Origin of the sequence: Paraburkholderia sp. BR10923, from assembly GCF_040948765.1 — a bacterium.
Taxonomy (GTDB): Bacteria; Pseudomonadota; Gammaproteobacteria; order Burkholderiales; family Burkholderiaceae; genus Paraburkholderia; species Paraburkholderia youngii.
The window spans coordinates 344,429-459,771 of the sequence record NZ_JBFPKO010000002.1 but is presented as its reverse complement, the minus strand read 5'-3'; the positions used below and the strand labels follow the sequence as shown (position 1 = coordinate 459,771).

90 protein-coding genes and 2 pseudogenes (1 of these 92 cut by a window edge) are annotated in these 115,343 nt (G+C 64.8%); 33 read left to right on the top strand and 59 right to left on the bottom strand.

The features are described from left to right. From glgB to treY, 5 genes are all read left to right on the top strand, one after another. Positions 1 to 447 carry the final stretch of a 1,4-alpha-glucan branching protein GlgB gene (gene glgB / locus AB3X94_RS05500; protein ID WP_368610967.1) on the top strand. Its footprint begins 1,764 nt before the window's first position, so the window shows 447 of its 2,211 coding nt (coding positions 1,765–2,211); the start codon falls outside the window, past its left edge; the stop codon is at positions 445 to 447. Between the two features lie 116 nt (positions 448 to 563). Then, the gene (gene glgX / locus AB3X94_RS05495; protein WP_368610966.1) at positions 564 to 2,777 is read left to right on the top strand and encodes a glycogen debranching protein GlgX; all 2,214 of its coding nucleotides are present in this window, start codon (positions 564 to 566) and stop codon (positions 2,775 to 2,777) included. 135 nt (positions 2,778 to 2,912) lie between these two features. Further along, on the top strand, positions 2,913 to 4,817 hold the full coding sequence (gene treZ, locus AB3X94_RS05490) for a malto-oligosyltrehalose trehalohydrolase (protein ID WP_368610965.1): 1,905 nt from the start codon (positions 2,913 to 2,915) through the stop codon (positions 4,815 to 4,817). Next, positions 4,814 to 7,012 carry a 4-alpha-glucanotransferase gene (malQ, locus tag AB3X94_RS05485; protein WP_368610964.1) on the top strand — a complete coding sequence of 733 codons (2,199 nt, stop codon included), beginning with the start codon at positions 4,814 to 4,816 and terminating at the stop codon, positions 7,010 to 7,012. The genes treZ and malQ overlap by 4 nt, the downstream gene beginning before the upstream one ends. Further along, the gene (gene treY, locus AB3X94_RS05480; protein WP_368610963.1) at positions 7,009 to 9,876 is read left to right on the top strand and encodes a malto-oligosyltrehalose synthase; all 2,868 of its coding nucleotides are present in this window, start codon (positions 7,009 to 7,011) and stop codon (positions 9,874 to 9,876) included. The genes malQ and treY overlap by 4 nt, the downstream gene beginning before the upstream one ends. 40 nt (positions 9,877 to 9,916) lie before the next feature. Here treY and AB3X94_RS05475 read toward each other — a convergent pair whose 3' ends face one another. Beyond that, entirely contained in the window at positions 9,917 to 11,260 is a 1,344-nt protein-coding gene (locus tag AB3X94_RS05475) for a hemolysin family protein (RefSeq protein ID WP_368610962.1), read from the bottom strand. 90 nt (positions 11,261 to 11,350) lie between these two features. After that, positions 11,351 to 12,172 (bottom strand): sensor histidine kinase, encoded by an 822-nt coding sequence (locus tag AB3X94_RS05470; protein WP_368610961.1) that lies wholly within the window; start codon positions 12,170 to 12,172, stop codon positions 11,351 to 11,353. 196 nt (positions 12,173 to 12,368) lie between these two features. On the opposite strand from AB3X94_RS05470, the gene AB3X94_RS05465 reads away from it, so the two are divergent. Further along, positions 12,369 to 12,710 (top strand): FKBP-type peptidyl-prolyl cis-trans isomerase, encoded by a 342-nt coding sequence (locus AB3X94_RS05465; RefSeq protein WP_176107182.1) that lies wholly within the window; start codon positions 12,369 to 12,371, stop codon positions 12,708 to 12,710. 19 nt (positions 12,711 to 12,729) lie between these two features. Next, positions 12,730 to 13,518, top strand: a complete 789-nt coding sequence (locus tag AB3X94_RS05460; protein WP_176107181.1) for an AraC family transcriptional regulator — start codon at positions 12,730 to 12,732, stop codon at positions 13,516 to 13,518. A gap of 17 nt (positions 13,519 to 13,535) precedes the next feature. On the opposite strand, the gene AB3X94_RS05455 is transcribed toward AB3X94_RS05460, so the two are convergent. From AB3X94_RS05455 to AB3X94_RS05340, 24 genes are all read right to left on the bottom strand, one after another. Next, positions 13,536 to 14,732: an O-succinylhomoserine sulfhydrylase gene (locus tag AB3X94_RS05455; RefSeq protein WP_368610960.1), complete on the bottom strand. Its 1,197-nt coding sequence runs from the start codon at positions 14,730 to 14,732 to the stop codon at positions 13,536 to 13,538. A 120-nt stretch (positions 14,733 to 14,852) separates the two neighbouring features. Continuing rightward, positions 14,853 to 16,403 carry an amidophosphoribosyltransferase gene (purF, locus tag AB3X94_RS05450; protein WP_176107179.1) on the bottom strand — a complete coding sequence of 517 codons (1,551 nt, stop codon included), beginning with the start codon at positions 16,401 to 16,403 and terminating at the stop codon, positions 14,853 to 14,855. 89 nt (positions 16,404 to 16,492) lie between these two features. Continuing rightward, positions 16,493 to 17,044 (bottom strand): CvpA family protein, encoded by a 552-nt coding sequence (locus tag AB3X94_RS05445; RefSeq protein ID WP_176107178.1) that lies wholly within the window; start codon positions 17,042 to 17,044, stop codon positions 16,493 to 16,495. A 7-nt stretch (positions 17,045 to 17,051) separates the two neighbouring features. Beyond that, a complete protein-coding gene (locus tag AB3X94_RS05440; protein WP_368610959.1) occupies positions 17,052 to 18,014 on the bottom strand; it encodes an SPOR domain-containing protein in 963 nt (320 codons plus the stop codon). A 29-nt stretch (positions 18,015 to 18,043) separates the two neighbouring features. Further along, positions 18,044 to 19,354 (bottom strand): bifunctional tetrahydrofolate synthase/dihydrofolate synthase, encoded by a 1,311-nt coding sequence (gene folC / locus AB3X94_RS05435; RefSeq protein WP_368610958.1) that lies wholly within the window; start codon positions 19,352 to 19,354, stop codon positions 18,044 to 18,046. Positions 19,355 to 19,585: 231 nt separating this feature from the next. Beyond that, positions 19,586 to 20,458 (bottom strand): acetyl-CoA carboxylase, carboxyltransferase subunit beta, encoded by an 873-nt coding sequence (accD, locus tag AB3X94_RS05430; protein WP_013092946.1) that lies wholly within the window; start codon positions 20,456 to 20,458, stop codon positions 19,586 to 19,588. Positions 20,459 to 20,536: 78 nt separating this feature from the next. Then, a complete protein-coding gene (trpA, locus tag AB3X94_RS05425) occupies positions 20,537 to 21,349 on the bottom strand; it encodes a tryptophan synthase subunit alpha (protein ID WP_368610957.1) in 813 nt (270 codons plus the stop codon). 80 nt (positions 21,350 to 21,429) lie between these two features. Beyond that, positions 21,430 to 22,344, bottom strand: a complete 915-nt coding sequence (locus AB3X94_RS05420; protein ID WP_368610956.1) for a site-specific DNA-methyltransferase — start codon at positions 22,342 to 22,344, stop codon at positions 21,430 to 21,432. Between the two features lie 9 nt (positions 22,345 to 22,353). Further along, positions 22,354 to 23,547, bottom strand: a complete 1,194-nt coding sequence (gene trpB / locus AB3X94_RS05415; RefSeq protein ID WP_013092943.1) for a tryptophan synthase subunit beta — start codon at positions 23,545 to 23,547, stop codon at positions 22,354 to 22,356. A gap of 60 nt (positions 23,548 to 23,607) precedes the next feature. Next, on the bottom strand, positions 23,608 to 24,318 hold the full coding sequence (locus AB3X94_RS05410) for a phosphoribosylanthranilate isomerase (RefSeq protein WP_176107172.1): 711 nt from the start codon (positions 24,316 to 24,318) through the stop codon (positions 23,608 to 23,610). Next, positions 24,315 to 25,127 (bottom strand): tRNA pseudouridine(38-40) synthase TruA, encoded by an 813-nt coding sequence (truA, locus tag AB3X94_RS05405; RefSeq protein ID WP_368610955.1) that lies wholly within the window; start codon positions 25,125 to 25,127, stop codon positions 24,315 to 24,317. Before truA ends, AB3X94_RS05410 begins: the two co-directional genes overlap by 4 nt. Then, complete coding sequence (locus AB3X94_RS05400; protein WP_368610954.1) at positions 25,124 to 27,715, bottom strand: FimV/HubP family polar landmark protein; 2,592 nt, start codon at positions 27,713 to 27,715, stop codon at positions 25,124 to 25,126. The genes truA and AB3X94_RS05400 overlap by 4 nt, the downstream gene beginning before the upstream one ends. A 139-nt stretch (positions 27,716 to 27,854) precedes the next feature. Next, the gene (asd, locus tag AB3X94_RS05395) at positions 27,855 to 28,976 is read right to left on the bottom strand and encodes an aspartate-semialdehyde dehydrogenase (protein ID WP_176107169.1); all 1,122 of its coding nucleotides are present in this window, start codon (positions 28,974 to 28,976) and stop codon (positions 27,855 to 27,857) included. Between the two features lie 327 nt (positions 28,977 to 29,303). Next, positions 29,304 to 30,371: a 3-isopropylmalate dehydrogenase gene (leuB, locus tag AB3X94_RS05390; RefSeq protein ID WP_018433950.1), complete on the bottom strand. Its 1,068-nt coding sequence runs from the start codon at positions 30,369 to 30,371 to the stop codon at positions 29,304 to 29,306. A gap of 87 nt (positions 30,372 to 30,458) precedes the next feature. After that, the gene (gene leuD, locus AB3X94_RS05385; RefSeq protein ID WP_018424120.1) at positions 30,459 to 31,112 is read right to left on the bottom strand and encodes a 3-isopropylmalate dehydratase small subunit; all 654 of its coding nucleotides are present in this window, start codon (positions 31,110 to 31,112) and stop codon (positions 30,459 to 30,461) included. An 83-nt stretch (positions 31,113 to 31,195) separates the two neighbouring features. After that, entirely contained in the window at positions 31,196 to 31,354 is a 159-nt protein-coding gene (locus tag AB3X94_RS05380) for an entericidin A/B family lipoprotein (RefSeq protein WP_013092936.1), read from the bottom strand. A gap of 5 nt (positions 31,355 to 31,359) precedes the next feature. Next, positions 31,360 to 32,769: a 3-isopropylmalate dehydratase large subunit gene (gene leuC, locus AB3X94_RS05375; protein WP_176123362.1), complete on the bottom strand. Its 1,410-nt coding sequence runs from the start codon at positions 32,767 to 32,769 to the stop codon at positions 31,360 to 31,362. Between the two features lie 319 nt (positions 32,770 to 33,088). Then, positions 33,089 to 34,390 (bottom strand): citrate synthase, encoded by a 1,302-nt coding sequence (gltA, locus tag AB3X94_RS05370; RefSeq protein WP_176107167.1) that lies wholly within the window; start codon positions 34,388 to 34,390, stop codon positions 33,089 to 33,091. 72 nt (positions 34,391 to 34,462) lie between these two features. After that, positions 34,463 to 34,735, bottom strand: a complete 273-nt coding sequence (locus AB3X94_RS05365; protein WP_008924386.1) for a succinate dehydrogenase assembly factor 2 — start codon at positions 34,733 to 34,735, stop codon at positions 34,463 to 34,465. Between the two features lie 84 nt (positions 34,736 to 34,819). Next, a complete protein-coding gene (locus AB3X94_RS05360) occupies positions 34,820 to 35,524 on the bottom strand; it encodes a succinate dehydrogenase iron-sulfur subunit (protein ID WP_008924387.1) in 705 nt (234 codons plus the stop codon). 26 nt (positions 35,525 to 35,550) lie between these two features. After that, positions 35,551 to 37,326, bottom strand: a complete 1,776-nt coding sequence (gene sdhA / locus AB3X94_RS05355) for a succinate dehydrogenase flavoprotein subunit (RefSeq protein WP_368610953.1) — start codon at positions 37,324 to 37,326, stop codon at positions 35,551 to 35,553. 4 nt (positions 37,327 to 37,330) lie between these two features. Beyond that, complete coding sequence (gene sdhD / locus AB3X94_RS05350) at positions 37,331 to 37,699, bottom strand: succinate dehydrogenase, hydrophobic membrane anchor protein (RefSeq protein WP_013092932.1); 369 nt, start codon at positions 37,697 to 37,699, stop codon at positions 37,331 to 37,333. 3 nt (positions 37,700 to 37,702) lie between these two features. Continuing rightward, on the bottom strand, positions 37,703 to 38,119 hold the full coding sequence (gene sdhC, locus AB3X94_RS05345) for a succinate dehydrogenase, cytochrome b556 subunit (RefSeq protein ID WP_062128183.1): 417 nt from the start codon (positions 38,117 to 38,119) through the stop codon (positions 37,703 to 37,705). Positions 38,120 to 38,276: 157 nt separating this feature from the next. Beyond that, positions 38,277 to 39,077 carry a GntR family transcriptional regulator gene (locus tag AB3X94_RS05340; RefSeq protein WP_176107165.1) on the bottom strand — a complete coding sequence of 267 codons (801 nt, stop codon included), beginning with the start codon at positions 39,075 to 39,077 and terminating at the stop codon, positions 38,277 to 38,279. Positions 39,078 to 39,616: 539 nt separating this feature from the next. On the opposite strand from AB3X94_RS05340, the gene AB3X94_RS05335 reads away from it, so the two are divergent. The 6 genes from AB3X94_RS05335 to acnA all read left to right on the top strand — a co-directional run bounded on the left by AB3X94_RS05335 (position 39,617) and on the right by acnA (position 47,895). Next, entirely contained in the window at positions 39,617 to 40,600 is a 984-nt protein-coding gene (locus AB3X94_RS05335; protein WP_018438465.1) for a malate dehydrogenase, read from the top strand. Positions 40,601 to 40,796: 196 nt separating this feature from the next. Beyond that, entirely contained in the window at positions 40,797 to 41,813 is a 1,017-nt protein-coding gene (locus tag AB3X94_RS05330; RefSeq protein ID WP_368610952.1) for a CoA ester lyase, read from the top strand. Positions 41,814 to 41,870: 57 nt separating this feature from the next. Next, on the top strand, positions 41,871 to 43,058 hold the full coding sequence (gene prpC, locus AB3X94_RS05325) for a 2-methylcitrate synthase (protein ID WP_368610951.1): 1,188 nt from the start codon (positions 41,871 to 41,873) through the stop codon (positions 43,056 to 43,058). Between the two features lie 100 nt (positions 43,059 to 43,158). Next, entirely contained in the window at positions 43,159 to 43,662 is a 504-nt protein-coding gene (locus AB3X94_RS05320; RefSeq protein WP_176107162.1) for a hypothetical protein, read from the top strand. A 24-nt stretch (positions 43,663 to 43,686) separates the two neighbouring features. Beyond that, positions 43,687 to 45,138: a bifunctional 2-methylcitrate dehydratase/aconitate hydratase gene (locus tag AB3X94_RS05315; RefSeq protein WP_176107161.1), complete on the top strand. Its 1,452-nt coding sequence runs from the start codon at positions 43,687 to 43,689 to the stop codon at positions 45,136 to 45,138. Positions 45,139 to 45,180: 42 nt separating this feature from the next. Next, positions 45,181 to 47,895 (top strand): aconitate hydratase AcnA, encoded by a 2,715-nt coding sequence (acnA, locus tag AB3X94_RS05310; protein ID WP_368610950.1) that lies wholly within the window; start codon positions 45,181 to 45,183, stop codon positions 47,893 to 47,895. A gap of 828 nt (positions 47,896 to 48,723) precedes the next feature. On the opposite strand, the gene AB3X94_RS05305 is transcribed toward acnA, so the two are convergent. Then, entirely contained in the window at positions 48,724 to 52,506 is a 3,783-nt protein-coding gene (locus tag AB3X94_RS05305; protein ID WP_368610949.1) for a DUF748 domain-containing protein, read from the bottom strand. 213 nt (positions 52,507 to 52,719) lie between these two features. Beyond that, on the bottom strand, positions 52,720 to 54,138 hold the full coding sequence (locus AB3X94_RS05300; RefSeq protein WP_368610948.1) for a DUF1254 domain-containing protein: 1,419 nt from the start codon (positions 54,136 to 54,138) through the stop codon (positions 52,720 to 52,722). A gap of 296 nt (positions 54,139 to 54,434) precedes the next feature. Here AB3X94_RS05300 and AB3X94_RS05295 point away from each other — a divergent pair, with 296 nt between their 5' ends. From AB3X94_RS05295 to AB3X94_RS05285, 3 genes are all read left to right on the top strand, one after another. Continuing rightward, positions 54,435 to 55,082 carry an FMN-binding negative transcriptional regulator gene (locus AB3X94_RS05295; protein ID WP_368610947.1) on the top strand — a complete coding sequence of 216 codons (648 nt, stop codon included), beginning with the start codon at positions 54,435 to 54,437 and terminating at the stop codon, positions 55,080 to 55,082. 95 nt (positions 55,083 to 55,177) lie between these two features. Further along, complete coding sequence (locus AB3X94_RS05290; protein WP_368610946.1) at positions 55,178 to 57,832, top strand: heavy metal translocating P-type ATPase; 2,655 nt, start codon at positions 55,178 to 55,180, stop codon at positions 57,830 to 57,832. 183 nt (positions 57,833 to 58,015) lie between these two features. Beyond that, entirely contained in the window at positions 58,016 to 59,986 is a 1,971-nt protein-coding gene (locus tag AB3X94_RS05285; RefSeq protein WP_368610945.1) for a Cache 3/Cache 2 fusion domain-containing protein, read from the top strand. Between the two features lie 44 nt (positions 59,987 to 60,030). Here the strand turns inward: AB3X94_RS05285 and AB3X94_RS05280 are convergent, their stop codons facing one another. Continuing rightward, complete coding sequence (locus tag AB3X94_RS05280; protein ID WP_176107154.1) at positions 60,031 to 60,684, bottom strand: glutathione S-transferase family protein; 654 nt, start codon at positions 60,682 to 60,684, stop codon at positions 60,031 to 60,033. Between the two features lie 240 nt (positions 60,685 to 60,924). On the opposite strand from AB3X94_RS05280, the gene AB3X94_RS05275 reads away from it, so the two are divergent. Next, complete coding sequence (locus AB3X94_RS05275) at positions 60,925 to 62,364, top strand: polyhydroxyalkanoate depolymerase (RefSeq protein WP_368610944.1); 1,440 nt, start codon at positions 60,925 to 60,927, stop codon at positions 62,362 to 62,364. Between the two features lie 4 nt (positions 62,365 to 62,368). Here AB3X94_RS05275 and AB3X94_RS05270 read toward each other — a convergent pair whose 3' ends face one another. The 5 genes from AB3X94_RS05270 to AB3X94_RS05250 all read right to left on the bottom strand — a co-directional run bounded on the left by AB3X94_RS05270 (position 62,369) and on the right by AB3X94_RS05250 (position 66,581). Further along, positions 62,369 to 62,980, bottom strand: a complete 612-nt coding sequence (locus AB3X94_RS05270; RefSeq protein WP_368610943.1) for a flavin reductase family protein — start codon at positions 62,978 to 62,980, stop codon at positions 62,369 to 62,371. 73 nt (positions 62,981 to 63,053) lie between these two features. After that, positions 63,054 to 64,019, bottom strand: coding sequence for a 3-hydroxyacyl-CoA dehydrogenase family protein (locus AB3X94_RS05265; protein WP_368610942.1), 966 nt, complete (start codon positions 64,017 to 64,019; stop codon positions 63,054 to 63,056). A gap of 125 nt (positions 64,020 to 64,144) precedes the next feature. Next, positions 64,145 to 64,459 carry a hypothetical protein gene (locus AB3X94_RS05260; RefSeq protein ID WP_176107150.1) on the bottom strand — a complete coding sequence of 105 codons (315 nt, stop codon included), beginning with the start codon at positions 64,457 to 64,459 and terminating at the stop codon, positions 64,145 to 64,147. A 429-nt stretch (positions 64,460 to 64,888) separates the two neighbouring features. Continuing rightward, a complete protein-coding gene (locus AB3X94_RS05255) occupies positions 64,889 to 65,047 on the bottom strand; it encodes a hypothetical protein (RefSeq protein ID WP_176107149.1) in 159 nt (52 codons plus the stop codon). Positions 65,048 to 65,210: 163 nt separating this feature from the next. Continuing rightward, positions 65,211 to 66,581 carry a hypothetical protein gene (locus tag AB3X94_RS05250; RefSeq protein ID WP_368610941.1) on the bottom strand — a complete coding sequence of 457 codons (1,371 nt, stop codon included), beginning with the start codon at positions 66,579 to 66,581 and terminating at the stop codon, positions 65,211 to 65,213. Between the two features lie 461 nt (positions 66,582 to 67,042). Between AB3X94_RS05250 and AB3X94_RS05245 the strand changes: the two genes are divergently transcribed. Continuing rightward, positions 67,043 to 68,176 (top strand): AGE family epimerase/isomerase, encoded by a 1,134-nt coding sequence (locus AB3X94_RS05245; protein WP_368610940.1) that lies wholly within the window; start codon positions 67,043 to 67,045, stop codon positions 68,174 to 68,176. A 298-nt stretch (positions 68,177 to 68,474) separates the two neighbouring features. Further along, complete coding sequence (locus AB3X94_RS05240; RefSeq protein ID WP_013092907.1) at positions 68,475 to 68,678, top strand: cold-shock protein; 204 nt, start codon at positions 68,475 to 68,477, stop codon at positions 68,676 to 68,678. Between the two features lie 130 nt (positions 68,679 to 68,808). Here the strand turns inward: AB3X94_RS05240 and AB3X94_RS05235 are convergent, their stop codons facing one another. Next, positions 68,809 to 70,431 (bottom strand): methyl-accepting chemotaxis protein, encoded by a 1,623-nt coding sequence (locus AB3X94_RS05235; protein ID WP_368610939.1) that lies wholly within the window; start codon positions 70,429 to 70,431, stop codon positions 68,809 to 68,811. 283 nt (positions 70,432 to 70,714) lie between these two features. Here AB3X94_RS05235 and AB3X94_RS05230 point away from each other — a divergent pair, with 283 nt between their 5' ends. Further along, complete coding sequence (locus AB3X94_RS05230) at positions 70,715 to 71,149, top strand: PaaI family thioesterase (protein WP_013092905.1); 435 nt, start codon at positions 70,715 to 70,717, stop codon at positions 71,147 to 71,149. Between the two features lie 86 nt (positions 71,150 to 71,235). On the opposite strand, the gene AB3X94_RS05225 is transcribed toward AB3X94_RS05230, so the two are convergent. The 4 genes from AB3X94_RS05225 to AB3X94_RS05210 are packed head-to-tail and all read right to left on the bottom strand — an operon-like array spanning position 71,236 to position 74,792. Beyond that, entirely contained in the window at positions 71,236 to 72,084 is an 849-nt protein-coding gene (locus AB3X94_RS05225) for an ureidoglycolate lyase (RefSeq protein WP_176107145.1), read from the bottom strand. A gap of 52 nt (positions 72,085 to 72,136) precedes the next feature. After that, on the bottom strand, positions 72,137 to 72,880 hold the full coding sequence (locus AB3X94_RS05220) for an SDR family oxidoreductase (RefSeq protein ID WP_176107144.1): 744 nt from the start codon (positions 72,878 to 72,880) through the stop codon (positions 72,137 to 72,139). Positions 72,881 to 72,913: 33 nt separating this feature from the next. Further along, entirely contained in the window at positions 72,914 to 73,744 is an 831-nt protein-coding gene (locus AB3X94_RS05215; RefSeq protein ID WP_368610938.1) for an amidohydrolase, read from the bottom strand. Between the two features lie 7 nt (positions 73,745 to 73,751). Then, entirely contained in the window at positions 73,752 to 74,792 is a 1,041-nt protein-coding gene (locus AB3X94_RS05210) for an aldo/keto reductase (protein ID WP_368610937.1), read from the bottom strand. Positions 74,793 to 75,042: 250 nt separating this feature from the next. On the opposite strand from AB3X94_RS05210, the gene AB3X94_RS05205 reads away from it, so the two are divergent. Together AB3X94_RS05205 and AB3X94_RS05200 are read left to right on the top strand one after the other, a co-directional pair. Next, entirely contained in the window at positions 75,043 to 75,828 is a 786-nt protein-coding gene (locus AB3X94_RS05205; protein WP_013092900.1) for an IclR family transcriptional regulator, read from the top strand. A 128-nt stretch (positions 75,829 to 75,956) separates the two neighbouring features. Continuing rightward, complete coding sequence (locus AB3X94_RS05200) at positions 75,957 to 76,502, top strand: hypothetical protein (protein WP_368610936.1); 546 nt, start codon at positions 75,957 to 75,959, stop codon at positions 76,500 to 76,502. Between the two features lie 42 nt (positions 76,503 to 76,544). On the opposite strand, the gene AB3X94_RS05195 is transcribed toward AB3X94_RS05200, so the two are convergent. The 7 genes from AB3X94_RS05195 to AB3X94_RS05165 form a co-directional block, all read right to left on the bottom strand. Beyond that, the gene (locus tag AB3X94_RS05195) at positions 76,545 to 78,995 is read right to left on the bottom strand and encodes a GNAT family N-acetyltransferase (protein WP_368610935.1); all 2,451 of its coding nucleotides are present in this window, start codon (positions 78,993 to 78,995) and stop codon (positions 76,545 to 76,547) included. A 172-nt stretch (positions 78,996 to 79,167) separates the two neighbouring features. Next, on the bottom strand, positions 79,168 to 80,769 hold the full coding sequence (locus AB3X94_RS05190) for a peptide chain release factor 3 (protein WP_176107139.1): 1,602 nt from the start codon (positions 80,767 to 80,769) through the stop codon (positions 79,168 to 79,170). 708 nt (positions 80,770 to 81,477) lie between these two features. Then, the gene (locus AB3X94_RS05185; protein WP_176107138.1) at positions 81,478 to 81,777 is read right to left on the bottom strand and encodes an H-NS family nucleoid-associated regulatory protein; all 300 of its coding nucleotides are present in this window, start codon (positions 81,775 to 81,777) and stop codon (positions 81,478 to 81,480) included. A gap of 125 nt (positions 81,778 to 81,902) precedes the next feature. Then, a complete protein-coding gene (locus AB3X94_RS05180; RefSeq protein WP_368610934.1) occupies positions 81,903 to 83,102 on the bottom strand; it encodes a serine hydrolase domain-containing protein in 1,200 nt (399 codons plus the stop codon). 140 nt (positions 83,103 to 83,242) lie between these two features. After that, the gene (locus AB3X94_RS05175) at positions 83,243 to 83,446 is read right to left on the bottom strand and encodes a hypothetical protein (protein ID WP_018438439.1); all 204 of its coding nucleotides are present in this window, start codon (positions 83,444 to 83,446) and stop codon (positions 83,243 to 83,245) included. Between the two features lie 515 nt (positions 83,447 to 83,961). Next, positions 83,962 to 84,225, bottom strand: a complete 264-nt coding sequence (locus tag AB3X94_RS05170) for a hypothetical protein (protein WP_176107136.1) — start codon at positions 84,223 to 84,225, stop codon at positions 83,962 to 83,964. A 99-nt stretch (positions 84,226 to 84,324) separates the two neighbouring features. Then, entirely contained in the window at positions 84,325 to 85,791 is a 1,467-nt protein-coding gene (locus AB3X94_RS05165; protein ID WP_368610933.1) for a sigma-54 interaction domain-containing protein, read from the bottom strand. A 329-nt stretch (positions 85,792 to 86,120) separates the two neighbouring features. Between AB3X94_RS05165 and AB3X94_RS05160 the strand changes: the two genes are divergently transcribed. From AB3X94_RS05160 to AB3X94_RS05145, 4 genes are all read left to right on the top strand, one after another. After that, positions 86,121 to 87,521 carry a GntP family permease gene (locus AB3X94_RS05160; protein ID WP_176107134.1) on the top strand — a complete coding sequence of 467 codons (1,401 nt, stop codon included), beginning with the start codon at positions 86,121 to 86,123 and terminating at the stop codon, positions 87,519 to 87,521. A 500-nt stretch (positions 87,522 to 88,021) separates the two neighbouring features. After that, positions 88,022 to 88,273: a hypothetical protein gene (locus AB3X94_RS05155; RefSeq protein ID WP_008921056.1), complete on the top strand. Its 252-nt coding sequence runs from the start codon at positions 88,022 to 88,024 to the stop codon at positions 88,271 to 88,273. A gap of 407 nt (positions 88,274 to 88,680) precedes the next feature. Next, positions 88,681 to 89,673 carry a DedA family protein/thiosulfate sulfurtransferase GlpE gene (locus AB3X94_RS05150; protein WP_176107133.1) on the top strand — a complete coding sequence of 331 codons (993 nt, stop codon included), beginning with the start codon at positions 88,681 to 88,683 and terminating at the stop codon, positions 89,671 to 89,673. A gap of 118 nt (positions 89,674 to 89,791) precedes the next feature. After that, entirely contained in the window at positions 89,792 to 91,522 is a 1,731-nt protein-coding gene (locus tag AB3X94_RS05145) for an FAD-dependent oxidoreductase (protein WP_368610932.1), read from the top strand. A gap of 44 nt (positions 91,523 to 91,566) precedes the next feature. Here AB3X94_RS05145 and AB3X94_RS05140 read toward each other — a convergent pair whose 3' ends face one another. The 4 genes from AB3X94_RS05140 to AB3X94_RS05125 form a co-directional block, all read right to left on the bottom strand. After that, a complete protein-coding gene (locus AB3X94_RS05140) occupies positions 91,567 to 92,166 on the bottom strand; it encodes a LysE family translocator (RefSeq protein ID WP_368610931.1) in 600 nt (199 codons plus the stop codon). Between the two features lie 104 nt (positions 92,167 to 92,270). Next, positions 92,271 to 92,528: a hypothetical protein gene (locus tag AB3X94_RS05135; protein ID WP_176107130.1), complete on the bottom strand. Its 258-nt coding sequence runs from the start codon at positions 92,526 to 92,528 to the stop codon at positions 92,271 to 92,273. A gap of 94 nt (positions 92,529 to 92,622) precedes the next feature. Next, the gene (locus tag AB3X94_RS05130) at positions 92,623 to 94,806 is read right to left on the bottom strand and encodes a hypothetical protein (protein WP_368610930.1); all 2,184 of its coding nucleotides are present in this window, start codon (positions 94,804 to 94,806) and stop codon (positions 92,623 to 92,625) included. 328 nt (positions 94,807 to 95,134) lie between these two features. Further along, a complete protein-coding gene (locus AB3X94_RS05125; protein WP_176120813.1) occupies positions 95,135 to 96,037 on the bottom strand; it encodes a DMT family transporter in 903 nt (300 codons plus the stop codon). Positions 96,038 to 96,271: 234 nt separating this feature from the next. Here AB3X94_RS05125 and AB3X94_RS05120 point away from each other — a divergent pair, with 234 nt between their 5' ends. Further along, a complete protein-coding gene (locus AB3X94_RS05120) occupies positions 96,272 to 97,147 on the top strand; it encodes a helix-turn-helix domain-containing protein (RefSeq protein ID WP_176110512.1) in 876 nt (291 codons plus the stop codon). Positions 97,148 to 97,185: 38 nt separating this feature from the next. Here the strand turns inward: AB3X94_RS05120 and AB3X94_RS05115 are convergent, their stop codons facing one another. The 4 genes from AB3X94_RS05115 to AB3X94_RS05100 all read right to left on the bottom strand — a co-directional run bounded on the left by AB3X94_RS05115 (position 97,186) and on the right by AB3X94_RS05100 (position 103,704). Next, on the bottom strand, positions 97,186 to 100,218 hold the full coding sequence (locus tag AB3X94_RS05115) for an FAD-binding and (Fe-S)-binding domain-containing protein (protein WP_368610929.1): 3,033 nt from the start codon (positions 100,216 to 100,218) through the stop codon (positions 97,186 to 97,188). A 47-nt stretch (positions 100,219 to 100,265) separates the two neighbouring features. Continuing rightward, on the bottom strand, positions 100,266 to 101,015 hold the full coding sequence (locus AB3X94_RS05110) for a 2-keto-4-pentenoate hydratase (protein WP_368610928.1): 750 nt from the start codon (positions 101,013 to 101,015) through the stop codon (positions 100,266 to 100,268). Positions 101,016 to 101,018: 3 nt separating this feature from the next. Next, positions 101,019 to 102,305, bottom strand: coding sequence for an MFS transporter (locus AB3X94_RS05105; protein ID WP_176107125.1), 1,287 nt, complete (start codon positions 102,303 to 102,305; stop codon positions 101,019 to 101,021). A 178-nt stretch (positions 102,306 to 102,483) separates the two neighbouring features. Beyond that, positions 102,484 to 103,704 carry an alanine--glyoxylate aminotransferase family protein gene (locus AB3X94_RS05100; RefSeq protein ID WP_368610927.1) on the bottom strand — a complete coding sequence of 407 codons (1,221 nt, stop codon included), beginning with the start codon at positions 103,702 to 103,704 and terminating at the stop codon, positions 102,484 to 102,486. Between the two features lie 171 nt (positions 103,705 to 103,875). Here AB3X94_RS05100 and AB3X94_RS05095 point away from each other — a divergent pair, with 171 nt between their 5' ends. Continuing rightward, positions 103,876 to 104,607, top strand: coding sequence for a GntR family transcriptional regulator (locus tag AB3X94_RS05095; protein WP_176107123.1), 732 nt, complete (start codon positions 103,876 to 103,878; stop codon positions 104,605 to 104,607). 393 nt (positions 104,608 to 105,000) lie between these two features. Here the strand turns inward: AB3X94_RS05095 and AB3X94_RS05090 are convergent, their stop codons facing one another. The 4 genes from AB3X94_RS05090 to AB3X94_RS05075 all read right to left on the bottom strand — a co-directional run bounded on the left by AB3X94_RS05090 (position 105,001) and on the right by AB3X94_RS05075 (position 109,658). After that, positions 105,001 to 106,332 (bottom strand): MFS transporter, encoded by a 1,332-nt coding sequence (locus AB3X94_RS05090; protein WP_176107122.1) that lies wholly within the window; start codon positions 106,330 to 106,332, stop codon positions 105,001 to 105,003. Positions 106,333 to 106,408: 76 nt separating this feature from the next. After that, a complete protein-coding gene (locus AB3X94_RS05085) occupies positions 106,409 to 107,374 on the bottom strand; it encodes a hydroxymethylglutaryl-CoA lyase (protein WP_368610926.1) in 966 nt (321 codons plus the stop codon). Continuing rightward, on the bottom strand, positions 107,371 to 108,564 hold the full coding sequence (locus AB3X94_RS05080; RefSeq protein ID WP_176107120.1) for a CaiB/BaiF CoA-transferase family protein: 1,194 nt from the start codon (positions 108,562 to 108,564) through the stop codon (positions 107,371 to 107,373). Before AB3X94_RS05080 ends, AB3X94_RS05085 begins: the two co-directional genes overlap by 4 nt. 104 nt (positions 108,565 to 108,668) lie before the next feature. Continuing rightward, positions 108,669 to 109,658, bottom strand: a complete 990-nt coding sequence (locus AB3X94_RS05075; RefSeq protein WP_368610925.1) for a LysR family transcriptional regulator — start codon at positions 109,656 to 109,658, stop codon at positions 108,669 to 108,671. A 37-nt stretch (positions 109,659 to 109,695) separates the two neighbouring features. Between AB3X94_RS05075 and AB3X94_RS05070 the strand changes: the two are divergent. From AB3X94_RS05070 to AB3X94_RS05050, 5 genes and pseudogenes are all read left to right on the top strand, one after another. After that, positions 109,696 to 109,842 (top strand): annotated as a pseudogene (locus AB3X94_RS05070) (helix-turn-helix domain-containing protein); the annotation flags it as partial. Positions 109,843 to 109,895: 53 nt separating this feature from the next. After that, positions 109,896 to 110,654, top strand: coding sequence for an SDR family oxidoreductase (locus AB3X94_RS05065; RefSeq protein WP_176107118.1), 759 nt, complete (start codon positions 109,896 to 109,898; stop codon positions 110,652 to 110,654). A gap of 870 nt (positions 110,655 to 111,524) precedes the next feature. Then, complete coding sequence (locus AB3X94_RS05060) at positions 111,525 to 111,905, top strand: BON domain-containing protein (protein ID WP_176107117.1); 381 nt, start codon at positions 111,525 to 111,527, stop codon at positions 111,903 to 111,905. A gap of 711 nt (positions 111,906 to 112,616) precedes the next feature. Beyond that, a complete protein-coding gene (locus tag AB3X94_RS05055) occupies positions 112,617 to 112,757 on the top strand; it encodes a hypothetical protein (RefSeq protein WP_176107116.1) in 141 nt (46 codons plus the stop codon). Between the two features lie 46 nt (positions 112,758 to 112,803). After that, entirely contained in the window at positions 112,804 to 114,453 is a 1,650-nt protein-coding gene (locus tag AB3X94_RS05050) for an NRAMP family divalent metal transporter (RefSeq protein WP_176107115.1), read from the top strand. 144 nt (positions 114,454 to 114,597) lie between these two features. Here the strand turns inward: AB3X94_RS05050 and AB3X94_RS05045 are convergent. Continuing rightward, positions 114,598 to 114,837: pseudogene (locus AB3X94_RS05045) on the bottom strand (flavin reductase); the annotation flags it as partial. Positions 114,838 to 115,343 lie beyond the last annotated feature (506 nt).

Sequence of the window (115,343 nt, the reverse complement as noted above, 5' to 3'; positions counted from 1 at the left end):
GAGTTCGACCATGACGGCTCGCCGCATTGGCATCTTCTCGACGATCCGGCCCACCACGGCGTGCAGTTGCTGGTGCGCGACCTGAACCATCTGTATCGCAACGAGCCCGGTCTTCATCTGCTCGACAGCGAACCGGGCGGCTTCGAATGGTTGATCGGCGACGACAGCGCCAACAGCGTGTTCGCCTATCGGCGCACCGACGGCGCGGGCCAGGAGTTCGTCGTGGTGTGCAACATGACGCCGGTGCCGCGACTCGGCTATCGGCTCGGCATGCCGCGCGGCGGGCGCTGGGTGGAAGTGCTCAATACCGATGCGGCCGTGTACGGCGGCTCGAACATCGGCAACGGCGGGCTGATCCATTCCGACCAGCTATCGAGCCACGGCAGGCCGCATTCCGCCGCGCTGACTTTGCCGCCACTCGCAACGATCGTATTGCGCGCGGACTAAGGAAACGTGCCGCAGCACAGGCGCGCGGCGCGAAGGCAAGCGCCGCGCCCCCCGTTGCATGAAGACTCGGACGGACCCGGGCTCTAGCTCGACAATCAGAACAGGAAAGGGAAAACATGTCGCATGCGTTGCCCGACCGGTTGCTGCCCGGCTCACCGTATCCGCTCGGCGCGAGCTGGGACGGGCTGGGTGTCAACTTCGCGGTGTTCTCGGCCAATGCGCAAAAAATCGAGCTGTGCCTGTTCGATTCCACCGGACGCAAGGAGATCCGCCGCTTCGCCATGCCCGAATGCACTGACGAGATCTGGCACGGCTATCTGCCGAACGCGCATCCTGGCACCGCGTACGGCTTTCGCGCGCACGGGCCGTATCAGCCGCATTTCGGGCATCGCTTCAATCCGCACAAGCTGCTGCTCGACCCGTATGCGCGCAAGCTCGTCGGGCAGTTTCGCTGGTCCGACGCGCTGTTCGGCTATCGCGTGCATTCGAATCGCGCGGACCTTTCGATCGACCGGCGCGATTCCGCGCCCGCGATGCCCAAGTGCGTCGTCGTCGACGAGGCGTTCGACTCGTCGCACGACAGGCGTCCCGACGTGCCGTGGGGCGAAACCGTGATCTACGAAACGCACTTGCGCGGCGCGTCGATGCTGCGCTCCGATCTGCGCCAGCATGAGCGCGGCACGTTCGCGGCGCTCGCCGCGCCGGAGTTCATCGAGCATCTGCTGAAGCTCGGCGTGACCGCGGTCGAGCTGCTGCCCGTGCACGCGTTCCTGAACGACCGCTTCCTCGTGGAGCGCGGCCTGCGCAACTACTGGGGCTACAACACCGCCGCGTTCTTCGCGCCGGAACCGACCTACCTGAGCACGCACCGGCTCGACGAAATGCGCATCGCCGTGCGGCAACTGCACGCGGCCGGCATCGAGGTGATTCTCGACGTGGTCTACAACCACACCTGCGAAAGCAACGAGATGGGCCCGACCATCTCATGGCGCGGCCTCGACAACGCCAGCTACTACCGGCTGATTCCCGGCGACGAGCGTCACCATATCAACGACACCGGCTGCGGCAACACGGTCAATCTGCCGCATCCGCGCGTGATGCAGATGGTGATGGATTCGCTGCGCTACTGGTCGACCGCGTTCAACATCGACGGCTTCCGTTTCGATCTCGGCGTGACGCTTGGGCGCGAAAGCCACGGCTTCGATCCGGGTTCGGGCCTGTTCGACGCGTTGCGCCAGGACCCGGTGCTGTCGCAACGCAAGCTGATTTCCGAGCCCTGGGATATCGGTCCTGGCGGCTATCAGCTAGGCAATCATCCACCCGGCTTCAGCGAATGGAACGACCGTTTCCGTGACACCGTGCGACGGTTCTGGCGCGGCGACGCCGGCCTGCGGCCCGACCTCGCCGCGCGCCTGACCGGTTCGGCCGATCTGTTCAACCGGCGGCATCGCAAGCCTTGGGCGTCGCTCAACTTCGTCACGTCGCACGACGGCTTCACGTTGGCCGATGTCACCGCGTACGAGCAGAAGCACAACGAAGCCAACCAGGAAGACAACAACGACGGCCACAACGAGAATTGCAGCCGCAACTGGGGAGTCGAAGGCGCGACCGACGACCCCGCGATTCTCGCCACGCGCCGCCGCGTGTCACGCTCGCTGATCGCGACACTGATGATCGCGCTCGGCACGCCGATGGTGCTCGCCGGCGACGAAGCGCTGCGCACCCAGGGCGGCAACAACAATGCTTACTGTCAGGATAACGACCTATCCTGGATCGACTGGGACCTTGCGGATTCGCCGGAAGGCCGGCGCATGACCGAGTTCGTCGCGCGCGTGATCGGCCTGCGCAAGCGCCACCCGCTGTTGCGTGAAACGCGCTTTCTGTTCGGCGACCGTGAGGTGCTGCCCGGCCTGTTCGACGTCGGCTGGTTCGACGAACACGGCGATCCGCTGACGATCGAAGCGTGGCAGGACCCGGAGGGCCGCGCGTTCACATTGCGTCGCGCGGGACCGGGCCTGAATGGCGAAACCGAAGTATTGTTATTGATGCTCAACGCTCACGACGAACCGCTGCAGTTCTCGCCTCCCGCGCCGCACCTGGAATGGCATGTGCTGCTGGACACCGCCGATCCGGACCGCGCGCCGCAGCGGCTAGCGACGGCAGAACTCGAGGTCGGCGCACACGGCCTCGTGATACTCGCCGCGCAGCCGACCGGCGAAGCGGATTGGCAAGCCGGCTGGGTGGCTGGCGCGCAGCACGGGCCGCGGTTGTTGACCGCGCTGCCGCCCGACCCCGGCGCGCAGACACCAAACGACGATGGCTCGCAATGAACGACGCACTGCGGCGACATAGTTTGAGCGTGGACAAATCGCAACGCAGCCGGGGTGGCAAGAATGTTGCGACGCAATGCTTGCGTCGCGTCACCTTGCTATCCAGGCGCGTTTGCAGAGTCGAATGGTGAAGACATGTCCGATAGTCCGATTGATCCTCACACGCATCATCACGCGCACTGCCTGCCGTTCAGCGCGCAGTTGATCGGCGCGAGCGGCACGCGACCGCGCACGCGGTTCCGTTTTTGGGCACCGTCGTGCAACAGCGTGCAGGTGGTCATCGAAAGCGGGCACGCGCAAGGCACGCACGACATGGAGCCGACCGGCAACGGCTGGTTCGAGGCCACCGTGGAGAGCGGCGCGGGCACGCTGTATCGGTTCCAGCTCGACGGCAAGCAGACAGTGCCCGATCCGGCCTCGCGATTCCAGCCGCGGGACGTGCATGGCCCGAGCGAGGTCATCGATCCGCGCGCGTACTACTGGGAACACACCGAGTGGCACGGCCGGCCCTGGGAAGAAACGGTACTGTACGAATTGCACGTCGGTGCAATGGGCGGCTATGCGGGCGTGCAAAAACGCCTGCCCGAGTTCGCCGCGCTCGGCGTCACCGCAATCGAACTGATGCCGTTGAACGACTTTCCCGGCGGTCACAACTGGGGTTACGACGGCGTGCTGCCGTACGCGCCCGACTCCGCCTACGGCCGTCCCGAAGAACTGAAGGCACTGATCGACGCCGCGCATGGTGTCGGCCTGATGGTGTTTCTCGATGTCGTCTACAACCACTTCGGACCGGACGGCAACTATCTGCATACTTACGCGGAGCCGTTTTTCCGCGCGGGCGTGAACACGCCATGGGGCCCCGCGATCGACTTCGAGCGCAGCGAAGTCAGTGACTTCTTCACCGACAACGCGGTCTACTGGATCAACGAGTACCGCTTCGACGGACTGCGCTTCGACGCGGTGCATGCGATCGACAACCCCGCATGGCTGCGCGAGCTGTCGGACCATATCCGCGCGCGCGTGCAGCATGGCCGCCACGTGCATCTGGTGCTCGAAAACGAGCACAACAACGCGAGCCTGCTCGACGCGCATTTCGACGCGCAATGGAACGACGACGCGCACAACACGCTGCACGTGCTGCTGACCGGCGAAACCGAAGGCTATTACCACGCGTATGCGAGCGAACCGATTCGCCGGCTCGCGCGCGTGCTGTCCGAAGGCTTCGCGTATCAGGGCGAGCCGTCGCCGCTGCACGATGGTGCACCGCGTGGCGAAGCGAGTGCGCATCTGCCGCCCACGTCGTTCGTGATGTTTTTGCAGAACCACGATCAGATCGGCAACCGTGCGTTCGGCGAACGTCTGCGCAAGCTGACCTCGGACGACGCGCTGCGCGCCGCGACCGCGTTGCTGTTGCTGTCGCCGCAGATTCCGCTGCTGTTCATGGACGAAGAATACGGCTCGACGCAACCGTTCCTGTTTTTCACCGATTACACCGGCGCTCTCGCCGATGCCGTGCGCGAAGGGCGACGCCGTGAATTCGCGCGCTTCGCCGCGTTCAGCGACGAGAAAAGCCGCGCGCAGATTCCAGATCCGAACGATGCCCAGACCTTCGCCGCGTCGTCGCCACCCGCGCCCGATGCGAAGCCGACACCGGATCGGCTCGACTGGATGCACTACTACAAGTCCGCGCTCGCCGTGCGCGCGAAGCTGATCACGCCGCGCCTGAAACATACGAAGGCGTGCGGCGCGACCGTGCTGCGCGACGCAGGTGGCGGCGACGCGAACGCGCTGGTCGCGCGTTGGAAACTCGGTGATGGCGAGACGCTGTCGATCGCGCTGAATCTGTCGCAACAGAACGTCGCATTCGACGACATCCCCGCCGGCAAGATTGTTTTCGAAACGCCGCCACGCGCGCGCGAGCAGGCCGACGCGCGGGTATTGCCCGCTGATGCGTGCATCGCATGGCTGACCGGCGACATCAACGAATTCGCGAGCCGCCATGATGCGCGCATCGCGTCGCACGAGGAGCAGCGCGCGTGACGACCCGACGCCCCAACGACCGGCTCGCCGCGCTCGCCACCCGCGCAGGCTTCGAGGTGGAGTGGCAGGACGCGCACCACAACATGCAGCACGTGCCTGAAAAAACACTCGGCACGCTGCTCGAACGCATGGGTCTGCCGTGCGGCAACGCCACCGATATCCGCCACAGCGCCGCTGCTCTGGAGGCCGAACTATCGGGCCGCAGGCTGCCGCCGCTGATGACCGCGGTGATCGGGCGTGGCATCGCGCTGCCGGCGGCCGCGGTCAAATCGGGCAGCCATTACCGGATCGAGCTGGAGAGCGGCGCGATCATCGACGGCCGCTTCACCGCGCCGAAAGGCGAGGAAGCGCTGCTCGCGCCGATCGACGAAGCCGGCTATCACACGCTCGTGATCAACGATCAGCGCATGACGCTCGCGGTCGCGCCGCCGCGCTGCTACACCGTCGCCGACGCATGGCGCACGCTGCACGGCGGCGATGGCGACGGCGACGTCTCGCCGCCCATGCCGCCACTATGGGGCATCGCTGCGCAACTGTATGGCTTGCGTCGCGTCGGCGATGGCGGCATCGGCGATTACACGGCGCTCGCGCAGCTTGCACGGCACGGCGCGCAGCGCGGCGCGCACGCGCTCGCCGTCAGTCCGACCCACGCAATGTTCAGCGCACAGCCCGAGCGCTTCAGCCCGTACGCACCGTCGTCGCGTTTGTGGCTCAACGTCACACATATCGATCCGGCGGCGGTGTTCGGCGCCCACGCGTGCGCATCGGCATTGGCGCAGGCCGGCAATGCATCGTCGAAATACGAAGACCTGCCGCTGATCGACTGGCCGCACGCGACAGCGTTGAAACTCACGATATTGCGCGCGCTGTACGAGCAGTTCAACGCGAACGAGCGCCCGCAGCACTCGCCGCGCGCACTCGAATTTCACGGCTTCTGCGAACGCGCGGGGCGCGCACTCGAAGATCACGCGCGCTTCGAAGCGCTGCAAGCCGCGCAACTCGCGCAAGGCGGCGACGGCCATTGGCGCAACTGGCCCGACGCGTTGCGCGACCCGCGCAGCCCCGAAGTCGACGCGTTCGCCGCCGCGCATCGCAACGAGGTCGATTTTCATCTGTTCCTGCAGTGGCTGGCATCGCGCGGCCTGTTGCACGCGCAGCACACCGCGCGCGAAGCCGGCATGGCGGTCGGCCTGATCGCCGATCTCGCGGTGGGTTGCGACAGCGCCGGCAGTCATGCATGGTCCTACCCCGACGACATGCTGCAGGGCGTGTCGGTCGGCGCGCCACCCGATCTGTTCAACCAGGCCGGCCAGTCGTGGGGACTCACCACCTTTTCGCCGCGCGCGATGCGCACGCAAGGCTTCGCCGCGTTCATCGACATGCTGCGCGCGGCGTTCGCGCATGCCGGCGGCATCCGCATCGACCACATTCTCGGCTTGCGGCGTCTGTGGCTCGTGCCCGAAGGCGAAAGCGCGCGCAACGGCGCGTATCTGCGCTATCCGCTCGAAGACCTGCTGCGGCTGATCGCGCTCGAATCGTGGCGGCATCGCGCGATCGTGATCGGCGAGGATCTCGGCACCGTGCCGTCCGGTTTTCGCGAGCGGCTCGACGAGCACGGCATCGAAGGGATTCGCGTGCTGTGGTTCGAAGGCGCGCCCGACGGCCACGGCTTCAAGGCGCCGGCCGATTGGGACCGCTATGCGGTCGGCACGACGACCACGCACGATTTGCCGACAGTCGCCGGCTGGTGGCGCGGCAGCGACATCATGTGGCGCAACCGCATCGGCCAGACGATGGCGCGCGCCGACGGCCGCGACCCCGAAGACGCGGCGCTCGAAGAGCGCGCGCAGCAGCGCGCCGACTTGTGGCGCGCGTTCCAGCGAGCGGGCGTGGCCGCACCCGGCGTCGCGCCGCCCGACGCCGACAACCCGCCGGTCGACGAAGCGCTCGCATTCGTCGCCGCGACGCCCGGGCCGCTCGTCACGTTCCCGCTCGAAGACCTGCTCGCGCTTGCCGAGCAGCCGAATCTGCCGGGCTCGATCGACGAACATCCGAACTGGCGCCGCCGCATGGCGCTGCCCATCGACGCGATGTTCGACGACCCCGTCTTCACCGACCGCCTGCTGGCCGTCGACGGCGCTCGCCGCGCCGCCGCGCCTTCACCGAACACTTCCGCGGAGCCCGACACGCCATGACCGTCCCACGCTCCACACTGCGCCTCCAGTTCCATCGGGGCTTCACGTTCGACGACGCCGTGCGCCACGTCGAATACTTCGCCGCGCTCGGCATCAGCCATCTGTACGCGTCGCCGATCACGACGGCCGAGCCCGGCTCGATGCACGGCTACGACACCGTCGACTACACCCAGGTCAGCGCCGAATACGGCGGCGAGGCGGGCTTGAAGCGCCTCGTCGACAAGCTGCGCGCGCACGGCATGGGGCTCATCGTCGACATCGTGCCGAATCATATGGGCGTCGGCGGTTCGAGCAACGCGTGGTGGCTCGATATCCTCGAATGGGGCCGCCACAGCGCGTTTGCGCGTCATTTCGACGTCGACTGGCATTCGCCCGATCCCGCGCTGCGCGGCAAGGTGCTGCTGCCGACGCTCGGGGCGTCGTACGGCGATGAACTGGTGGCGGGCCGCATCGCGCTGCATTTCGCCGCCGACAGCGGTCGCTTTTATATCGGCTACGGCCCGCACGTGTTCCCGGTCTGCCCGGTCGATTACGCGGCGATCCTGCAAGGCGCCGACCGCGCCGATCTGAGCGCGCTCGCCAATCGCTTTCACGGACTCACGACGCAGCCCGCCGATCAGCCGCGCGCCGCCGAGGCGCGTGACGCGCTGCGCGAGTTCGTCGCGCGCGAAGGCGCGTCGGCGATCGAGTTCGTGCTGGAGACTTACGCGCCAGCAGATCCGGTCACGCGCGACCGGCTGCATCGGCTGATCGAGCGGCAGCATTTCCGGCTCGCGTGGTGGCGCACCGCCTCCGACGAAGTGAACTGGCGGCGCTTCTTCGACATTTCGACGCTCGCCGCCGTGCGCGTCGAGCGGCCCGAGGTGTTCGAGGCGGTGCATGCGCTGATCTTTCGCCTCTATCGCGAAGGGCTCATCGACGGCTTGCGGATCGATCATATCGACGGGCTCGCCGAGCCGCGCGAATACTGCCAGCGTTTGCGCCAGCGGCTCAGCGAGTTGCGCGACACCGCGCCGTACGTGGTGGTCGAAAAGATTCTCGGCCGCGGCGAGCCGTTGCGCGACGACTGGCCCGTCGACGGTACGACCGGCTACGACTTCATGCGCGACGTCGGCGCGCTGCTGCACGATCCGGCCGGCGCCGAGCCGCTCGCCAACACGTGGGCCGAACTGACCGGCCGCAGCGCGCGCTTCGCCGATGAAGCGCACGCGGCACGGCGCAAGATTCTCGCGGAAAACTTCTCGGCGGAACTGGACCGCGCGGCGCGCGCGCTGCATCGGATCGCACGCGATTCGCTGAGCACGCGCGACTTCACGTACCCGGCGCTGCGCCGCGTGCTGACCGAACTGGTCGTGCATTTCCCCGTGTACCGCATGTATCCGCTGGGCGGACTGCGCAGCGCCGCCGACAACGTCTATTTCGAGCAGGCGCTCGCGGGCGCGCGCGCTTCGCTGCCGCGCTCGGACGACGCGGCGCTCGAGCGCGTGAATGCATGGCTCGGCGGCAGCGCAGAAGAGGCGCCGCCCGCGCGGCCCGGCGCGCAGTCGCAGCAGCAGGCGCAAGGCGGCGGCGCGCCGCCGCATGCGGGATCGTCCCGGCGCAGCGCGCAAACGCTGTTTTCGCAGCTGACCGCGCCGCTCGCCGCCAAGGCGATCGAAGACACCGCCTGCTATCGCTATGGCCGTCTGCTGTCGCGCAACGAAGTGGGCTCCGACCCGGGCGAGTTCGCGCTGTCGGTCGAGCAGTTTCACGCGGGCAATCTCGAGCGCGCGCAACGTTTTCCGCATGCGATGCTGGCGACCGCCACGCACGATCACAAGCGCGGTGAAGACGTGCGCGCGCGGCTCGCGGTGTTGAGTGAGATCGCCGACGAATGGGGCGCGACGCTGCGTGCATGGTCGACGTTGAACGCGCCGCAGCGTCGCGCGCTCGACGGCACGCCGATCAGCAGCGTGAGCCAGGACAAGAGCGACGCATGGGCTCCCGGCCCCGCCGCCGAGGATATGCTGTACCAGACGCTGGTGGGTTGTTGGCCGCCCGATCTGCGTGCCGACGACGAAGCCGGCGTCAAGAAGCTGGCCGAACGCGTCGCGCAATGGCAGTTGAAGGAGCTGCGCGAGGCGAAACTGCAAACCAGCTGGCTCGCCCCCGACGAAGCCTACGAAGCCGGCTGCCGCGAGTTCCTGTTCGGCATCCTCGCGCCGCAGCGGCGCGACGCCTTTCTAAAGGAGCTGTCGGCGTTCGTCGAGCGGATTGGCCGCGCGGGCGCGCTCAACAGTCTGCAGCAGACGGTGCTGCGTCTTGCGTCACCCGGAATCCCCGATCTTTACCAAGGCACCGAGCTGTGGGACTTCAGCCTCGTCGATCCGGACAATCGGCGGCCCGTCGATTTCGCGCAACGCGAGGCGTGGCTGCCCCAAGCGCAAACTCCGCCGTCGGAATTCCTCGCGGACTGGCGCGACGGACGCGTGAAGCTCGCGGTGATCCAACGCGTGCTGGCGCTGCGCACGCATCTGCCGGAGTTGCTGAGTCAGGGCACGTATCTGCCGCTCACGGTGCGCGGCGCGCATGCGTCGAATGTGATCGCGTTTGCGCGGCGCCACGGCAATGCGTGGGCCGTAGTGATCGCCAGCCGGTTGGCTACGGGCTTGCTTGGCGACGATGCCGATCTGCCGCTCGTCGAATCCGCGCAATGGGCGGATACGGCCATCGAAATGCCGCCCGATCTGTCGGCGCGCGCGCTGTTCGACTGGCTGAGCCCCGCCGCGCCGAAAGTCGACGATCACGCGCTGCTGTATCTGCGCGACGCGCTCGCCGCGATGCCGGTCGCGGTGCTGGTGGAGGATGGGGTGCCTCGAAGCTGAGGCGGATGAACAGGGTTGAGGCTTCGGGTCGGCTCGGGCCTTAACCGCCCTCGTCGTCGAACACCTTCGGATACACGCGCACCAGCACGATGCGCGGTCCCTTCATCTTCTTGACCACCACGTCGAAGTCTTCGAATTCGACGCGCTGCCCTTCGCCGGGCAGATCGTTGAGGGCCTGGATCACGAGGCCGCCCACGGACTCGGCCTTGCCCTCGTCGATGTCGATACCCAGCGCCCGTTCGAGCGACACCACCGGCAAGCTGCCCTTGCCCATCAGCGTGCCGTCGTCCATGCGGGTCCAGTCGGCGTCGCCCTGGCGAAACTCGTCGTGGATCTGTCCGACCAGCGCGCCGAGCAGGTTGTCGAGCGTCAGGAAGCCGATCGGTTTTTCGTTCTTGTGGCCGACCAGCGCGAAGTGCGGCGCGCCTTTGCGAAAGCGCCGGAACAGTTCGAGCGCCGGCATGTCCGGTTTCACGTACTGTACGGGGCGCACGTAGCGCGACAGGTCTTCGAGCGTGCTGCCCGCCTGACGCGCGAGCAGCAGGTCCTTCAGATGGATCATGCCGGCCACGCGTTCGCCCGAGGCATCCTCGAACAGCGGATAGCGGCTGAAGCGGTGCCGCGCGACCACCTGCATGTTCTCGCGCAGCGGCAGATCGCGCCGCAGGCAGACCATTTCATGCGACGGCCGCATCAGATCCGATACGGTCATACGCGAGAAGTCGAGCGAATGCGCGATCGTGTTCCATTCGTCCTGGCTGTACGCGCCGGTCGACGAACCGAGTTCGCTCGCGACGTTCGCGCGGCGGCCGCGCAGGATCAGCTTGAGTTCCTCGGTCGAGTAATGCGAGTCGTGGCCGTGGTCGGTATCGAGGCCCGCGGCCTTCAGCACCGTGTTCGCGCTCGTGTTGAGCAACCAGATGGCGGGGTACATCGCCCAGTAGAAACCGTACAGCGGTGTTGCGGCCCACAGCGAAATTTTCTCCGCCTCGCGGATCGCCAGAGACTTCGGCGCGAGCTCGCCGACCACGATATGCAGGAACGAAATGCACGAAAACGCGAAGAACAGCGAAATGCCGTTGATCAGCCTCTCGGACTCGACGCCAATCAACGAGAAGAGGGGCATCAGCAGTTGCGCGAAAGCCGGCTCGCCGATCCAGCCGAGCCCGAGCGACGCTAGCGTGATGCCGAGCTGACACGCCGACAGATATGCGTCGAGCTGTCCGTGCACCTTCGCGAGCAGACGGCCGCGCATGCCATGCTGGGTGGCGAGGCTTTGCACGCGGGTCTGCCGCAGTTTGACCAGACCGAATTCGGCAGCGACGAAAAAGCCATTGAGTGCAACCAGAAACATTGCACCGATGAGGGCGACAACCTGTATCAAAGCGACGGGCTCCGGCAACAAAAGTTGTCAGTATAGGGTTGAAAGCTCTATGAAATCTTTATTGGGCGCGAACGCATTCGCGCGCGACGCTCATTTCGACACCGCCGCGCTGAACGGCACGCGCAGCACGAGCGTGGCGGGCGTCGCGGTGACGCTGCCCGCTTCCGTCGAATCGCTTTGCTCGAAGCTGCCGCCATGCGCCTCCGCGACGCGCTTGCACAACGCGAACACCCACGCGATGCGCTTCGCCTCGCGCGGCTCGCCCGCCTGCTTGCGGGCGAACGCTTCGAGCACGTGCGGCAGCGCCGCGTCGTTCAACGCGGCCTCGTTCGGTTCGTACGCGACGCTCGCATGCCATGTGCCGTTGTCCGCGCGCGCGGCCAGTGCGACCTCGGCGCCCCGCGCGCTCGCTTCGACGCCGAACGTCAGCATCAGCCACAGCGCGGCGGCGAGACGAGCGCGGTCGCCGTTCAGTTGCTCGGTGGCGATCTGCGAGTCGAGCCGCACTTCGACGCCGCGCGCGCGGGCGAGGCCGGCGCGGACTTCCTCGACGGTTTCGGCGAGCAGCGGATGCAGCGGAAAAGGTTCATACGTGAGCGCGAGCGATTTCGTTTCGGCGCGCGTCGTATCGACGATCGTCTCGAGCAGCTTCACCTGCTGATCGACGCCGCTGCGAATGCCGGTGATCGCGCGCTGCGAGTTGGGATCGTTCGCGTCGAGCTTGCGCTCGAGCACGTAGGCCCAGCTATGAATCGCATTCAACGGACCGCGCAGGTCGTGCGACACCAGCGACAGCACATGATCGCGCATGAACAACGCGGTTTCCGCGCGCAGCAGCGCGCTGCGTTCGGAGATGACGAAGCCGGCCGACGCCGGCTGGGCGCCAGCAGTCCCGGTGGGTGACGTAGTCACGATCGAGTCCTCTCAGGCAGTGCTGGATGATGGGGGGAAGCCTCATTATAGGCATCCCGTTTCGACCGACCAGTCCGGGCCGAACCGCAAGGCGCGCCGCAATCCGCATGCCATGCGCGAAACCGGCAAGATTCGGCGATCGGCGTCAACGCGCCTACAATGTCGCTTTTACGTTTTTTGATCTGAGGAGCAACGCATGTCGACTGTGACGACCGAATCCGGCCTGAAGTACGAAGACCTCGTGGAAGGCACCGGCGCCGAAGCCGTCGCCGGCAAGACCGTGACCGTGCACTACACGGGCTGGCTGACCGACGGCCAGAAGTTCGATTCGAGCAAGGACCGCAATGACCCGTTCGCGTTCGTGCTGGGCGGCGGCATGGTCATCAAGGGCTGGGACGAAGGCGTGCAAGGCATGAAGGTCGGCGGCAAGCGCAAGCTGACCATTCCGCCGCAACTCGGCTACGGCGTGCGCGGCGCGGGCGGCGTGATTCCGCCGAACGCGACGCTCGTGTTCGAAGTCGAACTGCTCGCAGTCTGAGCTGCACCTAAGTGCTGTTATGAGCCACGCCGCCGTCACCGCCCCTAACGTTTCGCTGCGCTGCTATGGCGCGATCGAAGCGTCGGACGTGCACGACTTCCACCAGGTCGTGCTGGGGCTCGACGGCGCGATGGTGATGGCGGTGAACGGCGTCGCGGAGCAGATCGACGCCGGCTCCGCATGGCTGATCCCGGCCGGCGCGCGGCACGAATATTCGGGCGTCGGCACCAACCGGCAGCTCGTACTCGATTTGCCCGCGACGTCGCTGGCGGTGCCCGAGCGGCTGTTCGAGCGCGCGCGAGCCGTGGCTGTCGATCCAGCGCTCGCGCAACTCGTGCACACGATTGCCGCGCATGCGGCGGGCGGCGCGGGCGAAGCGCAAGACGATGCCTTCGGTCATCGTCGCTTCCATTGGGATGCCGCCGCACGTCTGGGCGCCGCGCTGGTCGTCGATTCCGGGGCGCTCGCCGGTGCGCAGAGCGAAGGCGTTCGGCTCGATTTCGCGCGCATCGACCGCTGGCTGCGCGCGCATCTGTCCGAGCCGCTGAAGATCGCCGACCTCGCCGCGCACTGCGGCTTCGGCATGCGGCGTTTTCACCAACTGTTTACCGATGCGTTCGGCGAGACACCGCATCGCTATTTGCAGCGGCTGCGGCTCGACACGTCGATCACGCTGCTCGCGGACCCGCGTCTTTCGTTGACCGATATCGCGCTCGACATCGGCTTCGGCGATCAGAGCGCTTACACGCACGCATTTACGCGGCGTTTTGGGCTGGCGCCCGGGCAGTGGCGCGCGCTGCGGCACTGAGGGCGGCGAAGCTCCTGTCAGCCTTTTAACCCACGCTGCAGATCCGCACGGATATCTCCCGCGTTTTCGAGCCCCACCGCAAGCCGGATCAGACCTTCGCTGATGCCCGCCGCCGCGCGCGCTTCGGGCGTGATGCGGCCGTGCGTGGTCGTGGCCGGATGCGTGATCGTCGTACGCGTGTCGCCCAGGTTGCCGGTGATCGAACAGACCTTCGTGCCGTCGATCACGCGCCATGCGTTCGCACGCATCTGTTCGGGCGTGTCGCCCTTCAGTTCGAACGACACGATCGCGCCGCCCGACTTCTGCTGACGCATCGCGAGCGCATGCTGCGGATGCGATTCGAGTCCCGGATAGAACACGCGATCGACGGCCGGATGCGAGTCGAGCCAGCGCGCGATTTCGAGCGCATTCGCCGACTGCTTTTCGACACGCAGCGACAGCGTTTCCATGCCTTTCAACAGTACCCACGCGTTGAACGCGGACAGCGTCGGCCCGGCACTGCGCACGAACGGAAACACCTTTTCCATGATGAATTGCTTCGAACCGACCAGCGCGCCGCCGAGCACACGGCCCTGGCCGTCGAGGAACTTGGTCGCCGAATGCATGACGACGTCCGCGCCCAGTTTCAGCGGCTGCTGCAACGCCGGGCTGCAGAAGCAGTTATCGACGACGAACAGCGCATTCGCGGCCTTCGCGATCCTGCCGATCGCTTCGATATCCGAAACCTCGGTCAGCGGGTTGGAAGGCGTTTCGAGGAAGAACATCTTCGTTGCGGGACGCACCGCTTCGTTCCACGCGTTCAAATCGGTCGGATCGACGAACGTAGTCGTGATGCCGAACTTGCTGAAGATCTGCGAGAACATGCCGAGCGTCGAGCCGAACAGCGCCCGCGAGCTCACGAGGTGGTCGCCCGCCTGCAACGTCGACATCACGACCGACATGATCGCGGCCATCCCCGACGCCGTCGCGATACAGGCCTCGCCGCCTTCGAGCGCGGCCAGCCGGTCCTGGAACATCGAGACGGTCGGATTCGAGAAGCGCGAGTACGTGAAATAGTCTTCGGAGTTCCTGAAGCGCTCGGCGGCTTCCGCGGCGCTCGCGAAGACGAAGCTCGAGGTCAGAAAGATCGCTTCCGAGTGCTCGTTGAAGTCGCTGCGCGCGGTGCCCGAGCGGACGGCCAGCGTGTCGAAATCGAGGTTCAGGGAGTCGTCCATGTTGGGTCTGGTCTCCAGGAGTCGGTCGCTGCCTCGGCGGCTAAATGAGGCAGCAACAAAAAAGCCCGCTTTGCGTCGGCATAAGCGGGCTTCGTGTGCGGAAAGGTGCGGTGTGTGCGCTCAACCCACCGACAGTTGCAGATGCAGCTGCGAACGCGCCGGGCCGCCACCGTCGATCGCTTCGCTCGCGGCATCGCGATCCGATTGCGACGACGGCGCGAGACGCGCGCTTTCGATGCGGTCGAGGTACTCGGTCGTGATGTCGCCGGTCACGTAGTTGCCGTCGAAGCACGAAGCCTCGAACGCCTTCAGCGCCGGGTTGATATCGCGCACCGCCTGCTTCAGCGCGTCGACGTCCTGGTACACGAGGTGATCCGCGCCGATCATGCGCGCGACTTCCTCGTCGGAGCGGCCGTGCGCGACCAGTTCGCCGCGCGTCGGCATGTCGATGCCGTAGACGTTCGGGAATTTCACCGGCGGCGCCGCCGACGCGAAAATCACCTTGTTCGCGCCCGCATCGCGCGCCATCTGCACGATTTCATGCGACGTCGTGCCGCGCACGATCGAGTCGTCGACGATCAGCACGTTCTTGCCCTTGAACTCGATGTTCATCGCGTTCAGCTTCTGGCGCACCGACTTCTTGCGCACCGCCTGGCCCGGCATAATAAAGGTACGGCCCACATAGCGGTTCTTGAAGAAGCCCTCGCGATACTCGACGCCGAGCTTCTTCGCGACCTGCATTGCGGCCGGGCGCGACGAGTCGGGAATCGGCATGACGACGTCGATCGCGACGTCGGGCAGCTCGCGCTTGATCTTCTCGGCGAGGTAGTCACCCATGCGCAGACGCACGTTGTAGACCGGCACGCCGTCGAGCACCGAATCCGGACGCGCCAGATACACGAGTTCGAAGATGCAGGGGTTCAGGCTCGGAGCCGTCGCGCACTGCTGCGAATGCAGTTGGCCTTCCGCGTCGATGAAAACCGCCTCGCCCGGCTGCACGTCGCGCACGAATTCGAAACCAATGCCTTCGATCGCCACCGATTCCGACGCCAGCATCCACTCGACGCCTTCAGCCGTTTCCAGCTTGCCGAGGCACAGAGGGCGAATTCCGAACGGGTCGCGGACGCCGAGCAGACCGTAGCCGGCGATCAGCGCGACGATCGCATAAGAACCGCGCACCCGCCGATGCACGCCCGATACCGCCTTGAACAGTGCGGCCGGATCGAGTTGCAGACCCGAACTCGACAGTTGCAATTCGTGCGCGAACACGTTGAGCAGCACTTCGGTATCGGAATTGGTGTTCACGTGGCGGCGATCGATGCGGAACATCTCATCTTTCAGCTGCTGCCAGTTGGTCAGGTTGCCGTTGTGCGCGAGGATGATGCCGAACGGCGCGTTCACGTAGAACGGCTGTGCCTCTTCTTCGCTCGACGCCGAACCGGCGGTCGGGTAACGCACCTGGCCGATGCCGGTCGTGCCCGGCAGGCTACGCATGTTGCGCGTGCGGAACACGTCGCGCACCATGCCGTTGGCCTTGTGCATGTGGAAATTGCTGCCGTTCGCCGTCGCGATGCCGGCGGCGTCCTGACCGCGATGCTGCAGCAGCAGCAGGCTGTCATAGATCAGCTGGTTGACCGGGGAGTGGGAAACTACGCCTACGATGCCGCACATGGCATGTCCTTCAAAGGTACAAAATTCGTGATGGCGACCGGTGCCTATGCTCGCGCCCGCGCTTCGATGCGACGGGACGCGCTACGCCGTCATGGCAGCCGGTATGCGCCGGAGTCCTGTTGCGCGTTGCTCGGGGCGCCCAGATCGTCCACATGGACGTAAGCGGCGAGCGCCTCGGGGAGCAGCGGTTTCATTGCGCGTACGCCCGCAACCGCATATGGACGAAGCAGCGCATTGCGCCAGAATTCCTGTTTGGGCAGTTCGGTCAAGCCTGCGAGGGCGACCAGAATCAGCACCAGAACGACCCCGCGGACGAGGCCGAACATCAAACCGAGCGAGCGGTCCGCACCGCCTAGGCCCGTGACCTGCACGAGACGGCTGAGCAGCGCGCTCACCACGCTCGCGACCAGCACTACGCCGATCACCACGAGCGAAAAAGCCAGCAGCCACTGCGTCAACGCGCCGCCCGGCCAGGTGGACGGGATGTACGGGACCACGTAGCCGACGAACTCGCAGGCGACGAAAAACGCCGCGACCCAGCCGATCAAACCAAACACTTCCGACAGCAAACCGCGCCAGGCGCCTCGCAGCGCCGACAAACCGATCACCGCCATTACAGCGTAGTCGAAGGCAGTGAACATCGCTCGCTTACTGTGCGCTGCCGCCGTTCGAGCCCGACACGAGGCCCGCCTCGCGGACCTTCGCGACAGCGGCGGTGGCCGCGGCGCGGTCGGCGAACGGGCCCGCACGCAGCAATGTCAGCGTCGAACCGTCGGCTTGCTTCCGGTGCTCGGTATATGTGGGCACGCCCGCCGCTTTCAACTTCGCGGCCCAATTGCGCGCATTCGCTTCGTTCGAGAAGGCGCCGAGCTGCACCGCGAAACGGTTGCCCGGCGGCGAGGCCGGCGTGCCGGAGTTCGCGTCGGCGCTGGCGGTGGCCGGATTCGCGTCGTCGTCAGTCGATACCGACGGCGCGGCGGCGGGTGGCTTCGTCTGTTTGGCGGGCGCGGCGGGAGTGGTGTTGGCAGCAAGTGACTGCGTTTGCGGCTTCGCGGCTGGCTTCGGCGTCGCGGCGGTAACGGTGCCGGTGGCGACGGACGAGGCCGTGCCCTGTTTCGCTGCGGTCGATTGAGTCGATTGCGTTGGTTTCGCGGCAGAGGCCGGGGCCGCCGCCGTTGTCGCCGCGGATGCCGCGGTCGCTGCCGGCGCGAGGCTGGACGCGGCGATGCCGCTGTCGGCGGCCGGCGGATTGTCCGGCGCGACGCCAGCTTGCACGTCTTCGTTGGCGGTGGATCTGGAGAGCCTCGGCGCGGGCCGGCTAGGAATGTCGATCGAGATGTCGTCGGTGACGGGCTTCGGGTGCGAATCCAGCACCATCGGCAGAATAATTACCGCCGCGACGACCAGTGCGATTGCGCCGACGAGCCGGCGGCGCGCGCGCTGCTTTTCCGGCAGCGTGGGGTCGAGCAGCATTGCATCTGCGTCGACGGTGCGCTCGGTGCGGCGGGTACGCCGCTCGACGCGCTCACCGCGGGCGGCCCGATTGGAACTGGTGTTTGCGCCGCGCCGGCTAGGCGCGTCGTCTTTCTTGCCGAACGAGAAAATTCCCATGAATCGCTTGGTTCGAGCCTGGCGCCCGCTCAGTGTTGCTGCGATTTCCGGTAGGCCATCACACCCGCTACCGTATAGAAACTGCCGAAAACCACGATTCTATCATTCTCTGACGCACGTTTTAGCGCGTCCTGGAAAGCCTCTGCCGGCGTCGCGTAACGCGTGACGCTGCTGTCCTCGCTGTCGTCCACGCCCAGCTCGCGCAACGCGGTTTCCAGCTCTTGCGCGGACGCGGCGCGCGGGGTCGGCAGATCGGTCACGCACCAGTGATCGATCTCGCCTTTCAGATGACTGAGCACGCCGGCGATGTCCTTGTCGCGCATCGCACCGAACACGGCGTACGTGTACGGAAAAAAGCCCATGTTGCCGAGATTCTGCCCAAGCACCGCGGCGGCATGCGGGTTGTGGCCGACATCGAGCACGATGGACGGCTTGCCCGGCAGCACCTGGAAACGGCCCGGCAAATCGACGTTGGCGATGCCGAGCCGGATGTCCTGCGCCGACACCGGCAGACGGTCGCGCAATGCTTCGAGCCCGGCCAGCGCCGCCGACGTGTTGATCAGCTGATTCGCGCCGCGCAGCGACGGATAGGCGAGCGCCGAGCGCCGCAGCGTCGGTCCGACGTAGCTCCACTGCTGACGCTCGCTGCCGGCTTGGCCTTCGTAACGGAAGTCTCGGCCGAACAGCCACAATTGCGCGCCGATCTTTTCCGCGTGATCGATCAGCGATTGCGGCGGCACCGGGTCCGCGCAGATTGCCGGCTTGCCGGGGCGGAAGATACCGGCCTTTTCGAAGGCGATTTTCTCGCGCGTGTCGCCGAGATAGTCGGTGTGATCGATGTCGATGCTGGTGATGATCGCGCAGTCGGTATCGAGGATATTGACCGCGTCGAGACGCCCGCCGAGGCCGACCTCGAAAATCACCGCGTCGAGGCCGCGCGACGCGAACAGGCTCATGATCGCGAGCGTCGTAAATTCGAAGTAGGTCAGCGAAACCGGTTTGGCCAGGCTCTGGCGCGCGGCTTCGACCGCTTTGAAGTGCGGCAGCAGATCTGCGTCGCTCGCCATTGCGCCGTTGATGCGCGCGCGCTCGTTGAACGACAGCAGATGCGGCGACGTGTGGCAACCGACGGTGTAGCCCGCGCGCAGCAGAATCGCTTCGAGAATCGCGCACGTCGAGCCTTTGCCGTTCGTGCCGCCGACCGTGATGATCGGGCACGCGAACGACAGCTGCATCGCATCGCGTACCTGGGAGATGCGGCTCAAACCCATGTCGATGCCGACCGGATGCGCGGATTCAAGGTGCGTGAGCCACGCGTCGAGGGTGGGGAATGTCGTCATCGGGTGAATCTTGAGTGAGTCGCGGTAGTTCGGTTCTGCAGTGCTGCGAAGAGTGCTGGTCAGGCGGTTGCGGTCCGGGTCGCGGGTCGCCGGTCATGGGTGGAGACCGGGTTTGTGCGCATAAACCGCGAAACGGCATCGCAGGCGACCGTAATTATCCCGGAAATGACAGCGCGCCGCTTGATTGCTCACGCGGCGCGCCATTTTCTTGATTGCTTCGGTGCCCGGTTCTTACGCGACCGCGTCCGCCGGCTGATGGCTCAACAGCGCCAGCAATTGCGCTATCTCTTCGCGCAGCTTGCGACGATCGACGATCATGTCGATCGCGCCCTTTTGCAGCAGGAACTCGGCGCGCTGGAACCCTTCCGGCAGTTTCTCGCGCACCGTCTGTTCGATCACGCGCGGGCCGGCAAAGCCGATCAGCGCCTTGGGCTCGGCGATCACGACGTCGCCGAGGAACGCGAAACTCGCGGACACGCCGCCCATCGTCGGGTCGGTCAGCACCGAGATGAACGGCAGCTTGGCTTCGGCCAGCTTCGTGAGCATCGCGGTGGTCTTCGCCATCTGCATTAGCGACAGCAGGCTTTCCTGCATCCGCGCACCGCCCGAAGCGGTGAAGCAGATGAACGGCACTTTCTGTTCGAGGGCGTTCTGTGCGCCGCGCGCGAAACGCTCGCCGACCACCGACCCCATCGAGCCGCCCATGAACGAGAACTCGAAGTTCGCCACGACGACCGGCAGCGTGTGAATCGCGCCGCCCATCACGACCATTGCATCGGTCTCGTCGGTTTCGTCCATCGCCTCTTTGATGCGCTCGGGATACTTGCGGCTATCTTTGAACTTCAGCGCGTCGACCGGAACGATTTCCTGGCCGATTTCGTAGCGGCCTTCCGGATCGAGCAGGCTGTCGAGCCGCTCACGCGCGCCGATGCGCATGTGATGGTCGCACTTCGGGCAAACATGCAGATTGGCCTCCACGTCGTTGCGATACAGCACGGCTTCGCACGACGGGCACTTGATCCACAGGCCTTCCGGAATTCCCTTGCGGTTCTTCGGGTCGGTTTGTTTGATTTTTGGCGGCAGCAGCTTATCGAGCCAGCTCATAGGGAATCCTTCTGGGTCAGCAGTCGCGCAAACGGCGGGACGAGCCCGCCGCTCACGTTACCGCGACAAAAATAACTGTTATCGGGCAGTCGCGACGCTATCGAGCGCCTCGCGCACTTCGGCAACGAAACGCTTGAGCGTCTCGGCAGCGGCGTCGGGCGCTGCCTGTTCGAGCAATTGAACGATACGGCTGCCGATCACGACGGCATCGGCCACCTCACCCACCGCACGCGCCGTTTGTGCGTCGCGAATGCCGAAACCGACGCCCACTGGCAGGGGGACGCGCGACTTGATGGCCGGGATTTTACTCGCGATGCTGGAAACGTCCAGATTTGCGGCGCCGGTGACCCCTTTCAGCGACACATAGTAGACGTAGCCACTGGCGATACGGCCGACTTCGGCGATACGTTCATCGGTTGAGGTCGGCGCGAGCAAAAAGATCGGATCGATACCAGCAGACTGCATCTGTTCAGCGAAGTTAGCGCATTCTTCAGGCGGATAATCGACCACCAGCACGCCGTCGACACCGGCTTCCTTCGCGGCTTTCGCGAATGCCTCGGCGCCCATCCGCTCGATCGGGTTCGCATAGCCCATCAGCACCACGGGGGTTTTGTCGTCGGTTTCGCGGAAACGCTGGACGTCGGCCAGCACGTGACGCAGCGACACGCCCTTTGCGAGCGCACGTTCGGACGACTGCTGGATCACCGGACCGTCGGCCATCGGATCGGAAAACGGCACGCCGAGTTCAATCACATCGGCGCCGCCGGCGGCGAGCGCGTGCATGAATTCGACCGTGCGAGCCGGGTCCGGATCGCCAGCGGTCATGAACGGGATCAAGCCTTTCTTACCTTGGGCGGACAGCGCGGCGAATGTGTTCTTGATACGGGACATGGAAGTATTCTCGAATTAGGGCTACTGCGCGCTCATCGCCGCACATCTTTAAGCGAAATTAGCGGCACATTTTGCGCTTTTCACTGCACTTCGGTCGACGGCTGCATTTTCGGCTTCGCTCGGGTCCGACGCGGCGCAGCAGGCGTAGCGGCGGCGCTGACGCGCTCGCGCGCTATCGCGCAATAGCTCTCGTTGATCTCATAGCCGACGAATTCGCGCTGATGACGGACGCAAGCGACTGCGGTGGTGCCGCTGCCCATGAACGGGTCGAGCACGCGGCCGCCCTTCGGGCAGCTGGACAGCACCATCCGCTCGACGATTTCCAGAGGTTTCTGGGTCGGATGGGCGACGCGCTCGGCATGTTGCCGATGCAGACGCGAGACCGACCAGACATCCTTCGGATTATAGCCAAGCTCCAACCACTTGCTTCCTTCGAACAACTTTCGCGAACGCGCCTTCTTCGTGACTGCATCGTACGGGATGCGGACGGGATCGAGATCGAAGAAATAGTCCTTCGACACCGCGAAAAAACCGATGTTGTCATGCACCGACGTGAAGCGGCGCGTGGTGCCGCCCATACTCGGCACGCGCCGGTCCCAGATGATTTCGTTGACCATCACGAGTTTCGTCTTCAGGAAACTGAAGATTTCCGGCGCGTATTGCCAGGTGCAGAAAATGTAGAGCGAACCCGACGGCTTGAGCTTCGGGACAGCCCGCTCGAGCCAGCCACGCGTCCAGACGAGAAATTCCTCGCCCGTGCGCATGTCTGAGTCGTTGCCATAGTCCTTCCCCAGCCCGTATGGCGGATCGCAGACGATTAGGTCGATCGACCCGTCGGGAATGTTCGCTACATCGGTCAGAAAATCGCGGTTCAACAGCTGAATGCCGGCCGGCACTTGCGCAAGCAGCGGTGCAGATGCCGCGGCCGCCGGTGCTTCGGCGGCCGGATTCGTGGTTTCAATCGCCGGCTGCGGCTCGTCGAACTCGTCGCGCATCGCCGCGGCTCAGAACTGGATACCCGATCGCTCGGCGACCGTGTGCATGTCCTTGTCGCCGCGGCCCGACAGGTTGACCAGCAGGATCTTGTCTTTCGACAAGGTCGGCGCGAGCTTCGTGGCGTACGCGAGCGCGTGGCTCGACTCCAGCGCAGGAATAATACCCTCGATGCGGCAGCAGTCGTGGAACGCCTTCAACGCTTCTTCGTCGGTGATGCCGACGTATTGCGCGCGGTTGCTCTCTTTTAGCCACGCGTGCTCGGGGCCGACGCCCGGATAGTCGAGACCTGCCGATACCGAATGCGTCTCGATGATCTGGCCGTCTTCATCCTGCAGCAGATACGTACGGTTGCCGTGCAACACCCCGGGGCTGCCGCCGATCAGCGAAGCCGCGTGGCGACCCGTTTCGATGCCGTCGCCCGCCGCTTCGACACCAATCAACTGCACGGATTTGTCGTCGATGTACGGATAAAAGATACCCATTGCATTCGAACCGCCGCCAACACATGCGATGACGGCATCCGGCTGGCGCCCGGCGAGTTCGGGCATTTGCACGCGGCATTCGTCGCCGATTACACGCTGGAAGTCGCGCACCATCATCGGATACGGATGCGGACCCGCAACCGTGCCGATGATGTAGAACGTATTTTCGACGTTGGTGACCCAGTCGCGCATCGCTTCGTTCAGCGCATCCTTCAGCGTGCGCGAACCCGATTCGACCGGCACGACGGTCGCGCCGAGCAGTTTCATGCGGTACACGTTGGCGGCCTGGCGGCGTACGTCCTCGGCGCCCATGTAGACGACGCACTCCATGCCGAAGCGCGCGCAGATCGTCGCCGTGGCCACGCCGTGCTGACCGGCACCGGTTTCCGCGATCACGCGCGGCTTGCCCATGCGCTTGGCGAGCAGCGCCTGGCCGATCACGTTGTTGATCTTGTGCGCGCCGGTGTGATTCAGGTCTTCACGCTTCAGATAAACCTGCGCGCCGCCGAGCAATTCGCTCCAGCGCTGTGCGTGATAAATCGGGGACGGGCGGCCCACGAAATACTTCAGTTCGCGCTCGTATTCGGCTACGAATTCCGGGTCTTTCTGATATTTCTCGTACGCTTCGCGCAACTCGTCGAGTGCGGAAAACAGCGTTTCGGCTACGAACACGCCGCCAAACTGGCCGAAGTGGCCTCTTTCGTCAGGCAAGTTGTACATGGTGATCACTCTTCTCAGGATGGCTCGCGGCTTTCCTCGGAAAGCGCCCGCGAGCCTGAATCATTCAGCGTCCGCGGCGCGCACCGCGCGTACGAACGCCGCCATCCGGGCGTGATCTTTCACGCCCCGGGCGCCCGGCACTTCGATGCCGCTCGAGACATCGACCGCGTACGGGCGCACGCGATGGATCGCATCACTGACGTTTTGCGTGTTCAACCCACCACTCAAAACGGCCCGATGCGCGAGCTCTGCTGGAATAAGTGACCAATCGAAAACCTTCCCGCCGCCGCCGTAGCCTTCGACATGGGTGTCGAACAGAAGACCACTGGCTGCTGAATAGTTGAACGCCGATTTTACCAAATCGGCCGGTCGAGTATCCGCCGCGACCCGCAGCGCACGCAACCAAGGCAAACCCGCAACTCCGGCGAGCGTCTCGCACTGGTCCGGCGTCTCGTCGCCGTGGAACTGCAACATCGTCAGGTTCACATTGCTCGCGACTTCCTGGATCCAGTCCGGCGTCGCGTTGACGAACAGACCGACGACCGACACGAACGGCGGCACGTCGTGCACGAGTTCGACCGCTTGCGCGACGCTCACCGAGCGCGCGCTCGGCGGATAGAACACCAGGCCGATCGCGTCGGCGCCGAGGTCGATCGCGTGTGCGATGTCGGCGGGCTTCGACAGTCCGCACAGCTTGATGCGCGTACGATGCGGCACGCTTTGCAAGGCGGTGGCGTGGGCCTGGGTGGCGGGGGTCTCTTCTGCTTTCATGTTTCCGGTTGCTCGGTCCATACGCTGCTCCACGGCACGCTGCCCGTCACCGGGTCGGGCACGCCGAATTGCTCAGGATAGCCCACTTGCGCGAGATACAGGCCGTCGGGCATGAAGGTCGGCGCCGCGCAGTCGCGGCTGCGGCTCGCGAGCACGTCGGCCATCCACGCGGCCGGGCGGCGGCCGCTGCCGATTTCGATCAGACAGCCCATCACGTTGCGCACCATGTGATGCAGGAAGGCGTTCGCGCGAAAGCGGAAATGCACGAAGTTCCCTTGTCGTTTGACGTCGATCTGGTACAGATGCTTGAACGGCGTCTTCGACTGGCATTGCGACGAACGAAAAGCCGAAAAGTCGTGCTCGCCGATCAGATGCTCCGCGGCCGAGCGCATCGCTTCGACGTCGAGTGGCGTGTGCACCCAGCCGGCGCGGGTCGTGAGCATCGGTGAGCGAACCGGACTGACGTACAGCACGTAGTAATAGGTCCGCTCGAATGCCGAAAACCGCGCGTGAAAGTCTTCGGGCATCGGCTTGGCCCATTGCACTCCGATCGTCTTCGGCAGAAACGCGTTCGGGCCGCGCACCCAGGAGATATCGACCCGGTCGAGTTCGGTGTCGAAATGTACGACCTGGCCCAAGCCATGCACGCCGCGGTCAGTGCGGCCGGCGACCACCGTGTGCACGGGCGTGCGCGTGAATTCGCGCAGCGCCCGTTCGAGTTCGTCCTGAACCGTGTTGCCGTGCGGCTGCGACTGCCATCCAGCGAACGCGGCGCCGTCGTACTGGACGCCTAATGCGATGCGCTTCACGACAGCGGCGCGAGGGTCGAAAGCAACGCGCGGGCTTCGGTGCGCGTGGCTGGATCGTTCGCTTCGATCACTTCGTTGATGAGCGCGCGGGCGCCCCCCAGATCGCCGAGCTCGATGTACTCGGAGGCCAACTCCAGCTTGTTGCGCGCGATGCGGGCGAGATCGGCCGGCGTGAAGGCCGGCAGCGGCTGGGCCGGGCTCGGCGGCAACTCGAGGTCGAAGTCGAGCTTCAGCGCGCCGAAGCCAGCCGCGCCGAGACCCGCGACGGCGCCGTGACCCGCTGTGCCGGCGGCGATTTGGTCGGCGATGTGCGGCGCGTCGTCGTCCGCGCCGTGGACGCCGAAGGCCTGCTGCGCGGTCGTGTCGGGCGATGCGACCGGTTGCGTCGACAGCGACGTGGACGGCACCGCTTCGCCGACGGTGGGCACTTCGATGCGCGGCGGCAGCGGCATGTTCAGGCTGCCGAATGCGTGGACGGCGTCGCGCGGGAAGTCGGTCGGCGCGGACGGCGCGGGTTGCGTCGGCACGGGGATGTCGCCTAACGGCTGACCGAGCGACGTGGTAGCGCGCGGTTCGATCTGGTGTTGCGTGAAATCGATCACTGGGGGTGGAACGTTCAGGGGAGACTGCGGTTCAGCCGTCGCGGTGTGCGGTGCGGTCGGGCTTTCTGTGGATTCCTCGTCCCATTGCACGCGATGCGCGTTCTCGTCGTCCTGCGTTGCACCGATGGCCGGTTCGAGCGGCCCCAGCGGCAACGCGTCGGCGCCGAGTTCTGCCGCGGCGGCGAGATTGGCGGCCGTGGCCGCGGAGCGCAGCGTCTCGTCGGTGGCCGGTGCGAGCGATGGAGGCTCAGTGGACGGCTCGCTTTCGCTGGACGGCGGGATGCCGGCGAGTGGCGCCGTCGGTGCGGTGGGTTCGGGCGTGCCTGCATGCTGTGTCGCCGGTTCCTCTGCGGCGCGCTCGGCTGCGATGCGCGCTGCTGCTGTGCGTTCCGCCTCCACATGTTCGGCGGCGACGCGTGCCGCTGCCTGTTCGGCTGCTGCCTGTTCGGCTGCTGCTTGTTCGGCTGCTGCTTGTTCGGCTGCTGCTTGTTCGGCTGCTGCTTGTTCGGCTGCTGCGCGTTCCGCTGCCACGCGTTCGGCCGCGGCATGTTCCTCGGCTGCTGCTCGCTCTGCTGCTGCTCGCTCTGCTGCTGCTCGCTCCTCTGCGGCCTGTTCGGCTGCGGCTCTTTCCGCAGCGGCCTGCTCGGCCTCTGCACGTTCTGCCGCCGCGCTTTCTGCCGCTGCCCGCTCGGCTGCCTCACGCTCCGCAGCCGCATGCTCCGCCGCTGCCGCCGCAGCAGCCTGCCGCGCAAGCTCCTGATCTTGCGCGCCCGATGCTTCCGTGACCGCTGCCTGCCCTGCCACCGCGCTGCCATCGTGCGAATCGGCGTTATCCGCCGATCCCGCCACTGCGGTATCAGTCGTCTCGGCAGCCCGCGCCGCAGCCTCCTTTTCGCGCTTGCGGCGACCCATGCGCAGAGCCGCGAGCAGAACGACCAATGCCGCACCCACCGCCGCCGCGATGCTCAAATTGCGCGGAGACAGGCCGCCCTCATTCGACGGCGACGTCGCCGCATTCGCGTGCTGCGGCGCCACGGGCACTGTCGCCGCTGAACCTGCCGCTGCGAGCTGCGCAGCGCTCGTCGGCTTCGGGCCCGAAGCGACCGGCACCCCGCCGATACCGTGTTTCTGCAATTCCATCAGCACACGGTTTTTCAGCGCCAGCAGTTGCTGCAGACTCGACACCTGCTGACGCGGCTGCGAAGCCGCTTGCGCGGCTGTGGCCGCCGGTGCAGTAGCGGTTGCCGCCGACGGCGCTTGCCCGGCAGGCGCGCTCGCCGCCGATTGAATCGATCCGGTCCATTCCTGCGTGCCACTCGCCGCCACGGGCCCCGAACCGGCCAATGGCGCGGACGAAGCCAAGCCGCCCGCCGCCGCGCCAGTCGATACCGCCGCGCTGGCCGCGCCAGAGACCTCGGATGCGGCTGGCGTCGTCGCTTGAGCTGCGGCGCTGGCCGCACTCGCCGTGCTGGCCGCAGCCTCGGCGGGTGCCGCCGTCGGCGCGGAAGCGGGCACAGCCGCCGTGGACTCGGACGCCCCCGCCGCGGCCCCAGTCGACGAAGCCGCCAAGGCCCCCGACGCATCGAGAGCCGGCACAATCAACACCGCGCCCACACGCATGCGGCTCGGATCGTGATTCATGAACGCAGCCGGATTCGTGTCGAACAATGCGCGCGTCGCGCGCGCGAGAACCGCGCGGTCATGCGACTGAGTAATAGCGATCGCGACATCGTTCAGCGACTGCCCTGCGTGTACGGTGTACTGCGCGCCCGCGGCGACGACGACAGCGGTAGTGGAACTGCCAGCGGAAGCGGTATCCGGCGCGCTCGTGGCGCGAGCCGGCGCGGCAAGCGCATTGCCCGGGCCACCGCCGAGCAAAGCAATGGCGAAAGCGGCACCAGCGGCCATCGCCGCCGGACGGCCGCTGTATCGCACCTTCTCGTGACGAATGAACATGGCCCGAAGAGCGGAGCGTCGAAAGTTCATCGGGACTCCTGGCGCGTCAGCGCGCAGCCTTTTTTGCGAGTGGAAAGAGACAAGATGATCGGAGCACAGAATGAAAAAAAGCGCCGCGCAAGCGCGACGCTTCTTGAGTTGTCTACGCGTCGTGAGCGCGTAGTTTACTTTACTTGTCGAGCACAATGCGAAGCATACGACGCAGCGGTTCAGCCGCGCCCCACAGCAGCTGATCGCCGACCGTGAAGGCCGACAGATATTCGCCACCCATCGCGAGCTTGCGCACGCGGCCGACCGGCACCGTCAGCGTACCGGTGACGACCGCCGGGGACAGATCGCGCATCGACGCTTCGCGCTCGTTCGGCACGACCTTGACCCAGTCGTTGCCCGACGCGAGGATGCTATTCACTTCGTCGAGCGGCACGTCCTTGTTCAGCTTGATCGTCAGCGCTTGCGAGTGACAGCGCATTGCGCCGATTCGCACGCATAGACCGTCGACCGGAATCGAACCCGGCGTGCCCATGGCCGGCTTGCCGAGAATCTTGTTGGTTTCCGCGCCGCCCTTCCACTCTTCCTTCGACATGCCGTTGCCGAGATCCTTGTCGATCCACGGAATCAGCGAGCCCGCGAGCGGCACGCCGAAATGGTCGGTCGGCATGCTGTCGCTGTTCATCGCTTCGAGCACGCGGCGGTCGATGTCGAGAATCGCCGAAGCCGGGTCAGCCAGTTCGTTCTTCACCGCGCCGTTCAGCGTGCCCATTTGTGACAGCAATTCGCGCATGTTCTGCGCGCCAGCGCCCGATGCGGCCTGGTAAGTCATGGCCGTCATCCAGTCGACGAGGTTTTCGCGGAACAGGCCGCCCAGCGCCATCAGCATGAGGCTGACCGTGCAGTTGCCGCCGATGAAGTTCTTCTGACCTTTGACGAGCGCGTTCTTGATCACGTCGAGGTTGACCGGATCGAGAATGATGACCGCATCGTCCTTCATGCGCAGCGACGAAGCCGCGTCGATCCAGTAACCGTTCCAGCCGGCCGCGCGCAGCTTCGGGAACACTTCGTTCGTGTAGTCACCGCCTTGGCAGGAGATGATCGCGTCGCACTTCTTCAGGTCTTCGATGCTTGTCGCATCTTTGAGCTTGGTCTCGTTTTTGGCGAACGACGGCGCGTTGCCACCCGCGTTGCTGGTGCTGAAAAACACCGGTTCGATCAAGTCGAAATCGCCTTCCTGCTGCATGCGTTGCATCAGGACGCTGCCGACCATGCCGCGCCAACCTACGAGACCTACGTTCATGACTTCATACCCTTCGAATGGAAACTTCCCCGCATCTTTGCCCGCAGTGACCGCGCGGGGAAGATGGGCGGGCACGACGGACGATCAGCGCTTCGTGATCGTTTTCGGGGTAATGGTTTTGATGGTAATGGCGAACTCGATTGCACGGGCCGTTGTGCCGTGCAATTTGGAAATCGAGGAGATTTGGGAGATCTGAGCCATCGCAACAATATACACGAAAACAGAAAACTGGCGGCGTTCTTCGCCGTATGACGCGCGAATCGGCCTGTTTCAAGGCGGATTCGCGCTTTAACGATCAGTATTGGTGATCTAACTACTGCACGCGTTTTACAGCGCGGCCACGACGGCATCACCCATCGCGGCGGTGCCGACCTGCTTGCAACCCGGCGTGAGAATGTCGCCGGTGCGATAGCCTTGTTCGAGCACCTTCTTCACCGCGGTTTCGATGCGATCAGCCTGCTCGGCCTTATTCAGCGAATAGCGCAACATCATCGCGGCGGAGAGAATCGTAGCGAGCGGATTCGCAACGCCCTTGCCGGCGATATCCGGTGCGGAACCGTGCGACGGCTCGTACAAGCCCTTGTTGTTCTTGTCGAGCGACGCCGACGGCAGCATGCCGATCGAGCCGGTCAGCATGGCCGCTTCGTCGGAAAGGATGTCGCCGAACATGTTGCCCGTCACGATCACGTCGAACGACTTCGGCGCCTTCACGAGCTGCATCGCGGCGTTGTCGACGTACATGTGCGACAGCTCGACGTCCGCATATTCCTTCGACACGTCGATCATCACGTCCTTCCAGAACTGCGACGTTTCGAGCACATTGGCTTTATCGACCGAGGTCAGCTTCTTGCCGCGCTTTTGCGCCGCCTGGAACGCGACGTGCGCGATGCGGCGCACTTCCGGTTCCGAATAGCGCATCGTGTCGAAGCCTTCCTTCGCGCCGGCGAACAGGCCGTCCGGCGACGTACGCACGCCGCGCGGCGCGCCGAAGTAGATGTCGCCGTTCAGTTCGCGCACGATCAGGATGTCGAGACCCGAAACGATCTCTTCCTTCAGCGACGACGCACCCGTCAGTTGCGGGTAGCAGATCGCCGGACGGAAGTTCGCGAACAGTTCCAGGTGCTTGCGCAGACCGAGGATCGCCTGCTCCGGGCGCAGAGCGCGTTCGAGCTTGTCGTATTTCCAGTCGCCGACCGCGCCGAACAGGATCGCGTCGGCTTCCTTCGCCAGTGCGAGCGTCGAATCGGGCAGCGGATGGCCCTTCGCTTCGTAGCCCGCGCCGCCGACCGGCGCTTCTTCGAGTTCGAACTTCTCGCCGAGCACGTTCAGGACCTTGACGGCCTCCTTGACGATTTCGGGACCGATGCCGTCGCCCGGCAATACTGCGATCTTCATGCGAATTCCTTGATGATTTTTTCGGGTGTTTCTCGCGCAAACCGACGCGGGCGCGGACCAGACGCGCCTACGTTCTCACGGGTTCGCCTAACGGACGAGGCGATTGTTCAGCCACGGTTGCTTCGCGAGACGCTCCGCTTCGAACTGGCGGATCTTGTCCGCGTGACGCAGCGTGAGACCGATGTCGTCGAAACCGTTCAGCAGGCAGTACTTGCGGAACGCCGCGACTTCGAACGGATATTCGGTGCCGCCGTCGGCCGTGCGCACGACTTGCGCTTCGAGGTCGATCGTCAGCTCGAAGCCGTTGAATGCGTACGTCTCGTTGAACAGATGATCGACCTGCTGTTCGGTCAGCACGATCGGCAGCACGCCGTTCTTGAAGCAGTTGTTGTAAAAGATGTCGGCGAAGCTCGGCGCGATCAGTGCGCGAAAGCCGTACTGCTGCAACGCCCAGGGCGCGTGTTCGCGCGAGCTGCCGCAACCGAAATTCTTGCGCGCGAGCAGCACCGAGGCGCCCTGATAGCGCGGCTGGTTCAGCACGAAGTCCGGGTTCAGCGGACGCTTCGAGTTGTCCTGACCCGGTTCGCCGTGGTCGAGGTAGCGCCATTCGTCGAACGCGTTCGGACCGAAGCCCGTGCGCTTGATCGACTTCAGGAACTGCTTCGGAATGATCGCGTCCGTGTCGACGTTCTCGCGATCGAGCGGCGCCACGACGCCGGTGTGTACGATGAATTTATCCATGACGCTTGCGCCTGTTCAGGACCGGGCGATGCGACCGGCGGTTGGACCCCCGCGCCGCATCGCCGGCAAAAATCAAAAACCGCTTATTTCTCAGCGTGATTGCTGATCGAATTGCCGAGGTGCGACATGTCCTGGCCGAATCCGTGCACCGTGTTGCATCCGGCGAGGCCGAGCAGAAGCCCGGCGAGCGTGCCGAGTGCGAAGCGGCGCAATAGAGTGATGCGATTCATGTTCTTCATCATGCGATTCATCCAAGCTTGCGAATGTCGACGAAATGCCCTTCGATGGCTGCAGCCGCGGCCATTGCGGGGCTCACCAGGTGCGTGCGCCCACCGGCGCCCTGACGACCTTCGAAGTTCCGGTTCGACGTGGACGCGCAGCGCTCGCCCGGCTCGAGCCGGTCGGCGTTCATCGCCAGACACATCGAGCAACCCGGTTCACGCCATTCGAACCCGGCCTCGGTAAAGACCTTGTCGAGGCCTTCACGCTCCGCCTGCGCCTTCACGAGCCCCGAACCCGGCACGACCATCGCCAGACGGATGTTCGGCGCGACGCGGCGGCCGAGCTTCTTCACGACGTAAGCCGCGGCGCGAATGTCTTCGATGCGCGCGTTGGTGCACGACCCGATGAAGATTTTATCCGGCTTGATCGACTCGATCGGCGCGTTCGGCTCGAGCGCCATGTACTTGAGCGCACGCTCCATCGCGTCGCGCTTGACCGGGTCCTTCTCGCGCTCCGGATCCGGCACGCGGCCGTCGACCGGCGTGACCATTTCCGGCGACGTGCCCCAAGTCACCTGCGGCACGATTTCGGCCGCGTTCAGCTCGACCACGCGATCGAAATGCGCGCCCTCGTCCGACTTGAACTGCTTCCAGTACTCGACCGCGTGATCCCACTCGACGCCCTGCGGCGAGAACGGACGGCCTTTCAGGTATTCGACCGTGGTGTCGTCGACGGCGACCATGCCGGCGCGCGCGCCCGCTTCGATCGCCATGTTGCAGACCGTCATTCGGCCTTCCATCGTCAGCGAACGGATCGTCGAGCCGCCGAATTCCATCGCGTAACCGGTGCCGCCCGCGGTGCCGATCTTGCCGATGATCGCGAGCACGATGTCCTTCGCGGTACAGCCGCGCGGCAATTGCCCCTCGACCTTCACGAGCATGTTCTTGCTCTTCTTCTGCAGCAGCGTTTGCGTGGCCAGCACGTGCTCGACTTCCGACGTGCCGATGCCATGCGCGAGCGCGCCGAACGCGCCGTGCGTGGACGTGTGCGAGTCGCCGCAGACGATCGTCATACCCGGCAGCGTAGCGCCCTGTTCCGGCCCGATGATGTGGACGATGCCCTGACGCTGGTCGTTCATCTTGAACTGCGTGATGCCGAAGGCGTCGCAGTTCGCGTCGAGCGTGTCGACCTGCAGCTTCGAGACCGGATCGGCGATGCCGTGGCTGCGGTCCGTGGTTGGCACGTTGTGGTCGGACACGGCCAGGTTCGCGCTGATGCGCCACACCGGACGGTGAGCCATTTTCAGGCCTTCGAACGCCTGCGGGCTGGTCACTTCATGCAGCAGGTGACGGTCGATGTAGAGAATCGCGGTGCCGTCGTCTTCCGTGTGGACCACGTGCGTGTTCCACAATTTGTCGTAGAGAGTCTGTGCCATGGTATGCGGGGTAGTAATGACTGCGGGCTGACTGTGTCGGTCGATTATGCCACGCGACGCACCGCGATGGGCTGCTTAAACAGCGAAAAAACCGATAAAAAACATGGAGTTGGCTGGTAGTGCCAATACCTGTATCGGTGTTACCCGGCAAGCATCGGCGAGCGGCGGCGCCAATGCGCCGCATGCACGACCCGCTGTGGCCGCAGAAACGGAAACGCCCCAACGGTAGACCCGTTGAGGCGTTTTATTTGCTCCGATTTCGCGCTTGTGCGCGGCACGAATGCCGCGGCCAGGCGCGCGTATCGCGGTCGATCAGCGCTTAGCGCTGTGCGATCGGCTTCGCTTGACGCAGCGTCTCGCCGACGAACAGCTGACGCGGACGACCAATCTTCTGCTCAGGATCAGCGATCATTTCGTTCCACTGCGCGATCCAGCCGACCGTACGCGCCATCGCGAAGATACACGTGAACATCGACGTCGGAATGCCCAGCGCGCGCTGCACGATACCCGAGTAGAAGTCGACGTTCGGGTACAGCTTGCGCGACACGAAGTATTCGTCTTCGAGCGCGATCTTTTCGAGTTCCATTGCGAGCTTGAACAGCGGGTCGTCGTGCAGGCCCAGCTCTTCGAGCACTTCGTGGCAGGTTTCGCGCATCAGCTTCGCGCGCGGATCATAGTTCTTGTACACGCGGTGACCGAAGCCCATCAGCTTCACGCCCGAGTTCTTGTCCTTCACCTGCTTGATGAACTCGGGAATGTTGTCGACCGAGCCGATTTCTTCCAGCATGTTCAGTGCGGCTTCGTTCGCACCGCCGTGCGCCGGGCCCCACAGACACGCGATACCCGCCGCGATACACGCGAACGGATTCGCACCCGACGAACCGGCGAGACGCACGGTCGACGTCGACGCGTTCTGCTCGTGGTCCGCGTGCAGGATCAGGATGCGGTCGAGCGCGCGCACCAGCACGTCGTTGACCACGTACTCTTCGCACGGATTCGAGAACATCATGCGCATGAAGTTTGCGCTGTACGACAGGTCGTTCTTCGGATATACGAACGGCTGGCCGATGCTGTACTTGTACGCCATTGCGACCAGCGTGGGCAACTTGGCGATCATGCGGATCGCCGACACTTCGCGGTGACGCGGGTTATTGATGTCGAGCGAGTCGTGGTAGAACGCCGACAGCGCGCCGACTGCGGCGACGAGAATCGCCATCGGGTGCGCGTCGCGGCGGAAGCCGCGGAAGAAGAACTGCATCTGCTCGTGCACCATCGTGTGCTTCGTGACGGTGCCGACGAATTCGGTCTTCTGCTTTTCGTTCGGCAGTTCGCCGTTCAGCAGCAGATAGCAGGTTTCGAGGAAGTCGGCGTTCTGCGCGAGGTTGTCGATCGCGTAGCCGCGGTAGAGCAGTTCGCCCTTGTCGCCGTCGATGTAGGTGATCGCCGAATTGCACGCCGCCGTCGACATGAAGCCCGGGTCGTACGTGAATTTGCCGGTCTGGCCGTACAGTTTGCGAATGTCGATTACATCCGGGCCAATCGTGCCCTTGTAAATCGGCATTTCAACGCTCGGCGAATTGTCGCTGAACGATAGCGTGGCTTTAACATCTGACGGGGTCATAGCACATCCTCAATCGAAGTATGGATACAGGGTTTCGATAATTGCACGCCTGGAACAACGGACTGGCGGCGCTCAAGCATTGCGCAGCAACTCCAGAACCCGGACCACGTCCGGGTCGGCTAGATCGCCTTCTGGTTCCTTGCGTGCGAGCAGCAAGTCCATCAGGTCGTTATCGCTCAGCTCGAGCAGGCGCGTGAGTGCGCCAACGTCGGCATCGCTGAGGTCATGCTCATATCGGCTGAAAAAACGCTCGAAAATCAGGTCGTTTTCCAGCAGGCCCCGCCGTGCGCGCCAGCGAAGACGCGCACGGCGGAGAGGGTCGGACTGATGCGATGTATCGGTCATGTCGGTACACCCCGCGCCGCCCCCAGGCGCGCTGACTGCCCGCTCGGGGACAGCCTGCGCCAGGGAGCGCGGGGCTCATTGATACTAGACAGCGCGGCGAACCATCAATTCCTTGATCTTGCCGATTGCCTTGGTCGGGTTCAGGCCCTTCGGGCAAACGTCGACGCAGTTCATGATCGTGTGGCAACGGAACAGACGATACGGGTCTTCCAGGTTATCGAGGCGCTCGCCGGTTGCCTGGTCGCGGCTGTCCGCGATGAAGCGGTAGGCTTGCAGCAGACCGGCCGGGCCGACGAACTTGTCCGGATTCCACCAGAAGCTCGGGCACGACGTCGAGCAGCTCGCGCACAGGATACATTCGTACAGGCCGTCGAGCTCGTCGCGTTCTTCCGGCGACTGCAGACGTTCCTTTTCCGGCGGCGGCGTATCGTTGATCAGGTACGGCTTGATCGAGTGATACTGGTTGAAGAACTGCGTGAAGTCGCAGATCAGGTCACGCACGACGGGCAGGCCCGGCAGCGGACGCAGCACGATCTTCTGCGGCAGGTCGTTCAGGTTCGTCAGGCACGCGAGGCCGTTCTTGCCGTTGATGTTCATTGCGTCCGAACCGCACACGCCTTCGCGGCACGAGCGACGGAACGACAGGGTTTCGTCGAGCGCCTTCAGCTTGACGAGCGCGTCGAGCAGCATGCGTTCGTGCGAGTCGATTTCGATCTCGTACGTTTGCATGCGCGGAGCGGCGTCCTTGTCCGGATCGTAGCGGTAAATTTCAAATGTACGCTTGGCCATTTCTCTGAATTCCTTTGACTTGTGCCTTAGAAGGTACGCGCTTTCGGCGGAACCGATTCGACGGTCAGCGGCTTCATGTGCACCGGCTTGTAGTCGAGGCGATCGCCTTCGCTGAACCACAACGTATGGCGCAGCCAGTTTTCGTCGTCGCGATGTTCGAAGTCGTTTTGCGCGTGCGCGCCACGGCTTTCCTTGCGCGCTTCGGCGGAGACCATCGTGGCGCGTGCCACTTCGATCAGGTTCGCCACTTCCAGCGCTTCGACGCGGGCCGTGTTGAACACCTTCGACTTATCCTTCAGATGGATGTTGTCGACGCGTGCGGCCACTTCGCGGATGGCTTCGACACCTTGGGCGAGCAGGGCCGAGGTACGGAACACGCCAGCGTGCTTCTGCATCGTGCCGCGGATGTCGTTCGCGACCGACTGGGCGTACTCGCCCGACGACGAGTTATCGAGCTTCGCCAGACGCGACAGCGCGAAGTCGGCTGCATCTGCCGGCAACGGCTTGTGTTCCTTCAGTTCCTTCACGTGCTTGACGATGTGATTGCCGGCAGCGCGGCCGAACACCACGAGGTCGAGCAGCGAGTTCGTGCCGAGACGGTTCGCACCGTGCACCGACACGCACGAGCATTCGCCCACTGCGTAGAAACCGTTGACGACTTCTTCGTGGCCCTTCGGCGTACCGACGACCTGACCGTTGATGTTCGTCGGAATACCGCCCATCTGGTAGTGGATGGTCGGCACGACCGGGATCGGCTCCTTGATGCAGTCGACGTTCGCGAACTTCAGCGCGATTTCGCGGATCGACGGCAGACGCTTCATGATCGTCTCGGCGCCGATGTGCGACAGGTCGAGCAGCACGTGATCCTTATTCGGACCCACGCCGCGGCCTTCCTTGATTTCCTGGTCCATCGAACGCGAAACGAAGTCGCGCGGCGCCAGGTCCTTCAGCGTCGGCGCGTAGCGTTCCATGAAACGCTCGCCGTTCGAGTTACGCAGAATACCGCCTTCGCCGCGCACGCCTTCGGTGATCAGCACGCCCGCGCCGGCCACGCCAGTGGGGTGGAATTGCCAGAATTCCATGTCCTGCAGCGCGATGCCCGACCGGGCCGCCATGCCGAGGCCGTCACCGGTGTTGATGAACGCGTTGGTCGATGCCGCGAAGATCCGGCCTGCGCCGCCCGTGGCGAACAGCGTGGTCTTGCCTTCGAGGATGTAGACGTCGCCGGTTTCCATTTCCAGCGCGGTTACGCCGAGCACGTCGCCGTCGGCGTCGCGGATCAGGTCCAGCGCCATCCATTCGACGAAGAATTGCGTCTTGGCAGCAACGTTCTGCTGGTACAGCGTGTGCAGCAGCGCGTGACCGGTACGGTCAGCCGCTGCGCAAGCGCGTTGCACCGGCTTTTCGCCGTAGTTCGCGGTGTGGCCGCCGAACGGGCGCTGATAGATCGTGCCGTCGGCGTTACGGTCGAACGGCATGCCGAAGTGTTCGAGTTCGTAGACGGCGTTCGGTGCTTCACGGCACATGAACTCGATCGCGTCCTGGTCGCCGAGCCAGTCGGAGCCCTTGATCGTGTCGTAGAAGTGATAGTGCCAGTTGTCTTCGCTCATGTTGCCGAGCGAAGCGCCGATGCCGCCCTGGGCAGCGACCGTATGCGAACGCGTCGGAAACACTTTGGACAGCACGCAGACCGACAGACCGGCGCGCGCCAGTTGCAGCGACGCGCGCATCCCCGAGCCGCCCGCGCCGACGATAACCACGTCAAACTTGCGACGCGGCAGAGAATTCTTGATTGCAACCATGCTTTTATACTCTCCAGAGAATCTGCGCAGCGTAGCCCGCACATGCGAGCAGCCAGAGGATCGTCAGCGCCTGCAGGACGAGACGCGTGCCAACGGGCTTCACGTAATCCATCCAGATGTCGCGCACACCCACCCACGCGTGGTAGAAGAGCGAGAGAAGCGTGACGAACGTGGCGAGCTTCATCCACTGCGTCGCGAAGATCGACGCCCAGCCGTCGTACGAGAAGTCGCGCGCGAGGAAGAACCACGCGAGCAGAATCACCGTGTACACCGCCATCACGACGGCGGTGACGCGTTGCGCGAGCCAGTCGCGCAGACCGTAGTGCGCGCCGACGACGAGACGCTTCGAACCGATTCGGTTATTGGCTGCCATTTTTTAGAATGCTCCGAACAGTTTTGCCGCGAATGCGATGGTGAGCAGCGACGACACGACTAACACGACGACAGAGGTCGACTTGCCCTTTTCCTTCGACACGGCATCATGATTCGTATCCATCACGAGGTGACGGATGCCGGCGCAGAAGTGGAACAGGAAAGCCCACGCGAGAACCAGCGTGATCAGCTTGACGATGATGTTGGAGAGGAAGCCCTTGAAGACTTCGAAGCTCAGTTCGGAAGTCAGGCTCTGATCGAAGAGGAACAGCAGGAAAGGAAGGAAAAGAAACAACAAGGCACCGCTCACGCGATGCAGAATCGACACGCGCCCCGCCAGCGGGAGACGGTATGCCGTCAATATTTGCCCAATACCGATGTTCCGGAATTCCGGCCTCGGTTTCTTTACCGCTTCTGCCATGCTAGACCCCTACTATGTAGTCACACTAATCCGCAATTTTAGCGCCTTTTTATATCGCGCTGCAGCGAAAACCACGCTAGGTCCTTTGCTGCGCGCGCTATGAAAGCGCCTTCCGATTGGCACGCGTGTGGGACGCCGCGCCTCGTTTCAGCCCGATTCAGCTCAGATCGTTCTGATAGTAATACCCGGTTGTGACATACCAACCTCGCCGGACTTCAACCGGCCGATCCCCATAGGTATAGGAGACGCGCTCGACCGAGAGCAGCGGAAAACCCGCCGGCACATGCAGCAGGTCCGCCACGGAAGGCTCCGCCGCGACCGCGCGGATTTTTTCCGTCGCGCGAATCATGCGAGTGCCGAATTCGGTCTCGAACATCGCGTAGAGGGGACCTTTGTACTCCGAAAGCCGCTCGAGCGTGAGCCCGCGGAACACGGCGCCTGGCAGCCAGATTTCGTCGAGCACGGTCACTTCGCCGTCGAACTGCAGCAAACGCTTGATCAGCACGACCGGATCGGCCGGCTTCAGATCGAGTTGCCGGGCAATTTCCGCCGATGCGCGCAGCCGACGGCATTCGAGCAGACGGCTCACGTGCGGATGCTCCGCGCCGTCGTCGGCGAGCAATCTCAGGAAACGGAACTGCGCGCGTTCTTCGTTGTGCGTCGCAACGAACGTGCCCTTGCCCTGACGGCGCACCAGCAGATTGTCGGCGGCCAGCTCGTCGATCGCCTTGCGCACCGTACCCTGACTCACCTTGAAACGCGCGGCCAGTTCGACTTCACTAGGAATGATCTCGCCCGGCTTCCATTCGCCGCTTTCGAGGCTCTGCGTAATCAAGCCCTTGATCTGCTGATACAAGGGGCTGAAGGTCGGCGACGCGGCAGCGGAAACAGCGGATACAGCTTCGCCCGCGGCCCCCTGGCCATTCGGGTTTACAGGATTCGCCGGGTTCGAATTCATGCGCGCATTTCATCATAAAGCGCCGGGGCACGTCTAGGGTTTTCCCGTCGATAGATGTGTCTTATATAAGACATAAGATACTGTTGACTTTGTCGGTTTCGACTCCTACACTCCTTGTCGAGCAAGGGTTTGCGGGATTTTGCGGCAGCTGTTTGATGCAGCGCCGCGACGCTCCGGCCGCCACTCTGCACCATGCCGTCCCCTACGCAGTCCAGGTTTCGATTCGCCGCCATCCGTTGCATTCGCGTGCTGTATCCGTGTTGCAGCCGCTGGCCCGACACTCGCCGAAACGCGCTGTTTGCAGGAGCCCGCACCGTGCAGATGCGACCCGGCGCGGCGTAAGCCCTGGGCCATCCCGTCCCGCTCGGTAGTACGGATTTCCGGCACGGCGGTCTTGCCGCAACGCGCCGCCCGGTCTCGGCACATTCCGAGCCCGCACGCGAACAGTGAATTCCGCCGTGTTTCATAACGCTTCGCTGAACGCGCATATAGAATGGCGTTTTCCCTAGCGTCTAACGCATCGTCCTGGAGATTTCTCAATGGCTAAGCCCGCAAAGCGCGTTGCCGTCACCGGCGCCGCAGGTCAAATCGCTTACTCCCTGCTGTTCCGCATCGCCAATGGCGACCTGCTCGGCAAGGACCAGCCGGTGATCCTGCAACTGCTCGATCTGCCGCAAGCGCAAGCCGCCGTCAAAGGCGTCGTGATGGAACTGGATGATTGCGCATTCCCGCTGCTGTCGGGCGTCGTGATCACGGACGACCCGAAGGTCGCGTTCAAGGACGCCGACATCGCCTTGCTCGTCGGCGCGCGTCCGCGTTCGAAGGGCATGGAGCGCAAGGATCTGCTGTCGGCCAACGCCGAAATCTTCACGGTTCAGGGCAAGGCGCTTAACGAAGTCGCCAGCCGCGACGTGAAGGTTCTGGTGGTCGGCAACCCGGCCAACACGAACGCGTACATCGCAATGAAGTCGGCGCCGGATCTGCCGAAGAAGAACTTCACCGCGATGCTGCGTCTGGACCACAACCGCGCGCTGTCGCAACTGGCCGCCAAGTCGGGCAAGCCGGTCGCGTCGATCGAAAAGCTCGCGGTGTGGGGCAACCACTCGCCGACCATGTACCCGGACTTCCGCGTCGCAACGGCTGAAGGTCAGGACCTGACCAAGCTGATCAACGACGAAGAATGGAACCGCAACACGTTCATCCCGACCGTCGGCAAGCGCGGCGCGGCGATCATCGAAGCGCGCGGCCTGTCGTCGGCGGCATCGGCGGCCAACGCTGCGATCGACCACGTGCGTGACTGGGTGCTCGGCACCAACGGCAAGTGGGTCACGATGGGCATCCCGTCGGACGGCTCGTACGGCATCCCTGAAGACATCATCTACGGCGTGCCCGTGACCTGCGAAAACGGCGAGTACAAGCGCGTCGAAGGTCTGGCAATCGACGCGTTCTCGCGCGAAAAGATGGACGGCACGCTGCAGGAACTGCTGGAAGAGCGCGACGGCGTTCAGCACCTGCTCGGCTAAGCATCTGATCTGATGCCGATGAACCGGAACTCCGAAGCGTCAGCGCGGCGGGTTCCGGTTTTTTTCGTGCGCATGGCGCTGCGATCGTCGCCATTCGCCTCTGATTCGAACGTGCTTTGCCGTCGCCCGACTGCGCTTGCGCAGAGCACACCCGAATCCGACATTCCTCATCCTCACCACACCCCACACGCCGAAGATGCGCGTTCTCACACCTGCCGAAGTGCTGTTTGAGGGCGAAGCGCCGCCCGCTGTGCTGCCTGCCTGCGACCACTACGCGGGAAGCGAAAAGCTGATGCTGAAGTCGCTCGCGTTACAGCAGCAACTCGGCCCGGTGTTCGATATCACGCTCGATTGCGAAGACGGCGCGCAGGTCGGCCGCGAGGCCGAGCACGCGGAACTGGTCGCATCGCTGCTGGGCAGCGAGCACGACCGCTTCGGCCGCGTCGGCGTACGCATCCATGACTTCGCTCACGCGCACTGGCGCGACGACGTGCGGCTGATTCTGCGCGCCGCAAAGCGGGCACCCGCCTACATCACGCTGCCGAAAGTCCGCAACGTCCACGATGCCGCCGAAATGATCGCGTTCATCGAGGCGACGCGGCGCGAACTCGGCATCGCGCAACCGGTGCCGGTGCAGTTGCTGGTCGAAACTCACGGCGCGCTCACGCGCGTGTTCGAACTGGCCGCGCTGCCAGGCGTCGAGGCGCTGAGCTTCGGCCTGATGGACTTCGTCTCCGCGCACGACGGCGCGATCCCCGATACCGCGATGCGCTCGCCGGGCCAATTCGATCATCCGCTCGTGCGGCGCGCGAAGCTCGAAATTTCGGCGGCCTGCCATGCGTACGGCAAGGTGCCGTCGCACAACGTCAGCACCGAAGTGCGCGACATGAGCGTGGTCGCGAACGACGCGCAGCGCGCCCGCAATGAATTCGGCTACACGCGCATGTGGAGCATTCATCCGGCGCAGATCGAGGCGATCGTCGCCGCGTTCGCGCCGCGCGACGAAGAAATCGCGACGGCCACCGAAATCCTGTTGGCCGCGCAGTCCGCGCATTGGGGCCCGACGCGTCACGGTGATACGCTGCACGACCGTGCGAGCTACCGCTATTACTGGTCGGTGCTGCGCCGCGCGCAGAGCACCGGCCGCGCTGTTCCGCAAGAAGCGGCGCCGCTCTTTGCGCAAGTTGGCGCTAACGGACAGTCAGTGGCATAAGCGACGCGTTTTTCAAACGGCGACGGCGATGAGCCGGCACACAGGAGAAGGCGGAACATGAGCGAGACGACGCAAGCCGCTGACGCAACAGGCGGCAACGAACCGCAAAGCGGCTTCAAACCGAAGAAATCCGTCGCGCTGTCGGGCGTGACCGCAGGCAACACCGCGCTGTGCACGGTCGGCAAGACCGGCAACGATCTGCACTATCGCGGCTACGACATTCTCGACATCGCCGAGGCTTGCGAATTCGAAGAGATCGCTTACCTGCTGGTCCACGGCAAGCTGCCCACGCAGGCCGAACTGACCGCCTACAAAACCAAGCTGAAGTCGATGCGCGGCCTGCCCGCCAACGTGAAGGCCGCGCTCGAATGGATTCCGGCCGCCGCGCATCCGATGGACGTGATGCGCACCGGCGTGTCGGTGCTCGGCACGGTGCTGCCCGAAAAGGACGATCACAACCTGCCCGGCGCGCGCGACATCGCCGACAAGCTGATGGCCTCGCTCGGCTCGATGCTGCTGTACTGGTATCACTACTCGCACAACGGCAAGCGCATCGAGGTCGAAACCGACGACGATTCGATCGGCGGCCATTTCCTGCATCTGCTGCATGGCGTCGAGCCGTCGAAGGCGTGGGTCGAGGCGATGCACGTGTCGCTGAACCTGTACGCGGAGCACGAGTTCAATGCGTCGACGTTCACGGGCCGCGTGATCGCGGGCACGGGCTCGGACATGTATTCGGCGATCACCGGCGCGATCGGCGCGCTGCGCGGCCCGAAGCACGGCGGCGCCAACGAAGCCGCGTTCGACATCCAGTCGCGCTACCAGACACCCGACGAAGCCGAAGCCGACATCCGCCGCCGCGTCGAGAACAAGGAAGTCGTGATCGGCTTCGGCCATCCGGTGTACACGATCTCGGACCCGCGCAACAAGGTCATCAAGGAAGTCGCGAAGAAGCTGTCGAAGGAAGCGGGCAACATGAAGCTGTTCTCGATCGCCGAGCGCCTCGAATCGGTGATGTGGGAAGCGAAGAAGATGTTCCCGAACCTCGACTGGTTCAGCGCGGTGTCTTATCACATGATGGGCGTGCCGACCGCGATGTTCACGCCGCTGTTCGTGATCTCGCGTACGGCCGGCTGGAGCGCGCACATCATCGAACAGCGCGTCGACAACAAGATCATCCGGCCGAGCGCGAACTACACCGGACCCGAGAATTTAAAGTACGTGCCGCTAAATAGGAGAAAATAGCGGTCGCTGTGCGCTCCACAGCGCGTGCAGTTCAACCCGCGCGGCCGCCGGACCGGTCGTCCGCGCACTGTTTAACTGATTTGATAGAAAGGTTTTCTCCATGAAAAAGCTGATGATCGCCGCCATGATTGGCGCCCTGTCTACGACGATGCTGACCGTCGCGACTGACGCCGCTGCTGCGGACACGGCCACCACCACCACGAAGAAGGCCGTCGCCAAGCGCCCGGAGCCGCGCCGCCTGGTCAAGCGCAAGGCCAATCCGGTGAAGGAAGCGAAGGTCGATCCGATTCCGGAAGGCGCGGAAAAGTGGTCGTGCAAGGACGGTCTGGCTTTCGAAATGAAAGGCGACATGAAGCGTGACCAGATCGTCACCGTTCACTGGGCGAACAAGAACTACAACCTGCCGCGCGAAGCGACCACCACGGGCGCTGACCGCTTCCACGACGCGGCATCCGGTATGGACCTCGTCGTGATCCCGACGAAGGCCATGCTGTTCCAGGACAAGGACAGCTCGCGTCTCGCCGACGAGTGCAAGACGGTCGCGATGGAACAGGGCGCGCCGGCTGCAACGCAATCGAACGCGATCAACAAGACCGGCAACTGATTTTCGCCGCCAGGGAAGCCCCCGATGTCCGCCCCGATCTCCAACGTACGACCCGCCCCGGACGCCGTCCTGGTCGATATCGTCGACTACGTGCTGAATTACCGGATCGACAGGGCGCTCGCGCTGGAAACCGCGCGTCATTGCCTGATCGACACGCTCGGTTGCGGACTCGAGGCGCTTACCTACCCGGCCTGCACCAAGCTGATGGGACCAATCGTGGCAGGCACGATCGTCCCCAACGGCGCGAAGGTGCCGGGCACGTCGTTCCAGCTGGACCCCGTTCAGGCCGCCTTCAACATCGGCGCGATGATCCGCTGGCTCGACTTCAACGACACCTGGCTCGCGGCCGAATGGGGTCATCCGTCCGATAACCTCGGCGGCATTCTCGCGACGGCCGACTGGCTCTCGCGTACCGCCATCGCAGCCGGCAAAGCGCCGCTGACGATGAAAGACGTCTTGATCGCGATGATCAAGGCGCACGAAATTCAAGGCTGCATCGCGCTCGAGAACTCGTTCAACAAGGTCGGGCTCGATCATGTGCTGCTCGTCAAGCTCGCGTCGACCGCGGTGGTCGGCCAGCTGATCGGCCTCACGCGCGAAGAGCTGATCAACGCGGTATCGCAGGCGCTCGTCGATGGGCAGGCGCTGCGCACCTACCGCCATGCGCCGAACACCGGTTCGCGCAAATCGTGGGCCGCCGGCGACGCCACCGCGCGCGCCGTGCGCCTCGCGCTGATCTCGAAGACCGGCGAGATGGGCTATCCGTCGGTGCTCAGCGCGAAAACGTGGGGCTTCTACGACGTGCTGTTCAATGGCAACGCGTTCCGGTTCCAGCGTCCGTACGGCTCGTACGTGATGGAAAACGTGCTGTTCAAGATTTCGTTTCCGGCCGAGTTCCACGCGCAAACCGCCGCGGAAGCCGCGCTCGCGCTGCATGCGCAGCTCTCGCGCCAAGGCCGGCGCGTCGAAGACATTCGCCGCGTGACGATCCGCACGCACGAAGCCGCGATTCGCATCATCGATAAAAAAGGCCCGCTGAACAATCCGGCCGACCGTGATCATTGCATCCAGTACATGATCGCGGTGCCGCTAATTTTCGGCCGTCTGACGGCCGCCGATTACGAAGACTCAGTGGCGCAGGACTCGCGTATCGATGCGTTGCGCGCGAAAATGGAATGCGTAGAAGATCCACAGTTCACGAAGGATTATCACGATCCGGAGAAGCGTTCGATCGCCAATGCACTGACGATCGAATTCAACGACGGGTCGAAGTTCGGGGAAGTCGTAGTCGAATACCCGATCGGTCATAAGCGCCGCCGCGAGGACGGTATTCCGTTGCTGGTCGAGAAGTTCAAGAACAACCTCGCCCGGCGCTTTCCGGTCAAGCAACAACTGGCGATTCTCGACGTATCGCTCGACCAGGCCAAGCTCGAAGCGACGCCGGTCAATGAATACGTCGATCTTTACGTCATCTAGGCTGAGTACTGTAGTTCCGCGATCCAAACCAAGGAAAACACCATGGCCCACAACCTCCACAAAACGCTCAAGGAATTCGACAGCGGTTCCGGCAAAGGCAAGTTCTACTCCCTGCCGCAACTCGGCAAGGCTCTGAACCTCAAAATCGACCGTCTGCCGGTCTCGATCCGTATCGTGCTGGAATCGGTGCTGCGCAACTACGACGGCAAGAAAATCGCCGAAGAACACGTCACGCAACTCGCGAACTGGAAGCCGAACGCGGCGCGCGTCGATGAAATTCCGTTCGTCGTGTCGCGCGTCGTGTTGCAGGACTTCACCGGCGTGCCACTGCTCGCCGACATCGCCGCGATGCGCGGCGTAGCGAAGGCCGTCGGCAAGAATCCGAAGTCGATCGAGCCGCTGGTGCCGGTGGACCTCGTCGTCGACCACTCGGTGCAGGTCGACCACTTCCGCGAGAAGAACGCGCTCGACCTGAACATGAAGCTGGAATTCCAGCGCAACAACGAGCGCTATCAGTTCATGAAGTGGGGCATGCAGGCGTTCGACACGTTCAAGGTCGTGCCGCCGGGCGTCGGCATCGTTCACCAGGTGAACCTCGAATATCTCGCGCGCGGCGTGCACAAGAAGGCCGACGGCGCGGACACCGTGTACTACCCGGACTCGCTGGTCGGCACGGACAGCCACACGACGATGATCAACGGCATCGGCGTGGTGGGCTGGGGCGTGGGCGGTATCGAAGCCGAAGCAGGCATGCTCGGCCAGCCGGTGTACTTCCTGACGCCGGATGTCGTCGGTGTGCACCTGAAGGGCAAGCTGATCGAAGGCGTGACCGCGACCGACCTCGTGCTGACCATCACCGAACTGCTGCGCAAGGAAAAGGTCGTCGGCAAGTTCGTCGAGTTCTTCGGCGAAGGCACGCGCTCGCTGTCGGTGCCGGACCGCGCGACGATCGGCAACATGGCGCCGGAATACGGCGCGACGATGGGCTTCTTCCCGGTCGACGAAAAGACCATCGAGTTCTTCCACGGCACGGGCCGCACGGAAGCGGAAATCTCCGCGTTCGAGAACTACTTCAAGGCGCAGGAGCTGTTCGGCATTCCGGCCGATGGCGACATCGATTACACGAAGGTCGTCACGCTGGATCTCGCCACGGTCGCGCCGTCGTTGGCAGGCCCGAAGCGTCCGCAGGACCGCATCGAGATCGGCCACGTGAAGTCGACCTTCACCGAGCTGTTCTCGAAGCCGGTCTCTGAAAACGGTTTCGCGAAAAAGGCCGCCGATCTCGACGCGAAATACACGACGAGCAACGGCGTCGACGTGAAGAACGGCGACGTGCTGATCGCCGCGATCACGTCGTGCACGAACACGTCGAACCCGAGCGTGCTGCTCGCCGCCGGTCTGCTCGCGAAGAAAGCTGTCGAGGCTGGCCTGACGGTTGCTCCGCACATCAAGACGTCGCTGGCTCCGGGATCGCGCATCGTCACCGAGTACCTGACGAAGACCGACCTGCTGAAGTACCTCGACAAGCTCGGCTTTGCGCTGGCCGCATACGGCTGCACGACCTGTATCGGTAACGCGGGCGACCTGACGCCGGAACTGAACGAAGCGATCACGAAGAACGACATCGTCGCGGCAGCGGTGCTGTCGGGCAACCGTAACTTCGAAGCGCGTATCCACCCGAACATCCGCGCGAACTTCCTCGCGTCGCCGCCGCTCGTCGTCGCGTACGCGATCGCCGGCAACATCACGCGCGACCTGATGACCGAGCCGGTCGGCAAGGGCAAGGGCGGCAAGGACATCTACCTCGGCGACATCTGGCCGACCAGCGACGAAGTCAACGCGCTGCTGAAGTACGCGATGGATGCCGACGCGTTCCGCAAGAACTACTCGCAGCTCACGAAGAAGGGCGACCTGTGGAGCAAGATCGAGGGCGAAGAAGGTCAGGTTTACGACTGGCCGAAGTCGACCTACATCGCCGAGCCGCCGTTCTTCGGCAAGGACTTCTCGATGACGCCGGCCTCCAGCATCGCGCCGGTCAAGGGCGCGCGCGCTCTGGGCATCTTCGGTGACTCGGTCACGACCGACCACATCAGCCCGGCAGGCTCGATCAAGGAAGACTCGCCGGCAGGCCGCTGGCTGAAGGAAAACGGCGTGCAGAAGGCCGACTTCAACAGCTACGGCTCGCGTCGCGGCAACCACGACGTGATGATGCGTGGCACGTTCGCGAACGTCCGTATCAAGAACCTGATGATCCCGGCAAAGGCGGACGGCACGCGCGTCGAAGGCGGCCTGACGATTCACCAGCCGAGCGGCGAACAGCTGTCGATCTACGACGCGGCGATGAAGTACATCGACGCCGACACGCCGACCATCGTGTTCGCGGGCGAAGAGTACGGCACGGGTTCGTCGCGCGACTGGGCGGCCAAGGGCACGCAGCTGCTGGGCGTGAAGGCCGTGGTCGCACGCAGCTTCGAGCGGATCCACCGTTCGAACCTCGTCGGCATGGGCGTTCTGCCGCTGCAGTTCAAGGGCTCGGATAGCGTACAGTCGCTCGGTATCACCGGAGAAGAAACGTACGACATCGAAGGCCTCGGCGACGACTTCAAGCCGCAACAGGAAGTCACGCTCGTGATCCACGGCAAGGACGGCGACAAGCGCGTTCCGGTGCTGCTGCGTATCGACACGCCGATCGAAGTCGACTACTACAAGCACGGCGGGATTCTGCCGTTCGTGCTGCGCTCGCTGCTGGCTGCTTGAGCCTCGCGGCAACGCATGTAGCCTCGCTGTTTTGCAGGGGCTGCGTCCTGTGGAGGGCGCAGCCGACTTTGGAGCCCGACCTCAGGTCGGGCTTTTTTTAGTTCTTCTCGGCGTGCCACGCAGGATGCGAAGGGGACTCGAACCTGACGCGGAGTTCGGCATCACGACAACATGCCGCGCGACAACCTGCCCAATTTCTTGTTCGCGGGAAATACCTTACATTTCCCTTGAGGCGGCAAACAGTTGAAGTAGTTGGAGTAGCCGCCGAGGGCGTCTTCGATCATGAGAAGACGTGTGTGGGATGCGTCTCACCCCCGGGCGTCAGCGCCGCGCTCGTGCACAGCGCACATATGACGGCCGCACGCCGTCCCCTGGCTGCGGCGCCCCGTGAGACGTGTCCTCCTGATGCAACGCAGGCTGAATGCTCAACTTCACCTTGGAGGGAATGCCTTTGAATACTGACTCTGACCACTGCTATGTAAGCCGCTCGCGGGGCTTCGGTAAGAGCCAGCGAGCATCCCGCAGGACTAAACGGTCCTGATAGACACGTCTGAAGACGTGTGCTGCATGAAACGCGCCGGTACGCAATGTCCGGCGCGTTTGTTTTTCTGGTGCCCAAGTCGACGGGAACGCACCTAGCCCGCGAAGGACGTGCAGGGTTCGGTGGGAGTGACCAACCGACAGGGATCAGTCGGAATGGCCAATCGACATGGGTCTGCCTCCGCCTTGGGCGAAGGCGACTTCCCACCGCCATGTGTTCGCGCTTGTTCGATACGCCGCGGCAAAATCTGTCGGGTGACAAGCAACAGACCTGATCGCCCGCCACCATCACTTCAAGCCGAAATCGACTCGCGTCGTCGCACCCTTGTCCTTGATATCGTCGGCATTCATCTTCGGCGCGACGATAAACACGCGGCTGCTGTCGATCTTGCCCTCCAGGTACTGTTGCACGCTCTGTGCGCGCTGCTGCGCAAGCTGGCGCAGGCTTGCGTCGTCGATCGGCGCGTTGGCCGCGAGCGCGCTCTTCATGTCGTCGTCCGGCAGCGTTTTCGTCATGCCGATGAAGTTGCGCGGTTTCTTGAAGTCGGAGGACTTGTAGGCCTTGGTCAAATACTTTTCGTAGTCTTTCTGATCGACCGTGACCGTCGACGGATCGACGCTCTCGCCGTTACCCACCGCGTCCTTGATCTTCTGCCGCTTGACCATCTGATCCACGTACCGCGTGCGCAGCGCCGGCTCGTCGACCTTCGGATCGACGCGGCCGATCAGATCCATGCGGATTGACGGCTTGTCGGTAAGTGCCTTGACGATCGTGTCGAGTTTCTGCTTGTCGGCGTCGGTGAGCGTGGCCGAGCCGGCCTCGAATTCGACGTAGCCGAGGTCCTCGCCATTGCCGCCGAACGCATGCGCGATCAGCGAGAACGGCGCGGTCACCGCCTTCTCGAGCAGATTGAGCACCGCATGCCAGATTAGCCCGCCTATGCTGAACTCGGGGTTCGACAGCGAGCCCGACACCGGCAGGTTCACGTCGATCTCGCCACGCGAGTTCTTCAGCAGCGAGATTGCGAAACGCACCGGCAGCTTGGTCGCGGTGTCGTTGTCGATATGATCGCCGAACGTCAGCTGATCGATGAACAGGTGGTTGTTCGCGTTGAGCTGGTCGTTCGCAAGCTGATAGTGCAGATCGACGTTGAGCTTGCCCTTCGTGATTGGATAGCCCGCGTATTTCGCCGAATACGGCGTCAGGTTGGTCAGCTCGATGTCGTGCGCGGTCGCGGTCAGATCGAGCGCCGGTTTCGCGATCAGCGGATTGACGGTGCCGCGAATCGTCAGCGGACCGTTGGCCGCGAGTTTCGCGGCGACATCGACCGGTGCGGGCGTGGTCGTTTCCGTACCGAACGCGCCGATGGTGCCCTGAATGTCGACGAGGTTCGCCGTGTAGTTCGGCTTGACGAAGTTGTCGGTGTAGGTCACGCGGCCCTGTTGCAACACCAGTTGCCCGAAGTGCATCTTGAGCGGATTTTGTGGCGGCGTCGCGGCCGTGGCGGTGGCCGCAGGCGTGGTGGTTGCCTTGCCCGGCGCCGCAGCCGATGCTGCCGCGACCGCCGCCGGCGCCGACGCCGCGACCGCTTCGGACACCGCCTCGGGCGTCAGCGGAATCGGGTGCGAGCTGCTCTTGCTGCGCGTCAGCGACTGCGTCGTACCGCCCTCGTGCGCGACCACATCCTTCAAGTTCAGCTTGCCTTGCGCGTCGAGCAGCACGCGGCCATAGAACTTGGAGAACGTCACACGCCCCGCGTCGACCGCGGTCCCCCCGTGCTCGTCGTAATCGGCCTTCAGGTTCGTCAGCGCAAGCGAGCCCCAGCCCGCGAACGGGTCGGAGGTCGCCTTGTCGATCATGCGCACGGCGACGAGCGCCATGTCGCCGCGAAAGTTCGCCTTCAGCGACTTCGCCTGGCTGACCGAGAGATCGCCGTTCGCATTCAGCAGCGCGCTAGCGAGCGACGCGTTCAGCTTGCTGCCGAAGTACGGCTCGAACGCGGCCGCGTCGAGCTGATTCGCGTTGACCTTGACGGCCAGCTTGAGCGGCGTCGCCGTGACGTCGCCCTTTACGCCGAGCGTGCCCTTTCTGTTCAACGTCGCCTGCAGATCGACGGGCAGCGGTCGGCTCAGGTCGTCGCTGATCTGCTGCACCTTCAACTGCACCGGCGTGAAGCTCAGTTTGACCGGCTGTGCCGTCATGTTGTCGGTGAACTCGGCGGTCGCGTCTTTGAGCGTCAATTCGCCGATCTTGTAGCGCCATGCGGGGCCCTCGGCCTGCGCTTTTTTCGCCGCGTGAATCGCCGTGCGCTCCGTCGCCTGTTGATGCGACCCCGCGAGCGCGTTCAGATTGACGGTGCCGTCCTGCAGGCGCTGCGCGTCGACCGCGAGGCCGGTTGCGTCGACGCTCGTCACGTCGGCCGTGCGCGCCGCGACGTCGACCTGCTTGACCACCACGTTGCCCTGCGCGAGCGAGATCACCGGCGTCTTGTCGCCGCGCGCCGCGAGCTTCACCTTCTGCATGTCCAGCTTCGTGTCCGCAACCGTCAGCGCCATGGGCGACTTCGACCAGTTCGTGTCGATATTCGTCGTCGCGGACAACGCACCATCGAGCACCTGCGCGGACGTCGCGGTGTCGAGATACGGCTGCAGCGGCGGCAGCTTCAGCGACTTCAGATCGAGCTTCGCGCTCGCCGTCTTCGCTGCGAGGCCGACCGTGCCGTCGGCGGCGAGCGAACCGCCGCCGTCCTTCAGGTTCGTGTTCAGCGTGTAATGGGCGGGCGCCGACGCGAGCGTCGAGAAATCGGTCAGCGTGACCGCGAGATTTTGCAGACCGGCTTCGACCGGACGGGACGCGGCCTCGTCGTGTACGTTGACGGTGCCATCGTTGAGTGTGAAACGTTTGATCGCGACGTCGAACGGCGGGGCCGCTTTTTCGGCGGCGGCGGTTTTGGGCTTGGCATTCGTGTCCGCGGTTTCCTTTGCCGCCGGTTTTCCGGGCGCGGGCGCAAACATATGCTCGACGCTCAATACACCGTCCTTGTCGCGCGCGACGCTCGCGCTCGGCGCATCGATGCGGATATCGTCGAAGTGATAGACGCTCTTCAACGGCTCGAGCGATGCCGCCGCTACATGCACCGCGCGCGCGGCGAAAAACGGCGCCTTGCCCTGATCCTGGACGTCCACGTCGTTCAGGTCGACGGTGCCGGCCACGCGCAGCGACGGCGTGTCGTTCGCCATCACGAAGTTCAGCTTCAGGTCAGTGGACAGCTTGCCCGACTGCACGATCACCGGAAGCTTCGATGGCGCGTAGGACACCAGCTTCGGCACGTCGAGATCGTCGAAGCGCAGCGACACTTCCGACTCGCGCGACGCCGCGAACGGCTTGGTCCTGCCGTCGATCGCGAGCTGACTGTCGCCGTCGATGCGCGCACGCAGCAGCGGCTCGACGAAGATATCGGTCTTCGACGGCAGCGTCGCGATGAACGGGATGCCGAGCTTCCATTCATCGATCACGTGGCTCGTGCCGAGCACGCGGTCGTCGAACTTGACCTGGCCGTTTTCGACGCGAATGTTGGAGACGGAGAACTGCGTCGGTTTGCTGTTCGGTTTTGCCGGCTGGTTCGCGAACTTCTCGATCAGGTCGCTGAAATTGAAGTGCTGCGCATCGAGGCGAACGAGATGAAAGCGCGGCGAATCGACCTGCACTTCGTCGACGATCGGCGCGCCGCGAAACAGCGAACTCCACGACGGCTTCACGATGAGCCGCGAAATATCGACGAAGTCGCCCGCGCCGCCGCGCTCGCCGATATGCACGTTGTCGGCCTCGAAACGCAGCGTGTACGGATTGAGTGCAACGCGGCCGATCGACGCCGGCCGGTCGAGCTGCTTGCTCAGTTGCTGGCTCGCGATATGGCGAATCAGCGGCGGCGCCGCGAAAAAGCCGAGCAGGCCGATCACGACGACGAAGATCAACAGACCAACGAGAATTCGCCGCGTACGGTGCGACTGCGCGACTGCGCGCACAGTCTGAATGGAGGAGGCTAACGATGCTTTATTGAGGCTTGCCATGCTCGATGTGGAGGAATGCGGCGGCAAGCCCGCCGCGAAAAACACAAATCCCGCATGCGGCAGTATAAGTCTTGAATCAATGGTTAGACAGGAATGTCAGGCCCACCTTGACGATTCGTGCTGCTGACCGACCGGTTTTCTCGCGAAGAAAATTATCGCGCGCGTTAGATAACGACACCGGACGGCGCGCGGTTTGCCCGCGCGCCGTTCACGTCATTGCCGCACGACCGGCGGCGGCTGCCAGCTGCCGTCGGTGGCTTGCGGCTTCGGCGCATACAGGCGCAGCACCAGTTGCATGTCCGCGCGCGGTGCGGGCAGCCAGTTGCCGGTGCGGCTGCGCGTCGACGACACGACCACGTCGAGCGAACCGTCGCGATTGCGGCGCGCGCCATTGCGATCGCCAACCGCGAGCCGCGCCGGCGCGTTCTCGCTCAGCGCGCCATCCTTCGTGTACGCGGTGATGGTCCAGAATCCGCGCACCGGCGGCAACTGGTTCGCCGCGAAGTGGATCACGTAGCGATTCGCGCCGTTCAGCGTGTGACCGTCGCTGTCCTGCGTGACGACCGCGCGTACTTCGTCATCCTTCGTACCGATCCCCAACTCCGCGCTCGCCGCATACGCGCGCAATGCGTAGTCGGGACCATAGTTGCCGACGCCGTCGCCGAGCCAGCTCCAGCCGTTCGCGCTCAGCAGATTCGACGGCGGCGTCGCGACGCGCTCGCGACCATCGGCGAGACCGGCCGCGAGCACAGCGGATGACTTCGGCAGATTCACGGGATCGCCGGGCGTCACGCCGAGGTCGGAGAGGAATTTGAGCGCATGCGGATCGGCCGGTGTCGGCGGATTGTCAGGCAACGCGTCGGCAAGACGGCCGAAGAAGCCGCTCGCATCGAGCGCGGCGACCTGCTGCGCCGGCGTGCCGCTCGGGCCCGCGACGCCGCTTGCGTAACCGCGCGGCGGCACCGCCGGCTCGGCGTCGCCGACGAACACGCTCAGCGGCTCCAGACGGATCGCGCGCTGCAGCTTGCGCACCGCGTTCAGATCGCGCGCGCCGCTCGACTGGATGCGCACGCTGATCCAGGCGTTGCGGGTCGGCACCTCGACGCGCGTCGCGCCCTTCGGCAGCTCGCCCTTCCAGCCCGGTGCGACGAACGCGATCGTCTGCGCGCGCAGGCCCTTCGCCGTGCCCGTGCCCGCAGCGAACTGCGGTCCGGTCGACCACGCGACGTTGGTCCACATGTCGAGCACGCGTGCATCGACGTAACGGCCATGCGAATCAGGTAGCGCCAGGATCACCGGCTCGGCCGCAAGGTCGAGCCAGCCGGTCGAGTCGAGCGTGTCGAGGCTCGGCTGCGGCGGGTTGGTCGCACCGATCGGCGGCAGCGCCTGGGCGTGGCGCAGCGTGTTGAAAGGCGCCTGGCCCGGCTCGGTGCCGACCGCCGCATCGCGCGCGGCGCTCATCAGCACGAGCGGATAGCCGAATACGTACGAGTCGGCGACTTCGTCCTTGACCCAGCCGTTGCTTTGTTGCGTCGCGGTGGGGGTGGACGCGCAGCTGGCCAGCAGTGCGATACCCGCGAGCGATACGCAGGTTCGTTGCAGCAAAAACAGTTCTCGGAGATTTTTTATCATTCGTTCAGAGTGCGGAGCGTGCAGCCCTATAGGAGATGCCGGTGTGCAGCGCCACGTGCATGCGCGGTTCTCCCGAAACACTGCGCAGCGAGTCCGCGGATTGCGATTCCGACAACCTCGCGTTGTATCGTATCCTTGCTAGCCAGGCAAGCACAAAGCAGCGTCGTTGCCACATTATGTTCCCGCGCCAACGGCTCGCGCGAGCGCGCCACGCTTTTTTGATTCGCGAATCCGTCGATCCGCCGTCTCGCCGATTCGCCCTCACTCTTTCGTCGTCCTGCATTCGGAGCGTTTCAATGTACATGCCCGCCCATTTCGAAGAGAACCGTCCAGAGGTTCTTCACCGCCTGATCGCCGAGCACTCTTTCGGCGCGCTGATCACGCACGGCCCCAATGGGCTCGACGCGAATCATTTGCCGTTCGAGGCGCAGGCGGACGCGGCGGATTCGTCACGTCTGGTGCTGCGCGCGCACGTCGCGCGGGCGAACCCGGTCTGGCAGGAAGCCGCGACTCATCCCGAAGCGCTCGTGATCTTCCAGGGGCCGACCGCCTATATTTCGCCGAGCTGGTACCCGAGCAAACACGAAACGCACAAGCAGGTGCCGACCTACAACTATATGGTCGTGCATGCTCATGGCAGGATTGTGGTGCATGACGATGAATCGTTCGTGCGCGGCCTCGTCGCGCGACTCACGCGCAAGATGGAAGCCGGCGAGCCGGTGCCGTGGAAGATGGGCGACGCGCCGGCCGACTTCATCGCGCAGATGCTCGGCGCGATCGTCGGTATCGAGATCGAAGTGACGCGGCTCGTCGGCAAATGGAAGCTCGGCCAGAACAAGGCGGCCGAAGACCGGCGCGGCGCGGCGCAAACGCTGCTCGCGCGCGACGGCGATCAACAGAAAGCGGTGGGACAGGCGATGCTGGATGCGCCGCCGGCGTTTTGACGGAGGGCGCATAATCCGGCCTTGACCTTCCCGTCATGGGAAGGTCGATACTGGCTTCACCATGCGGCCCAATGCCGCCACGAGCCTTGCCTGCCATGACCGGACTTGCCAACCCGCAGCGCCCCGCCGACGCTGCCGCTTCCCCTTCCCCTTCACTCACGCGCGTCGTCGAACTCGACATCGGCGGGATGACTTGCGCGTCGTGCGCGAGCCGCGTCGAAAAAGCGCTGACCAGGCTGCCGGGGGTGGCGCGCGCATCGGTGAATCTCGCGACCGAGCGCGCCCGCGTGGAAAGCGACGCGACGCTCGCGCCTCAGCAACTGGCCGAGGCCGTGCGCAAGGCCGGATACGAAGCGACACCGGTCGCCAACGCCGATGTCGCCGAACAGACAATCGCGACGCTTGCCGCGACACCCGCCGACACGCCGCCGACCACTGAACTGGAGATCGGCGGCATGACCTGCGCAGCCTGCGCGTTGCGCGTCGAAAAGGCGCTCGCGAAGGTGCCTGGCGTCGCGCGCGCGTCGGTCAATCTGGCGACCGAAACCGCCACCGTTCATCCGCAAGGCACCGCATCCGCCGATGCCGCCGCGCTGGTCGCCGCCGTTAGAAAGGCCGGCTACGAAGCGACGCTGAGCGCGCCGCCCGCTGCTGTCGCTCCGGCCGAGACAATGGCGGCGACGGCCGCCTCGACTGGCGCCGTCAGCGACATCCTCGACACGACGCCTGCCCCGGCCGTCGACCGCAAGCAGGTTCAAATTCGCCGCGACCTCGCGAGCGTTGGCGCGTGCGCGTTGCTGACGCTGCCGCTCGTCGCGCCGATGTTCGGCGAATGGTTCGGCCTGCACGCGATGCTGCCGGCGTGGCCGCAGTTCGTGCTCGCGTCGATCGTGCAGTTCGTGTTCGGCGCGCGCTTCTATCGCGCCGCCTGGCGCGCGGTGCGCGCCGGCGCGGGCAACATGGATCTGCTGGTCGCGCTCGGCACATCGGCGGCGTACGGCATCAGCGTCTACGAACTCGCGGTGCATCCGGGCGACACGATGCATCTGTACTTCGAGGCATCGGCAGTCGTGATCACGCTGGTGCGCTTCGGCAAATGGCTCGAGGCGCGCGCGAAGCGCCAGACCACCGACGCGATCCGCGCGCTCAACGCGCTGCGCCCGGAGCGCGCGCGCATCCGCGACGGCGCGGGCGAGCGCGAGGTGCCGCTCGCGCAGGTGCGGGTCGGCAGCATCGTGATCGTGCGGCCGGGCGAGCGCGTGCCGGTCGACGGCGCGGTCCTCGAAGGCCGCACGCATATCGACGAAGCGCTGATCACCGGCGAAAGCCTGCCGGTGCCGAAGCAGACCGGCGACGCCGTCACGGCCGGCTCGATCAACGGCGAAGGCGCGCTCGTGGTGACGACCACCGCGATCGGCGCGGAGACGACGCTCGCGCGCATCATCCGGCTCGTCGAAAGCGCGCAGGCCGAGAAGGCGCCGATCCAGCGGCTGGTTGACCGCGTCAGCGAAATCTTCGTGCCGGCCATTCTCGCGCTCGCCGCTCTGACGCTGATCGGCTGGCTGCTTGCCGGCGCGGGCGCGGAAACCGCGATCCTGAACGCGGTCGCGGTGCTGGTGATCGCCTGCCCGTGCGCGCTCGGACTCGCGACACCCGCCGCGATCATGGCCGGCACCGGCGTCGCCGCGCGCCACGGCGTCCTGATCAAGGACGCGGAAGCGCTCGAAGTCGCGCATCGCGTGTCGATCGTCGCGTTCGATAAAACCGGCACGCTGACGCTCGGCCAGCCATCGGTGACGGCGTTCGAGCCGGTCGGCGGCGTGAGCCGCGACGAAGCGCTCGTGCTCGCGGCGGCGGTGCAGCGGCATAGCGATCATCCGCTGGCGCGGGCGGTGGTGCGCGCGTCCGAGGCTCAACTCGGGCAAATCGCTGGCGAAGCCGGCGGGCCAAGCGCCACCGCCGCTCGCGCAGTCGCCGGTCGGGGCGTCGAAGCCGACGTCGACGGCCGCACCCTCGCGCTCGGCAGCACGCGCTGGCTGCATGAGCTCGATATCGCGCTGCCGCCCGCGCTCAACGCGCGCGCGCAGGAACTCGAAGCGGCGGGCAACACGGTGTCGTGGCTGATGACGCGCGCGCCCGACTCGCCCGAAGCGCTCGCGCTGATCGCGTTCGGCGACACGGTGAAGCCGACCGCGCGCGCGGCCGTCGCGCGGCTCGCGCAAATGGGCATCCGCAGCGTGCTCGTGACCGGCGATAACCACGGCAGCGCGGCGAGCGTCGCGCGGGCGCTCGGCATCGACGAATTCCACGCCGAGGTGCTGCCCGACGACAAGGCCCGCGTGATCCGCGACCTGAAGATGCGCCACGCCGGCATCGTCGCGATGGCGGGCGACGGCATCAACGACGCGCCCGCACTCGCCGCCGCCGACATCGGCATCGCGATGGCAACCGGCACCGACGTCGCCATGCACGCCGCCGGCGTCACGCTGATGCGCGGCGACCCGGCGCTGGTCGCCGATGCGATCGACATCTCGCGCAGAACCTGGCGCAAGATCCAGCAGAACCTGTTCTGGGCATTCGTGTACAACCTGATCGGCATTCCGCTGGCCGCGTTCGGCTTGCTCAATCCGATGCTCGCGGGCGCGGCGATGGCGTTTTCGAGCGTCAGCGTCGTCACCAATGCGCTGCTGTTGCGGACTTGGCGCACAGCGCCCGGTCGCACCGTCGCTCAGGCGCGCCAAGCAGCATAGGAACACCCTTCCGGGCTTCCGTCTCGTCCTTTTTGGGGGCCCATTGCGGCCCCTTTCAGCCTGTTACGGCCGCCTTTCATACACCCTCAAGCCCGCCGTCTCCCGAGCCGTAAACAAGTCAATCGATGCCCGATCGCGGCCACGCCCGACGAGCATCGCCCAATCCCCATTTCACGCCTGCCCATGAACTCATTCTTCTCGCGCCGCGCCAGCGTCGGCGCACGGCTTGCCGTGCTCTCGTGCGTGCTGGTCGCGGTCATTTTCAGCACCTTCGCGTGGGCGCTCGCACGGGCCGCCGGCGACCAGGTGCGCGACCAGGTGCTCGCGCACATCGCCGACAAAGACCGCTCGATCGCCGCGATGATCGCGCTGTTCGACAAGGCGCTGTCGGCCGAGGTCGATCGATCGATGGCGCTATTCGCTAGCTTCCTGCCCACCGACTTCTCGCTCGACGACACGCAGAAGGTCGACATCGGCGGCACTGCGACGCCGACTTTCAAAGCCGGCGACAAGGTGCTGAACCTCGACTTCACGATTCCCGACCAGTTCCTCCAACGCAGCGGCGCGATCGCGACCATTTTTGCGCGCAGCGGCGACGACTTCGTGCGCGTGACCACGTCGCTGAAGAAGCAGGACGGCACCCGCGCGATCGGCACGCTGCTCGACCGCAAGGGGCCCGCCTATGCGCCGCTGCTCGCGAACCGCACGTACACCGGCCTCGCCCCGCTGTTCGGCAAGCGCATGATCACGCAGTACAAGCCGATCACCGACGCGAGCGGCCGAGTGATCGGCGCGCTGTTCGTCGGCGTCGACGTGGACAAGGAGATCCAGTCGGTCCAGGACGGCATCCGCGCGCTGAAAATCGGCGCGAGCGGCTATTACTTCGTGCTCGACGCGTCGAGCGGCGCGGAGCGCGGCAAGCTGCTCGTGCATCCGGCTGCCGCCGGCCAGAAAGCCGACGACGCGAACGCACCGTACCAGCGCATGCTCGACATGAAGCAGGGCGAGCTCGACTACCGCTCGGCCGACGCGACCCTCGGCGAGAGCGACGCGGGCGACAAGTTCGTGTCGTTCGTCACGGTGCCGGAGTGGCAGTGGCTCGTCGGCGGCGTCGCGCCGCGCGACGAAGTGATGGCCGACGTCGTGCGCACCCGCAACGCGTTCCTGCTGCTCGGCCTCGCGCTGGTCGGCCTGTTCGCGATCGTGTTCCTCATCGCGGTGCGGCGGCTCGTCAGCCGTCCGCTCGAGGAAGCCGCGCGTGCGTCCGAGCGTCTCGCCGCGGGCGATCTGAGCGTGCGCGTGACACACGGCCGCACGCGCGCCGACGAGATCGGCCGTCTGATGCAGGCGATCGACGGCATCGGCGAAGGGCTCGCGCGCATCGTCGCGCAGGTGCGCAACGCGTCGGCCGGCATGTCGGCGGGTACCGAGAAAATCGCCGCCGGCAGCGGCAACATCGCGATGCGCATCGCGACCCAGGCAAGCAGCCTCGAGGAAACTGCCGCGAGCATGGAGCAGATCACGTCGACCGTGCAGCAGAACGCCGATCACGCGACCGAAGCGAACACGCTCGTCACACAAGCCGCCGACGCCGCGCTCGAAGGCGGCCGGGCGGTCGAACGCGTGGTGTCGACGATGGGCGAGATCGGCCGCTCGTCGCAGAAAATCGCCGAGATCACGACGGTGATCGAGGGCATCGCCTTCCAGACCAACATCCTCGCGCTGAACGCGGCCGTCGAAGCGGCGCGCGCGGGCGAGCACGGCAAGGGCTTTGCGGTCGTCGCGTCGGAAGTGCGCGCGCTCGCGCAGCGCAGCGCGGCGGCAGTGAAGGAGATCGAGGGAGTGATCGCGGCGTCGGGCGCGAACGTCGACAGCGGTTTTCGGATTGCCGAAGAAGCGAGCGCGACGATGCAAGGCATCGTCACTCAGGTCGGTCAGGTCCGCGCGATCATGAGCGAGATCAACGTCGCGTCGCGCGAGCAGTCGGGCGGCATCGAGCAGGTCAACCGGGCGGTCACGCAGATCGGCGAGGCGACGCAGCAGAATGCGACGATCGTCGTCGATGCGGAAACCGCCGCGGCCGAATTGCGCGAGCAGGCTGCGCGGCTCGCGCAGCTGGTCAGCGTGTTCAAGCTGGAAGGCGAGCGCGGCTGACGGATCTGCGTACTGCGGGCGGCGGCGCACGGCGCCCGCCGCGCTCAGAACTCGACATCCAGTTCGTCGATCTCCTCGACCTCCTGCCGCGCCAGCGAGATCCACTCGCGCATTTCGGGCAGCGCCATGATGTGTTGCCCGTATTCGACGATATCCGGCTCGAGTTGCACGTCATAGGTCACGAAACGCGTGACCACCGGCGCGTACATCGCGTCCGCCGCGGTCCGCTCGCCGAACAGGAACGGACCGCCGTACTCCTTCAGGCATTCACGCCAGATCGTCACGATCCGCTCGATATCCGACTGCGCGCGCGCCCAGACCTTGAAGCCCGGGAAATGCGCCTTCAGGTTCATCGGCAGCGCCGAGCGCAACGACGCAAACCCCGAATGCATCTCGCCGCAGATCGAGCGGCAATGCGCGCGGGCGCGGATCTCATGCGGCAACAGCGCGGCTTGCGGCTTCAGCTCGTTCAGATATTCGGCAATCGCCAGCGTGTCCCAGACCTTGACGCCGTCGTGCACGAGGCATGGCACCAGAATCGACGGCGAGAGCAACAGTAGTTCGGCGCGCGTCGCGGGGTCGTCGATCGGCACGACGAGTTCCTCGAACGGCAAGCCGCTGAACTTCGTCAGCAGCCAGCCGCGCAGCGACCACGACGAATAGTTCCTGCTGCTAATCGTGAGCGTAGTATTTCCCATGCGTGTGTCCTCCAGATCGGGTATCGCGCCGCGCGTGCTTGCACCCATGCACGCCGCGGTGCGCGCGCGCACCAAAGCGCGGCAAGGCCGGCCCGTTTCGCCTACGCACGCAAGTGATATGCCGACGCACGCGAGACATGCCGCGACATACCGCGGCACACCGGGCGACGCGCGCCAGCGCCTGGCGCACCGCTTGCTTTTATTCGGGTTCCTGTTTTTCTGGCGCATTCGAGTGAAAGTATGAATCTGTTCGCCTATCCCGCCTATCAGGCCTGCGCCGACATGCTGCTGCCGCTGCGACACGGCGCGGCGCTGGCGAACCACTCGCTCGATGCGTGGCCGACATTCGCGGCTACGCCCCACGGACGCTCGCTGCGCGCGACCTGCGAACTGCTGATACTCGGCGGACTCACGCCGACGCGGCCACCGTTCGGCATCGACAGCGTCGTCACCGAAGGCGGGCCGGTCGCGGTGGTCGAGGAAGTCGTCGCGCGCACGCCGTTCTGCTCGCTGCTGCATTTTCGCAAGGGCGCCGTGCTTTCGACGCCGCAGCCGCGCGTGCTGATGGTTGCGCCGATGTCGGGACACTTCGCGACGCTGCTGCGCGCAACCGTGCGCACGATGCTGCCCGAGCACGACGTCTATATCACCGACTGGCACAATCCGCGCGACGTGCCGCTCGGCGAGGGCCGCTTCGGCTTCGACGAGTTCGTGCGCCACGTGATCGACTTCACCGCGACGATCGGGTCCGGCACGCATCTGCTGGCGGTCTGCCAACCGACCGTCGCGGCGCTCGCCGCCGTCGCGCTGATGGCCGCCGACGACCATCCCGCGCAGCCGGCCAGCATGACGCTGATGGCCGGCCCGATCGACACGCGCATCAATCCGACCCGTGTCAACGAACTGGCGAGGAGCCGGCCGATCGAGTGGTTCGAGCGCAACCTGATCAGCGCGGTGCCGTTCGGCTTTGCGGGCGCGCAGCGTCGCGTGTATCCGGGCTTCGTTCAGTTGGCCTCGTTCATGGCGATGAATCCGGGCCGCCACGCCGACTCGTTCGAAACGATGTACTACGAGCGCGGCAAGGGTGATCCGCAAAAAGCCGACACCATTCGCACGTTCTACGAAGAGTACTTCGCGACGATGGATCTGACGGCCGACTTCTATCTGGAAACCGTCGACACGGTCTTTCAGCAGCATGCGCTGCCGTTGCGCGCGCTCGAAGTCGAGGGGCGTCTGGTCGAGCCGTCGAAGATTCGCCGCACCGCATTGCTGACCGTGGAAGGCGAAAAGGACGATATCTGCGCGGTCGGTCAGACGCTCGCCGCGCAGGACATCTGCGATCGTCTGCGGCCGTACCTGAAGACGCATTACGTGCAGACGGGCGTCGGCCACTACGGCGTGTTCAGCGGACGTCGCTGGGAGCGGCATATTTATCCGCGCGTGCGGGCCGTGATTTACGACAACGAACCGCGCGCGGTGCTCGTCAGTTCACGCGCGCGTCCGATCCAGCCGGTGCCCGCGGCGACCGCGGCCGAAGTCACGGCGGCCGCGCCGGTCGCGGCCTCTGTTGTCGGAGTGGAGGTGGATGCGCCCGTAGGCGGGAGCGGGAGCGGCAACGGCGATTCCTCGGCCCAATCGTCCGGGCAGCCGTCACGCAAACCGCCGTCCGTGACGTCCTGAGCGTTCAGGCCGTTGGCCGGATCATCTGGAACATCTCGCCGATCTGCGCATAGTCGGCGCGATAGCCCGCGCGCATGATCGGCTGCGCGGCGTGCGTGTCGAACAGGCCGTCCTTCAGATAGGCCTCGTCGATATGCACGCCGACCACCTGGCCGAGCGACAGATAGTTGTCCATCGGCTTGCCGTCGACATCATGCAGACGCACGATCTCCAGCAGCTTGCATTCGAGCGCAGCGGGCGATTCGGCCACGTGCGGCACTGCCACGTTGCGGCCCGGCGCGGGCGTGAGCCCGGCCAGTGCGAACTCGTCGACGTGCGGCGCGACCGGCGCCGACGAGCGGTTCATCTGCTCGGCAAGCGGCCGGGTAGCGAGATTCCACACGAATTCACCGGTCGCCTCGATGTTGGCGAGGCTGTCCTTGCGGCCCTCGCTGCTGAAACCGATGATCGGCGGAAAGGTCGCGAACGCGCCGAAAAAGCTGTATGGCGCAAGGTTGAGCGCGCCTTGCGCATCGCGCGACGAAATCCAGCCGATCAGCCGTGGCGCGACGATCGCCTTGAAAGGATCGTGCGGCAGGCCGTGACCGGCGGCGGGATCGTAGAAGTAGTGAGACATGACTTGAGACTCGTGTGATGGTCAGCGCAAAAAGCGGCGCAGAAGCAGATCCGGAACGGCTACTTATACAGCACTAGCCGCGCCCGATCACGCGCTTGCGCCCCTCCTTGACCCGCGCGATCCGCGCTTCGTCCCAGTCGTGAAAACCCGCGCCGCTGCGCACGCCGACCCGCCCGGCGTCGACCTGCGCGCGCAGCAGATCGATCACGTCCTCGTCCTTCGCGAGTTGCGGCATCAGATGCGACGCGATGTCGACGAAGGTGTCGAGCCCGCCCATATCCGCGCTTTCGAACGGTCCGACGATGCCCCAGCGGCGTCCGAGCGAAGCCTTCATCACGCGATCGACGACTTCGGGCGTTGCCGCCCCCGAACGCACGATATGCAAGGCCTCGCGCAGCACCGCGAACTGCAGCCGATTGCCGACGAAGCCAGCAATCGCCTTCGCGAGCACGACCGGCTCCATGCCGATCGCGCTCATCAGCCCGGCGGTTTGCTGCACGACTTCGGGCGCGGTCTCGGTGCCCGGCACGACCTCGACGAGCGGAATCATGTGCGGCGGGTTCCAGAAATGCGCGATCACGAAGCGTTCCTTCGCGCGCAGCGGGGTGGCGAGCTGGTCGGGCGGGAAGCCGCTGGTGTTGCTCGCGAGGATCGCATCGTCGGCGAGCAGGCCGGTCAGTGTCGCGTAAAGGCGATGCTTGAGTTCGAGCACCTCGGGAATCGCCTCGATCACGAAGCGCGCTTGCGCGACCGCGGCGAGCTGCGCATGCGTTTCGATGCGCGCGAGCGCCGCCTGTTTGGCGGCCTCGTCGATCCGGCCCGCGTCGATCAGCTCGTCGAGCACCGCTTGCGCTTTCGGCGCGACGCTCGCGAGCCGGGCCGGATCGACGTCGTGAACGATCGTCCGGTATCCATGCAGCGCGGCCTGCGTCGCAATGCCGACACCCATCAGTCCGGTGCCCACCACCCCTATCGCCACATCCTGCGTCGTCTTGTCCACACGCACTCCCCGCCACCGTCGATCAAAGTCCCGAAGCATAGCGCAGCACGCTGCATTCCCCCGGTGGGACTTGCAAGCCCAAATGCGACGAAGCCGCTCTTTCCGTGGAGGGAAGACCGGCTTCGTGGACTCACGCCGCCCGTTGCGGCGCGGTCAGGTGCGCATTAGTAGCGCGGCGGCGGCGGGCGGTGATCGTCGTGATAGCCGTCTCGATGGTGCGGATCGTAGTCGCGCGGATGACGGCGCATCCAGTCGTCGTGCGCCCAGTAGCGGTGGCCGTCCCAATAACGATCGCCGTGCCAGCCGATGTTGACCGATACGCCCGCCGGCATCATGTGCGGTTGATCGTACACGACCGGCGCCGGGCGGTGCTCGACGATCACGCGGTCTTGCGCGAATGCGCTACCGGCCGCGACGAGCGCGCCGCCCGCGAGCAGCGTTGCGATCAGCGAGCGCGATGCCTTGCCAAAGGTTTTCATAATGACCTCCCGTCAAAGTGTTATTCCAGGCCAGCGTCCGTGTTTGCCCGGATCGTGCGATTCACTTCCGAACCAGACGCCGTACGCTTGAGACCCACTTTAGCGGCCCGCATCGCGTGAAGACGTTAGCACTTGTAAGCGTGCATTTCATAGTCGAAGGCGGATGACGGAAGCTCGATTTCGCTTTCTCACTGCATGGAACGAGGCTTACACGGCGGCTCTGTCGTTCTACCCGCCACACCAGCATGAAAGCCGGTTACATTCATTTCGGCCCCGAAATATTCCGCAAGCGCAATGGTGCATCGCGGTAAAACGCCACCAAAAACAAAAAGCCACGATTCGCATTTCGCGAATAGTGGCTCACTGAATAACGCACCCGAGGTGCGCGCCCCAGCGCGTCGTGTCGCGCTGAGGAAGGTACGGCTGGACTTAGTCCGTCAGTTTGATGCCGAACAGCGTGGACTGCGCGCGGCGCAGACGCTCCGCTTCGCGGGCACGCGCCGCATACGAATAGTCCGAATCCAGCGGCAGATGAGGCGACGCAAAGAGGTCGCTGATCTTTTGGAACAGTGCAAAGATGAAGCTCATGGCGACTCCCGGTTAGTGACTGCATTGCTAGGGTTTTCCCTTAGCCATGATTATAGGGGTTTTCCCTAGGAAAAAGCTAGTGCAATGCAGCAAAATTTCGGTGCGGTCGTTGTCGCGGTGTCACGGGGCCGGGAGGTGTTGCATCCCAACAACATCCCCCGATTCAACGACCGGGTGGGCGGCCGTGCTGAGCGCGAGCATGCCTCGCGTGTGTCGGCGTAGCGCTGGGCTGTAGGGGCGCGTTGGGAAGCGCCGCGGTGGGGGGCGTGACGGCGGCGGTCGCCGACGCCGCGTTCGCCGTCGCGGCCATCGCCGTATGCGCGTCGAGCAGGCTCACCATCGCCGCTTGCTGGTTCTGCATCATCTGTTCGATGCGCTGTTGCTGGGCCGTCGTCTCGTGCGTGAGGCGCATCAGCAGCAGCGTCTGCGCGATGCCGATCGCCACCGTCACCAGCAGTGCACCGACCACGATCGACAGCATCCATTTCACGCGCCGCGAATGATCGGTCGCGGCGCGGCGCTGATCGGCGATCACGCCATAGAGCGCATCGACCGTATCGGCGAACGCGGTGGCACGCGCGCGGTCGAGTTCCGGTTCCGAGCGTTGCGCGGTGGCAGCCGCGTCGGTGCGGCGCGCGTCACGCCAAGACGTGGCGAATCCGGTGTGGTTCTCTGCGGACGCGGGCCGGGGTGTCGTCAACGGCGCGGTGGTCGAGGACTTGTCGTCCTGTTTCGGCGTCACAGCCCCTGGCGAGGCGGACTGAGTACGCGTCACGGACTCGTTGGTGGACTTGCGCGCGCTACTGTCGTCGGTCGCGGCGGACGTTGCGGACGAGGCTGGAATCGCAGCCGCAGTCGCATCGCGCGATGCCGTCGCGGCTTTCGCAAAGGTCGCGGCGAAACGCTGCTGCGGCTTGCCCGCGCCCGCCGTCGCTGCCGACTCCGCTTCAGCCGCCTGACGCAATGCGGTCACGCTGCGCGCGACGGTCGCGGCGGCCATCGCCGAGCTCAGCGGCGCGGATGACTCACGCGAAGGGGGGGTGGGTTTGTCGTCGGTGTTTGCTTCGGCGTTCGGCGTTGCATCGTCGGAGGCGCCGTTCGCGGGCTTGCTTGCGGGCGCATCCGCCGCCGCCATCGCCGGTTCGACGTCAAACCCGCTCAACTGCTCGTTCACCGGCATCGGTACATCCACTTTCGCCGCACGCGGTGCGCGGCGCGCAGTCTTGTCGAGCGCCATGTGTTCATCGAATGCGCCGACCGCCTGCAGCACCACGTCCGGCAATTCGAACCCGTGCAGCGTGCCTTGGCGGACGTCGATGTTCATCGCTTCGAGCGTCGCGCGGGTGGGATCGTCGGGGAACAGGTCGAGCGTGCTGTCGTCGCGCGCGACGCCGCTCAGTTGCGCGAGGCGTTGCGCCGAGCGCGCCGCGCGCGCCAGCTTGTTTTCGGTTTCAGTGGAGACGGCGCCCTGCCGCTGCTTCTTCGAAGCGACGCGCCGGGGCCTGGACTGCGGGGATGCTGCGGAATCTGCCATAGAGGAAAAAGCGGTCGTCGCCAGGAACGGGCGCCGGATGCCGCTCGTCATTGCCGTTGGAATATTTAGAGCCAGCATTGTCGCATGGCGCTCCGCCCGCGCCGAAGCCATTCCCCGACGATTTGCGCGCTTTCGAGCCCCTCGCGCGTTTCACGACCTCACGTCGTCGCTGCGGAATTCCCGCACGAGCAATTGCCGAAGGCGCGCGCAGATCGACCCGTATCAGATCACCGAGCATCGTCGCTCCTCCTTATTTGAAATTGAGCGGCAGCGAAGGCTCAACGCACGTCACGCCTCGTAGGCGTCGAGCATTCCGGATGCTTGACTCGAGGTGTCAGCGCGAGGCGTTTGCTTTATGCTAGGCCGCAGACCACAGCGACCCGGCCGAGCGGACCCCTGAGCCGCCACCCTGAGCGCCGCCTCGATACACTGCGCACGTTACGCGCCCGAACCAACCGACCATGCCAAGCACGACCCCTCCCCCCGCTTCGACGACCACCGCCGCGAACGCGCTGCGCGAGCACTTCGCGAACGTGGTGCTGCCGATGTGGCGCGGGCCCGGCTTCAACCACGCGTTGCAGCTGCCCTACGAAGCGCTCGACGCCACCGGAGCCGAGCCTTTGCCCGCGCAACGCTATCGGGCGATGGCGTGCGCGCGGCAGTTGTTCACGTTTGCGCAAGCGGGCGACATGGAACACGCCCGCGTGCTGTTCGATTCGCTGACGCGCACCTTTCGGGACGCCAACCACGGCGGATGGGTTTATAGCGTCGACGCGCTCGGCGTGCCGCTCGACACGACGAAGGACCTCTACACGCACGCGTTCGTCGTGTTCGCTTGCGCGGAATACGCGCGGCGCTCCGCCAACGTCGACGCGCTGAAGCTCGTACACAGCACGACCGCGCTGATCCAGTCGAACTTCGCGGCCGACGGCGATCTGTTCAACGCCGCGCTGAACGTCGACTTTTCGAAAGTCACCGCCACGCCGCTGCAGAATCCGCTGATGCACCTGACCGAAGCGTGGCTCGCCGCCTGCCAGGCGACGCGCGATAACGTCTTCGGCGCCGCGTTGCGCCGCCTCGCTGGCGCGGTCGCGCGACACTTCGTGCATGCGCCGAGCGGCTGCATCGCCGAACTGCCGATCGGTGCGAGCGGCAACCGTCTGGAGCCGGGACATCAGTTCGAGTGGTACTGGCTGGTCAGGCAGGCGGGCGCGCTGTTCGACGGAACGGGGCTAACGGAAGCGCTGGCGCGCGCTTTCGCCTTCGCGCAGCAGCATGGTGTGGACCCGAACAACGGCGGGGTGTGTGCATCGCTCGACGAGGCTGGCAATGTCAGCGACGCGACTCAGCGGATCTGGGCGCAGACGGAATACCTGCGTGCGCTCGCCTCTCACGACGATCCGGCCGTGCGCGCGGCGCTGCCGCAACAGATCGCGCGTTTTCAGCGATGCTTTTTGCATGAACATGGCTGGTTCGAATGCAAGACGGCGAGCGGTGAAGTTGCGCGCGCCGACATGCCGTCAACCACGCCTTATCACTTGGCTACCGCCTATGCGGCGCTGCCCGTGGGTACCGAAGCGGGCGCGGAAACTTAGCCGAATTTGGACATCGATAAATGAAATTGAACGCTTGATCGTCTCAATAAAGAGCCGCATGCATGGACGACGATCCGCCGCCGGGTCGCGAGGAAATTAATGCCGCTGGTAAACCCTGGCGCGAAAAAAGTTCTCGCCAAACGTTCCCAAAGCGCGAAAAAACATCAAAACCGGGAATACCCGGATGCATGTTGATTGGCGTCTGTCATAAAGACGTGATACAACTCTTCCCTCGCGCTCGCTTTGCATTCGAGCAATGCGGTCGCGATGCAATACACAACATTTATTTGGATCAAAAATGGCAACAGGTACTGTTAAGTGGTTTAACGATGCAAAGGGCTTCGGCTTCATCACCCCGGACGACGGCGGCGAAGACCTGTTTGCACACTTCTCGGAAATCCAGGCATCGGGCTTCAAGTCCCTGCAGGAGAACCAGAAAGTGTCGTTCGAAGTCAAGCAAGGCCCGAAGGGCAAGCAGGCTGCAAACATCCAGTCGATCTAAGTACCTTCAGGTACTTTGAGACAGACTTGGGCGTCACGATAGGCCTCTAAAGGCCCCTGCGTCTAATGCAAATGGCTCGCTTTACGCGGGCCATTTTCTATTTCCGCGTCGCGTTTTCAAGCGTCGCTGCTTAAAGCGCATGCATTCCGGTTAATGCGAATTCAGCATTTACTGCGGACATTGGACTGCGCTGTTGCGTGCGCAACACACTTTCAGAAATTTCGAACACGGAAACGGCCTGTTTTAATTGCTCGGTCTGCTGATGCAGCGAAGCAGCCGCCGCTGCGGCCTGCTCGACGAGCGCCGCGTTTTGCTGCGTCATCTCGTCCATCTGCACGACCGCCTGGTTCACCTGCTCGATGCCGGTGCTCTGCTCGAGCGACGACGCGCTGATTCCGGCCATCATCTGCGTGACGCGCGAGATCGACGCCGACACATGGCTCATCGCTTCGCCGGCGCGCTCGACCAGCGCCGAGCCGCCCTGAATCTCCGCGACCGATTCGCTGATCAGCGTCTTGATTTCCTTCGCCGATTGCGCGCTGCGTTGCGCGAGGCCGCGCACTTCGCCGGCCACGACCGCGAAGCCGCGGCCCTGCTCTCCGGCACGCGCCGCCTCGACGGCGGCATTGAGCGCGAGGATGTTGGTCTGGAACGCGATACCGTCGATCACCGAAATGATCTCGGCGATTTTGTCCGAGCTCTGCGCGATGCCGCGCATCTTGTCGACCACCTGGTTGACGACTTCGCTGCCGCGCGACGTTGCATCGAGCGCGGTCTCGGCGAGCGCGTTGGCTTCGCGCGCGTGATCGGCGTTCTGGCGCACGGTCGCCGTCAGTTCTTCCATGCTCGACGCCGTTTCCTCGAGCGATGCCGCCTGGTTTTCGGTACGTGCGGACAGATCGGCGTTGCCGGTCGCGATTTCGTTGGCGCCGAGATGGATCGAGTCGGCCGATTCGCGCACGCTACTGACGGTGCGTGCGACGCTCGCCTGCATCGTCGCGAGGCCGGAGAACAGGCGGCCGATTTCGTTGCTGCCGCGCGCGGCGATCGGTTGATCGAGACGGCCTTGCGCGATGCGTTCGAAGTGGCGGCCCGCCTCCTCGAGCGGTGCCACGACGCCGCGGCGCAGCGCCGTATAGACGGCAAGCGTGCCGGCGACCAGCACGAGCAGAATCACCACGCTGACGATGCGAAACGCCGCCACGCGCGCATCGATCGAAGCTAGCGACGCGCGGCTCGCGGCGTCGCCGAATTGCTCGAAGTTGTGCACTTCCGCCAGATAGGCGTCCTGAAACGATTGCGTGGGTTGATCGAGGAAGGCCTGAATGTTGTTCGAGTCGAGATACTGCACGAGCTCAGCGAGCGCGCCGTGCAGCGTCTTGTAGCGTTCGGCGAGCGCGGTGGCGCGCGCGCTGTCTTCGTCGCTGGTCTTCTGGGCGCTCATGAAGCCCGCGAAAGACTGATCGGCGGCGGCGAGCTGTTCGCGAGCGTGCTGCACGATGTCCGTCGGCTCGGCGCCGCCGCGCACCATGCGCGTGCCGGCGCGCGACAGGTTGATGCGCGCGTCCATCAGGCGCTGCGTCGTCTGGTTGACCGCGTCGACCTGCTTCAGCGCGATGCTCGCCAGATCGCCGACGTCGTCGTGCGTGCGGGTCAGCGACCAGAAGCCCAACCCTACCGTGACGAGTTGGAAGACGCAGAACGCGGCCAGAACACATAGCAGGCCGGATGCGACCTTGATCTTGCTGAACATCGGGGACACCTGGGAACAAAGGATGACGGAGGCTACACCAGGGTTAACGGCAGCCCGATTAATGGCTTGAGGCCAAATCCCGCAAAAATCGCCCTACGTGCAGGTTTCATCGGCGATCGTCGCGATTGTGGTCGTTTTGCGCAACAATGCTCCGTTCATCGCGAGGAATCACCTTGCGCAGTGCAGCGGCACTTCCTAGAGTGGGTAGGGACCGCGTGGCGCTCGCCGTGCGGATGTACTGCTGCACCGATGCACCACCCCGACCCTGCACGAAGGAACCACGATGACCGACCTACTCGACCGGGCGCGCGGCGCACTGCATGCCCAGCCGTTCAGCATGCTGCTAGGCGCGGAGTTGATGCACGCCAGCAGCGAAGAGCTCACCCTGTGTCTGCCGATTCGCGATGAACTGCGGCAGCAGCATGGCTTCGTGCATGGCGGCGTCATCAGTTATCTCGCCGACAATGCGTTGACGTTCGCGGGCGCGCTGTCGCTGGGTCCGCGAGTCGTGACCGGTGAATACAAGATCAACTATCTGCGCCCGGCGGTGAAGGGCACGCTGATCGCGCGCGCCAGCGTCGTCTATGCGGGCCGGCATCAGGCGACCTGCCAGTGCAGCGTGTTCGTGATGGAGGGGAACCGGGAGAAGCTGGTGGCGGTTGCGCAGGGGACCGTGAATCGGATTGGGGAGAATGGAGAGCAGGAGGCGGGCAATTAAAGCCGCGCGGCATGAAAAAGGCCGCTCCTGCGCGTAACAGGAACGGCCTCGCATTTCACAGCGACAAGACAGGAAGAGAAAGCGCGTTACTCCGCCGCGTAAGTCTTCTGCGTCTGCTCGCCCAGCCCTTCGATACCCAGACGCACCGTCTGCCCCGGCTTCAGGAATACCGGGTTCGGCTTCACGCCCATGCCGACGCCCGGCGGCGTCCCGGTCGAGATCACGTCGCCCGGCTGCAGGCTCATGCACTGCGACACATACGACACCAGCTTCGCGACACTGAAGATCATCGTCTTCGTGCTGCCGTTCTGGTAGCGATGGCCGTCCACTTCCAGCCACAGGCTCAGGTTCTGCGGATCGGCGACTTCATCGCGCGTGACGACCCACGGGCCGATCGGGCCGAACGTGTCGAAGCCCTTGCCCTTGTCCCACGTGCCGCCGCGCTCGATCTGCCATTCGCGCTCCGACACGTCGTTGACGACGCAGTAGCCGGCCACGTGCTCGAGCGCGTTCGCTTCGTCAACGTACTTCGCCGCCTTGCCGATCACGACGCCGAGTTCCACTTCCCAGTCGGTCTTCTTCGAGCCGCGCGGGATTTCGATGTCGTCGTTCGGGCCGCTGATCGCGCTCGTCCACTTGTTGAAGATGACCGGTTCGGCCGGCACCGGCAGATTCGATTCCGCCGCGTGATCCGCGTAGTTCAGGCCGATGCAGATGAACTTGCCGATCTTGCCGACGCACGGGCCCACGCGCGGATTGCCTTCGACGAGCGGCAGCGTTGCCGGATCGAGCGCGCGCAGTTTGGCGAGGCTTTCATCGCCGAGCACAGCGCCGTCGATATCGCCCACCACCTTCGACAGATCGCGAATCTTGCCTTGCGCGTCCAGCAGGCCCGGCTTTTCCTGGCCCTTCGGCCCATAACGAAGCAGTTTCATCGTTGCACTTTCCTTTACGTTCAGTAGTGTTCGGTTCGTCAACCAATCAGAATCAGTTCGACCATCCGCCGTCGATCACATGGAGCTGGCCCGTCGTGAACGACGACTCGTCGGACGCGAGATACAGCGCGAGCGCGGCGATTTCCTCCGGCTTGCCGATGCGGCCCATCGGCTGACGCGCGACGAACGCGGCCTGCACCGCATCGACCGACGCGCCCTGCGCCTGCGCCTGCGCGGCGATCCGCTGTTCGAGCGACGGCGAGGACACCGTGCCCGGGCAAATCGCGTTACAGCGTACACCACGCGTGACGAAATCCGCGGCGACGGACTTCGTCAGCCCGACCACTGCGGCTTTCGACGCACCGTACGCGAAGCGGTTCGGCACGCCCTTCACGCTCGACGCCGCCGACGACATGTTGATGATCGAGCCGCCGCCCTTCTCCAACATGGCTGGCAAGAACGCGCGAATCATACGGTACATCGCCTTCGCGTTGAGGTCGAACGCGAAATCCCAGTCCTCCTCGCTGCATTCGAGGATATTGCCCGCATGCACGTAGCCCGCGCAGTTGAACAGCACGTCGATCGTGCCGACTTCCGCGGCGAGCGCCTTGATCGCCGCGCCGTCGAGCACGTCGAGCTTACGCGCCTCGACCGGCTTGCCAGCGAGTCCGTCGATGCGGATATCGGTGGCGATCACGCGCGCGCCTTCGCGCGCGAACAGTTCGGCGGTGGCGAGACCGATACCTTGTCCCGCCGCGGTGATCAGGGCCGTTTTGCCGGCCAGTCTTTGTGTCATCTACGACTCCAGTTGAATGGGCTGCTAACGAAATCAAAGCCGGTAAAACGCGGCGGCGTTCTCGCCGAACACGGCGTCGCGCTCGGCGTCGCTCAACGACGCGAGCAGCGTGGTCGCCACCGAATGCCACAGCAGATAGTCGCCGTTCAGTTCGAGCACGGGCCAGTCGCTGCCCCACATCAGCCGCGCCGGGCCGAAAGTGTTCAGCAGATGTTCGACGTAGGGCCGCAGCGTCTCTTCGGTCCAGCCGGGCGACGCCTCGGTCGCGAGACCAGACAGCTTGCAGTGCACCTGAGGGAATGCGGCGAGCCGGGCAATCGCATCGCGCCACACATCGTAGCCCGCCTGGCCGAAGCGGATCGGCGGCTTCGCGCCATGATCGACCACCATGCGCAACGCCGGAAAACGCTGCGCGAAAATCTCGACGTACTGCACGTGACGCGCGTAGATCAACGCATCGAACGCGAGGTCGTGCGCGATCAGTGCGTCGATCGCCGGCGTGAGGTCGGGGTTCGCGATCCAGCCGTCGTCGGGCAGGTCCTGCAGCATCGGCCGCACGCCCTTGAACTTCGGCTCGCGCGCGAGCGCCTCGATCAGATCGGGCGCGTTCGGCAACAGCAGCGGCACCCAGCCGACCACGCCCGCGATCGACGGCTCGTGCCGCGCGATGTCGAGCAGGTAGCGGGTTTCGTCGAGCGTCGGCGCGGCCTGCACGACCACGGTCCGCTCGATGCCGGCCTGTTCGCGCAACGGCTTCAGATCATCAGGCCCGAACGGCCGGTAGAGAATTTTCAGCTCCGGTGTCAGCCACTCGTAGTCGCCCCGCGCGGGGTCCCAGTAGTGCTGGTGAGCGTCGATCGGCATGGTCGGTTCAGTCCTCGGGCGCGGGCGCGCGCGGGTCGAGCAGGCCCGCGTCGCGCAATGCGGACCACAAGGCCGCGGGGATCGGCTGCTCGAACGACGCGACGTTCTCGCGCAATTCGTCGGCACTGCGCGCGCCGGTCAGCACGGTGGCGACCGCCGGATGCGCATACGGAAACTGCAACGCGGCAGCGGCGAGCGGCACATTGTGCGCGCGGCATACCGCCTCCAGACGCGCGACGCGCTCGATCACCTCGGGCGGCGCTGCGCCGTAATTGAATTTCAGATCGCCTTCGACGCCGCGCGCCAGAATGCCCGAATTGAACGCGCCGCCGAGCAGAATGCTGACGCCGCGCGCCTCGCAGGCGGGCAGCAGGTCATCGAGGGTGGTCTGCTCGAGCAGCGTATAACGCCCCGCGAGCAACGCGCAATCGATATCGCACTCGGCCATCGCGTCGAGAATCACCGCGCCTTCGTTGACACCGAGGCCGACCGCCTTGATCGCGCCGGTCGAACGCAGGCGCTCCAGCGCGCGGAAACCGCCGCCTTCGGTCAGTTGCCGCCAGTAGTGCGGATGCCGGTCGCCGTGCGTGACGCGGCCGATGTCATGCACGAGCAGGATGTCGATATCGACGATGCCGAGGCGCTGCTGGCTGTCCTCGAACGAACGCAGAATGCCGTCGTGCGTATAGTCGTAGATCGCTTCGAACGGCAGCGGATTCTGCCAGCCTTCGCGGTCGTCGAATGGCGACGTGCGCGGCACGAAGCGGCGGCCGACCTTGGTCGACAGCACATATTCGCCGCGCGGATAGTGGCGCAACGCGGCGCCGAGCCGATGCTCGGCCTTGGTGTTGCCGTAGTGCGGCGCAGTGTCGAAGTAGCGCACGCCCGCGTCCCAGGCGGCGGCGATGGTCGCATGGGCCTCCTCGTCGGACAGGTCGCGATACAGGCCGCCGAGCGGCGCCGTGCCGAGACATAGTCCGCTCACCTGCAACGAGCCGCGGCCGATCCGGCGCCGTTGCCCGATCCTGGATCCGATCGATGCCGACATGAGCGTGTCTCCCTATTTTGTGGTGTTTTTACCATGCGACGGGCCCAATGCGCAGCCAGAAAAGGCGCGCCTCGCTCACGCGTGCATTCATTCACCAATGAACGTATTATTCATATTCGAATTTTTCCAAGTCAAGAAAACTGCGCGACGCGATGCCCGGGGTTTTCCCTGGACAGCAGACATTCAGTTCGCGAAACGCTGCGCGCGCGCCAGATAATAAGAAATCCCGACGAGATCCCCTACCCTCACGATGGACGCCGAAGACAAAGACGACGACCGCTACCGCGCCCCCGCACTGGATAAAGGCCTCGACATTCTCGAGCTGCTGTCCGAGCAGAAGGAAGGACTCACGCGCGCCGAAATCACGCGCCAGCTGGGCCGCAATGCGAGCGAGATGTACCGGATGCTCGAACGCCTCGTCGCGCGTCAATACGTGGTGCGCTCGGCGGCCGGCGACCGCTACTCGCTGAGCCTGAAGCTGTTCGCGCTCGCGCACCGTCATCCGCCGATGAACCGGCTGATCGCCGAAGCGCTGCCGCTGATGCAGCGTTTCGCCGACGCGGCCGAACAGTCGTGCCACCTGGTCGTCTACGACCGCGGCAACCTGCTGGTGATCGCGCAGGTCGACGGACCGGGCTCCTGGGGCATGTCGGTGCGGCTCGGCTCGCGGGTCGGTCTGATCGACACCGGCTCGGGACGCGTGATGCTCGCGTTCCAGAGCGTCGAGCAGCGTCAGCAGATGCTTGCCGAGCACACCAAGGTGAAGGGCGAAGTGACGCTCGATCGCGACGCGCTGGAGGAGGCCTGCGAACGCATCCGCGCGGCGGGCTTCTGGCAGAAGGACAGCCAGCAGACCTTCGGCGTCACCGACGTGACGTTCCCGATCCTCGCGCCGTCCGGGCAGGCAATCGCGGTGCTCACCTGCCCGTATCTGCGGCGGATCGACGAGTACGTCGCGCCGACGCTCGAAGCGGCCACGACGCTGCTGCGCGACACGGTGCAGGCGCTGTCGATGTTCCGCGAGCAGGCCGCGTGATTGACGAGATGCGCGGCAAGTTGCGCGACGACGTTCGTGCGGCTGCACGCGCGCGCACTTGGTTTAGAATGGCGGCCCTTCCAAAATACCGCCGCATGACGGGCTCATGCGCGCGCATCGATTGAGCAATGGCCAAACTTCTGACCGATTCCGAATTCCAGCGTTTTTCCGAACTCCAGCAGAAGCAGTCGAGCTTCACGATCACCGCGGCAGAAGCCGACGAACTGCGCGACATCGTCGCTCACGCGCAGAAGCGCCGCGACGACCGCGCCGCCGCGATGCAAAGCATCGAGACTTTCATCCAGCAATTCGGCATCACGCCCGACGAGCTGTTTTCGCCCGAGCAGATCGGCGAAGCGGCGCGCACCTACGGCCTGATTCCGGCCGCGCGCAAGGAGCGCGTGCTGCCGCCGTCGCTGACGTTCAACGGCAAGCCGTACCAATGGACCACCCGCCCGCTGCCTGATGAAATTCGCGTGCCGCTGTTCGACGCGTTCAAGGGCGGCGAGTCGGTGAAATCGTTCATTTCGACGCTGAAGGACGCGAACCGCTGCGCCGCGACGATCGCGCGGCTCGAGCGCGAAACCGGCGCGGTGTATGCACAGGCATGGCTCGATGAGCTGTCGGTCACGCGCGCGCAAGTCGATGAGGCAGCGCAGAAGCTGGCGGCGTGAGGTGATGAAGCCGTGCGTTGAGCGGCTCGCGACGTAAGCCGCTCAAACCCCCGGCTGATTCTGCGCGGCGGACTTCGGCTCCGCCCCCGCCGTTTCGTCGAGCGCCATCCGGAAGCCGACCACGCCGGGGTCTTCGGTCCGCGTGATCGTGAAGCCGCTGGCCTTCGCCAGCGCGATCATCGCGGTGTTCTCGCGCAGCGCCTCACCGATCAGCCAGTGCGTATCGCGCGCCCGCGCGTACGCAATGATCCGCTGCATCAGCAACTGGCCGAGGCGGCGCCCCTTCTGGTCCGAGCGCACGGTCACCGCGAATTCGGCTGTCTCGTTGTCGGGATCGGCCACCGCGCGCACCACGCCGAGCGTCTGCGCGACGCCGTCTTCGTTCTCGACCGTCGCGATCAGCGCCATTTCCCGGTCGTAATCGATCTGCGTCATGCGCGCGAGTTGCGAGTGGTCGAACGCGCCGACCGCACCGAAAAAACGCAGCCGCAAATCTTCCGGCGTCATCGCGTTCACGAACTCGCGATGCGCGTTTTCGTCTTCCGGGCGAATCGGCCGTACCGTTATACGCATACCCTGCCAGTCGATCGTTTCCTCGAAGCGGCGCGGATACGGCACGATCGCGAGACGGCTGCGCTTCCCGCCGACCCGCAACACCGGATCGACCACCGTCACGCGGTCCCGGTAGACCCTCAGCTTCAACGAGAGGCCGACGATCTCGCGCACGTCGCAAACCGCTTGCGACAATGCCGTCAACGCGGCGAGCGTCGGCTCCGGCGCGACCAGCCTCGCGTATTGCGAACGGGTGACGATATCGCGCGCGAGCATCGGATTGAGCGGCGGCAGGCCGTACACGTGCAACCCGCTGGAAACGCCGTCGATCGGCGGCGCGGCGAAGCGGAACACGGGGCCGAAGTTGTCGTCGTCGTGCAGTTCAACGGCGACGTCGACGATGGGTTTTGTCGCGCTGTCGGCATCGGCGCACGGCGCAGCGGGGCCGGGCGCAGTGGCGCCCCCTTCTTCCACACCCTCCACCTGCAACCCGAATCGCGCCAGAAACCGCGCCGCCGCGTCCCCGGCGAGCTCGCTTTCGCCCGCCGCCAACGCTTCGCGAGCCTGCGCCTGGGCGGCGTCGATCGACTCGGGAATCTGCGCGGGCAGGCCTTCCGGCGTTTGCATCAGCAATTCGCGACCCAGCCGGTAATCGACCAGACGGGCGAACGCGCGCGCGAGCCGCTGCGGCGTCGTGTGCACCGGGATGCCCTGCGCATGCAGCGCGTCGCGCCTCGCCGCATCGACACCGCCGAAGAAGCATGCGAGCAGCCCGCGATACGCAAAGCGCTGATGCTCGATCAGCGCCTGCGCGACGTCGTCGACGGGCGCGCCATGCGTCGATGCGTGCACCACGACGGCGGTGCCGGTCTCGCGATACTCGCCGAGCAGCTTCAGCGCGGTGCCGAAGTGCTCAGGACGAGCGCCGTCGCCGAGCAGCAGCGGATTGCCGCCCACCGCGAGCGGCAGCGCTTCGCGCAGCGCGTCCGACGCCGCGGCAGGCCACGGCGCGAGCAGGCCGCCGGCGGCGCTGAATGCGTCGCGCGCGAGCGTCGCGAGACCCCGGTCGCTGGTAATCAGCGTCGCGGTGGCGCCCGCCGCCACACGGCCGACGCCGAGCGTTTCGATTTCGTCGAGCAGATCGTCGAGCGCGTCGACGCGCACGAGGCCCGCGCGCCGGAACGCCGCTGTATAGAGACCGTCGGCGGGATCGTCGCGGCCGGAGCGCAGCGCGAGCACCGGCTTGTTGCGCGCCGCCGCGCGCGCGGCCGACATGAACTTGCGCGCCGCCCGCACGCTGTCGAGTTCGACCAGGATCGCGCGGGTGCCGGGGTCGCTCGCGAGGTAATCGAGCACGTCGCCGGCATCGACGTCGGCCTCCGCTCCGAGCGCCACCGCGTGCGAAAAACCGAGCCCGCGCGCGCGTGCCCAGCCGAGCACCGCGTTGGTCAGCGCATTGGACTGCGACACCCAGGCGACGCCGCCCGCCTTGACCGTGCAAGACGGTGCGCCCAGATGCGCGCCGAGCGCCGGCGACACCACGCCGAGACTACCCGGCCCGACGATGCGCAACAGATGCGGCCGCGCCGCCGACAGCGCGTGCCGCAGTTCGAGCCGGTCTTCATCGCTGCGCGCCTCGCCGACGATGATCACGGCGCGCGTGCCCATGCCGCCGAGCTTGTGGATTAACGAGGGCCATGTCGCGGGCGGCGTGCAGATCACCGCGACGGTGGGCGCCTGCGGCAGATCGCTGACGTCGGAGATCACCGGATGGACGCCGAGCTTCGCGTGCTTCGGATTGACCGGCCACAGCGGGCCGTCGAAGCCGCCTTCGAGCACGCGCGCCCAGACCATCGCGCCGATGCTGCCCGGCCGCTCGGACGCGCCGATCACGGCGACGGATTTCGGGCGAAACAGGGCGTCGAGATTGCGAACGGTCACGGTCGCTCCATGCGGTTGGACAGGAATTGGAGCCGGCTTCGCGGCGGGGCGGGTGGTTCCGTCAGCATAGGCGAAGTCGCGCGCTGCCGCCGGGACGTCGTGGCGACCGAAAAGAAAAAAGCCGCGTCGATCGACGCGGCTTTTTAGCTTCGAAACCAGCGGACTCGCCGCTTTACATCGCCTTCCTGAACGGCGCCCCCGAGTGCTCGCGCAACTCGTTGAACACGATCTTCGGCCACGCCTTCTGCGCGACCTCGATCTCCGACACGTGCGAAGCCAGGTAGGTCGGCGCATCGGACGCATCGAGCGCGATGCGCGCCGAGTACGAGTCGGTGAAGCGGCGCAGCTCGGCCGGATCGTCGCAGGTCACCCAGCGTGACAGCCGGTAGCGCGCCGGCGCCATCCGCACGTCGACCTTGTATTCAGTCGACAGACGGTGCGACACCACTTCGAACTGCAGTTGCCCGACCGCGCCGAGAATCATCAGACCGCCCGCTTCGGGACGGAACACCTGGATCGCGCCTTCCTCGCCGAGCTGCTTCAGCGCTTCGCCGAGCTGCTTCGCGCGCATCGGATCGACCACTTCGACGGTCTGGAAAATTTCCGGCGCGAAGAACGGCAGGCCGACGAACTGAAGCTGCTCGCCTTCGGTCAGCGTATCGCCGAGACTGAGCGTGCCGTGATTCGGAATACCGATGATGTCGCCCGGATACGCCTCGCTCACCGTCTCGCGACGCTGCGACAGGAACGTGACCACGTTGTTCGCGCGGAACGTCTTGTTCGAGCGCGTGACCTTCACCGCCATGCCGCGCTCGAAACGTCCCGAACACACGCGGATGAACGCGACGCGGTCGCGGTGCGCGAGGTCCATGTTCGCCTGCACCTTGAACACGACGCCGGTGAACTTCGACTCTTCCGGCTGCACCGGACGCTGCACGGTCATACGCATCGACGGCGGCGGCGCGAGGTCGACCAGCGCGTCGAGAATTTCCTTCACGCCGAAGTTGTTGATCGCCGAGCCGAACAGCACCGGCGACTGCTGCCCGGCCAGAAACTGCTCACGGTCGAATTCGGGCGTCGCGCCGCTGATCAGATCGATCTCTTCCTTCGCACGTACCCACGCGTGGCCGAAACGGCGCTCGCCTTCCTCGTCGCTCAGTGCCTGCAGCGTTTCGACCGCGCCGCCGGCCGTATCCTGGCCGGCGCGGAACACCCGCACCTGATCGCGCTGGACGTCGTAGACGCCCTGAAAATCCTTGCCCATGCCGATCGGCCATGTGAACGGCACCGCCGCCACGCCGAGGTGCTGCTCGATTTCATCGAGCAGTTCGAGCGGCTCGCGCACTTCGCGGTCGAGCTTGTTGATGAACGTGACGATCGGCGTCTTGCGGCTGCGGCAGACTTCGAGCAGCTTCAGCGTCTGCGCTTCGACGCCGTTCGCGCCGTCGATCACCATCACGGCGGCGTCGACCGCGGTCAGCACGCGGTAGGTATCTTCGGAAAAGTCCTCGTGGCCCGGCGTGTCGAGCAGGTTGATCACGCAATCGCCGTACTCGAACTGCATCACCGAGCTCGCGACGGAAATGCCGCGTTGCTTTTCGATCTCCATCCAGTCGGACGTCGCGTAGCGGTTGCTCTTGCGGCCCTTCACCGTACCGGCGATCTGAATCGCGCCCGAAAACAGCAGCAGCTTTTCGGTGAGCGTGGTTTTACCCGCGTCCGGGTGGGAAATGACCGCGAACGTGCGGCGGCGTTTGAGTTCGGAGACTGACATCGGGTCTGGCGGTCACGGAAAGGGGTTCGGGCGGTTCCCGGCGGCTTTGGGCGGCCGGTATGCCGCGCGTGGCGCGGCGGCGTCGAGCTGCGAGAGTCGGGCGCGGGCCGGAATCGGCCGGCACTGGTTCGACAATGCGGGAATCGCTGGTGCAAAAACGGCGCAAGGTGCGAATGATACACGTCTGGCGCGACGGCCGGGGAAAGGGCCGCGGCACCGGACGGGGCGACCGCGCAAGCGTCCCGCGCCGCGCATGCCCGCGCGCAAAGGTGAGTGTTTTCGGGACTTGTGGCGGCGGATATGATTCGCGGCCAAAGGTGAGGATCGCGAAGCGCATGCACGCACCTGCCGCGGCGCACGCACCACAACCGCGATGTGCGGGAAAACCGCGGCAAAGCGTCGCAACGCTACGAACAGGCTCCGGCTCGACGCCTGGAAACGCCCGCCGGCAAAGGCTGGCGCGGGTTTGCGGCGAGCTGTGAGGAGCGGCGCGACACGATGATGATTCGCACCCGCGGCGGTGCGTCGCGCGACAAAGCCTGGCTCACCGAAGCATCCCGCGAGCTTCGAACGCATCGGTGAATCTCGCTGGACACGTTCAGGCGTCACGCAAAGGTGAGCGTTTTCGGGACCTTCGCAACGGTGCGGAACGAGTCAAACGACGCATCACTTCAGAGAACACGGACGCATCGGCATCCACGGCGAAATTCAACCTTCGATCAGAAACCGCTCGCGATTTTTCCCGACGAGCCAGGCCGGCGAGCGTCCACGGCCGCTCCAGGTTTCGCCGGTCTTCGGATTGCGGTACTTGGCGACTGCCGTCGCCGACGACTTGCGGCGCGGCTTCGACGCGGCGCTCGTGAAGCCGAGTTCTTCGGCGGTCAGATCGTATTCGGCAATCTTCTGCTTGATATCGGCGATAGCTTGCGCGACTTCCTTGTCGCGCGCGGCTGCGACTTCCTTGTGAAGTTTTTCGAGTTGCGCAGTCAACTGTTTGTAAGAGGCCATGCCGGTGTTCCCCCCTCGGTTGGACGCACTGCGATGAATCGCGATGAATGGTTAGCGGACACTATCAGACGAATAAATCACAGGATAGTGAATCACGCGGCCGAGCGCAGGCGCGAAGGCCGCGCTCAATCGTCGATCGCATCGTAGACGCGGCGTTCGAAGTCGATGGCCATCGGGAACGGGTCGATCGAGCGGCGCTGGATCAGCATCAGGCCGATCATGTTCTCGACCGGATCGGCGAACCAGCTCGTGCCGTACGCGCCGGGCCAACCGAACGAGCCGAGCGAGCGATAGCCTAGCGGCAATTGCTGCGCCGGATCATCGACGATCGACAGGCCGAGGCCGAAGCCCTGCCCCGCCCAGATCACGTGACCGAACGCAGGCAGGCGGCGCTGGTCGCGGCTCAGGAAATTGCTGCGCATCAGGTCGACCGAGCGATGCGACAGCAGCCGCGTGCCGCCGACGCGACCGCGCCCGAGCAGCAGTTGCGCGAATTGCAGATAGTCCTCGGCGGTCGAGACTAGCCCGCCGCCGCCGCTTTGAAAGCGCCGCGGATTGGCCCAGCGGCTCGCCGCCGCATGATCCTCGACCACGCGACGCCGCGTTCCCGGATCGATGTTGTACGCGGTGGCGAGGCGAGCAAGCTGCGCGTCGGGCACCCAGAACGCGGTGTCGCGCATGCCGAGCGGCTCGAAAATGCGCGTGCGGAAAAACTCGCCGAGCGGCATGCCGCTCACGCGTTCGATCAGCACGCCGAGCACGTCGGTCGCCACGCCGTAGTGCCAGCGCGAGCCGGGCTGGAACATCAGCGGCAGTGCGGCGATGCGCGCGAGGCACGCGCTGTTGTTGCCGCTGGCCTCGAAGCCGTTGAAAGCCGCTGAGTAGGCTTCGGCGAGCGGACCGGTTGCCGTGAAGTGATACGCGAAGCCCGCGCGATGCGTGAGCAGGTCGAGCACCGTAATCGGCGCGAGAATCGGATCGGTCTGGTCGAGCGGGCCGCTCGGATCACGCAGCACGCGCGGCGCCGCAAGTTCGGGCAGCCACCGCGAAACGGGCGCATCGAGCGCGAGGCGGTCTTCCTCGATCAGCATCATGATCGCGGCACTCGTCACCGGCTTCGTCATCGAAGCGATGCGAAACAGCGTGTCGCGCTCCATCGGCAATTGCGCGGCTTCGTCGCGTAGGCCTATCGGTTCGAAGTAGCCGAGTTCGCCGCGCCGCCATACGAGCGCCACCACCCCCGCCACTTCGCCGCGCTCCACGTAGCCCTGCATCGTGGTCGTCACCCTCGCGAGCCGGGTCGCGGCAAGCCCTGCTATCTGCATGTTCGTCCTGTGTCGGTAAAAGAAGGCGCGCGCGCCCATGTCACTTTGGCGATCAACCGATAGATATAACCGGTCCGGTGAAAGCGCACACGACGGCTTTCCTGATTGCCGATTCCGATTGGCGGACTTAGTGACGACACTCAGGCTTTCTGCCGTTTTTCCAATGCGCAAAGCGCGGCATCGAGGCGTTTGACACGGGTTGCCTGCGCCGGCACGATAACCGCGCCGGAAACGTGCTGGAGGCGGTTTCGCCAGTAAGACAACGGAATACGGTCTTCTGCGGAAATATGGGAAATTATCTGTTCGAGATGCTCGATATCTTTTTCGAGTTGCTGATGATTCATTGCTTTCCCCGGATTCTATTGAATTAGTGTTGAAGCAAAAAAATCGAAAGCATAAGTCGCGTTGGCCCGCGCGACCCGAACTAATGCCCGCCAGCAGCGGGAAAACCTTCCTCTTCATTTTCTGCGCCGGAAAAAAACGGCAGTTTCTTCTCGCCGGGGTTAAATTCCCAACGGTTTAAAAAGAATACTGCTGTCAAATTTCACGTTCCGTTGCCTGCCGCACTGAACTTCGTTGGACACCCCGAAGGAAAAGATAAGTCGTTGTCGGGGCGCAAAGGATAATCGGTGTACGGCGACTCAACGTTGTAAAAAAGCCGCGTGCGGCGTACTTAACTCAATTCGCATGCTAATCGCGGATCGGACCCACATTAGGCATGAATTTATGACAGCCATGTGGTAACCGCAAGCGTATCGGGACTTGGCAGGGAATCACCTGGAACAGGTGAAAAGACCAATGCCGCCTGCGAATGAAACTGCCGCGCGCGCCGGCGTTGCACCGGCGCGGCTAAAGGTGCTTACTTCGCGGTCGCGCGGCACGCGTAGATCAGGCTCAGCGTGCCGCCCTGGCTCGACTGCCGCACGACGTCGAACGCGCCATTGCAACTGGCGGCCGCCTGTTGCGAGCACGAGTCGGAACCGACCGGGCATTGCACGAGCGTGGTTAAGCGGCCGTCCGGCAGGAACAGCGGCGCGCTGCTGCTACACCCGCCAAGCGCGACGATCGCGCCGACGGCCAGCATGATGCTCGAGCGGCGCGCGAAGAAGGAAAGGCGTTTCATGGAGACCCCGGTCACGTCTTGTTTTTCGATCCCGCGATTGTGCCACGCTGCCCTCGTGCTGCGTCAGTTCGCGCCGCGCGGCCGAGCGGGCGCGGCGCGTCAGACGTCGATGCCGTGCGCGGCGATCTTCTTGTACAGCGTCGCGCGGCCCATGCCGATCTGTTTCGCAGTGTCGATCACGCGGCCGCCGTTCGCGCGCAACGCGTCGCACAGAAAGCGCTTTTCGAAGGCGGCCATCGCGTCGCTCCACGAAGTGGGTTCCGCGGCGGCCGCAACGTCCACGCTGGCAGCCGCGACAGACGGGGTCCGCGTCGACGCCGTCGCGCCACCCTGCCCCGAGCCGATGAACGGCGCAAGCACGCGCGCATCGATGCGTTCGCTGTCGGACAGCATCACGGCGCGCTCCAACGTGTTGCGCAGCTCGCGCACGTTGCCGGGCCAGTCGTACGCGCACAGCAGACGCAACGCGTCGTCGTGTAATTCGAAGTGGCTGCCGCCGCCCGCCTGCGCGGCCAGATCCTCGAGCATCGCGTAGGCGAGCGCCTCGATGTCGGATGGACGCTCACGCAGCGCGGGCGCGAGGATCGTCAGCACGTTGAGCCGGTAGTACAGATCCGCGCGAAAACGTCCGGCCGCGACGAGCGCGGGTAGATCGGCCGAGGTCGCCGCGATGATCCGCACATCCGCGCGCACGACGCGGTTCGAGCCGAGCGGCTCGAACTCCTTGTCCTGCAGCACGCGCAGCAGCTTGCCCTGCAATGGCAGCGGCATATCGCCGATCTCGTCGAGAAACAGCGTGCCGCCGTTGGCGAGCTCGAACTTGCCGACCCGCCCCTTGCGATCGGCGCCGGTGTACGCGCCGGGTGCGGCGCCGAAGAATTCGACTTCGAGCAGCGTGTCGGGAATCGCCGCGACGTTGACGCTGACGAGCGGCTTATGCGCGCGCGCCGAGCCGCCGTGAATCGCATGCGCGAGCAGTTCCTTGCCGGTGCCGGTTTCGCCGAGCAGCAGCACCGGCGCTTCGAGTTGCGCCGCGCGCCGCGCCTGGCGTTTCACTTCGAGCGACGCCGCGCTCGTGCCGACGAAGCTGCCGAATGTATAGCGCGCGCGGCGCGCCTGCGCGAGCGACTGGCGCGTCGCGATCAGTTCCTGCTGCAGCCGCGAGTACTGCGAAAACAGCGGCGACAGCGCTTTCAGCTCGTCGAACAGCGCGAAGCCGACCGCGCCGATCGTCGCGCCGGCATCGTCCTTCAGCGGCAGACGCGTGACGACGAGCGGCTCGCGATCGGTCTCCATGATGTCGAGCAGGATCGGCTTGCCAGTGTTGACGACTTCGCGCATCAGACTGTTCGGGATCACCGCTTCGCAATCGCGGCCGATCGCATGTTGCGGGTCCGAAAAGCCGAAGCGCGCCGCATACCGTTTATTGATCCAGACAACGCGCGCTTGCCCGTCTACGATGAAGGTGCCTTCACTGAAGTTTTCGAACGTGCGAAACAGCGATTCCATCGCCCGACGCAGCACGTCGTCGTAGGCGGCGGGCAGGCCCGTCCAGTCGGTCATCATGCTGTCGTTGTCTCCGCTTATCGTTTTGTTTGCAATCAATCTCAATTGCTAGACAAATTTATCTCCAAACAGAGACAGGCGACAGGCCTTATGCATCGTGACTTACCCTGGTTTCAAGTGATCTTAGCTGGATTGAAGTCCCGTTTCGGAGACACCCGGGTACAATCCGCCAACGATGCCTCGGGCCACCGCTGCCCGCCCGCGCCAGGCGCCGCAGCGCTTCAGCGGACAAACGCCGGGCATGGCATGGAATCTGCATCTCGACCGCGCCGCGCCGTCGCTTGATCAGGACGGCAAAAAAGGTAGAACAACCAGGCTATGGAGACTCAATGACCTTTCTCATCGTTATCGCCGCGCTGGCGTTTCTGATGTTGGCCGCGTATCGCGGCTACAGCGTAATCCTGTTCGCGCCGATCGCGGCGCTCGCCGCCGTCCTGCTCACCGAGCCCGCCGCCGTCGCGCCGGTCTTCACGAGTATTTTCATGGACAAGATGGTCGGCTTCGTGAAGCTGTACTTCCCCGTGTTCCTACTCGGCGCCGTGTTCGGCAAGGTGATCGAGCTGTCGGGCTTCTCCGAGTCGATCGTCGCGGCCGCGATCCGCTATATCGGTCGCTCGCGCGCGAACGCGGTGATCGTCGCGGTGTGCGCGTTGCTCACCTATGGCGGCGTGTCGCTGTTCGTCGTCGTGTTCGCGGTCTATCCGTTCGCGGCCGAGCTGTATCGCCAGAGCAACATTCCGAAGCGGCTGATGCCCGGCGCGATCGCGCTCGGCGCGTTCTCGTTCACGATGGACTCGCTGCCCGGCACGCCGCAGATCCAGAACATCATCCCGACGACGTTCTTCAAGACCACCTCGTGGGCCGCGCCGACGCTCGGCGTGCTCGGCTCGCTGTTCATCATCGTGGTCGGTCTGACGTATCTGGAATGGCGCCGCCGCGGCGCGATGGCGACCGGCGAGGGTTACGGCACCGAACTCGTCAACGAGCCGGAGCGCGTCGAATCGAAAGAACTGCCGCATCCGCTGCTGGCGATCGCGCCGCTCATCGTGGTCGGCGTCGCGAACTTCTTGCTGACGCGCTGGATTCCGACCTGGTACGGCCCGTCCTTCACGGTCACGCCGGAGATCCTGCCGGGCCTGCATGCACCGGTCGAAACGAACGTCAAGGCTCTGGTGGGGATTTGGGCCGTGCTGGGCGCGCTGCTGCTCGGCATCATCATGGTCATCGTGACGGCGTTCGGCCGCGTCAGCCACCGCTTTGCGGTCGGCACCAAGGCAGCGGTGGGGGGAGCGCTGCTGGCGTCGCTCAATACCGCGTCGGAATATGGCTTCGGCGGTGTGATCGCGGCGCTGCCGGGCTTTCTCGTCGTCAGCAATGCGCTGAAAAGCATTCCGAATCCGCTCGTCAATGCAGCGGTGTCGGTCAGCACGCTGGCGGGTATCACGGGTTCGGCATCGGGCGGTATGAGCATTGCGCTCGCCGCGATGTCCGATACGTTCATCAAGGGCGCGCAGGCCGCGAATATTCCGCTCGAAGTACTGCATCGGGTGGTCGCGATGGCGAGCGGCGGCATGGATACGCTGCCGCACAACGGCGCGGTGATTACGCTGCTCGCGGTGACGGGTCTCACGCACCGGCAGTCGTATCGCGACATCTTCGCGGTCACGGTGATCAAGACGCTCGCGGTGTTCTTCGTGATCCTGGTGTATTACACGACCGGCCTCGTGTGAACGTCGAACCGGAAAGCAGCACTTTGATCTGATAGATCCGCATTAGTCCCACCTCGACAGACCGCCGACGAAGCACGAGGATGGAGGCGTCAGCGCCCAATGTTGCAAGGGCAGGCTGACCCGAGTAACAACGGCGTTTAACGGCCCGTCCTATCCGGACGGGCTATTTTTTTCAGTGCGCGATTCGTGCGCGAAAGGTGAGGAAATCCGGGCGCGACGCCAACCACAGCGAGAGTGCCGCCGGACGCCGCCTAGCCCGCGCCCGCGTCACCCGCATGACAAAACCCGAACGCAAGCCGCGCCGCCGAGGGGCATGAAAAATGCAGCCGTCGCAACGAGGAGTCGCGTTAAACTGGTTGCTCGCTCCGCAACCGCGAATGCGCGAAAACCCGGGCGAGATCGAAACAGAAGCAGACGCAACACGGCACGACGACGCGGCAGACGGCACGCCATCCGCCCCGTACAATGGCTCCATCACCAACGCAACAAGGACAACTTCGATGCGCATTACCGGGTCCTCCGGGTCAATGGCCCTGCTCACCGAATACGACGACGCAACGGCGCGCGAACTTCGCTCGCTGCGCCTCGAATCGACCGAAGACGGCAAAGGCATCCTGCTGATCGAGGTCGATGAGCGCAAGCCGGGCATACATCGTGAAGTGCGCTACGAAATCACGCCCGCGGAGCTGATCGCCGCGATCCGCGCGCATGGCGCCGAGTTGCCGGGCGAGCAGCACAACCATCGTCAGTGAAGCAGGCGCGCGGCGTGTTACCGTCGCGTGACTCGTCAGCCTCCCCGCGCCGGTGGCGTCGCGCTTCGACGCGGCAGCGCGGAATTGTTCGCATGGGGCGCGCCCGCGTGCGTCGCCGTGCTTCCGCTTGTTGCGCTCGAACCGCCAATCCCCGCTTTCCTACGGGTTTTTGCAAGCGCTTTCGCGCGTCTCGTCGAGCCTGCTTACCCGGCCTTCTACCACTTGTCACACGCGGTTGCCACGCTTGTGTAGCGGGGCATGTGGCCTTATATGCAGACCTGACTGCAGCCACAAGACGGGCCGATTTCCAGGTCGGTTGCACGTCTTGAAAATACGTCCATAATCCTTGCATTCCCCTTTGCGTTCCTTACCGCGCTGCGCCCGCAAGGGCCGCGGATATTAAACCGATGCTACATGACCTCGTCGCGCAATATGGACCGGCGCTCGTCTTCGCAAACGTGCTAGCCGCCGCGCTCGGGCTGCCGGTGCCAGCCATGCCGTCGCTCGTGCTGTTCGGCGCGATGGCCGCGATGCACCCCGGCTCGGTCGGCACGCAGTTGCTGCCGGTCCTCGTGCTGTCAATCTTCGCGACGCTGATCGGTGACAGCGCGTGGTACGTCGCGGGCCGCATCTACGGCGGCAATACGCTGAAGACGATCTGCCGGCTGTCGCTGTCGCGTGACACCTGTGTGAAAAAGACCGAGCGCTTCTTCGGCCGCTGGGGCGTGCGCGTGCTCGCGGTCGCGAAGTTCGTGCCGGGACTGTCGATCGTATCGATCCCGATGGCCGGCGCGATGGGCACGCGCTACCGCACCTTCCTCACCTACGACGGCGTCGGCGCCGCGCTGTGGTCCGGCACCGGGCTGATCATCGGCGCGCTGTTCGCGCGGCAGATCGACATGCTGTTCGCGATCGCCGGGCGGCTCGGGCGCACGGCGGCGCTGGTCGTGGTCGCGTTGCTGGTGCTGTACGCGGCGTACCGGTGGATCCGCCGCCGCCAGTTGATCGCGAAGCTCGCGTCCGCGCGCATCGAGGTCGACGAACTCGCGAAGCTGTACAAGGCTAATCAGGCACCGGTCGTGTTCGACATCCGTTCGCAGGAGAAGCGCAAGCTCGATCCGTTCGTGATTCCAGGCGCGCAATTCGCCGACGAACGGCAACTCGACGGCATCGTCGCCAGCTATCCACGCGATCAGAAGCTCGTGATCTACTGCTCCTGCCCGAACGAGATTTCCGCGGCATGGATGGCCAAGCAACTCACCGAAGCCGGTTTTTCCGACGTGCTGCCGCTGCGCGGCGGCATGGAAGCCTGGCGCGACTCGGGCAAGCCGGTCGACTCGCTGCCCGAAATGCCGCCGCCAGAAGTCACCGTCGACGATATCGCGCCCAAAGCCGTCTAGTAGAAATCAGCGGCGGCATCGTCCGCCTGACGCGCGCGGCACGGCTCGTCCCGGCGTGTGAGCGCGCATTGCGTTGCCTCGCGTTCAATCGTGCTATGAACATCGAAGGAGCGGTTCAATGCTTTCGACTCAGGACGTTTCGACTCAAGAAGTGGAAGGACAGCAGGGAGTCGTCGCCGACGCGCCGTTTTCTTCGCTGTCGACGCGTTTGCATCAGATGTTTCCGGAGCTCACTTGCGCCGAGATCGACCGGCTGCGCCGCTTCGGCGAGATCGGTCGCTGGAAGTCCGGCGAGTTGCTGTTCGAGACCGGCCACACCGGCCCCGGCATGTTCGTGCTGCTCGAAGGGCGCGTGAAGGTCTATCAGCGTGACGGCATCGGCCGCGAGCACGTGATCAGCGAGCGCGGCGCCGGGCATTTCCTGGCCGAGGTCGGGCAACTGTCGGGCAAGCCCTCGCTGGTGAACGGCCTCGCGACCAGCGCCGTCGAAGCGCTGCTGATTCCGCCCGACCGGCTGCGCGCGCTGATCGTCGCCGAAGCGGAACTCGGCGAGCGCATTATGCGCGCGCTGATTCTGCGGCGCGTGTCGCTGATCGAAAAGGGCGCGGGCGGCCCGATCCTCGTCGGCAACAGCAATGACCCGCGGCTCGTGATGCTGCAAGGCTTCCTGTCGCGCAACGGCCATCCGCATTCGGTGATCGACGAACGCGACGAAGACGCGCTGCGGCTGATCGAGCAGTTCGCCGCGCAGCGCGAGGACCTGCCGCTCGTGATCTGCCCGGACGGCACGGTGCTGCGTCATCCGAGCATGCCGGAGCTTGCCACTCGCTTAGGTCTGCTGCCCGATCTCGACGACACCTACGTGTACGACGTCGCGATCGTCGGCGCGGGACCGGCCGGACTCGCCGCCGCGGTGTACGCGGCCTCCGAAGGGCTGTCGGTGATCGTGCTCGACAGCCGCGCACCGGGCGGCCAGGCGGGCGCGAGCTCGCGCATCGAAAACTACCTCGGCTTTCCGACCGGCATCTCGGGCCAGGCGCTTGCCGGCCGCGCGTTCGTGCAGGCGCAGAAGTTCGGCGCGCACGTTGCAATTCCGGTCAGCGTGCAGGCGCTGCATTGCGGGCAGACACCTTATCGGCTCGAAACGAAATGCGGCGGTCACATCAGCGCGCGGGCGATCGTGATCGCGAGCGGCGCCGTGTACCGGCGACCTGCGCTCGACGGGCTCGAGCGCTTCGACGGACGCGGCGTCTACTACTGGGCGTCGCCGGTCGAGGCGAAGCTGTGCAAGCGCCAGGAGGTCGTGCTGGTGGGCGGCGGCAATTCGGCCGGCCAGGCGATCGTCTATCTGGCGACGCACGCGGCCAAGGTTCACGTGCTGATCCGCCGCAGCGGTTTCGAGGCGACGATGTCGCGCTATCTGATCGACCGCATCCGCTCGCTGCCGAACGTGTACGTGCATCCGAATTCGGAAGTGGGCCGGCTCGAGGGCGATGAGGACGGGCTCGTGTCGGTCGCGCTGAAGCGGCCGCTGCCCGACGGCGTCGATCACTTCGACACGCGGCATCTGTTTCTCTTCACCGGCGCGGACCCGAACACCGAATGGCTGCGCACCTGCGGCGTGCAGCTCGACGCGAAAGGCTTCGTGCTGACCGGCATCAGCGCGGACGGCTCGGCCACCGCGTGCGATCTCGGGACTACGGTCGAAGGGGTCTATGCGATCGGCGATGCGCGCGCCGGGTCGACGAAACGCGTGGCCGCGGCGGTCGGCGAAGGCGCGGCCGTAGTCGCGCAGATTCACCAGTTGCTGGCACACATGAGCGGGGAAGAGGTGGCGCTCGGTGCGTGAGTCTCGGTGCGGTCTTTAGCGCATCGTCTTTACCGCATCCGTCTTCAGTGCAACGCGGCCCACGCGAGCGACACCGAGAACACGCCGAGCACGATCGACGCGCCGCGCTGCACCCTCGCCGGTTCGAGCCAACCGAGTCGGCCTCTGCCGAGCGCTGCGCCGAACGCGATCCACGCGAGTGCGATCGGCGCGGCGAGGCACGCGAACATCGCCATCGTGAGCAGATAAGCGGGCAAGTGCATGAACGCGGCGGCCGGAAAGATCGTGCCGCCGAACAGCAGCCCTTTCGGATTGAGCAAGGTCGCGACGAACAGCGCGCGCACGTTGCCAGCGCGTTGCGTCGAGCCGGGCAGTGCCACCGCCGCGCGCCACATATCGAGCGCAAGCCACGCGATATACACGCTCGCGGCCACGCGCAGCAGCGACGGCAGCCACGGCCACGCCTGCGCCGCGTGCGCGAAGAAGCGTCCCCACGCGGAGATCGACACCAGATAGCCCGCCAGTTCGGCGGCGATCAGCGGCAGCGCGCGGCGCAAACCGGCGCGCAAACCGGCCGCCGCCAGTAGCGTGTTGGTGGGGCCGGGCGTCACCAGTACCACGATGATGCCGGTGGCCAGCAACGCGATCTCGGTCGCAGAGAGCATAAAAAAGCGCACGGTGAGTTACACAGTGCGCCTTTGTAGCACAGACAGCCCGACGGCTGCGCCGAAGCGGACCCGTCGGTTCAGCGGTCCGCTCAGCGCATCGCTCAGCGCTCCAGCTTCGCGCGCAGCTCGCGCGCGGCCTCCAGCAGTCCTTCATACCCCGAACGCGCGTGCTCCGGCAGATCGGGATCACCGACCAGCGCGCCGAGCGTTTCGATCAGACTGTACACAATGCCTTTCGCCGCGCCCGACGCAATGCCACCTGACGACATCTGCTGATCGACGTGACTGAGCGCCGCGTCGAGCTGCTCGATCTCCGGACGATCGTCGGAGGGCGGCTTGGGAGGAACGTCTTGCGTCATGATCGAACACCACTCCTTTAAGTGCATCGGTAAAGTTGTTATATACCGATCGTGCGCCGCCGTCTATTCGTGTTCGGCGCGACGGCGATCCACGTTAAGGCGTCCAGCGATACATCAGCAGCTTCGCGCGCGCGTCGTCTTCGACCAGCACCACGTACTCGCCGTTATCGCGCTGCACCGCGCTGATGCCGAGATACACGTCGACCCAGCCGCTCGTGCCGCCGACGCTCGCGCCCGGCGTCATGTAACCGACCGCCGTGCCGTTGCGCGCGTCGTAGACGTCGATGCGATCGGTGTACAGCTCGGCGACGAAGATATAGTTGCCCGCCACCGCGACGCCGACCGTGGTGGTCTGCGGATCGCTTTGCGTGTTCCACGGCAGCGAGACCGTGTAAGTCAGGGTCGGCGTGCCGCTGTTCCAGTTGTCGTAGCGCGCCAGCATCGGGCCCGCTTCCTTCCAGTGCGTCGGGTCCCACGGAATCGCGCTCGTGAAACCCGACAGATACATCGTGTCGGTCGCTGCGACGTAGACGAGCCGCGCGAGCCGCGTGAACGGCGCGGGCATCGCGAACAGCTTCGCACTCGCGTACGTGTAGATCGGATTGCCGGCGGAGTCGAGACCTTGCAGCGGCATCTCGCGCACGCCGCTCAATGGCGTGGCGAGCCACACGTTGCCGGGATCGTCGACCCACCAGAAGCCGTTGCCGACCGTGCTGCCGGTCGACGGATTGCCGCTGATCTCGCTCGCGTCGACGGTGCCATTGCCATTGCTATCGCGCCACAACCATTCGCCGTAAGCTGGTTGCGCGGCGGGCCAACTGCCCGGCAGCGGATTCTGCGCGAGCATCCCCGACGGAATCGCGATCTCACCATGCGCGGCATCGAAGCGATAGACGTTCAGGTAGTGCGCGCCCGGATCGAGCGTATAGAGAAAACGCTGGCCTTTGAATCTGCGCACCATCGGTTCGCCGCGCACGCCGCGCGGCTGGTGAAACGCGGGGTCGTCGGGGTAATCGAAGCGATCGAGCGTGAACGCCGCATATGACCATTCGTGGCCGACCGGCTGCCGGTAATCGAGCGTGAAGCGCTTCGAGCCCGTGTAGATCGAAGCGGGTGTGGCCGGATCGAACGCGCCGCTATCGACGAAGCTCAGGCCGTAGAGCCGCCAGTTGAGCACGCGCGTGCCGTACACGTAACTCTCCAGCACCGCGCCTTGCCCGACCGATGCCGAGCCCAGCGCGCGCGGTCCTTCGCCGTTTTGCGCGACGTACAGATTGCCGGCCGCATCGACGCCGATGCCGGTGATGCCGTTGAAACGCGTGTCACCGGGCACGCCGCGCACCGGATGGAAGATGCCATTGCGCGTGCCGATCGACGTGCCGCCGTGCATCTGGCCGCCCGCGCCTTTGTTGAACACGAGAATCTGCTGCGAAACGCCGTTGTCGGCGACCAGCAGCTGGCCGGATGGCGTGACCGTGAGGTCGGTCGGCACGGTGCCGGAGGGCAGCGCCAATGGACCGGCGAGCGCGGTGCCGTCGGCGCGGTAGTGCAGGACGCTCAGGCTGCCTGTGCCGAAGCCGCTGATGATCCACAGCGTCGAGTCGGTGTCGATCGCGATGCGCGCGGGCGATGCGACGCTCCACGATCGCAGCGGCTGCATGGATTGCGCGTCGTACACGACGATCCGGTTGCCGTACGTGTCGGCCACATAGACCTCGCTGTCTGTCGCGGCGAGGCCGCGAATGCCCGCGTCGATGCCGGTCTTCACCGTTTGTACCGCGACGAAACTGTTCTTCGTCGCGTTCGCGCTATTGCCGATGCCGCCGGAAAACGGCGCGCCGTCCGCGAGATTCGCGAGCGTGCGTCGCGTGATGCCGTACCAGGTCTGATTCGCCGGCGGATAGTCGGCGCCGACCAGCGCATTGCTTTCGTTGCCGATCGACATCGCCGCGTACAGGTACGTGTGATTCACCGCCACCGCGTCGCCGCCGGCCGCGCCCCAGCCGTGCGTCGAACCGGCGACCGCGAGCTTGTCGCCCGCGCGATAGGCGGCGATTTCGCTGCCGCTTTCGTCCCACGGCGCATTCGTATAAACGGTGCCATTGGCATCGACGCTAATGGCCTGAATATCCTGCTGCATCCATTTGCCGTCGCCAAATCCGAAACTATTACCGATCCATGAAGTCGTGTAATTCAATTGGGATTGGGCGGAGACATTCGGGGAAATCAGGCTATGGATTAGAACCACGGCCAGGCCAAGACGGGGCAAAAGCTTCACGGCGGTCGATCCTTGCTAGGCGCGAAGCACGCACGGTAAGGCAGACCGGCGTGCTTCGCCTGTACGCGCATCGTTGCCGGCAGAGTCACGATGCGCGTACATCAGAGTTGGCGTTTTATCCTCGCACATAAAAATAGCAAACTTATTGATCAAAAATGATAATTGAATGCCGCCACATCCCATTCCATTCCATTTGCATCGATTTACGTTTCCAACAAAATCTTTACTTCACGAATCCGGTAAAAACCGGTTCCCGTAAAAGCTCACCGGCCGGAGATTCAGGCGCTTTTTCTGCTCCTGCAAATCCTCACCTCGAGCGCGATGCGCATCAGGTTCGCGCCGCCCGGCGACGCACGAAGATCCGTCGCGTCAGATCGAAAGCGACCAGATTGCCGGCCAGCACGAGCAGCAGACCAACCACCGCGAGCACTGACCAGCGGTAACCCTCGAACAGCGTGGACGCCGCGAGCGCGACGATCGGAAACAGCACCGTGCAGTAGGCGGCGCGCTCCGGGCCCATGCGGCCGACCAGCATCAGGTACGCCGTAAAGCCGATCACCGAGCCGAACACCGCGAGATACGCGAGCGCGCCAAGATAGCGCGCCGACGGTTCAACCGCGAACGAATAGCCGGCGAACAGACTACCGAGCGTCAGGACAGCCGCGCCGATCAGCATCGCCCAGCTATTCGTCGCGAACGGATGCAGGCCCATCGACTGCATGCGGCTCGACAGCAGGTTGCCGGCCGAGAAGCACAGCGTGCCGAGAAACGCGACGCCGAGTCCGAGCCACGCGGTGTGATCGCCGAGATGCCCGGCCATCTGCTGCATGAACAGACAGACGATGCCGACGAGCCCGAGCAATGCGCCCGCAATCGCACTCGGCTGCAGCGGCCTGCCCATGAACAGCCGTCCGTTGATCGAGTTCAGCAGCGGCGCGGTCGAGAACACCACCGCGACGAGCCCGCTCGGCACGATCTGTTCGGCGTAGTAGAAGCACAGGAAATTCAGGCAGAACAGCGCGAGGCCCTGCGCGGCGAGGTAGCGCCAGGCGCCGAGCGGCGGCCAGATCGGCCGGCGCATGATGCGCAGCAGCGCGAACAGCAGCAGCGCGGCGATCCAGAAACGCCATGCAATCGATACCGGCGGCGGTACCGCGCCGAGTTGCCATTTGATCGCGATCCACGTGGTGCCCCAGATCAGCACGGTGACGGCATAAAGCAAAAGATTCATGGTCGGGCCTCGGACTGCAATGAAAGGCTGCCATAACGCGCAGCATTGACGATAGTTCGACTATGCAACCGCGCCGCCGCCCGCAATTGTCCAAAATTGCGCACTTTTTCGTGGCAATGAGCGGCCAGACTGGCCGCGCCGTATACTGGCCGCTCAACCCTACGCATCACCGGAAAACCTCCGCTCGCCGCCGTGACCACCAGCCCGTCCGCCCCCGTGATAGCCGCCGCCGGCATGCCTTTTGGCCTGCAGTCGGTCTGTCACACGCTCGCCAGTGCGAATGCGCATCTGGACCGCTTCGCGTGGCTCGGCGACGGACTCGCGATCGCGCTATGGACCCGCGACACGAAGGAAGCCGAGACCATCTACGAGCGGCCCGGCCATCACACGCTGTCGTGCTATCTGGACGGCGGCTATCGCACCGAGCGCCAGAAAATGCCGGGCCACTACGGCGCGCCGTCGCGGCTGTGCGCACTGCCCGGAGATCACGAATCGCGCTGGTGGGTGCGCGGCCATATGCACTTCATGCACCTGTACTTCCTGCCCGAGCACTTCACGCGACGCGCGGTACAGGAGCTCGACCGCGAGCCGCGCGAATTGACGCTCGCCGATCGGACCTATTTCGAAGACCCGGGCATTGCGAGTCTGTGCCAGGCGCTCGTCGACGAGGAGTGGGAAAGTCCCGACGGCCTGCTGCGCACCAACGAGACCGCGCACGAAGTGCTGAGCCTGCTGTTGCACGGACAAGGCGTGCGGCGCGCGAACGTGGCGCTGAAGGGCGGGCTGTCGGCCGCGACGCGGCGCCGCCTGCGCGACTATATCGACAGTCGTCTCGCGCAGCCGTTGACGCTCGGTGAGTTGTCCGGTGTCGCGGCGCTGTCGGAGTTTCATCTCGCGCGGATGTTTCGCGAGTCGTTCGGGTTGCCGCCGGCCGCCTGGATCGCGCGGCAACGGCTCGATCGCGCGCGCACGCTGCTGCGCACGACGACGTTGCCGCTTGCGCAGATCGCCTCGCAATGCGGCTATGCGAACGCGAGTCACTTTAGCCACCGGTTTCGCGAGGCTGTCGGGGTGACGCCGAGCGGGTTCCGGCAGGCTATCGGGGTTTGAGTCTCGCGCTCGAGTTTCGCTTTCCGGTTAGCTCCGCGTCATTGCAGCGCCATCGCCAGCACGCGCGCGACGTGGATCGCGTCGACGCCCGCGCCATCGTGAATCTGATGCCGGCAGCTGGTGCCATCGGCGACCATCACCGTGGCGGCGTCGAGCTTGCGCACCGCGGGTAGCAGCGACAACTCCGCCATCGCCTGCGAGGTCGCGTAATGCTCCGCTTCATAGCCGAAGCTGCCGGCCATACCGCAGCACGACGATTCGACCGTCGATACCTTAAATTCGGGAATCCACTTCAGCACGGTCTGCACCGGCGTGAATGCATCGAACGCCTTCTGATGGCAGTGGCCGTGCACGAGCGCCTGCCGCATTGGCAGCGGTTTCAATTTGAGCTCCAAACGTCCGGCCTTTTCTTCGCGCACGAGGAATTCCTCGAATAGAAACGCGTGCTGCGCGAGGCGCTGCGCTTCGTCGCCGAAACCGTACTGCAGGAATTCGTCGCGCAACGACAGCAGACACGATGGCTCCAGCCCTACCACCGGCACGCCGCGTTCGACGAACGGCCTGAAGAGTTCGAGCATGCGCCGCGCTTCCTGTTTCGCTTCATCGACGAGACCCGCCGCGAGAAACGTGCGGCCGCAACACACGGGACGCTCGCCCGGGCGTGCGTTGAAGTGGACCCTGTAGCCCGCGGCTTCGAGCACCTGTTGTGCGGCACGCGCGTTGTCGGGTTCGAGGTGGTTGTTGAAGGTGTCGACGAACAGCAAAACTTCTTTCAGCGTGGACGCTTGCTCAGTGTCGCGTGCAGGCCTCGCCGACACCGCATCGGCGAGAAACGCCCTCTTGAACCGCGGCAGACTTCGCTCGGTCGCAAATCCGAGCGAACGCTTGAACCACGCCGACAACACCGGAACGTTGTCCGCGAGCGCCATCAATCCCGGCATGCGGCTCGCCGCGCCGGCGTAGCGCGGCATGAACGCGACGAGTCGGTCGCGCAGCCGCAACCCATGCGTCTTGGCGCGCGCCGCCCGCGCCTCGATCTTGAACTTCGCCATGTCGACGCCAGTCGGGCAATCGCGCTTGCAACCCTTGCACGACACGCACAGGTCGAGCGTTTCCTTCACGTCATCGCTCGCGAGTCCGCTTTCGCCGAGCTGGCCCGAAATCGCGAGCCGCAACGTGTTGGCCCGCCCGCGAGTCAGATGCTGCTCGTCCTTCGTCACACGATAACTCGGGCACATCGTGCCCGCGTCGAACTTGCGACAGTGGCCGTTGTTGTTGCACATCTCGACCGCTTTCGCGAGGCCGCCGCTCAGATCGTCGCCGCTGCCCGGCGCACTTTCTTCTCCCGTCAGCGGATCGCGCTTCACGTTCCACGTCGACCAGTCGAGCATCGTTTCGATGCGCTGTTCGCGATAGCCGGGCGCAAAGCGGAAATTGCGCGCGTCGTCCATCTTCGGCGGACGCACGATCTTGTCGGGATTGAAGCGATTGTCTGGATCGAACAGCGCCTTGATCTCGCTGAACGCCTCGTTAAGCCGTGGCCCGTATTGCCACGTGACCCATTCGCCACGGCACAGACCGTCGCCATGCTCGCCGGAATACGCGCCCTTGTACTCGCGCACGAGCGCGGCCGCTTCCTCGGCGATCGCGCGCATCTTCGTCGCGCCGTCGCGGCGCATGTCGAGAATCGGCCGCACATGCAGCGTGCCGACGCTCGCATGCGCGTACCAGGTGCCTTCGGTGCCGTGGCGATGAAACACGTCGGTCAGGCGGCTCGTGTAGTCGGCCAGATGTTCGAGCGGCACCGCGCAGTCTTCGATGAAGGACACCGGCTTGCCGTCGCCCTTCATGCTCATCATGATGTTGAGCCCGGCCTTGCGCACTTCCCACAGCGCTTTCTGCGCACTCGCGTCCGGCATCTCGACGACCGAATCGGGCAGGCCCAGCTCGCCCATCAACTCGGTGAGCTGCTTCAGCGACGCTAGCTGCGCGTCGCGATCCTCGCCCGCGAACTCGACGAGCAGAATCGCCTGCGGCTCACCGACCAGCGCCTTCTCGATCACCGGACGAAACGCGGGATTGCTCAACGCGAGATCGATCATCGTGCGATCGACCAGTTCGACCGCGACCGGCTTCAGCTTGACGATGTGCTGCGTGAGCGCCATCGATTGCCGGAAGGTCGGAAAGTTGACCACGCCAAGCGCCTTGTGCGCGGGCAGCGCCGCGAGCTTCAGCGTGATCTGCCGGCTGAACGCGAGCGTGCCCTCCGAGCCGACCAGCAGATGGGCGAGGTTCGCGCTGCCGTCATCGGTATAGGCGCGCGGGTTCTGGCAGTCGAACAGATCGATGTTGTAGCCCGCCACGCGGCGCAGTACCTTCGGCACGCGTGCGACGATTTCATCGCGCTCGCGCTGCGCGATCCGGGTGACGCCCGCGACGATCTGCTGCAAGCGCTCGCCTTGCGGCGTCTCGCGCAGCGACGCGAAGCGCGCTTCGCTGCCGTCGGCGAGAATCGCGTCGATCGCGTCGACGTTGTGCACCATGTTGCCGTATTCGATCGAGCGCGAGCCGCACGAGTTGTTGCCCGCCATGCCGCCGATCGTGCATTGCGCGGAAGTCGAAACATCGACCGGGAACCACAGTCCATGCGGCTTCAGCCACGCATTCAGATGATCGAGCACGACGCCGGGCTCGACCGTCACGGTGCGCGCGTCGGCATCGAACGCGACGATGTTGTTGAGCCACTTGCTCGTATCGACCACCAGCGCTTCGCCGACCGTCTGCCCGCACTGGCTCGTGCCCGCGCCGCGCGCGAGCAGCGGTACTTTCTCGCTGCGCGCAATCTCGAGCGCGACGCGCAGGTCGTCCTGATCGCGCGGTACCACGACGCCGACCGGCGTGATCTGATAGATCGACGCGTCGGTCGCGTAGCGGCCGCGGCTCGCGAGATCGAACAGCACGTCGCCGCGCAGCGCTTTGCGCAGATGCTGCGCGAGCGGACTCGTGGCGCGCGCGGCGGAAGGGACCAGATGGATCGGCTTGACGAGCAAGCCCGCAGTGGGATTCGTCATTTCATCGGCCTATGAGGAGCGCGCGTGAGCCGCGCGGCTCGAATTACCTAGTACAGCGTCAGATGCACCGGCGCGAGTCCTTCGATATGCCCGCCCACGTTGCCTGCCTCGCGCGGAAAGAACATGCCGGTGTACGAACCGGCGGTGATCACCATCTCCGGGGTCACCGCGATGCCGCGCGCACTCGCGTGATTGACGAGCCACGTCAACAGCCGCCGCGGATCGCCGGCCGGATTCGCGGGCGTCGTTGCGACGACATTGCGTCCGTTGAACTCGAAACTCAGCGACGGCGCGACGTACGGAAAGTCCTCCCGATACCGCGCGAATTCACCGACGATCAGCGCGCCGTGATTCTGCAGATCCGCGAGCTGCGCGAGTTTGTCGATGGCGGGCCACTCCGCATAGCGGCTCGCGACGATCTCGATGGTCGCGCCGATCGAGCCGATGCCCGCGAGCACTTCGTCTTCGCTGTACGGCGTCGCGGACGGCTCGAAGCGCCGGCCGAAGCGGAACGCGACCTCGAGTTCGAGCCCGAGCGGCGCGAAACCTTCGCGCGACAGACGCGCGCCATCGGCGTGCAGATCGGTGTCGGGCAATGGCGCGCCTTGAATCGGTCCGCTCGCCGATTTCGCGCCGATCTTCCAGCCGCCGATTCGCGCGCCGCACGCGCTCAGGATTTCGTGCTGGATTGCGTAGGCCGCGTCGGCATCGGAGGGCTGCTGTTCCGGCTGCAACGTATCGAGCAACATACGACTGCGACGCGCATCGGCAAGAAGCTGGCTCAGTGACGAAGTCATGTTTTACGCGCCTAACCGGGTGGAAACCTGCGCCTTCTCCGACGCGCTGAGTTCGAAGCGGCTCTCCGGCTGCATGCGGAACGCAAGCACGACGCCGATGCCCATTAGCAACATGCTGCCGACGAACGGCAGATCCCAGTTGCCGAAATGGTCGATCAGGAAGCCGCCCATCACCGGCGAGATGATCGCGGCGAGCGCCGAGCCCGTGTTCATCATGCCGCTCGCGGTGCCGGAGAATTCCGGCGCGATATCCATCGGGATCGCCCACATCGGGCCGATCGTCATCTCGGCGAAAAAGAAGCCCGACGCGAGACAGGCGATCGACAGCGTCAGGTCATGCGTGAACATCAACGGAATCAGCGACAGCAGGCAGAACAGCATGCACACCGACACCATCCAGCTGCGCGCGCGTTTGAGGCTGCCGGTACGCTTGAAAATCGCATCGGTGACGAGGCCGCCGAGCGTATCGCCGATCACGCCGGCGAAGAACACGACCGACGCGAAGATCGCCGACTTCTGCAACTGCAGATGATGGTTATGCAGGAAGTACAGCGGAATCCAGCTCAGGAACAGCCACAGCGTCCAGCCGTAGCAGAAGTAGACGATCGTGACCGGCGTCATGCGACGAAACAGCTTGCCCCACGGCAGGCCTGCGACTTTCGGCTTCACCGCGGGCAGCACCGCGAGTTCCTCGGGCGTGATGCGCGGATGATCTTTCGGATGCTCGGTGAACGTGATCGCCCACAGGGCGACCCACACCAGGCTCAGCGCGCCGCAGATATAGAACGATTCGCGCCAGCCCCACGTGGTCATCACGAGCACGATGAGGGCCGGCGCGACCGCATTGCCGACTCGCGACGCCGCGTGCGTGATGCCCTGCGCGAAGCCGCGTTTTTCTTTCGCGACCCAGCGCGACATCGCCGATGTTGCCGCCGGGAACGTCGCGCCTTCGCCGAAACCGAGCACGAGCCGCGCGGCGAGCAACGAAGCGAGGCCGCCCGCGAGGCCCGTGAACACCGTCGCGAGACCCCAGATCGCACCGCAAAACAGCAGCGTGCGTCGTGCGCCGAAACGATCGCTGACCCAGCCGCCGATCACCTGAAACAGCAGATACGGATACGCGAAAGCCGAGAACACGAGGCCGACCTGCGTATGCGTGAGATTGAATTCCTTGCCGAAACCCGCGGCCGCGGTGCTGACGTTCACGCGATCGAGGTACGTGATGAAGTACATGATGCACAGCATCACTAGAACGATACTGGTCGCACTGGTCAAACGAAACCGTTTCATCGTCTCTCTCTCTCCGTGGCATGTGTCGACGGCGCGCCTGAAGTGGCGCGCTGCGTCGTCGCCCGTCGGCCGCGACAGCCGTTATGGACGCATTGCATGTGGTTGTGGCCGCGTTCTGCGCGCGGCTCGATGAGAAATGCGCTCCCTGGTGTTGCGGGCTGTTTCCTGCTGCTGGCGCTTATGCCGCGGCCTTCAACCCCCGCGTCTTCGGTGCCTGGCTCAGCCACTCCATCGCGGCCGGCATGCCGCTTTGCTTGATCGGCACGCCAGCAAGCCGCAGACCCATTTCGCAGCCGGCCAGGGTCGCGAGCAGCGTCAAGTCGTTGCAATCGCCGAGATGACCGATGCGGAACATGCGGCCTTTCATCTTGCCGAGGCCCGTGCCGAGCGACATGTCGAAGCGCTCGTAGATCAGCTTGCGCACCGCGTCGGCATCGACGCCGTCGGGCATCATCACGCCCGTCAGCACCGGGCTATAAACGGCGGGATCGGCGCACTGGATTTCGAGCCCCCACGCACGCACCGCGCGGCGAGTCGCTTCGGCGAGCCGCTCGTGACGCGCGAACACGTTGTCGAGCCCTTCGCCGAGAATCATCTCGATCGCTTCGTGCAGGCCGTACAGCAGGTTCGTGTTCGGCGTGTACGGCCAGTAGCCGGTCTTGTTCATTTCGACGATTTCCGACCAGTCCCAGAAGCTGCGCGGCAGCTTCGCGTGCTGGTTGGCGGCCATCGCCTTCGGCGAGATCGCGTTGAAGCTGATGCCCGGCGGCAGCATCAAGCCCTTTTGCGAGCCCGACACGGTCACGTCGACGCCCCATTCGTCGTGGCGGTAATCGGCACACGCGAGACCGGAGATCGTATCGACGAGCAGCAGCGCCGGATGACCCGCGGCGTCGATCGCGCGACGCACGGCGGCGATGTTGGACGTGACGCCGGTCGAGGTTTCGTTGTGCACGACGCAGACCGCCTTGATCGCATGCTGCGGGTCGGCGCGCAGGCGCTCTTCGATCATCTGCGGCTGCACGCCGCGCCGCCAGCCTTCGATGCCTGGCAGACCCAGGAACTCGGGCTTCAGGCCGAGCTTCTCGGCCATCTTTTTCCATAGCGTCGCGAAGTGGCCGGTCTCGAACATCAGCACGTGATCGCCGGGGCTCAGCGTATTCGACAGCGCGGCTTCCCATGCGCCCGTGCCGGACGCCGGATAGATGACGACCGGCTGCTGCGTCTTGAAGATCTCCTTGATGCCGTCGAGCACCTTGAGACCCAGTTCGCCAAACTCGGGGCCGCGGTGGTCGATGGTCGGATAGCTCATCGCGCGGAGGATGCGATCGGGCACCGGACTCGGCCCCGGAATCTGCAGGAAGTGACGGCCAGCGGGATGAAAATCTAGCTTCAGCATCGGGCTCCTCCAATTTGAATTTTGCATTCAAAAAACTGTATCAGAAGAATCGTGACGCTCCCAAGACGAAATATGCTCGTTGAGGCCCGTGTTTACCCGCGTTTGCGCTTGATTAACTAATCGATATGGTTCCGATAAAATCCCACATCATGTAACACTTAGGATTTTTGTATGCAAAATTCGGATGTCGACGCGGGTGTGACCGCTGCCCCGCTGATGCCGAAGGTCGAGCGTCAGCGCCTGCATGACACGGTGGTGGAGCACATCCGCCGCTTTATCGTCGAGGGGGTGCTGGAGCCCGGCAAGAAACTGAACGAGCGCGAGTTGTGCGAAACGCTCGGCATTTCGCGCACACCGCTGCGCGAGGCGCTGAAGGTGCTGGCCGCCGAGGGTTTGATCGAGATTTCGCCGAATCGGGGCGCGTCGGTGTCGAAAATGTCGGAGGCGGAAGTGCGCGAAACCTTCGAATTGATGAGCGGCCTCGAAGCGTTTTCGGGCGAACTCGCAGCCGAACGCATCACGGCGGCCGAACTCGCCGAAATCAAGGCCCTGCATTACGCGATGCTCGCGTGCCGCGCGCAGAACGATCTGCCGGGCTACTACAGCCGCAACCAGGCGATTCACGACAAGATCAACGAAGCGGCGAGGAATTCAGCGCTGCGACAGACCTATGTGTCGGTCAACCGGCGGCTGCAGGCGCTGCGCTTTCGCTCGAACTATCAGACGCCGAAGTGGGACCGAGCGATTCACGATCACGATGAAATGCTGAAGGCGCTCGAGGCTCGCGACGGCAAGAAGCTCAGCGCGATTTTGCGTCAACATCTGCTCGATAAGCGGGATGCGGTTTTGCAGGTGCCGGTGCAGGAGGAAGTGGTCGCTTCGGCCTCCGTGTTGAAGGCGTGATGCGGCCAACCGATGCCGAGTCCCGCTCCTCGTCACCCCATCGGCAAACAAAACTTGTCCACCTAAATTGTTGGCAAACCTGTGGACAACCTTCGCACAGCGAGCTTAAGTGCTTGAAGCGTGAGAACTATCCGCGCGCGGTGCACGCGTAGGCAGCGAGCGTCGCTACGGAGTCCGTGATAGCGGAGAGCGGGCTTGGCAAGGATGCCGTATCAGTCGGACCAACCTCGAAGACCAGTTGTCCACATAATTTGGGAACAAGCTTGTGGACAACCTGCGCACAGGCCTGCCAAGTGATTGATGCGGCAGGCCTATCGCTCGCGGATGCGGGAGCGGGCAGCGGCGCGGCACGTCGTGTGATGCAAGCGAACGACCGCGCTGTCCACATCGATTTCACTGCGTCGTTTCACGGCTGCGCAGCGACTCCGGCAGCCCATACAGCACGATCAGCGCGCATACCACGCTCATCGTGCCGATCACATACAGCGCCGGCGTCGTGCTGCCGGTCAGATCCTTCACACGGCCCACCATCACCGGGCTCACGATCCCGCCGAGTTGCCCGAGCGTGTTGATCAACGCGATACCGCCCGCGGCGCCCGCGCCCGTCAGCAGCTTGGGCGGCAGCGCCCAGAATGCCGGAATCGATGCGACCACGCCCGCGCCCATCACCGCAAGCGCGACCACCAGCAGGGCGGTCTGCTTGTCGAAGTAGCCCGCGGCGAAGAAGCCGAGCGCCGACATCAACAGCAGCCCGAACACGAACTTGCGCCGCTCGCCGCTCGCGTCCGACAGGCGCCCGACCACCACCATGCAGATCGCGCCGCACACATAAGGCACCGCCGTCAGCAGGCCGACTACAGTGGGATTCTTCGTGCCCGCCACGTGAATCAGATGCGGTGCCCAGAAATTCAGACCGTACGACGCGATCTGAATCAGGAAGTAGACGAGCCCGAGGGTCAGGAAGCCCGGCGTTTTCAGCGCGCCCAGCAGCGAATGGCCGGTCGGCGCCGGGCGGCTTTGCTGCGCGATCTGCCCGGCGAGCAAGCTCTTCTCCGCCGAGGACAGCCAGCCTGCATCGTCGATGCGATCCTTCAGCAGCTTCAGCACCAGCAAACCGAGCACCACACACGGCAAGCCGCCGAGCAGGAACAGCCAGTGCCAGCCCGGCATGCCGAGCACGCCGTCCATATGGCCGATCACGAGCCCAGCGAGCGGCGCACCGACCAGCCCCGAAAACGCCGAGGCGAGAAACAGCATCGACGTGATGCGGCCGCGATATTCGGTCGGAAACCACAGCGTCAGGTAGTACAGCACGCCGGGCGCGAAGCCCGCTTCCATCGCGCCGATCACGAAGCGCAGCCCGTAGAACTGCCATTCGTTGTTGACGAACACCATCGCCGCGGTCGCGAGTCCCCACGAAATCATGATCCGCGCGATCCAGCGTCGCGCGCCCACCTTGTACAGGAAAAGGTTGCTCGGCACCTCGAACAGCACGTAGCCGATCACGAACAGACTCGCGCCGAGACCGTACGCGGTATCGGACAAGCCCAGATCGCTTTGCAGCTGAAACTTTGCGAAGCTGATATTGATGCGGTCGAAGAACGCGAACAGATAGCAGATCATGATGAGCGGCATCAGCCGCCACGCAACTTTGCGGACGATCGCCGCGAGATCGTCCGCGCCATGTTCGCGGGTACTGCCCGCCGCTACGCCCAGGTCGCTCATGCTTGTCTCCAATGCCGGATTCGGCGGTGCCGTCCGGTCGTTTGATCGGTTGAGGGGTTGTTTGTCGGGGTTCGGTTCAGATCTGTCGAACGTAGTCGGGCACCGGATGCAAATCGCAATTGCGGCCTGCTTTGGCGACTTGCCCCGGCACGTCGTGGCCGAGCAATGCAGGCAAGCCGCGCGACAGCGCGAGCAGCTTCGGCAGGTCGATCCCGGTCGGGATGCCCATTTCGTCGCACAGGTTCACGAGGTCTTCGGTGCAGATGTTGCCCGACGCGCCCGGCGCGAACGGGCAGCCGCCGAGGCCGCCGAGCGCCGCATCGAAGCGGCGCGCGCCGGTTTCATATGCGGCGAGCACGTTGGCGAGACCGAGGCCGCGCGTGTCATGGAAGTGCAGCGTGAGCGCCGTGGCCGGCAGCGTTTCGAGCACGCGCGCGACGAGCCGCGCGACCTGGCGCGGATTCGCCATGCCGGTCGTATCCGCGAGCGTGATGCCCTCGATGCCCATCTCGCGATATGCGTCGACGATGCCGATCACACGGTCTTCGTCGATGCGCCCTTCGAACGGACAGCCGAACGCGATCGCCACGGTCGCATTGAGCCGCACGCCCGCGGCCAGCGCTCGACGCACGATGTCGTCGAACGCCGTGAGCGACGACTCGCAGCTCATGCGCATGTTCGCGCGGTTATGCGTCTGACTCGCGGACATTACGAGGTTCAGTTCGTCGGCGCGCGCGGACAACGCGCGCTCGGCGCCTTTCAGGTTTGGCACCAGCGCGACATAGATCACGCCGGGTTGCCGCTCGATCCGCTGGAACACCGCCTCGCCGTCGCGCAACGCCGGAATCGCCTTCGGCGACACGAACGAGCCCGCTTCGATACGCGTGAATCCGCAGGTGGATAGCCCGTCGATCAGCGCGATCTTGTCGGCGGTTTCAACCCAGGTGGGTTCGATCTGCAGGCCATCGCGCGGGGCGACTTCCTGCACGATCAGCTGGTCGAATGACGCGGCCTCGCGCGTGGAAAAGATCGAGGAATTCATTGCACCGCTCCCTCGCGACGGAGACGCTCGATGTCTTCGCTCGCGAATCCAAGTTCGCTGAGCACGCTGCCGGTGTGCTCGCCGAGCGTCGGCCCTTGCCAGCGCACTTCGCCCGGCGTGTCCGACAGCTTGGGCACGATGCCCGGCATCTTCACCGACGCGCCGCCCGGCAATTGCGCCTGCAGCAACATGTCGCGCGCCTGGTAGTGCGGATCGGCGACGATGTCGGCCACCGAATAGATGCGGCCCGCCGGCACTTCGGCGCGTTCGAGCGCGGCCAGCACGTCTTCGGTCGCGTGATGCGAGGTCCACTCGGTGATCGCCTGATCGAGCAGCGCGACCTGCTTCACGCGGCCGTCGTTGTGCGCGAGCGCGGGATCGTCGGCGAGATCGGGGCGGCCGATCAGATGCATCAGGCGCTTGAAGATCGGATCGCTGTTGCCGGCGATCACGACATAGCCGTCGTCCTCGGTGCGATAGGTGTTCGAAGGGGCGATGCCCGGCAGCGCGCCGCCGCTGCGCTCGCGCACATGGCCGAGCAGGTCGTATTCGGGCACGAGGCTTTCCATCAGATTGAACACGCTCTCGACGAGCGACACATCGACTACCTGCCCTTCGCCCTGGCCGGTCTTCACGCGCAGCAGCGACATCAGCGCGCCGATCACGCCGTGCAGCGACGCGAGCGAATCGCCGAGACTCACGCCGACGCGCGCCGGTGCGCCGTCGACTTCACCGGTCGTGTATCGGATGCCGCCCATCGCCTCGCCGATCGCACCGAAGCCCGGACGGTCACGATACGGGCCGGACTGACCGTAGCCGGAAATGCGCACCATCGTCAGTCTCCGGTTCAGCGCGTGCAGCACGTCCCAGCCGAGGCCGAGCTTTTCGAGCGCACCGGGACGCAGATTTTCGATGATGACGTCGGCATCGGCGGCGAGGCGCTTGACGACCTCGACGCCATCGGCCGATTTCAGATTCACGCAGACGGACTTCTTGTTGCGCGACTGCAGATACCACCACAGCGACGTGCCTTCATGCAGCTTGCGCCATTTGCGAAGGGGATCGCCAGTTTCGGGCGCTTCGATCTTGATCACGTCGGCGCCGAATTCGGCCATCAGTCGCGCGGCGAACGGCGCGGCAATGAGCGTGCCGATCTCGACGACACGAATACCCTTTAGTGGTCCATCCATGTTGCTGTCTCCGAACTCGTTTCGTATTGGAAGACAGCTTAGAAGCGGCGTGGTGGCGGCGTCCAACCGCAATTCGCCAACGACCGTTCGCGAACGGCGAACGCTCAGCGGCGGCCGCGGGACCTGCGCGGTGTTTCGGTGGTGATGGAAGCGGGTTCGGGTTGAGCGTCCGCTGCCGTTTCGCGCGCTTCGACCGTGCGCAGATGATCGAACAGCAGCCGGCTCACCGGCGACAACGCATCGACGTCGCGCACGACGAGCACGAGGCTGCGCTCGGCCCAGTCGTCGTCGAGCGGCATGCCGACGAGACCGAGCGGGCGGCCCATCAGCTGATATACCTTTTGCGGCAGCACGCCGACGCCCATGCCCGCCTGCACCATCCGGCAAACCGCATCGAAGCCCGGCACGTGGATGCGCAACCGCAGCGGCTTGCCGGCCTGGCGCGCCGCTTGGTGCGTGCGCGCGTTGATCGAGCTTGCCGAATGCAGGCCGACGTGATCGCCATCGAGCGTTTCGGTGAACGCGATGCTCGTGCGTGCCGCGAGCGGATGATCATCGCGCATCACGATCACGAGCGAATCGCGCCGGTAGTGCTCGACGTGCAGCTCGCGCGTGTCGGCGTCGCCGGAACAGATGCCGAGATCGGCGAGGCTTTCGTCGATGGCTTTGACGACGCCGCCGCTCGGCCGCTCCTCGAGATCGACCTTCACGCGTTCGTGCAGCGACTGGAACGCGCGCAGATCTTCGGGCAGAAATTCGACGATCGCCGACAGGTTCGCCATCATCCGCACGTAGCCGAGCACGCCGCTAGCATGGCCGGCCAGTTCGATGCCGATGCTCTCGATGTCGCGCAGCACCCGGCGCGCGTGATGCAGCAACGTTTCGCCGGCCGGCGTCAGCGTCATGCCGCGCGCGTTGCGCTGAAATAGCGACGCGCCGACCGCCTGTTCGAGTTCGACCAGCCGCTTGCTGGCGGCGGACACCGCGATCGCCTCGCGCTCGGCGGCACGCGTGAGCGTGCCCTCTTCGAACACGGCGAGGAAGAGCTGCAGCGTCGTGAGATCGAGCTTGCGGAGAAGGTTTTTGATGGCCATGGGGCGGCGGCGCAGAAGTGCGATGCGCCTATTTTGACGCGAGTTGCTCGAAAGCAGCGCCGCGGCGCTGAAGACGATCGCCTACGATTGCGGCTTCGGCACCGCCGACCGCATGCGCTTCGTGTTTGCGAAGCGGCTTGGCGTGACGCCGATGCAGTATCGCGAGCGCTTTCGGTCGGCCTGAATACGGCGTGAGAAAATCGACGATTCTGCAAGACAACGATCACAAGGAACGACATGACCTCATCTTCTCCGATCCGCGCGATCGTCACCGGCCATACGCGCGGCCTGGGCGCGGCGCTCGCCGAGCAACTGCTCGCGCGCAACGTCACAGTGCTGGGTCTGTCGCGCTCGCGCAATGCGGCGCTAAAGGCGCGCTTTGCCGCGCAGCTCGAAGAGATCGAGCTGCCCCTCGCCGAGCCAGCACGCGTCGCACAATGGATCGCTACCGACGCGCTGAGCAACTTCGTGCGCGGCGCGCAGACGGTGCTGCTGATCAACAATGCGGGCACGGTGGAACCGATCGGGCCCATCGAAGGTCAGGACGCGGCGAACGTCGCGGACGCGGTGAGCCTGAACGTCGCGACGCCGCTGATGCTCGCGAGCGCGCTCGCCGCTGCGGCCGTCGACGCAACCGACCGGCGCATCGTGCACATTTCGAGCGGCGCGGCGCGCAACGCGTATCCGGGCTGGAGCATCTACTGCGCGACCAAGGCCGCGCTCGATCATCACGCGCGCGCCGTCGCGCTCGATGCGACTTGCGCGCTGCGCATCTGCAGCCTCGCGCCGGGTGTGATCGATACGGACATGCAGGCGCAAATTCGCGGTAGCGGCGAAGAGCAATTCCCGATGCGCCAGCGCTTCGAAGACCTGAAGCGCAACGGCCAACTGTCGACGCCCGAGCAATCCGCGGAGCGATTGATCGACTACGCGCTTAGCGATGCTTTCGGGCAGACGCCGGTCGCGGACATTCGCGAGATCGCGAAACCGGCCTGAACGGGTGATCGCGGGCGAGTGCTGCCGCTCCCGAAAAGCCTCACCTTTGGCACGGAGTGGCGGTGAATCGGCGTCTGGAAGCGTCGTCAGTGCTCCCGAAAATCCTCACCTTTGCGGTGAAATGAGGGCTCGCGGGGGCATTTCAGCGCGCGCGGCGTGGCTCTTACACACTGCTCCCGAAAATCCTCACCATTGATCGAACGCAGTCGGTTCGCGTCGCCGATGCGGGCCGCGTAAGCGGCAGATCGCCTGGACATTCAACGACTTACGTTACACAGCCGCCGAGCGGCCAACGCGATGGATGCAATGATTGGCGACTGCGTGAGACGCGTTTTGACTCCCGAATCTCCTCACCTATGGCTGATAGGCAAAATACGTGCACTGCCGCACGCTGCTTGCCGCACGGCTTATTTCGCTTTTGGCACGGCCGGTTAGTTGCAAAAGAGCCGCCGCCGCGCGACTCCCGAAGGTTCTCACCTTTCGCGTGCCGCACCCGCCACGATCATTCGATCAGGCACAACCAGTAACCGACGTGAGCCATCGCCGGCTTCCTGCGAGACGGCCTCACCGCATTGCGCTTCCGACCGGAACCATGCTTCTCAAGAAGCCATTCGCAACTTATCGCACCGTCGAGGCGACTCCCGAATACCCTCACCTTTAGTTTTGAAGTGCGCGTACAGGTGCGCATATTCTCACCTCGGCCGCTCCCGAATCTTCTCACCTATCGATATCGACGCCTGCGCCGCAGAATATAATCGGAGCCGACGGTCGATTACTCGTCGCGAGGCGGCAGTGCGTTGCGTCGCCTCTTCCACGCTGGCAACACGCGGCTCGAACGGCAGTTCCTGGCAAACCGGCAAAGGAGGAAGAATGAAAACAAACGGCGCGAGAAGAATCCTCGGCGCAATGGTCGCGATGGCCATCGCGACTTGCGCGACCTATGCGAACGCACAGACGCGCGAGATGCCGAACGATGCGTCGATGCAAAGCCAGCCGGCCCCAGCGGCCTCGAACCGGCACGCTAACCGGTCCGACAGCGCGATCGTTCGCGACGTCCGCCGCGCTTTCACGCGCACCACGAACCTCAATTCGGCGAACATCCGTGTCGAATCGCGCCACGCCATCGTCACGCTGAGCGGCACGGTTCCGCGGGAATCGCAAATCGGGCGAGCCGGCAACGCGGCGCGATCGGTTCGCGGCGTCAGAAGCGTGCATAACCGGCTGACGGTGCGACGGCGCGCCAATCAGTAAGCCTGTGTGGCGGCATCGGCCGGATGGATCGATGCCGCCTGTTCGACCTTCCCCCTCTATCGGCGTCGATCCGCACGTCGTTCACAATGCGCGGCGTTGCGCGCCGCACATTTTCTCCGCTCTGCTCGAGAAACAGGTTGACCTCGGCGGAAACCGAACCCTAGAATTCAAGAATCATCACCAATGGGGCTCACGCCTTGGACACCTGCAGTAGCCGACTTTCGAACAGTTTCGCTGCCTGACCGGCAGGACGTCCGCGCTCTCTTCATCAGCCGCCGTCTTGCCAGCAGGCAGACGGTGCGCGCCACAGTCTTTTCCCGTGCACCTAACGTAACGTCGTCTCCGCATGACAGGAACGCCGCGTTCAAACGCGTCCCTGCGCTGATACGGCGTCGCATCGCGAGCCTCGTGCTTGCGGTCGCGTTCGCGCGCGCGTTGTCAGTCAACGCAGTCAGTTCAACGCAATGCGCGCGAACGCGTGGATAAACACGTGTGTAGCAACGTGCTTAGCGAACGTATCAATCGCTCATACACGCTACACGCCAGCAAGGAGCCGCCATGCCTGGCAGTGACAGTTATCCCTTATGCCGCTTCCCTGTTCTATTAACTGAGGAAAGCGAGTAGACCTCTACCGCCGCGCCCGGACATACGCGGCCTCCGTGTCTGCTGGCTTTCCACCAGCGCGTCGAAACCGGCGCACGGAGATACCCAATGCAATTCGGCCTCCTTCTTTCGAAGTTCCCGCGCGTACAGGAATCGCGCGCGTTTTACGACGCTCTGCTCGTGCTGCACCCGCGCGAATCGCGTCCGTTCATCGCCTTCTGCCGTCGCGTGATGTCGCGCGTGGCATAGCGTTTCGCGACCCGACCTCCGACAACTACAACCGGGAGAGAACGACATGTCTACTCCGACGAACATTTCCTCCGCGCGCAGCGCCGTGCTCGATTCGGCACACGTAGGCGATATCAAGGGCGCGCTCGGCACGATCGCTCACCATGACATCGCACCGCGCACCAGCTGGTGGGCGCGCGTGCGCACGCTGCTCGCGATCCTCGGCCCCGGTCTGATCGTGATGGTCGGCGACAACGACGCGGGCGCATTCGGCACCTACACGCAGGCCGGCCAGAACTACGGCACCACGTTGCTGTGGACCATGCTGTTGCTGGTGCCGGTGCTGTTCGTCAATCAGGAGATGGTGTTGCGGCTCGGCGCGGTCACGGGCGTGGGCCACGCGCGGCTCATTTTCGAGCGCTTCGGCAAGTTCTGGGGCGCGTTCAGCGTCGTCGATCTGTTCCTGCTGAACGCGCTGACCATCGTGACGGAATTCATCGGCATCACGTTCGTGCTCGACTTCTTCGGCGTCTCGAAGATCGCGGGCGTGTGCATCGCCGCCGCGCTGACGATGGCCGCCGTCAGCACCGGCGACTTCCGCCGCTTCGAGCGCTTCGCGGTCGCGCTGTGCGTGTTGAGCCTGCTGCTCGTGCCGGTGCTCGTGTCGATTCATCCGCCGGTCGGCCAGATCGCGCGCGACTTCTTCATTCCGAACTGGCCCGCGCATTCGAAGCTGTCCGACGTGATGCTGCTCGTGATCGGCATCGTCGGTACGACGGTCGCTCCCTGGCAGCTGTTCTTCCAGCAGAGCTATGTGGTCGACAAGCGCATCACGCCGCGCTTCATGAACTACGAAAAAGCCGACCTGTGGATCGGCATCGTGTTCGTGCTGATCGGTGCAGTCGCGATGATCTCGTTCAGCGCGGCGCTGTTCGACGGCCGGCCCGGCTTCGGCAACTTCACGGACGCGGGCGGTGTGATCGCCGGTCTGGAGAGATACGCGGGACGGACCTCGGCGGTGCTGTTCGCGATCGCGCTGTTCGACGCCTGCGTGATCGGCGCGGCGGCCGTGTCGCTATCGACCGCCTATGCGATCGGCGACGTGTTCAAGATCCGTCATTCGCTGCACCGTAGCGTGTCGGACGCGAAGGGCTTCTACGTCGTGTACTTCGCGATCGTCGCAGCCGCCGCGGTATTGGTGCTGATTCCGGGCAGCCCGCTGGGTCTGCTGACCGAAGCGGTGCAAACGCTCGCCGGCGTGCTGCTGCCGAGCGCGACCGTGTTCCTGCTGCTGCTGTGCAACGACCGCGCGGTGCTCGGTCCGTGGACCAACTCGAAGAAGCTCAATCTGTTTACCGGCTCAGTGATCTGGGTGCTCGTGATGCTGTCGATCATCCTGACCGCGTCGGTGATCTATCCGGACATCGCCGCGGAAACGATCATCGAAGTACTGGCGGGTGGCACGTTGCTCGCGGTCGTCGGGTATGCGGCGAGCATCGGGCTTCGCAAACTGCGCGGCGAATCCGCCGCAGCCGAGCCGGCTTCGGTCTATACGAAAGAAGCGCGCAACACATGGCGCATGCCGCCGCTCGACGAACTGCCGCCGCCGCGCCTGACGCTCGCCAAACGCGTATGGATGGGCGTGCTGCGGGGCTATCTGCTGCTCGCGATCGCGCTCGTGATCGTCAAGGTCGTGCAAATGGCGCTGCTGAAGTAGTGCGAAAGGTGAGGAGTTCCAGGAGGTCCGGGCAATGGTGAGGTTTTACGGGAGCCACGTCCGGAGCGACAATGCAAACGCTGCCGGAGCCTGAGCCGGCCGGCAGCGCTTCGAACAACTCATTGAACTCATTGCCCCTTCCACGCGCGGGACCCGGTGAAAATCCCGGTCGAAGTAAATCAGACTGTCGCCATCGGCGCGCACGCGAATCTGCGTGGTCTCCATGAAGATGACCGAGTGCGAGCCGACTTCCTTCGCTTCGACGATCTTCCCCTGCAAGCTCGCTAGCGCGCCGCGCAGCACCGGCACATCGTTTTCGCCCTGATCCCATACGGGCAGCTTGAAGCGATCCTCCATCGAAAGACCGGTCATGCCCGCAAAATGTGCCCGGCGTGCCCGGAATCACATCCGGACGACATGGCTGCACGATATGAGCGGCGATAAACGCGGTCATATTGGGCCCAAAATGGTCATATGAGCGGCGTGCATGGGCCAGGGCCGCATCGGGCGACTCGCGAACGGTGAGGAGTTCCAGGAGGTGGCGCTACGGTGAGGATTTACGGGAGCGGCGGGCGTGATTTGCGACGGCTCGCGCCGTGTGCGTCGGAATGGCGATGGAGAGGAGACGCGTCGAAGCGCGCGAAACGCGCTTCGCTGGCTTCAGCATTGTGGTGAATAGCGGCGTTTCGGAGCAGCCAGCGCGGAGCGTGTCGGCGTTCAGTGCGAGAAAAGTACGCTGGAATGCAGGGCTAAAAGTCGAAGCGAGCCTGCTAAGGTGAGATCTTCCAGGGGTGGTGAGGATTTCCAGGAGTCAGGAGAACGACGCGGGTTCGCAAAGGTGAGGAATTCCAGGAGATCAACCCCGCATTCGAGGCTTCATACTCGCGGCA

What these genes read in the sequence shown, in the direction of transcription:
- glgX (WP_368610966.1), top strand. Translation starts at nt 564, where the DNA reads ATGTCGCATGCGTTGCCCGACCGGTTGCTGCCCGGCTCACCGTATCCG.
- treZ (WP_368610965.1), top strand. Translation starts at nt 2,913, where the DNA reads ATGTCCGATAGTCCGATTGATCCTCACACGCATCATCACGCGCACTGC.
- treY (WP_368610963.1), top strand. Translation starts at nt 7,009, where the DNA reads ATGACCGTCCCACGCTCCACACTGCGCCTCCAGTTCCATCGGGGCTTC.
- AB3X94_RS05465 (WP_176107182.1), top strand. Translation starts at nt 12,369, where the DNA reads ATGTCGACTGTGACGACCGAATCCGGCCTGAAGTACGAAGACCTCGTG.
- AB3X94_RS05460 (WP_176107181.1), top strand. Translation starts at nt 12,730, where the DNA reads ATGAGCCACGCCGCCGTCACCGCCCCTAACGTTTCGCTGCGCTGCTAT.
- AB3X94_RS05455 (WP_368610960.1), bottom strand. Translation starts at nt 14,732, where the DNA reads ATGGACGACTCCCTGAACCTCGATTTCGACACGCTGGCCGTCCGCTCG.
- purF (WP_176107179.1), bottom strand. Translation starts at nt 16,403, where the DNA reads ATGTGCGGCATCGTAGGCGTAGTTTCCCACTCCCCGGTCAACCAGCTG.
- AB3X94_RS05445 (WP_176107178.1), bottom strand. Translation starts at nt 17,044, where the DNA reads ATGTTCACTGCCTTCGACTACGCTGTAATGGCGGTGATCGGTTTGTCG.
- AB3X94_RS05440 (WP_368610959.1), bottom strand. Translation starts at nt 18,014, where the DNA reads ATGGGAATTTTCTCGTTCGGCAAGAAAGACGACGCGCCTAGCCGGCGC.
- folC (WP_368610958.1), bottom strand. Translation starts at nt 19,354, where the DNA reads ATGACGACATTCCCCACCCTCGACGCGTGGCTCACGCACCTTGAATCC.
- accD (WP_013092946.1), bottom strand. Translation starts at nt 20,458, where the DNA reads ATGAGCTGGCTCGATAAGCTGCTGCCGCCAAAAATCAAACAAACCGAC.
- trpA (WP_368610957.1), bottom strand. Translation starts at nt 21,349, where the DNA reads ATGTCCCGTATCAAGAACACATTCGCCGCGCTGTCCGCCCAAGGTAAG.
- AB3X94_RS05420 (WP_368610956.1), bottom strand. Translation starts at nt 22,344, where the DNA reads ATGCGCGACGAGTTCGACGAGCCGCAGCCGGCGATTGAAACCACGAAT.
- trpB (WP_013092943.1), bottom strand. Translation starts at nt 23,547, where the DNA reads ATGTACAACTTGCCTGACGAAAGAGGCCACTTCGGCCAGTTTGGCGGC.
- AB3X94_RS05410 (WP_176107172.1), bottom strand. Translation starts at nt 24,318, where the DNA reads ATGAAAGCAGAAGAGACCCCCGCCACCCAGGCCCACGCCACCGCCTTG.
- AB3X94_RS05400 (WP_368610954.1), bottom strand. Translation starts at nt 27,715, where the DNA reads ATGAACTTTCGACGCTCCGCTCTTCGGGCCATGTTCATTCGTCACGAG.
- asd (WP_176107169.1), bottom strand. Translation starts at nt 28,976, where the DNA reads ATGAACGTAGGTCTCGTAGGTTGGCGCGGCATGGTCGGCAGCGTCCTG.
- leuB (WP_018433950.1), bottom strand. Translation starts at nt 30,371, where the DNA reads ATGAAGATCGCAGTATTGCCGGGCGACGGCATCGGTCCCGAAATCGTC.
- leuD (WP_018424120.1), bottom strand. Translation starts at nt 31,112, where the DNA reads ATGGATAAATTCATCGTACACACCGGCGTCGTGGCGCCGCTCGATCGC.
- AB3X94_RS05380 (WP_013092936.1), bottom strand. Translation starts at nt 31,354, where the DNA reads ATGATGAAGAACATGAATCGCATCACTCTATTGCGCCGCTTCGCACTC.
- leuC (WP_176123362.1), bottom strand. Translation starts at nt 32,769, where the DNA reads ATGGCACAGACTCTCTACGACAAATTGTGGAACACGCACGTGGTCCAC.
- gltA (WP_176107167.1), bottom strand. Translation starts at nt 34,390, where the DNA reads ATGACCCCGTCAGATGTTAAAGCCACGCTATCGTTCAGCGACAATTCG.
- AB3X94_RS05365 (WP_008924386.1), bottom strand. Translation starts at nt 34,735, where the DNA reads ATGACCGATACATCGCATCAGTCCGACCCTCTCCGCCGTGCGCGTCTT.
- AB3X94_RS05360 (WP_008924387.1), bottom strand. Translation starts at nt 35,524, where the DNA reads ATGGCCAAGCGTACATTTGAAATTTACCGCTACGATCCGGACAAGGAC.
- sdhA (WP_368610953.1), bottom strand. Translation starts at nt 37,326, where the DNA reads ATGGTTGCAATCAAGAATTCTCTGCCGCGTCGCAAGTTTGACGTGGTT.
- sdhD (WP_013092932.1), bottom strand. Translation starts at nt 37,699, where the DNA reads ATGGCAGCCAATAACCGAATCGGTTCGAAGCGTCTCGTCGTCGGCGCG.
- sdhC (WP_062128183.1), bottom strand. Translation starts at nt 38,119, where the DNA reads ATGGCAGAAGCGGTAAAGAAACCGAGGCCGGAATTCCGGAACATCGGT.
- AB3X94_RS05340 (WP_176107165.1), bottom strand. Translation starts at nt 39,077, where the DNA reads ATGAATTCGAACCCGGCGAATCCTGTAAACCCGAATGGCCAGGGGGCC.
- AB3X94_RS05335 (WP_018438465.1), top strand. Translation starts at nt 39,617, where the DNA reads ATGGCTAAGCCCGCAAAGCGCGTTGCCGTCACCGGCGCCGCAGGTCAA.
- AB3X94_RS05330 (WP_368610952.1), top strand. Translation starts at nt 40,797, where the DNA reads ATGCGCGTTCTCACACCTGCCGAAGTGCTGTTTGAGGGCGAAGCGCCG.
- prpC (WP_368610951.1), top strand. Translation starts at nt 41,871, where the DNA reads ATGAGCGAGACGACGCAAGCCGCTGACGCAACAGGCGGCAACGAACCG.
- AB3X94_RS05320 (WP_176107162.1), top strand. Translation starts at nt 43,159, where the DNA reads ATGAAAAAGCTGATGATCGCCGCCATGATTGGCGCCCTGTCTACGACG.
- AB3X94_RS05315 (WP_176107161.1), top strand. Translation starts at nt 43,687, where the DNA reads ATGTCCGCCCCGATCTCCAACGTACGACCCGCCCCGGACGCCGTCCTG.
- acnA (WP_368610950.1), top strand. Translation starts at nt 45,181, where the DNA reads ATGGCCCACAACCTCCACAAAACGCTCAAGGAATTCGACAGCGGTTCC.
- AB3X94_RS05305 (WP_368610949.1), bottom strand. Translation starts at nt 52,506, where the DNA reads ATGGCAAGCCTCAATAAAGCATCGTTAGCCTCCTCCATTCAGACTGTG.
- AB3X94_RS05300 (WP_368610948.1), bottom strand. Translation starts at nt 54,138, where the DNA reads ATGATAAAAAATCTCCGAGAACTGTTTTTGCTGCAACGAACCTGCGTA.
- AB3X94_RS05295 (WP_368610947.1), top strand. Translation starts at nt 54,435, where the DNA reads ATGTACATGCCCGCCCATTTCGAAGAGAACCGTCCAGAGGTTCTTCAC.
- AB3X94_RS05290 (WP_368610946.1), top strand. Translation starts at nt 55,178, where the DNA reads ATGACCGGACTTGCCAACCCGCAGCGCCCCGCCGACGCTGCCGCTTCC.
- AB3X94_RS05285 (WP_368610945.1), top strand. Translation starts at nt 58,016, where the DNA reads ATGAACTCATTCTTCTCGCGCCGCGCCAGCGTCGGCGCACGGCTTGCC.
- AB3X94_RS05280 (WP_176107154.1), bottom strand. Translation starts at nt 60,684, where the DNA reads ATGGGAAATACTACGCTCACGATTAGCAGCAGGAACTATTCGTCGTGG.
- AB3X94_RS05275 (WP_368610944.1), top strand. Translation starts at nt 60,925, where the DNA reads ATGAATCTGTTCGCCTATCCCGCCTATCAGGCCTGCGCCGACATGCTG.
- AB3X94_RS05270 (WP_368610943.1), bottom strand. Translation starts at nt 62,980, where the DNA reads ATGTCTCACTACTTCTACGATCCCGCCGCCGGTCACGGCCTGCCGCAC.
- AB3X94_RS05265 (WP_368610942.1), bottom strand. Translation starts at nt 64,019, where the DNA reads ATGCTTCGGGACTTTGATCGACGGTGGCGGGGAGTGCGTGTGGACAAG.
- AB3X94_RS05260 (WP_176107150.1), bottom strand. Translation starts at nt 64,459, where the DNA reads ATGAAAACCTTTGGCAAGGCATCGCGCTCGCTGATCGCAACGCTGCTC.
- AB3X94_RS05255 (WP_176107149.1), bottom strand. Translation starts at nt 65,047, where the DNA reads ATGAGCTTCATCTTTGCACTGTTCCAAAAGATCAGCGACCTCTTTGCG.
- AB3X94_RS05250 (WP_368610941.1), bottom strand. Translation starts at nt 66,581, where the DNA reads ATGGCAGATTCCGCAGCATCCCCGCAGTCCAGGCCCCGGCGCGTCGCT.
- AB3X94_RS05245 (WP_368610940.1), top strand. Translation starts at nt 67,043, where the DNA reads ATGCCAAGCACGACCCCTCCCCCCGCTTCGACGACCACCGCCGCGAAC.
- AB3X94_RS05240 (WP_013092907.1), top strand. Translation starts at nt 68,475, where the DNA reads ATGGCAACAGGTACTGTTAAGTGGTTTAACGATGCAAAGGGCTTCGGC.
- AB3X94_RS05235 (WP_368610939.1), bottom strand. Translation starts at nt 70,431, where the DNA reads ATGTTCAGCAAGATCAAGGTCGCATCCGGCCTGCTATGTGTTCTGGCC.
- AB3X94_RS05230 (WP_013092905.1), top strand. Translation starts at nt 70,715, where the DNA reads ATGACCGACCTACTCGACCGGGCGCGCGGCGCACTGCATGCCCAGCCG.
- AB3X94_RS05225 (WP_176107145.1), bottom strand. Translation starts at nt 72,084, where the DNA reads ATGAAACTGCTTCGTTATGGGCCGAAGGGCCAGGAAAAGCCGGGCCTG.
- AB3X94_RS05220 (WP_176107144.1), bottom strand. Translation starts at nt 72,880, where the DNA reads ATGACACAAAGACTGGCCGGCAAAACGGCCCTGATCACCGCGGCGGGA.
- AB3X94_RS05215 (WP_368610938.1), bottom strand. Translation starts at nt 73,744, where the DNA reads ATGCCGATCGACGCTCACCAGCACTACTGGGACCCCGCGCGGGGCGAC.
- AB3X94_RS05210 (WP_368610937.1), bottom strand. Translation starts at nt 74,792, where the DNA reads ATGTCGGCATCGATCGGATCCAGGATCGGGCAACGGCGCCGGATCGGC.
- AB3X94_RS05205 (WP_013092900.1), top strand. Translation starts at nt 75,043, where the DNA reads ATGGACGCCGAAGACAAAGACGACGACCGCTACCGCGCCCCCGCACTG.
- AB3X94_RS05200 (WP_368610936.1), top strand. Translation starts at nt 75,957, where the DNA reads ATGGCCAAACTTCTGACCGATTCCGAATTCCAGCGTTTTTCCGAACTC.
- AB3X94_RS05190 (WP_176107139.1), bottom strand. Translation starts at nt 80,769, where the DNA reads ATGTCAGTCTCCGAACTCAAACGCCGCCGCACGTTCGCGGTCATTTCC.
- AB3X94_RS05185 (WP_176107138.1), bottom strand. Translation starts at nt 81,777, where the DNA reads ATGGCCTCTTACAAACAGTTGACTGCGCAACTCGAAAAACTTCACAAG.
- AB3X94_RS05180 (WP_368610934.1), bottom strand. Translation starts at nt 83,102, where the DNA reads ATGCAGATAGCAGGGCTTGCCGCGACCCGGCTCGCGAGGGTGACGACC.
- AB3X94_RS05175 (WP_018438439.1), bottom strand. Translation starts at nt 83,446, where the DNA reads ATGAATCATCAGCAACTCGAAAAAGATATCGAGCATCTCGAACAGATA.
- AB3X94_RS05170 (WP_176107136.1), bottom strand. Translation starts at nt 84,225, where the DNA reads ATGAAACGCCTTTCCTTCTTCGCGCGCCGCTCGAGCATCATGCTGGCC.
- AB3X94_RS05165 (WP_368610933.1), bottom strand. Translation starts at nt 85,791, where the DNA reads ATGATGACCGACTGGACGGGCCTGCCCGCCGCCTACGACGACGTGCTG.
- AB3X94_RS05160 (WP_176107134.1), top strand. Translation starts at nt 86,121, where the DNA reads ATGACCTTTCTCATCGTTATCGCCGCGCTGGCGTTTCTGATGTTGGCC.
- AB3X94_RS05155 (WP_008921056.1), top strand. Translation starts at nt 88,022, where the DNA reads ATGCGCATTACCGGGTCCTCCGGGTCAATGGCCCTGCTCACCGAATAC.
- AB3X94_RS05150 (WP_176107133.1), top strand. Translation starts at nt 88,681, where the DNA reads ATGCTACATGACCTCGTCGCGCAATATGGACCGGCGCTCGTCTTCGCA.
- AB3X94_RS05145 (WP_368610932.1), top strand. Translation starts at nt 89,792, where the DNA reads ATGCTTTCGACTCAGGACGTTTCGACTCAAGAAGTGGAAGGACAGCAG.
- AB3X94_RS05140 (WP_368610931.1), bottom strand. Translation starts at nt 92,166, where the DNA reads ATGCTCTCTGCGACCGAGATCGCGTTGCTGGCCACCGGCATCATCGTG.
- AB3X94_RS05135 (WP_176107130.1), bottom strand. Translation starts at nt 92,528, where the DNA reads ATGACGCAAGACGTTCCTCCCAAGCCGCCCTCCGACGATCGTCCGGAG.
- AB3X94_RS05125 (WP_176120813.1), bottom strand. Translation starts at nt 96,037, where the DNA reads ATGAATCTTTTGCTTTATGCCGTCACCGTGCTGATCTGGGGCACCACG.
- AB3X94_RS05120 (WP_176110512.1), top strand. Translation starts at nt 96,272, where the DNA reads ATGCCTTTTGGCCTGCAGTCGGTCTGTCACACGCTCGCCAGTGCGAAT.
- AB3X94_RS05115 (WP_368610929.1), bottom strand. Translation starts at nt 100,218, where the DNA reads ATGACGAATCCCACTGCGGGCTTGCTCGTCAAGCCGATCCATCTGGTC.
- AB3X94_RS05110 (WP_368610928.1), bottom strand. Translation starts at nt 101,015, where the DNA reads ATGACTTCGTCACTGAGCCAGCTTCTTGCCGATGCGCGTCGCAGTCGT.
- AB3X94_RS05105 (WP_176107125.1), bottom strand. Translation starts at nt 102,305, where the DNA reads ATGAAACGGTTTCGTTTGACCAGTGCGACCAGTATCGTTCTAGTGATG.
- AB3X94_RS05100 (WP_368610927.1), bottom strand. Translation starts at nt 103,704, where the DNA reads ATGCTGAAGCTAGATTTTCATCCCGCTGGCCGTCACTTCCTGCAGATT.
- AB3X94_RS05095 (WP_176107123.1), top strand. Translation starts at nt 103,876, where the DNA reads ATGCAAAATTCGGATGTCGACGCGGGTGTGACCGCTGCCCCGCTGATG.
- AB3X94_RS05090 (WP_176107122.1), bottom strand. Translation starts at nt 106,332, where the DNA reads ATGAGCGACCTGGGCGTAGCGGCGGGCAGTACCCGCGAACATGGCGCG.
- AB3X94_RS05085 (WP_368610926.1), bottom strand. Translation starts at nt 107,374, where the DNA reads ATGAATTCCTCGATCTTTTCCACGCGCGAGGCCGCGTCATTCGACCAG.
- AB3X94_RS05080 (WP_176107120.1), bottom strand. Translation starts at nt 108,564, where the DNA reads ATGGATGGACCACTAAAGGGTATTCGTGTCGTCGAGATCGGCACGCTC.
- AB3X94_RS05075 (WP_368610925.1), bottom strand. Translation starts at nt 109,658, where the DNA reads ATGGCCATCAAAAACCTTCTCCGCAAGCTCGATCTCACGACGCTGCAG.
- AB3X94_RS05065 (WP_176107118.1), top strand. Translation starts at nt 109,896, where the DNA reads ATGACCTCATCTTCTCCGATCCGCGCGATCGTCACCGGCCATACGCGC.
- AB3X94_RS05060 (WP_176107117.1), top strand. Translation starts at nt 111,525, where the DNA reads ATGAAAACAAACGGCGCGAGAAGAATCCTCGGCGCAATGGTCGCGATG.
- AB3X94_RS05055 (WP_176107116.1), top strand. Translation starts at nt 112,617, where the DNA reads ATGCAATTCGGCCTCCTTCTTTCGAAGTTCCCGCGCGTACAGGAATCG.
- AB3X94_RS05050 (WP_176107115.1), top strand. Translation starts at nt 112,804, where the DNA reads ATGTCTACTCCGACGAACATTTCCTCCGCGCGCAGCGCCGTGCTCGAT.